This window comes from Caloranaerobacter ferrireducens, assembly GCF_001730685.1.
GTDB classification, from domain to species: domain Bacteria; phylum Bacillota; class Clostridia; order Tissierellales; family Thermohalobacteraceae; genus Caloranaerobacter; species Caloranaerobacter ferrireducens.
The window spans coordinates 173,015-288,357 of record NZ_MDJR01000001.1; the positions used below are offsets into that span (position 1 = coordinate 173,015).

Sequence of the window (115,343 nt, forward strand, 5' to 3'; positions counted from 1 at the left end):
ATGAATATAATTCAGATTTTATAGTAAAAAGTGTTAGTGTTAAGCCTGTTTACTGGGGGGAGAAAATAGAGCTTTACGGCTATCACAGAAGAACAGATGAAGTAACTGGAGAATATATTTACTCGAATAAAGTAATAAGATTAAACCTCGACTGTACTAAAGATAGTGAAATGAATCTTAAACCTAAAATAGGAAGCTCTTTATGGTTTGCTTCAAAAGGAATGGATAGCGAAAACATAGAAAGAAGGTGTTATTTAAGTTCTTTAACAGCAAGAACTAAGAATAGAATATATCTTTATTATTATGGAACAAATGGTGGAAGCAGCTTTTATCAAGCTATAACCCCGGAAGGTAACTTGTTAAAGCCATATAAGGGACTATGGGGTAGTGATAATAGTGATTATGGAGTTTGTAATATAATAGGTACAGATAAATGGATTATGTACTATAGAGATTATTACTCAGGCTCTAGCTATAGTTCCTATACTTTTGCAATCTATCAAACAGCAACATCAAAACCCTGTGGAGCTCATACAAAACTTGCAAATCCAGTAGAAAAAACCGATGCAAATACTATGAAGATACAGTATATGTTTGAAATTGATTTAGTTGATTATGCTAATGATGTATATTAATGAATGGGAGGTAATTATAAATGAAAAACATAATAAATACAATGCAGATAGGTTTTACAGCCGTTGGCGGTTATCTCGGGTGGTTTCTGGGAGGGCTTGACGGCTTTTTATATGCCCTTATCTTATTTGTAGTTATTGACTATATTACTGGTTTAATGGTAGCAATTTTAGAAAAGAAGATTTCAAGTGAGGTTGGGTTTAAAGGAATATTTAAAAAGGTATTAATTTTTACCATGGTAGCTATAGGTCATAGCATTGATTCATACATTATACAAAACGGTAGTGCAGTTCGCACAGCCGTTATTTTTTTCTATCTTTCTAATGAAGGAATAAGCATTATAGAAAACGCTTCAAAAATGGGACTTCCAATACCAGAGAAGCTTAAAGTAATATTTGATGAACTAAAGAATGATAAATAAAAAATACCAAATAAGATAGGTGAATGTGATGCTTAGTGTGACAAAAAAATTAATAAAGTGCAATTATTCCCTGGGAAATGACATAAAGTATATTGTAATTCACGATACAGGGAATAAAAGAAAAGGTGCAGATGCTTATGCCCATTACAGATATTTTAATAGTGGAAACAGAAGGGCTTCAGCACATTATTTTGTAGATGATAAAGAGATTTTGCAGCTTGTTGAGGATCATAATGCTTCATGGCACTGCGGGGATGGAAAAGGAAAATACCGAATTACAAACCACAACTCTATAGGTGTAGAAATTTGTATTAATGAAGATGGAAATTATGATAAGGCAGTACAAAATACAATAGATTTAGTTAAGTATCTTATGGAAAAGTATGACATACCTTTAGAAAGAGTTGTAAGACATTATGATGCCAGCAGAAAGATATGTCCGAGGAGTATGAGTAAAAATAACTGGGAAAGATGGCATAATTTCAAAAAAGAACTGAGTAAAAATTCAAAGAATAAATTTAAAGAAGCTTTAGGAATTTTGAATAAAAAAGGAATTATTAATTCACCTAAGTATTGGCTTAAAAATGCGGTTAAAGGAAAAATGGTAAATGGTGAATATGCTGCTGTATTAATTGAGAGAGTAGCAAAATTTATTAATAAGAAAGAAGGTAGATAGGATGAATGAAGAAACACTTGAGTATGTAATGAGTAGAGCTTTATTAAAAGAGATTTTAGAAAAGAAATTGATAAATGAAGAAGAATTTCACAGGATCGATGCAGAAAATAAAAAGACCTTTAATAAATAGAGCTTTGAATGGGTAATATGGGGGCCTTATTTTTTTGACTTTTTTTAGATTACAACACTATGCATGTTAACAAAAATCAGAATTACAAACATATTAACTCTTGGGATGTTTATAGAACAATTATTAAAAATTAATCTATTAATGATTTGATTGCCAATATATACACCAATATGTTCCCACATGATATAATTATTTAAGAATTATGCTGTGGGGGAGAATATAATGAATAATTTTACTAGTAAAGATTATTGGAGAGCACTAATACTATATGGTTTGAATACAGCAACTTATAAAATGGCTTTTGCAAAATGCCTTGATCATTTTGTAGATAAGAAAAAAACTGAAGTAAAAATGATTGAATTAGCTGAAGTATTCTTTGATTTATATTTAAACAGACTTAAAAATGGAATGCCGCAACTTGGAATGGCAGGTAGGACTACTGTAATGGAGCAAATAGTATCTATGTATAATGCTGGTTCGGTAACTAGAACAGAGGCTATTTATTTTGTTAAAAACAATGCATTTAAAGATGTTCTAAGAGCTTTTCATGTATTTAATGGAGAGAAAATTGAGCTCAAATTTTATGAATATGATAAAAATAAATTAATTTTATCTGATAATATTCATCAGTTGCTATCAAGTAAAGAAAAAGAAGAATTAATGAAAGAGGTAGATTCTAGATGGAGTTTACTAGAAGCAGCCTTTCAAATGAAAAGAGAAAGTTCTGAGCTTGAAAATAATATAAGGAAAATATATCTTTCAAAAGGTTATAAAAGGAGAAACATTACCAATACTATACCTGTTCTTAATGGATATCAGAAGGGAAAATGTTTTTATTGTGGGGAGACAATGCTTAATTCTCAAATACATGTTGACCATGTAATACCTAGACAATTTGTTTATCACGATGAAATTTGGAATCTTGTATTGGCTCATGAATTTTGTAACATGCAAAAAAGTGATGCTTTGCCAAATAGAATTTATATTGATAAACTAATACTTAGAAATGAGCATTTTATTGCTAGCAACCATCCAATAAAAAATAAACTGATAAAAATGTTAGGAAAGACACAAAAACAAAGGAAAGCATATATTGAAAAAGTATATCAAGATGCTAAAATAGTTATACCTTATACTTGGGAAGGAATAAAGGGATATAATCCTAGTACGGATGAATTTTATAAAAGCATTATAAGGGGGCTAAACCGATGATAAATAAAACAATAGAATACTATGATGTTAATTGCAGAGAATTTTTTGAGAATACTGTTAATGTTGATATGACGTTACATTATAATGAATTTGAAAAATATTTGAAAAAAAATTCTAAGATACTTGATATAGGGTGTGGTTCAGGAAGGGATAGTCTTTATTTTATGAGTAGAGGATATGAAGTATTAGCTTTTGATGCCTCTGATGAAATGGTAAAAATGAGCAGTAGTTTAATTGGAACAAAAGTTATAAAAAGCACTTTTGAAGAATTTGATACGGACGAAAAATTTGATGGGTTATGGGCTTGTTCTTCGTTACTCCATGTAAGAAAAAAAGATATGAGAAGTATACTAAAAAAATATACATCTTACCTTAAAGAAAATGGAGTTTTTTATTTATCTTTCAAATATGGTAATAAGGAATATGAAAAGGATGGGAGATATTTTAATTGTTATGATGAATTAGCCTTTAAAGATGTTGTTAAAGATATAGATAATTTGGTAATAGAAAAATTATATATTTCTAGAGATGCTAGAAAAGGCAGAGAAAATGAACGTTGGTTAAATGTTATTTTAAAGAAAATAAGTTAGGTACCATAAGGTATTGGTGAAAAAATTGAATTTAAGATAGCAATTAATTGAGTATATGTCTTCTAGAACTTTATAACTCAATTAAATGAAGGCTTAAACTATAAAGGTTTAGGCCTTCAATTTTTTTGTTCTTTTTCAAATGTTCCCACACCGTAAATCACTTGCTTTGAGCTGGGTGTAGAGGTAATATACTACTACCTTAAAGGAAGGGAGGTTAAATACTTGAAAAAGGTAAGGAAAATTGCAGCAAAGAATCTTGGCTTTCACGATATAGAACTTAACAAATCTAAGCTTAAAGTATGCGCCTACTGTAGAGTAAGTACAGGCAGTAGTAAACAGGTTGAATCCTTTGAAACCCAGATTTCATACTATGAAAGATATATTAAAAGTAAAGCAGAATGGGAATTTGCAGGAGTATATGCAGACCAGGGAATATCAGGTACTACAGCAGCTAAAAGAACAGAGTTTAATAAGATGATTAAAGATTGTGAGAGAGGGAAAATTGATTTAATTATTACAAAGTCCATTTCAAGATTTGCTAGAAATACGGCAGATTGTTTAGAAGTAGTTAGATATTTAAGTAGTCTTAATGTAGGCGTTTATTTTGAAAGAGAAAATATTAATACAATGGGGGCTGAAAGTGAGTTAATACTCAGCGTATTAAGTTCTATTGCTCAAGATGAGTCAAGGAATATGTCAGAGAACATTAAATGGGCAGTTCAGAAGAGATTTAAAGAAGGTAAGATTAGAGTTTGCACTAAAAGGTTCTTAGGATACGACTTAAATGATGAGGGTGAACTTGTAATAAATCCACAGGAAGCTGAAATTGTAAAAAGGATTTATAGGGAATACACTAATGGGAAGAGTATGAAAGAAATAAAAAAGGGTCTTGAGAGGGATGGAATAAAAACAATAACGGGAAAAGAGAAGTGGCAGGAAAGTACTATTAAAGGAATTCTTAGTAATGAAAAATACTATGGTGATTTAGTTTTGCAAAAGACGATAACCATTGATTATCTTACTCATAAGAGAAAACGAAATAAAGGTGAAAGTCCGAAATATTTAGTTAAAAATCATCATGAGCCAATCATTTCAAAAGAAGAATATGAAAGAGTACAGGAAATAATGGCTAAAAGAGCTGCTGAATATGGGAATATTCCTGAAGTTAGGCATAAATACAATAAAAGATATGTTTTCAGTGGAAAGATCATCTGCAGTAACTGCGGAGGAGTATTTAAAAGAAGAACTTGGAACAGTAAATCACCAAGCAGACAAATTGTCTGGCAGTGCAGCACTTATATAAAGGAAGGAAAAAATGCTTGTAGCATGAAGGCTGTTGATGATATGACTTTAAAGGCAGTCTTTGTTAGAGTTTTTAATAGATTTTATACAAATAGAGAACAGTTTTTATCAAGCTTTTTGAAAAATGTAGAGAGGGGTTTGGAGGATAAAAACAGTAAAAACTTTGAGATTGAAACCCAAATACAAAACATTACCGAGGAAATTAAGAGGCTTATTCGACTTCAAATACAAGGAAAGATTTCTACAGAAGATTATGAAAAAGATTATATAGATCTTAAGAAACAACTTGATAAGTTAAAGAAAATTCAATTAGATAATTTAGTTAATAAGCAAAACAACGAAGAACTGAAGATAAAGACGGAGCAAATTCATAATTATTTAAAGAAACATGACGGCTTGCTAAAGGACTTTGATGATGAAGTTTTTAAGACTCTAGTAGAAAGGGTGTTAGTTAAAACGCCAACTCATTTATGTTTCAAGCTAAAAAATGGAATAGTTCTAGAAGAAAAATTCATAAAGAAAAAAGGTAAAAATGGTTTAATATAGAAAAATTTAGAAAGAGAGGTTTAAGAATGGTTAAGAAAGTATCTATAATTCCTGCCAAACCTATAGCAGCAATTAAAGGTTTACCTAAAGAAACAAAGAAAAGAGTATGTGCTTACTGTAGAGTTAGTACAGATACTGATGAACAGTTATCAAGTTATGAGGCGCAGGTTACTTATTATGAGGATTATATTAGAAAAAGACCGGATTGGGAGTATGCAGGAATATATGCCGACGAAGGGATAACTGGAACTAACACAAAGTATAGAGCTCAGTTTAACAGAATGATTGAAGATGCAATGGCAGGTCAGTTTGATATGATTATTACCAAATCTATCAGTCGGTTTGCAAGAAATACACTTGACTGTCTTAAATATGTAAGGATTTTAAAAGAAAAAGGTATAGGAGTTTATTTTGAAAAAGAAAATATAGATACCATGGATTCAAAGGGAGAAGTGCTGCTTACTATTTTAAGTTCTTTGGCCCAAGATGAAAGCCGCTCAATTAGTGAAAACAGCAGGTGGGGAATTGTAAGACGTTTTCAGCAAGGTAAAGTCAGGGTAAACCATAAAAAGTTTATGGGGTATGATAAGGATGAAAATGGAGAGCTTATCATCAATGAAGAACAGGCTAAAATAGTAAGAAGAATTTTTAAAGAATATCTTCAAGGTAAAAGTGCAGATAAAATTGCAGCAGGGCTTATGAAAGATGGAATACTAACTGTTACAGGAAAAAAGAAGTGGCATCCAACGGTTATAACCAAAATGCTTAAGAATGAAAAGTACTGCGGTGATGCACTACTTCAAAAGACAATTACAGTAGACTTTTTAACCCATAAAAGAGTTAAAAATGAAGGACAAGCACCTCAATATTATGTAGAAAACAGCCATCCAGCCATAATTACTAAAGAGATGTTTGAAGCTGTTCAAAAAGAGATGAAAAGACGCTCTAAGCTTAGAGGTTTTGGTGACAAAGAAAGAAGGTCCAAACACAGCAGTAAGTATCCATTCTCAGGGAAGATAATCTGTAGTAGTTGCGGGGCAGTATACAGAAGAAAACGCTGGGGACCAACTAATAAATATAAGAAGTATGTTTGGAACTGCAGAACAAGAGATGAAAACGGTCCTGAAGCTTGTAATATGAAAGCAGTAGATGAAGAAAAACTGAAAGCAGCATTTGTTAGAGTGGTTAACAAGGTAATAAAGGATAGTGATGGATTTATAAAGAAAATGATGGGCAATATAGAAAAAGTGCTAAATGAAAATAAAGATGAAGCAAAATTAAAAACTATAGACTCAAGACTAGCAGAGCTTAGAGAGCAGATAACGAATCTAATAAGGCTAAATTCTAGAAGCAGTATTGACAGTGATATTTATGATGAAGAATACAACAGACTGGTTTTGGAGATGGAAAACTTAAGGAGCCAACGTTTGGCATATACAAAAACTGAAATGGAGTGTAAGAATAATTATTCTAGGGTTAGAGAGATTGAGAAAATACTGAATGAGTATGAATTGATAAATAGTTTTGATGAAGAATTATTTAGGGTATTAGTAGAAAAGATAAAAGTTGTATCTTTGATTGAAGTGGAGTTTGTTTTGAAGACAGGGGTTATGGTTAGGGAGATATTGTAAGAACAAAGGGTGATGCAAATTAAGTGAAAAGAATAAGAAAAACAAAGGTGAGGATGGAACGAAGGTTGAGTGTGAAATTGAATATAAGTAACAAATATAAGTCGACAAAGGAGTTAATTCACCTTGTCGGCTTTTTTGTTTTTAAATACTTTGAATGAATATTAGAAAAGTATAAAATCATTCAAAACTGGCAATAAATGTTTATAAATAGCTAACTTATTAGGGGTGATAATTGCTTATGGAGTATATTTTACAGGATACTGACATTTTTGATGAAAATATTGGTGAAAAATTTAGTAGAGTTATTAAGAATAACAAAGATGTGTTTATTAAGGGGAAAAATTATAGTTTTATAGTAAGTTTTCATGTGAACTTGTTACATGACGCAAGATTTGAATCATTTAATATTGATGCTCCAAGTAAGATAAATAATGGTGAAAGGAAGGATAAAATTTATGATGTAATGAGTTTTCAATTAAAAAAACTTGAACAGGTTCTTGAAGAAAATGGGATAGAAGTATATTCAACAACTATTCAAGGAGACAATCTAAAATCTGAAAATATTATAAAAATAGGAATTATAGAAGATACTTCAGAACCAAGTTATTCAGGAAGAGGTAAGAATAGAAGGAGGATTAAGGTTAGTTCTATAATTCCAAGTTTGCCTTATACACAAGAAAAAATTTCAAAGTTTGCAGGTGAAAGATTAAGTGAATTATTTTACCAATTAATGTATGCTGTTAAAGATAAGAGGTTAATGTCAGAGATACTAGAAATAGAAACAACTGAAGATGATCAAATACTATTTGAGGCTTTTGTGGAACGTTATGGAGATTTATGGCTAACTACTAGTGAAACAGAGAAGGAATTATTGGACCAGCTTAAAGAAAGATGTTTATTTGTTGTTAAAAAATATTTTGATAAAGATTGACTATTATTAGTTGAGCAAGGAATTGAACGTGAAACAAAGTAGTAAATAATAAGCTTACTGAGGGTGTAACTTAACCTTGGTTGGCTTATTTTTTATTTGTAAAGCTATCACTAAAATTATTAAAGTATTGGAATTTAATATTTAATATATTGGAAAGATATCGTAGCGGTGTCTGCAGGAAGTTTTCACACAGTGGACTTAAAACCAGACGGTACAGTTGTAGTGATTGGATGGAATGATGGTTAATGTAATGTTTGTGGTTGGAACAATATTGGACCGATAAGGTGATAATATTTATAGTCTTATGGTTTTGAGATTGAGTTTATTTTAATAAGGACATGTGTTGCAGTTGGGGAGATATTATAACTAAATGCGTTAGAAAATTCTGAAAATATTATGGTATAATATGGGTGTAACCATCTGGTAATAGTTGCATCTTATTCTATATAGATAAAATGTAAAACAGACATAAATAATTTAGATAGAATTTTGAGTTTTATATAATATTCAGAAAGCTTAATTAATTTACACTAAGAGATCTTAAAAAATTGAAATAGGCTACAAATAAGATAATAAGAACTACTAAATTTCAGTTTGATTGTACACTATAACTAGAGAACGGTAAAGGGGGAATAGTGATGAGTATAAAAGAAAGGGCTGAAATACTTCTTAGCTTACTTTTAGTACTTTCTAATGTAATATTACTTTTTTTAAATTTCAAAAATCTGAAATTAATTAAAGAATTTTCATCGCCCAAACCTTTTTTAAAACCCGTAGGATTTGTTTTAGATGGGTTCAAACCTGTTATATCAATTAAGAATTTTGGTGCTGGACATGCTGTAAATGTAAAAGTAGAGGTATTAGTGAACGTATTAGATTCAGATTTAAATATAAAAAAGAATGTATGGGTTAAATTTAATGGTTGTGGTGTAATACCATATATTCAAGGAGAGAGAAATATTGTTGATTTTAGGTATATAGGTGACAAAAAAGTTAGTAAAGGTAACGAGTTAAAAGTAAGTATCGAATATGAGAGTGATTCGGGTGCTAAAGGAAAAATAATATGGAAGTATATTGAAAGAACAGAGATAGGCAGTGAATATGAACTTGTAGATGGTAGATAAGAACCTAACAGGCTTTTTTGTTTTAAAAACGCAAAAGGTGTATTGAAAGTAATAGTAGACAATAAAACCGTTCTTGTCTGTTGTTTGTATTATTTTATTTTAAAGATGGGTACTTTATTGACATCTGAAATTCTTACTTACGATAACAAGCATATTAGTTGTTGTATTAAAAAAGCAATTTCAAAAACAATTTTGAAAATTGTAGTTAAAGTACTTGTTAAATCTGAAATTAAATAAGTAATTGATGGACCTGCTGCTTATGCTACAAATATTTATTAATTTGCAAAAGAATTTATTTATGATTACTTTCGATATAATAAGTAAAAATAAATAAATATTTAAGATCTATGAACTAGCCTTTTTATACATTTATTTAATCGAAAGGATGATTTTATGGATGTTTGGATAGCACTAATAATATTTCTTGTAATATATTCTATAATTAAAAAGGATATATTTTTAACTATTTTAGCTTTATTTGTTGCTTTACCATACTTTCTTTTATTTAAATTAGATCTTTTTCAAATGCAATTAATTTATAAAATAATATTATGGATTGCTATTTCTATGGGAAGCATATATCTTTATTCCAAGTTTTTGAAATAAGAAAATTTCATAATTCAAATATTATTGATTATGACTAAAATAATTTTACTGGAATAAAAATTTTATACTAAATAATATATTGTATATAGTTATAGCACTTTTGCGAAAATACAGGAGAGAAGGTAGTTGTTTTGTCTGCAAGGTATATGCATGAGGGATCGGTTTTTTATTGTGGGGATATAGTAATATAAGTTAGAAAAATAAGTGAATATTAATAGTTAGATTATTAAATAAGCTAGAAAAGGGGGAGTGTATATGGTATTTTATCAATATTCAGATGAATTGATTGAAGACATCTATTATAATTGGAAAAATAAAAATTACGAAAAAGTTTTGTATTTACTAGAAAAGAGTATAAGAAACTTTTTTGACCATACTTCTATTGAGGAAGATCCTATCTTTAAATTAAATCAATTTGTTCAAGAACGTAATCAATTTATAGAAAAAATTGCAGAAAAAATGTTAAACTTATATGAAGGCATTCATGAAAAAGAATATTGCAAACGAATATCTAAAGAGCTTCTAATAGTAATCTACCGTATATACAAATATAAAGAACTAATCAAATTAAGTAATAAAAAAGATGCAATGAGAGTACTTAGAGATATAATAATAAATTCTAGTTATAGTGATATATTATTAGATTTCTATCACTATTTATTTACGAAATGGATGGTAAAACAGATTAGGCAAAATTATACATTAAGTGAAAAAAGAAAATTGTTAAAACTTTTATGGCAAAAATATATAGATTTATTACGATTATCACAATTTGGTATTTATAGAACAAGCTTATATAAATCATTTATAGAACAAAATAAAAGTTATATTTCTAAGATGTATGAAAAAGTCCTCTATTTAAGAGATGATAGTAGAGTTAAAGTTTCAAATCTATTACAAATACTTATTGATGTAATGCTAGAGTTCAATATGATAGAAGATATTAAAAAATTAATAGAAATTTTTAACGGGAACGTTTCTTTTCATCCGGATCTATTTATAAAAATAGGGAAAAAAAGTCAGAATATTGATACACTACTATATTGCGCAATAAAAATTAAAGAAGTAATAAAAAAGTATAAGTATATTCTAAATATAGATTTTAATGAAGCTTGCGAAATATTAAGTGAAATATTAGAGTGGACAAAAGAAGGAATTAATACTGGAGAATTTGAACAAGCATTAATTATACAGTATTTGGGAATTTATGAAGATATAGATATAACTAAAGAGAAAGCAAGAGAAAAAATTCAAAAATTAAAGGAGTTTGTGGAAAAATTTAATGATAAAGATATAAAGAATTTAAAACCTATTGAAATATATAATGAGCTACTTGCTTTAAAAGGATTCCATAAAGTAGACTATGATAGGATAATTGCAGATATGCCAAATGGAAGTAAAAACCTTAGTGAGATCGATAGGATATGTAAAAAATGCGGTTATTTTATTTTTATTACTGATGAGGAGAAAGTTGAAGAATATGAGACTTTAGCTAATACATATATTACAAAAGCTATATATTTAAGTGTACAAGATATACGAAAAAAATATTTAAATCAACTAAACGAGGCTGATGAGAATGATGAAACTTTAACAAACCTTATAAATGAGATAAATGATATGGTTATAGAGAAAGCAAAGAATTTAAGCGGCTCTATTGTTGAGGAAGCTAAACAAAATCTAAGGGAAAAATTTGGGGATAGATTATGGGGAAAATTAGAACCAAAGACAAGAGATTTTTTGATTACAGGAGAGATTGTTTATTTATATTCATTAAAAATGGGAGATTTTATTGATAATAAAGTTGAATCTAATCAAATGACAGAAAATATAAAATTCGATTATTCAGCTCCTACTATTCCACTTACAAAAGCTTTAGAAAATGAAATGTTCAAATACTTTATTATTGAATTCAAAAAATATTGTGATCAAACAAACAAAAGTGTACCGAATATTATTATGAAGATATTAAATGGTAGAGATTATTTTGCACTAGGAAAATGGGTTTCTCATATTCTTACAGATGAAGAGTATTATGATAAAGCTAAATTTTATTTTGCTAGTAAATTTAATGGCGAGACAATTAAAAAACATTGTAGATTAAAAAATAAAAAGAACAGGAGAGGAGAAATTATTTATAAGCAAGGAAGACCATTAAAAGAAATAGATTTTGAAACCTTTCCTTTTGCAGAAAATATATCTGAATTGAGTAAAGAAAGGAATAAAGTTGCTCATAAAGAAGGTATAAGTAAAGAAGAAGCCATTAAAATTAGATCATATATCATAGGCATTGAACCAACAACCCGTGAGGATATTGTTAATTTTAGACAATACAGTCATAAACTCTTGATTGAGTTAATAAGAGATGTAAAAAATTAAAGGAAATTACTTAATTGTATGTAAAAGTGTTTTCTTTTAATCCAAAACCCAATAACCATGCATGTGGAGTCAGTTGCGTTGATTAAAAGAAAATATAGTTAGAAAATAAATTCCCGCAAGTAATTGCGGGGTTTTTTGTGATTAGAACAATAATGAACGTTAAAAAATAGTTAAAGATGATTATTTTTGGCATATTGATACTTTAAAGTGAATTTTTATATAATAGATGTAAAATTGCATAAGTTTAAGAATAATTGAATAAAGAAATTTTTAATATAAGATATCGATGTAACAATTATGGCCATTTAGGAGGTGTATATAGATGATTTATTTCGTAATAGTTGCTACTATTGGTATTTTTAGTTATGGTTTATTAATAAAGTATTCTAATATTATAGATAAATATATGAAAATTCCTATTCAGAATAAAAAATGTTTTAAAAATATCAAAGGGAATTTAATTATACTTATGAGTTTTTTACTATTAATTCAAATTTATGCAATACACAAAAATTTAAATACGTATAAACAACTATATTTTGCAGTAATATTTCCAATAATTATTGTACTAATATATGTATTGCCAGAGTCAATTTGCAAACGTAAAACTAAGCATAATAAAATTAAACAATAGCAGACAAAAGAATAGGTGCATTGCCTACGTGTTTAATCGAAAGGATGATTTTATGGATGTTTGGATAGCACTAATAATATTTCTTGTAATATATTCTATAATTAAAAAGGATATATTTTTAACTATTTTAGCTTTATTTGTTGCTTTACCATACTTTCTTTTATTTAAATTAGATCTTTTTCAAATGCAATTAATATATAAAATAATATTATGGATTGCTATTTCTGTGGGAAGTATATTTCTTTATTTCAAGTTTTCAAAATGAGAGAATTTCATGATTCAAATCTTATTGATTGTGGATAAATAGTTTTACTGGACTAAAAAATTTTATACTAAATTGTAATGGTTATATCACTTTTGTGAGTACAGGCAAGAGAGTGGAGTCAGTTGCGTTGTTAAAAGAAAACATAGTTAAGAAATGTTAAAATGTCAATGAGTATAAAGAGTTTACAAAAATGTATGTATCTTCTTGAACGAGGATAGAAAACATTACCCTACATTTGTTTGTAGGGTATTTGTTTTTTTAGATAGATTTGCAAAAGAAAATAACATTAGACTTCTTAACACATATCTAATAAGACTAAATGCAAGAAGTAATATTGATGGTGATGAATACAGTAGAAGGGTATTCAAATGATGAAAAAGAATATATTAATAGGTATGAATAAACGATATTAAAACAATAAAACTGGCTGACGTTCTTTAACATCGAAAATTGTGATTATTTTTAAAAATACAATTTATGGTATTGTTAAAAATAATATGATATAATATTTATATTAAATACAGGAGGTACAGTAAAATGATTAAAAAAATAAACCTATTATTTTATCAAAAGTTAATACAAATGCTCATTGTTAAGGTTTGTGGTACCCCTTGTTTTATCTGTTATTAGAGGTAACATTCAATATCTTTACATAGAATATTTGAAATCAAAGCCATGGGTATGCACATCTATGGCTTTTTTTGTTTAATTCTATATTAAAGTAGTCTTTTTACATTAGGAATGGTGGCAATATCATATTTTTGAATTTTAGCTATAGGGTACACCCTATAGCTATTTTTTGTAAAGGAGTTGGTAATATGTTGTTATTAGATGTAAATAATGTATCAAAATCTATTGAATATAAAGAAATATTAAAGGACATTTCCTTTAAGTTATATAGAAAGGATAAAATCGGTATAGTGGGAAGAAATGGAGTGGGTAAAACAACACTTCTTAAAATAATTACTTCAGAGCTAGAAGCAGACTCTGGAAATATAAAGTTCTATGGAAGTTTTGGGTATCTGCCACAAAATTTATTTGCCAACAATTACATGTACGTTTATGAGCTAATGAACGAAACGAATAAGTATGGAGATTTTCTTAGGCTTCTTAATAAGTTTGGTCTAAAGGGGATTGAAAAACAAAAAATTGAGAGTTTAAGTGGCGGTGAAAAAACTAAATTATATCTTATAAAACTTCTTCTTAAAAAACCGGATATACTTATACTTGATGAGCCTACTAATCATATGGATAATCAAACTAAGGAGTGGTTAGAAGACTTTATTAATAATTTCGATGGAGCTGTTTTAATAGTAACACATGATAGATACTTTTTAGATAAGACGATTACTAAAATATTTGAATTGGAGAATAAAACCATAAAAGAATATAAGGGAGGATATACCTTTTATGCAAGACAGAAGCAGGTAGAGCTTGACAAAGCAAGACGAGAATATGATGAATATGTAAAAGAAAAGAGGAAACTTGAAAAGGCAGCTAGAAAACATATGGAACGAGCAAATAAATACAACAATATGTCCAAAAATGACTTTCAAAGGCATAAGGCTGCAAAAATAGCTAAAAGAGCTAAAGCAATTATATCAAGACTTGAAAATATGGAGGAGAAGAAAAAAACTATAGTACCTAAAAATATAAATATTAAATTAGAAAGTAGCAGTAATAAAATTAGCAATATTTTAGTTAGGGCAGAGGGATTATCAAAATCCTATGATAGAGTAATTTTTGAAAATATAAGTTTTAATATATATAGAAATTCAAGGATAGGACTTATAGGAAAAAATGGAGTTGGAAAAAGTACTTTGTTAAAAGGTATAATAGGAAAAGTTCAACTTAAAGGAAACATATATATAGCTCCTTCCACTAAAATAGGTTATTTTTCCCAGGAACTTGAGGAATTGAATTTAGATTTCACAATTTTACAAGAGTTAAAAAGTATTAATAATGATGAAAGCTATGTTAGAACACTGTTAGGCTCTATGCTTTTTCGAAGGGATGATGTGTATAAGAAAATATCAAATCTAAGCTATGGTGAAAGAGTTAGAGTAGCTTTTTTAAAGCTTATTTTGGAAGAAAATAATCTATTAATATTAGATGAGCTTACTAATTTTCTCGACATACCTACTAAGGAGATAATTGAAGATGCACTTCTTGACTATGAAGGGGCAATTTTATTTGTATCCCATGACAGATATTTCATAAATAAAATGGCCGAAGAGATATGGGAGCTTTCAAACAATGGAATTACTAGATATTTAGGTGGGTATTCCTATTATTTAGATAAAAAATTAAAATCTTCATCCAATGAAAGGATTAATATTAAGGAAAAAATACTTAGACTTCAAATGGAGCTATCTCATATTTCATTTAAACTTATGAATTGTAGTGATGAAGAAAAGGGTCAGTTGGAAAAGAAATATTTCGATATAGAGAAAGAACTTAAAAAGTTAAAGGGATAAAAAACTTCTCTAGGTTCTAGAACCTAGAGAAGTTTTTTAGTTAGCTTAAGCTACTTCAAACTGACTTTTATAAAGGTTTGCATAGAAACCGCCTTTAGCAAGAAGCTCTTTATGAGTACCTTGTTCTACAATGTCTCCATGATTCATTACTAAAATCAGGTCAGCATCTCTGATAGTAGAAAGTCTATGGGCAATAATAAAGCTCGTTCTATTTCGCATAAGATTATTCATAGCCTTTTGAATCTGTACTTCTGTTCGTGTATCTACTAAACTGGTAGCTTCATCGAGAATAAGAATTTTAGGGTCTGCCAGTATGGCCCTTGCGATTGTAATTAATTGTTTTTGTCCTTGGGATATATTTGTTGCTTCTTCATTTAATATCATATTGTATCCATTTGGTAAAGTATGAACAAAACTATCTACGTGGGCTGCCTTTGCAGCAGCTATAACCTCTTCGTCAGTTGCGTTTAAGCGACCATATCGTATATTCTCCATAATACTACCATTATATAGCCATGTGTCTTGTAAAACCATTCCAAACATTGAGCGCAAGTCATGACGCGTAAAATTTCTTATGTCATGTCCATCAATCATTATAGAACCTTCATTTATATCGTAAAATCTCATTAACAGCTTAACTATTGTAGTTTTTCCTGCTCCAGTTGGTCCAACTATGGCGATCTTTTGTCCAGGCTTAATGGAAGCAGAGAAGTTATTAATAACTATATTTCCAGGGTTATAACCAAAGCGTACATTCTTAAATTCAACCTGTCCTTTAACCTCTTGTAGTTTTACTGGGGTTAAGGTTTCTGGTACTTCCTCTTCTTCCTCTAAGAATTCGAAAACCCGTTCAGCTGAAGCAGCCATTTGTTGAAGAATATTCGAAATATTAGCTATTCGTGATATTGGTTGGGTGAACTGACGAACATATTGTATAAAAGCTTGCACATCTCCAACTTCAATAACTCTCTTGGCTGCTAGGTATCCACCCATAATACTTACTACTACATATCCAAGATTTCCTACAAAGTTCATAAGAGGCATCATGATACTGGTTAAAAATTGGGCCTTCCATGCTGCTCCATAAAGCCTATTATTTAGAATATTAAATTTTTCAATACTTTTCTTTTCACCGTTAAATGCTTTTACAACTATATGCCCACCATACATTTCTTCTATATGCCCACTTAAATTACCTAAGTAATCTTGCTGCTGTTTGAAGAACTTTTGTGAATGCTTGATGATAAATGCTATAAGCATGATTGATATAGGGATTACTATAAAAACAACTAGAGTCATTTTCCAACTTATACTCAACATCATGATAAGCACACCTATGACTGTTGTTATTGATGTTATGATTTGACTCAAGCTTTGATTAAGTGTCTGACTTAGAGTATCCACGTCATTAGTAACACGAGACAAAACTTCCCCATGACTTGTTTTATCAAAATATTTCAGTGGTAAGCGATTTATTTTTTCTGATATATTTTTTCTTAAATTATAACTTACATTCATTGCTACACCAGACATAATCCATCCTTGAATATATCCAAATAGAGCACTTAATAAATATAACCCTACAAGGATAACGATTATTCTGCCTATATAATTAAAATCTATATTTCCAGTACCTGCAATTTTAGCCATGACACCTTCAAAAAGCTTAGTAGTAGCTTTTCCTAAAATTTTAGGACCAACAATGTTAAAGGTAGCACTTGCAACTGCAAATATTAGGACAATAATTATGGAATATTTATAAGCATTTAAATGTCCCATTAATTTTTTCATGGTACCCTTAAAGTCTTTAGCTTTTTCTCCACTACTCATCATACCTCGGGGACCATGCCCTCTACGACCTATGCCCATACCACGGGGATTATTTATTCTGTTTTTTTCATTCATGCTAATTCCTCCTTGGATAGCTGTGACAATGCAATTTCTTGATAGGTTTTGCAACTTTCCATGAGTTCTTTATGCGTACCTTTTCCTACTATTCTACCTTCATCTAGAACTATAATCTGTTCGGCATTCATCACAGTTGAAATACGTTGTGCAACCAAAATGATAGTACTTGACTTTGTTTTTTCCTTCAATGCTTTTCTAAGGGCTGCAGCAGTCTTAAAATCTAGGGCAGAGAAGCTATCATCAAAGATAAATATTTCAGGTTTTTTTACAAGGGCACGAGCAATAGATAATCTTTGCTTTTGTCCTCCTGATAAGTTAGTTCCCCCTTGAGATATTTTTGTTTTGAACCCGTCGGCTTTTTCTTTTATGAATTCCATAGCTTGGGCAATATCAGCAGCTTCCTTTAAATCTACTTCTGAGGCATTTTCATTGGCATATTTAAGATTTGACTCAATAGTACCACTAAATAAGGAGCTTTTTTGAGGAACATAACCAATTTTATCTCTAAGTTCATTTTGGGTAATCTCTCTTACGTCAACTCCATCGACTAATACCTGTCCATCAGTAACATCATAGAAACGAAGAATTAGATTTACTAAAGTAGATTTCCCAGAACCAGTTGATCCGATAATTGCCGTAGTTTCTCCTGGTAAAGCTTTAAAGCTTATATTTTTGAGCACATCCTCTTCAGCTCCAGGATATCTAAATGAGACATTCTTAAATTCTACTACTCCTTTTAAGTTTTTATTTGGACTTTTTGGATTCTTAGGGTCTTTTATTTCAACCTCTGTGTCTAGTACTTCTGCTATACGTTGTGCTGCTACTGAAGCCCTTGGAATCATGATGAACATAAAGGACATCATTAGGAATGCGAAGATAATTTGCATAGCATACTGCATAAATGCCATCATATCCCCAACCTGCATGCTTGAATTAGCTATCTGATGGGCTCCTACCCAAACTATAAGAAGGGTTATACCATTCATTATAAGCATCATTGTTGGGAACATAACTGCCATTATACGGTTTACAAAAAGATTTGTGTTTGTAAGATTTTTATTTGCCTGATCAAATCTTTTTTCTTCAAAGTCTTGATTATTAAATGCTCTGATAACCATCATTCCAGATAGATTTTCTCTTGTTATCAAGTTGAGTCTATCAATGAGCTTCTGTATGACTCTGAATTTAGGCAGAGCAGTTAAAAATACGGTAATAATTAAAATTAGTAATGCTATAATTGCCACACCAATAACCCATGACATTGATTGACTTTTATCTAAAGCTTTTATTATCCCTCCCACAGCCATGATTGGGGCATAAAATACCATTCTTATTATTATTACAATGAGCATTTGTATTTGAGTAATATCATTGGTAGTTCGTGTTATAAGTGAGGCAGTGGAAAACTTATCTAGCTCTGCTTTCGAAAAGCTTTGGACCTTAGTAAACACTGCTATTCGAAGATTACGAGCTAATCCAGCAGCAGTTTTTGAAGCTAAAAATCCTACTCCAACAATACATAATGCACTTATTAAGGAAATGAGAAGCATTTTTATACCTGTATTAAAAATATATTTTGTTTGTATTTTTTCTGTATCTACTCCTAATGCTTCATATTCAGTTTTAATTGGGCCAACAGCAGCTTGTACAATCATTTTATTTCCTAAGGCAGTAAATTGCTTATTTATTTTATCACTAATTTTAGTTCTCTGTTCTTGTGGCAGATTCTTAAAAAGACTAAACAGGTCTGCATTTGCAGGAATTTTATTTCCATTAAAGTTTATCATACCGCCCTTTGCTTCTGACTTCATTTTATTAATGCCTGAAACAACTAGAATTGCTTTTCCCATTATTGGATTTAATTCATCAATTTTAGATTGGCCAATATTATTTAGTACATAAATTGGTTCATTTTTTAAAGCTGGGTAAAGTTCAACATAATGAGCATAATCTTTACTTGATTTAGTAATTAAAGTGTAACTATCCATAACTAGATTTATATCTTCTGGCTTCATAAATATAGTTAATTTATTCATTTGACTTTCTCTAATTGCTTCTGGCACTGCATTTACTATACCACCCTGTTGTATGCCGTTATTAACAATATTCGACATATAATCTGGTAGTGACAAATCTGCCATAGCTTGAGCAAATAATAGTAATATTGCTGCCATAATAAGTCCCGTAAATGGTTTTAAATATTTTATTAATTTTAACATGACATCTACCCCTAACTATTTATATTATTTTTTATAAATTCCATTTTTTATCAGTTTTATCTGCTTTTTATACAATTGCATTGACTCATCAAAAGATAATTTTTTTGCAAAACATTCAACAATATTGCCCATGGTGAGTTTTGTAAGTATTCGAAAAATAATGCAAACATCATCTAGCTCTGTGATGTTTAATTTTGAAAGATCTATTAATTTTACTAGTTCATCTAAATATTTTCTTTTGTTTTCTTTCCTAAACCATGGAGCTATATTCTGCTCTATCCTGTGATTCATATTTAAAAAAGCATTTTTAAAAAAGTTTTTGTCTTCTTCATTCGTTAAGAATTGTAGTAATTGTTCATATAGGAGTATGAAGGATTCTATTAAATCACCATTGGTATCCACTAGAAATTTCTTAAACTTACGTTCGTTCATGTCTCTAAAATCTTTTAGGACTAAAAAGAAAATATCTTCTTTGTTTTCAAAATATTGATAAAAACTACCTCTAGGTATATTAGCATCCTTAATAATATTGGAAATGGATGCATCATATATAGATACTCTGGAAAATTCTTTACGGGCTGCATCAATTATTTTTTTCTTTTTATCTTCTGGTAAGTTAAAAAAAGTTTGCTTAGGCATTTACATCACTCCATAAGAATAAAATCTTTAATTTAAATGAATTAAGGTAGATTTTGTTGAAATCCATAAACGGAAATTATATTTAAAATTATCCATAATTTAATGAGGCATATAATTTCCTATGGATTATAAATAATATGACAAGTTGTCATATTATTTATACTACATGACAAGTTGTCATATGTCAACGGGTAAACTTTTTCTAATTTTGGATTTGAAATTTGAATTTAAAAAGTATAAGTCTGCATGAAGATGACTGGATTAAAACATTTCATATGGAACAAATGAGATGTTTCTTTTAACTCAATCTTAATGCATGTAGAGTCAGTAGTATTGATTAAAAGAAAATATAGTTAGAAAATAAATTCCCGCAAGTGATTGCAGGGCTTTTTGATTAAAAACGATAATGTTAGTACTATTTTCGAATAATTTAGTGGTGAGATGGATATTCTTATGATTGCAAATGAAAAACTTTTTGTTGTGATAAACTTACAGAGTTATAAATGATGTTATTAGAATATCTAATGCGTGGGTGAAGACAAAATGATAAATGCTTTAAAAGAAAAGGTTTTAAATGGCGAATTTGATAATGCTAAGAAATTAATTAAAAAGGTTTCTTTTAAAGAAGTTAAAAATGAACTAAAACCAATTATTATTCAAAAAGCAGAAAAAATGAATATGGTCGTTTTAAGTAGGTAAATTGCTTTAAAATATTCACAAGTATAACAGAACAAAAAAACTATAAGAGGGTGTTTGTAGTGTTTAATATTAATAAGCTAGTAGCCCCTTTTTGGGGCACGATAATTGAAAAACTTCATATTGACATGGAAAATCATACGATTAGGTTGCTGATTAGAAGTGATAATGAGGATGTAAAAACTTTTACTGATATAATTTTAGAAGAAGTTGTTGCTTTTTGTTGGATAAATGAGTCGTTTTATCAAGATAAAGGAAGATTGGATATAGAAAAGTGGAATTTTATGCAACTAGAATCTATTGGTTATGAGGATAATACTCGAGTAATCGTGGAAGGTGGAGAATGGGAGAGTAGTTTTTCTGCTTCACCCAATATAGTATTGGAAATCTGGAATTCTATATTACTTATTGAAGCAAAAAAAATGATTATTAATGGGGAAACCTATGAGCTTATGAAAAAGAATATATTTTAACTAAAACAATTGAGAATAGGTTACTACTTGAAATTTATCACTATGTTTATCTATAAACTTAACAATCTGTTCAAGTTTATCTTTACTATATGTCATACCAAACCCATTATCTTTATTTCCTATTTTATGTAAAATAAAAATAACTGTTTTATGGTTATCAAAGGTTTGCGTAAGTATACTTTTAACTTCATTTACAGTTACATCTGTTAATAAACTTATTATTGTTGCTGGATAATATATAATTTTGTCACTTTCTAATATAATAATATTATCAGCTGTTCTAATATTACGATATTCGGCATTTTTAAGTAGCTCAATCAGATACGGATTAATTTCTCCATATGGCATAATTATCATATCGCTATGGTTTCCAATAAACTTATTTTTCATCCACTGTCTTGCTTTATTAAAGTCCAAAAGAAGTTTATAGCATTTATCATACATATTTTCTTTGTGGGAATATGAATGATTTAATAAGTCCCAACCTTCTAGATATAATTCGGAAAGTTGCTTATATGACATATATTCACTTTCATTAACTAGAGAAGGGATAATTGATACGCTAGCCTTATAATCGTATTTTTTCATTATTTTATAAGCTTGCGTATAAATGCTTTCCCATCCATCATCAAACATGAAGACAATTTTTACTTTATTAGAATCGATATAAGTGTTATTGCTTTGTATAGCATTGGTGTTAAGGTTTATTATTATACATATATTTTCAACAGTTTTAACTAAAAAAAATATAGTTTTTGGATACATTAAAAGAGCAATAAGGATTGATAAAATAACAATTTTTATATTAATTTTAATAAAAATCAACTCCTTTTTTATACAGTATAACTATTATTTGTTCTGCTAACTTTATACCAATTTTTATTATTAAAATAATATGTAATAGTTCCTGCTAAAAAGAAGAAAATTCTTAAGAATTGAAAAAACATAATATCAAGGGTAATCATGGTATATAGTGGAGTGGTTCTTAAAAGATGAGTATTTTTTTTTGCTTCTTTAATAGCTATAATTGAACTAAAGATATTAAATAATATTGTACTTAAGTAGTAAGTAAGTATATACATTGGATAACCATGAATGATCTTTGTAAGTACTAAAATAATATTGATTATAAAAACAATGGAAGAAAATGAATTATTTAATATGGCATCTACAATAATATAGAAGCTGACATTACTTTTAAATACATTTTTAAATAAAAAATTTCTATTATTCAATATACCTTGTATAAAACCTTTTTGCCATCGAATACGCTGTCCAATTAACTCTCGTAAACTTTCAGGACATTCTGAATAGCAAATAGCTTTCTTATTAAAGACTATTTTTTTATTATGTTTTTTTGCATAATTCTGTAATCTTAATGTTATATCTATATCTTCTCCTAAGCATGGTTTAAAGCCTCCAATCTCTACGACAATATCTTTTTTAAATGCTCCAAAGGCACCAGAAATTATACTTAGTGCGTCATTATAGGCTAGTGATGTTTTATAAATATAAAAACCTTTTATGTAATCTAAGGCCTGCATTAGAACTATAAGAGGAGGCTTATTATCAAGTTTAAATATCTGCATAATGTGAACTACACCGCCTGCTGCAATAACATTTTCATCATCAAAGGTGGTATTTATATTAATTAAAGCATTTTTTTCTAAAATGCAGTCACCGTCCATAGTTACAATCAGTTCTTTATGAGCATATGAAATACCAATGTTTAAACTATCAGCTTTCCCACTATTATATTTATCGATTACATTAATAAAATGGTATTTATTTGATTTATATATTCCTTTTACTTTATTAGAAGGTAAGATGTCAACATTATTTTCTGATATTTGTAAGTCTAATATCTCATTTAAAATATCAAGAGTATTATCTTTTGAACCATCATTAATAAATATTATTTCCATATTGTCATAATTTATATTTAGTAAACCTTCAATTGTATATTTCAATATAGGTGCTTCATTATAACAAGGGATTAATATAGATATGCCTTTTTGGTCAATTCTATGTAAAACTTTTTTATCTAAAAATTTATATGAACTTATTAAGTGATATATTGAAAAGAAAGTACTTAGGAAAATAATTAAGTAAAATAATATCATTTAATCTCTACCTTTCTTAAATACTGGTTCAATATATGCTGAGATAATTTTAAATTTACAAGGGAAAATCGAATTATCATCTGGATTTCCTGGCCAATTACCACCAATTGCTTGGTTTATTATAATATACATATATTCTTGTGGTACTCCTTTTGTTGTAGAATATATTTTTTGATTATCTATATACCAAGTAAGAGAGCTAAGTTTCCATTCTAAAGCAACAGAATATTGCTTTTTTATTGGTACTTTATATGAAAAATAATCACGAGTCCTTATGTTATTTTCTTTATAATGAATTACTCCATAAAAAGTATATGGTTCACTTCCTATCATTTCGAATAAATCTATTTCAGGGAGGATACTTCCATTATCAGGGAGAAACCATATTGCTGGGAAAATTCCTTTGCCTTGAGAAAATTCAATAATAAATTCAAAATAACCATATTTATAAGCACTAGTACTTTCTACAAGTCCTGATGTATACATTTTATTTTCTTTAGTTTCTTTTTTTGAAATGATTTCAATAGTATTCCCTTTGATAAATACATTATTTTTACTATAAAATTGAAGTTCATTGTTATAACTATCTTTTCTTTCGATAGCAACCCAATTATCTTTACTGCTTTGCTGCATGTTTTGGTTTAGTGGTTTTCTAATATCAAAGTTATTAATATCAGCATTATTTTGATGTTTTTGTTTGATTATATTGATTTTTTTAGTTTGGTTTTTTATATTTTTGACCTTTATTAATTGTAAGTCGTTTTTTAGCTCAAAACATAATGCAAATAATATACTAAGTAAAAGTGATATTAGTAATGTTGAGAAAAAACTTTTAAAGGTCCTTTTGTACATATAGATACTCCTTATATATTTTAGAAATACATAAATCAAAATATAATAATATATAAAATTAGCCTTATATATTTTTATGGGTAGTAAATACGACTTATTACTATAAATAGAGTTTAGAGATTATTTTTAAAAGTAATGATAATAGTTAATATGGCAATTACTGTATAAAGAAAAAACACATTTGTAAATTAGCCTTAAGGTATCTTATAACTAAGAAGTTATATCAAACCTAATATTTTTCACAAATTTTGAATAGACATAATTAAAAGAAGGTTAAGACTAGGTTCAAAGGGGTAAATATTATATTATTACAATTTAATTGAAATATTAAGAAAACATCATGATAGTTTAAAAAAATGTAAAATTTATAGCCAGCCTACTTAGTATGTTAGAAACTATATGAAATAATGACAGGGGGTTTTTAAATGAGTGTTATTGAGATTAATAATTTGACAAAGTATTATGGAAAATCTAGGGGGATAATTGACGTAAGCTTCAATGTTGAAGAAGGAGAAATCTTCGGGTTTATCGGGCCTAACGGTGCTGGAAAGACAACTACAATTAGAATATTATTGTCACTTATTTATCCTACTAGCGGTAGTGCTAAGATATTTGGCAAAGATTGCATAAAATATGGTCCTGAAATCAGAAAAGATATTGGGTATTTACCATCAGAAGTGTTTTATTATGACAATATGAAAGTAATTGATCTTTTGAATTATTCTGCTAGTTTTTATAATAAAGACTGCAGTAAAAGAATTAAAGAATTATCAGAAATTATGGATCTTGACCTTACAAAGAAGATTGAAGATTTGTCATTAGGTAATAAAAAGAAAGTTGGAATTGTTCAGGGGCTGCTACATGAGCCAAAACTTATAATCCTTGATGAACCAACAAGTGGTCTAGATCCTCTTATGCAAAAGAAATTTTTTGATTTAATACTAGAAGAAAATAAAAAAGGTACAACAGTTTTATTTTCTTCTCATATCTTAAGTGAAGTTCAAAGAATTTGTACACGTGTAGGTATAATTAAAGAAGGTAGAATGATAAAGGTTGAAGATATTAAGGCATTGAAAGAACATAATTATAAGAAATTTAAAGTTGAATTATCAAAAGATATAGATAAAGATTACTTTAACATAGATGGTGTAAGCGATTTAAAGGTTGAAGATAATGTTGTAAGTTTTTTGTATAGAGGAGATATTAACCGTATAATTGAAAAAATATACAATACAAAAATTACCAATCTATTAGTTGAAGAACCTTCTTTAGAGGAAATATTTATGCATTATTATGAGAAGGAGGACTAAATTATGAATATATTTTTGTATGAGTTGAAGGTTCATAGTAAATCAACTATTATATGGACATTATCACTAATCGCAGTTGTTTTACTATATATAAATTTATTCCCTGCTTTTTCTCAAGACGCTGATTTAATGGAAAAAATATTAAAGAATTTTCCAGAAGAGTTTAAGAAAGCATTTGGAATATCTGATTTTGATTTTAGTACACTTCTTGGATTTTATGGCTATATTTTTTCATTTATATTACTAGTTGGTGCAATTCAAGCAATGAATTTAGGTATAGGTATTTTATCAAAAGAAATTCGTGAAAAAACAGCGGATTTTCTTTTAGTAAAGCCTATAACACGAAACAAAATTGTAACATCAAAGTTTTTAGCAGCAATTACAAGTATTGTAATAACTAATATCTTTTATTTAATAGCTGTATTTATGTCTGTAGAAGTAATAATCTCTGAGCCATATAATAAGAAAATATTCTTCATGATGTCGATTACTTTGTTTTTTATACAATTAATATTTATTGCTTTAGGATTTTTAGTTTCTGCTTTAGCGAAAAAGATAAAATCAGTACTTCCAATCTCATTAGGTATAGTTTTTGGATTTTATATAATAGAAATGTTTGGTTCGGTAATTGGTGAAGAAAAAATGAAATACATTACCCCATTTAAATATTTTGATTTAGTATACCTTATTGAAAATGGGAAATATGAAGTAAGGTTTATTATTCTCAGTATAGTTTTAATAGTTGCAGCTATTAGTGGAAGCTATATATTATATTCCAAAAAAGATATTGCATCTATTTAATAATTCAAATAGAAGTAATGTCTATCACAAGGGGGTTAGTTGATTGTATGAATATATTCTTAAGAGAAATGAAAGCTAATAGAAAATCGCTTATCATATGGTGTATTAGCCTATTTATTCTGACAGCAATAGGAATGGCTAAATATGCAGGTTTTGCAGAATCTGGGGATTTAGTTAATCAAATGATGGAATCTATGCCTCAGGTATTGAAGACAATATGGGGAATAGGTACAATAAATTTAACTGAGATAAAAGGGTATTATTCAGTTTTATTTGTATATTTCGTGTTAATGGCAACTATTCACGCTTCAATGTTAGGTGCTATTATTATTTCTAAAGAAGAGAGAGATAAAACTTCAGAATTTTTATTAACTAAACCAACTACAAGAGTAAGAATAGTTACATCAAAATTATTAGCATCACTAGTCAATATACTAATATTTAATATAGCTACACTAGTATTTTCAATGATGCTTGTAAATTATTACAACAAAGGAGAATCTATAAACAAAGAAATAATAATATTGATGATAGCAATGTTTATTTTGCAATTATTATTTATGACTATTGGTACTGCATTGGGTGCAATCAGTAAAAAAACAAAAACAGCTACTTCTAATGCTATGGCAATACTACTTGGGACATATATATTATCAGTTTATATAGATATGAATGATAAGGTTGAAATTTTAAAATACATTACTCCTTTTAAGTATTTTCAAGCAAAAGATTTAATATTTGGTGTTGGATTTAATACAGGCTATGTAATATTATCATTTGTAATTATTGGTGTATTACTTGCATCAACATACAAATTTTATTTAAAAAGAGATATATGTATTTAGTAAATGTTATGTAGAATATTGCAATATTTTAGAAAATACATTGAACTACTATTGAATGTGTAATAAAATTATTCTATATCAAATATTATTTAAACCAGATAAAGTAGAGTATTAAATACAGATATTAACCCTAAGTATATTTCTACTTAGGGTAAATTTATGCTCATCTTATAATTTAATAGTGGACTCATTGTGGAGGACAGGCTAAACATCGAAAGGAGAATAAAATATGGAAAACAGAGTCCAATTAAAGAAAAATGTTTATAGAAATTATGTATTTATATTATTACAAAATATAGATTTAACAAGAGGAATATGGATGCTCTATCTTGCTTCTAAAGGTATGAGTTTAACCCAATTAGGATTATTAGAAACGATATTTCATATTACTTCATTTACTATGGAAGTACCAACAGGAGCAGTTGCAGATATATTTGGTAGAAAAATAAGCAGGATATTAGGTAGGGTTTTTTCATTAATAAGTGTAATATTATTACTTGTTTCAAATAGCTTTATTTTATTTGCAATATCATTTATATTTACAGCATTATCTTATAACTTAGAGTCGGGTGCAGGAGATGCTTTAATATATGATTCACTTAAAGAGATAGGTGAAGAAGAAAGTTATATGAGACTAAATGGTAATAAAGAAGTTTTTTTTCAATTAGCAAGTATTATATCTTTTTTAGTTGGCGGGTATTTAGCTACTAAAAGTTATAATATAGCTTTTATACTTACTATAATAATAGGAGGTATAACTATACTTCAATCTTTTACATTTAAAGAGCCAAGTATAGGAAAAATAAAAGAAGAAAAAGACAATCTATTTATAAGTCAGTTAAAAGATAGTATAACAGTAATAAAAAATAGACCTAAAATAGCATTTTTAATAGTTTTTACAGAAATTATTTCAACATTTGGAACATGTATTTTCTTTTATTTACAAAATTATCTAAAAGCAGATGGATATAATGAAGCCAAAATAGGCTTTATTTATGCTATATCATCTGTAGCAGTTGCATTAGTAGCAACTCAAGTTCATAAAATAGAAAGAAAAATAAAAGAAAGAGGTATTTTACTTATAACTCCATTACTTACAGTAGTAAGTATATGGGGAATAGCCTTAAGTAAATATCATTATATGTTCTTTATTTTATTAATGGTAACACAAGGAATGTTATATGTTGCAATGGGAGACTATATCAATAAAATGATTCCAAGTGAAAATAGAGCAACAATTTTATCTTTTTCTAGTATGGTATTCAGCTTTTTTATGATAACTATATTTCCTTTAATAGGCTATATAGGAGATACGTATTCTTTAAGTACTGCTTTTAGATATTTAGGTGGATTGGGAATTGTTATAGTTTTGGTAAATAGTTATATATTAATAGTTAAAATGAATAAAGTAAAATTAAAAAATCAAAATATATAAACTATCAACCATTGGGATAACTAATCTCAATGGTTTTTAACTTTTAACAAAAGCACAAATATGTAATTAATTTAATACAAAATGTAATATAAATTTGACATTGAGTAAAAAATATATTACAATGTATTTGAGGTGATGTATATGAGTTATCAAATGAAATTTTCTTTATTAAATCTGATTATTTGGTTAGTTGTAGCAGTACTCTTTCTTAGCGTATTTTTAACAGGTAATACGATAGAAAACTGGGGAGATAATCACGCAAAAACTTTAATACTTGCGTTTTTATTTGCTATAGGGTACCTTGGTCAATTAATACTCAGGATTATCTTTAGAAAAAGAAAAAATGTTATTATTAGAGATGAACGAGATGAATACTTCTTAAATAAAGCTTTGACTAGTAGTTTTGTGGCGACTTTAATATATGTTTTTATCGTGGCAATTTCATTATATACTTATTATGAAAAAAGTGGTTTAATCCCTGTTGCATGGATCTGGTTTATAGCTTATAGCTTAATTATTGTTGCAAATATTTTTACATCAGGCTTTGCAATATTTTTCTATCGAAAGGGCGGAAATTAATGAGTAAAGAAGAATACATTTTAGTAAATCACATAAGGACTATTCGCCGTGGAAAGGCAGATATAACGCAGCAAGAACTTGCAGATGCAGTGGGATGTACTCGTCAAACTATAGCTGCACTTGAACAACAAAAATATAACCCATCTTTGATTTTAGCTATGAAAATTGCAAAAGTTCTAGATGTTACAGTTGATCAATTATTTGAATTGAAGAAAAAATAAAAAAATGTACCTCCTAGAATAGACTATATCAACGATAATAAAAATGTCTATTTTAGGAGGTTAAGTTTTATGTTCCTATTCTAATACGTGTTGAATTTATGATATTTGTAATACACTTTTTAATCTATATATAAACATATTTATGGATATAAGTATTCAATTGATAGAGGAATTAAGAAAATTGGACGAATAAGAAGAAATGATTGTTTAATAAAAAGGATTTGATTAAGTATATAAAGAATAACTACTTAATCAAGTAATTATTTTTATTTCGCATAGTGAAGGATTTCATTTTAAGAATAGGGTAGTTTTATAACAAATGGAGTAGGAGTTAGAGATTATGATTGAATTTATTATTTATTTTATTGTTTATTATATAGTTATATATCTTTTGCATCCGATTATTATACTAGTACATGAATTAGGACATGCATTTTTTGCTTTGCTGTTTACAAAAGGTCAAGTTAATATAATTATAGGTAGTAAAAAAAGTAAAAAATATACACTGAAAATTAAACGCTTGCGAATAAGTTTTTCTAAATTCATATTTTTTTATAGTGGTTTTGTTAAATGTAGTAAAATGCCAGTAGAAAAATATAAAAGAATATTGATATTTATTGGAGGACCTATAAGTTCTTTATTGCTTATTTTATCTTGTAGTTATATTTTGATGTTAATTGATTCACTTGTAATTGAAATAGTGTTAAGAGCTTTGATATATGGTTCTTTTTTAACTTTTGTTATAACTGTTATTCCAATAACTTATAAGTCTAAGAACTATAAAGGGATGAAGAGTGATATGCTTAATGTTATTCATATATTACGTGAGTAAAGTGTAATTTTGTTATAATCCATTACAATTAATTTATAAGGTAATATTATGGGTTGTGATTTTTGGAGAAAGTATGTATTTTTATAATCCATAGGAAATTATATTCCTTATTAAACTGTGGATAATTTTAAATATAATTTCCGTAATGGATTTCATCAAAATTTACCTTATACAAATTATTTAAATCGAAGATTTTGTTTTTTCAAGTTTTCAAAAAGAGAAAATTTGTAAAATAGAAACATCTCTTTGTATATTATATTGTTAATTTGAAAGGGGATATTATTATGATTGCAAAGACTATTTTATTTTGTAAGACTAAAATTAAAAAACTTTTATCAAGCTTAAGGCGTTTTCCTGAAGTTATTTTACTGGCTACTACTATTGTGTTTATAATTATATTTATGAATCATTCTAACTTTTTAAAAGAAACAACAGAGGAACTTCTTAGAAGAATCTGTTTAATTTTAGCTTTGGGTATTTCATTGTTTCTTAGTGTTAGAGTCTTTTTTGAAAGAAAACCTTTTTTAAAGAAAAGCACAAAAGTATTGGCTTATGCAGGTATAATTGGAGGTTTAATATTATATTTCTTTTTCTTACTTAAAGATTTCAATATGGTATCTATATCAAGATATTTAGCTTTTAGTATTAGTTTTTATTGTATTTTTGCCTTTATACCATATTTCTATAGGCGAGAAGGCTTTGAACTTTATGTTATTAAATTATTTACAAGTTTCTTTATAACATATTTATATTCAGTAATAATTTACTTAGGTCTTTCTGCTATGCTTTTTTCAATTGAATCACTTTTTTCAATAAACATCTCAGAAAAACTGTATTTTGACATTATGCTTATTGTTGCAGGAATTTTTGCACCAGCATTTTTCCTAGCTGACATACCTGAATATGGTGAAGAGTTTCACCTTGATAGCTATCCAAAAGTCTTAAAAGTTCTTTTGCTTTATATTTTGCTACCGATGATAGTTGCTTATTCAGCAATACTATATGCTTATTTTGTAAAAATTTTAGTTACAAGGCAATGGCCTAAAGGTATCGTTTCGAATCTAGTTCTTTGGTATTCAATCTTTAGTACTCTTATTATATTTTTTATTTATCCGTTACGTAATATAAATAAGTGGGTAAAAACTTTTATTTCTTATTTTCCTATGTCTCTTATTCCACTTTTAGGGATGATGTTTGTTTCAATGATTATACGAATTAACGCATATGGAATAACAGAGAATAGGTATTTCGTTATGCTGGTTGGGTTATGGGTAACTGGGTGTATGATTTATTTTATTTTTGTAAAAAGTGCAAGGAATATAGTTCTTCCTATCTCTTTAGCTTTAATTTCGATATTATCTGTTTCTGGTCCTTGGAGTTGTTATTCTATTTCGAAGCTTAGTCAAAATATAAGGTTTGAAAAAATACTAGAAAAGAATGATATGATTAGGAATGGTTCAGTAATTAAGCCAAATCAAGATTTATCTGAAACAGATAAAAAAGAAATTAGTGAGATTATCTTATATTTTAATAGATACCATAATTTAAGGGATTTAAAATATCTTCCTCAAGATTTTAAAATCAGTCAAATGAAAAATGTTTTTGGGTTTCAACTATACAAAGGCAATAGAGGTGATAAGAAATATTTTAATCACTATGCTTTGGAAGACGGGGAAATTCTAAATATTAAAGGCTTTGATTATTTTACTTATATTTCAAGCAATAAATTTACAAACACAAATACTTCTAAAGAAGATTTTTATATTTTATATACTTCTCAAAAAAGGGAACTTAAGATATTTAAACAAGGAGAATTAATCTATAGTAGAAATGTAGAAGATTTAGCAAAGGAATTGCACAAGAAGTATGGAGAAAGAGATCAAATAAAAATGAATGAGATGGTAGTTGCTGAGCAGAATGAAAAAGTAAAAGTTCTTTATGTATTTAAGTATATTCACGGTTTTGAAGACAGAGCAATCGATAAGGTTAATGTAGATTCTTTTGGGTTTTATATATTCACTAAATTATATAAAGATTAGATTTTAATATTACGCCTTAGAGAAATTATATCTCTAAGGCGTTACTGTTTGTTAAAAAACAATAACAAATTATCGAAAAACAATAAAAAATAATTGACAAACGAAAATATAAATGTTTAAATTTAATTGGAGGTGGTTTTATGAAAACAGTAGGAAAGAAATCTATATCTAGTTTTTTACGAATTTTGTGTATTATTGGATTAATCTTGATGATAATGGCATCTATTGGTGTTGTATTTGCAATGGTATTTGAAAAAGTTAGGAATTTAATTAGCATTGCGTTTAAATTTGAAGTATTCGAATTTAGTTATGATCCTCTAATTTTTACTAATTATAAAATTATGTTTTCTTTACTGGGACTGATGTTAAGTATGTGTATTGTGTTATATTATGGAATTCGTATTTTTTCAGAATTAAGTAAAAACAAAATTTTTAGTAGAAAAATTGAAAGAGATTTGAAATTAACGTCGATTGCATTATTATTTTTAGCTTTATTTAAGGGAGTTTTCTTATCTTTGGCAGCTTTATATTTAGAAGAATATATTGGAGGATTACCAGATTATATAAGAATTAGTCCTAAAGCTTTCGATCGCCAAATTCTTATTATATCAGCAATTTTGTTTATAATTCATAAAATATACAAAGAAGCATTATCTATTATAGAAGAACATGAATTAACTATTTAGGAGGTTAAAATGGGTATACGTGTAAATTTAGATGTTATGATGGCAAAAAGAAAAATTACCTCTAAAGAGCTTGCTGATAGAATTGGTATAACTCAATCTAATTTATCAATTTTAAAGACAGGTAAGGCAAAAGCTATTCGTTTTTCAACTTTAGAAGCGATTTGCAAAGTTTTATCATGCCAACCTGGAGATATTTTGGAATATGTAGATGATGAGTAAGAAAAATTAAGTGATTACGCTTGAATTATTCATTTATTAGTTTATGATATTTACAAATAACTGATGCATTTTTAAATAACAAACTTGTCATTTTAATTATAACTTTGTATAGTAATTGTATGTTAAACAGATATCTAAAGTAAGGGTTATAGTAAGGAAAGGAGTTTTAAATATGAATACTCATGTAGATTGTATAGCTTGTGTTATTAGTAAGGCAAATAAATTAGCAGATAAATATTTTGAGGATAAGCATCAGAAATATAGTTTCATGAATAAAGTTTTAAGAGAAGTAGCTGATATTGATTACGATAGAACTGCACCTTTTCTGGTTGCTAAAGTCATGAGAATTTTGAAAAAGGAAACAGGAATAGACGATTTTTATTTTGAAGAGAAAAGATTATTCAACAAAAAGTTATTGTCTATGGAAAAGCAGATTGAAGATATATTAAATAATTCAAATAATAAATTTGTTACTGCACTAAAAATTGCACTTGCTGGAAATATAATAGATTTTGGTGCTCTTGATGAAATAAGCTTTGATTTAGTTGAGGAAATTATTAATAAAACATTAGAAAGTGATTTTGATGAAGAACTATGTAAGAGATTGATGGACGAATTGTCAAAAAGTAAAATGTTATTATATTTAGCAGATAATGCAGGAGAAATTGTGTTTGATAAGATATTTATTAGAGAAATTACAAGAGAATATCCTGATATTAAAATATTTTTTGCAGTTAGGGGCAAGCCTGTGTTAAATGATGCTAATGAGGAAGATGCTTATTTTGTTGGTATTAACGAATATGCAACTATTATAAATAATGGAACAGATTTACCTGGAACGGATCTTTTAGAGGTATCTGATGAATTTAAAGAAATATTTAATAAGGCAGATATTATTATATCAAAAGGACAAGGTAATTTTGAATCTTTGCCAGGCTGTGGGAAAAATGTGTATTATTTATTTTTATGCAAGTGTGATTTATTAATGAAAAAATTTAAATCTGAGAAATTATCAAATATATTTATTCATGAATCAAGCCTATAGGAATTAATAAGCTAAGATATTGATAAAATTTTAAATTATAAAAGAGAGTTAAAGGAGATGGATTAAAATGAAGATTGCAATAATTTATCATAGTGAAACAGGAAATACTCAAAAAGTAGCAAATCTTATTGCTGAAGGAGCAAAAAATGTAGAAGATATTGAGACAAAATGTATGTCAATTGATAATATTGATGAAGCATTTGTTGAAGAAGCTAAAGTAGTATTTTTTGGAACACCTACATATGGAGGATCATATTCTTGGCAAATGAAAAAATGGCTAGATACATGTAAAATTAAGTTGTCAGGAAAAGTAGGTTGTGTATTTGCTACCGAAAATTATTTAGGTGGTGGAGCGGATAATGCTGAATTAGCATTGATAAGTGAATTATTAGTTAAAGGGATGTTTGTATATTCTGTAGGAGCTGGTGATGGTAAACCATATACTCATTTTGGTGCTGTATGCATAAAAGATGGAAATGAAGAACAAAAGAAAAGAGTTGTAATTTTTGCTGAAAGAGTTGCGAAAAATGTGAAGAAATTACTTAATGCATAGTTAAAGTTATAAAAATTAAATGTTTTAAAATAAAAGAAGTGGTGAAACTATTTATTTGATTTTTTAATACAGAATTCAGGCTATATGTTTTTAGAGTATGTGAAAAAGATGTATATACATTAGAATTGAATAAATATTTGTTTAAATTTGGAATTCTATAAAATTATAGGAGGTGGATATTTTGAAAACCTATAGAAAAGAATTATGGTTTAAAACTGAAACTAGAAGAGCTTTTATAAACATTACTCCTCAAATTGAAGAATGTTTAAAAGAGAGTGGTATTAAAGAAGGACTGCTTTTGTGCAATGCTATGCACATTACATCAAGTGTCTTTATTAATGATGATGAATCAGGATTACATAGAGATTTTGAACGCTTTTTAGAAAAACTAGCTCCAGAAAAGCCTTATGATCAATATGACCATAATGGATTTGAAGATAATGCAGATGCACATTTGAAAAGGACAATTATGGGAAGAGAAGTTGTTGTAGCTATTACAGATGGAAAATTAGATTTCGGTCCATGGGAGCAAATATTTTATGGAGAGTTTGATGGAAAAAGGAGAAAGAGAGTTTTAGTAAAGATTATAGGAGAATAGGAATGGAATTGGGAATATTGCACAGTAGAGAAATTTCATATTATTTTAATTATTTATTGCATTTCTTATTTAATAGTAGTATACTAATAATAGTTAGCATACGAAATATTTATTGACGAAGGTGAAGTGTATATGGATAAGTTAGAAAATGAAAAAAAATTATTAGAGAAAATGATTAAATTATATTGTAGAAAAAAACATAACACAGGTGAAAAATTATGTTCTGATTGTGAAGAATTAATGGAATATGCTTTTTATAGGCTTTCTAAATGTCCTTTTGGAAATGGTAAGAAGAGTTGTGTTAATTGTAGTATAAAATGTTATAACGAAGAACATAAAAATAAAATAAAGGAAGTTATGAAGTTTTCAGGGTGGAGAGTATTCTTTAGACATCCTATTATGACATTAAAACATTTTTAAAACAGAGAGCAGGGTGAATATTGAGAAGTTAAAAGAATATAAGAGGAAGTGACAGGATGTCAAATGAAATAAAAGGGTTGCAAATTGGGCTATTGATAAGAGAAATAAACTCAAAAATAAATAGTAATCTTAGAAATGAATTTGAAAACACCGGGTTAACTGTTCCTCAAATAATGCTTATCAGAATACTTGTAAAACATAAAAAATTAAAGGTTAGCGAAATAAGTAAAAAAATGAGTCTTGCTAACAGTACAGTTTCAGGTATAATTGATAGGCTTGAAAAGCAAGAAATATTGAAAAGAACACGAAGTAGTGAGGATAAAAGGATAGTATACATTGAACTTGCGAATAAGGGTTATGAAATAGGTAAATATTTTTATAATACTATAAATAGTTATTTCCAAGATGTTTTTGAAAAAACAAGCGAAGAAGAAATAAAAGTTATTCTTGATGGACTTCAGACACTAAAAAAAGTGTTAGATAGACGATAAAAGTAAAGGGGTAATTTCAATGTTGAGTTTTGCCATTGTTTTTATAACATGTGCATTGATTTGTTATACTATTGGAGTATGGAGTGAAAAAATAGCTGGTATACTTAAAGTATGGCATTTAGTATTTTTTTGGATAGGGTTTATTTTTGATACTTTAGGAACAACACTTATGGGAAAAATAAGTGGAGGATTTGAGTTTAATATACATGGTATTACTGGTATTATTGCTATTTTGCTTATGCTATTTCATGCAGTTTGGGCTACAGTAGTTTTATTAAAGAAAAATCAAAAATCAATGAAAAATTTTCACAAATTTAGTTTATTAGTATGGCTTATTTGGTTGGTACCTTATTTTACTGGAATGATATTAAATATGATTTAATGTTGAAAGAAATAGTGGCAAAGGAGAGTCTTAAAGAGTCATGAAAATTCATGACTCTTTTTGTATATTTTGTTTAAATTTAGGAATGTTTAATTAAATGTGAAAAAAACAATTACTAATATGAATAATAAAAATAAACTGCTGGAGTTTTCTCCGAAACCTCCAAATAAATTTGTTAAACCTCACTGTTTACCCAATTCTCTCACCTCGGATATTTTTTATTAATCTATATATCTTAATATTATGATTATGCAATATATAATATTTTTGATATAGTTTTTTTGAAAAATATTTGCAGAATAAAATATATTTATATAACAGAGTAATTTTCTAGTATATACTATAAATAATAATTTGGTTAATAGGGGGAATTTTAAATGAAATTAATTGACTTACATTGCGATACAATGAGTAAAATTATTATAACTAAAAAGGGAACTGGACTGAGAGAAAATGATTTTCATGTTGATCTTAAGAAGTTAATTAAGGCAGATTCTTTAGCTCAATTTTTTGCTCTTTATATAGACATTGAAGAAAAAGACACTTATTTTGAGTATTGCTTAGAAATGTTAGATAGATTTTATCAAGAACTTGAAAAAAATAATGAAAAGATTGCGATAGCTAGAAATTATGAAGAAATGATTCAAAACGAAAGAAATGGTAAAATATCAGCTTTTCTTACAATAGAGGAAGGTGGAATATTAAAAGGGAAATTATATAATTTAAGAAATTTTTATAGACTAGGTGTAAGATTAATAACTCTTACATGGAATTATCCTAATCAAATTGGTTATCCAAATTATAAAAAAGAATATATGACTAAAGGGCTTACACCTTTTGGTAAAGATGTTGTAAGAGAAATGAATAGGCTTAAGATGATCATAGATGTTTCTCATTTATCTGATCAGGGGTTTTTTGATGTAGCGTCAATATCTACAAAACCATTTATAGCATCTCATTCAAATGCTAGATCTGTAAGAAATCATCCAAGAAATTTGACGGATGAAATGATAAAAATACTTGCTGAAAAAGGTGGAGTAATGGGAATAAATTTTTGCTCATATTTCCTCGGTAATGATTCTATAAGTCGGATAGAAGATATAGTTGCGCATATTAAGCATATTAGAAAAGTTGGCGGAATTGATGTTATAGCTATTGGGTCTGATTATGATGGCATTAATTGTGAGTTAGAAATTTGTAATATTGGGGAAATAAATAAGCTATTATATGTATTAGAGAAGAATGGTTTTTCATCAGAAGAAATAGAAAAGATATTTTTTAAAAATGCTAAAAGAGTTATCAAAGAAGTTCTATGAGTCAAGGTATGCCCCTTGACTCATTTACATTTATTAGTTGATAGGGAATTGCTGAAGTATTACTTTTTTCCAACGTTCTTCCCAGATTTCTTTAGAAAATTGTTCAGATATTTTACGAGCATTTTTTCCCATATCTTCTCTTAGTTTAGGGTTATTTATAAGAGTAATAATTGCATTTTTTAAGTTTTCTTTATTAATTTCTATTAAATATCCGTTGTAACCATGGATTATTAAATCTGTAAGTCCTCCTACTAATCCAGCAATTATTGGTTTTCCACAAGCCATAGCTTCAAGTAGTGAAAGTGAAGTTCCTTCTGAATATAGAGATGGAATAAGAACTATATCTGCATCTTTATAAGCATTGTATATTTCATTCATTTCATACCAAGTATATTCTATACGAGGATGCTTAGAAGCAAAAATTTTCATGTGTTCTTCACTTTTTATAGTGCCTCTTCCAACGAAAGAGAAAATAACATTATTATATTCATTAACTAGCTCAACAGCGACTTTTTTACATACAGCCCATCCTCTACCTGGATGCAGTCTACGAGGATATAGTATTTTAATATATTTTTTATTAGTTAAATTAGAAATGGTTGGTTTAAAAATATTTAAATCTACATAATTAGGTATATATACCTTTTTACATTTAAGATTTGGATTAACTGCATTTAGCCAATTTATTGTATTTGTATCTACAGATACAAGTAGGTCTACTGCACTAAGACCTTCAAAAAACCTGCTATACCAGAGTTTAGAACGCCACCATTGACGTTCGCATGAATCCCACCAAATACCATGGCTTATACAAATAGAGTTAGGAAAAACATGTGGATATGTTACATCCATGTTGAAATATATATGATAATCATAATTTTTAGTTACTTGATAGAATTTTTTATTAAGGTTTATAAAGAAGTCTTGATGAAAACCTGGGTTTCCAATTCCTTTTATTTTAATACCTTCATAAGTTCTTTCCCATTCTTTATGATTTGATGGTTGAAAAACATCTACTTGGTATCCAAGTTTTTGTAAAAGTTTTGCTAAATCAATTAAATATCGTTCTCCTCCACCCAATAAACATCTATTACCGTCCCATTCAAAAAATTGAGGTGTAACGATAGCTACTTTAGGCATAGGTTTTATATATACTTTTCTTTTTTCTTCTGTAGTAAATGTAATTTCTAATTTAGGTCGCCAATCTTTATTACTATGTTTCTGACTGCAAAAACCTAATAAAGATGCACTATCTTTTTCATTTTCAGCTTTTATGATTATACCGAAGTTTTTCTTTGGGTTTTTTAACCATTCTCTAGCATATTCAGTTATATCCCAACTTATAGATTCCCAAAGATGACAATCAATTTTAGATTGTACTTTCCTATTTTTATCATATGAAGGTTGATTAGAATAGCTTACTCTCTTATCATTCCAATTTTTTGTTATAGGGTGTACGCTAAAAATATTTTCTTGTTCCATATAGTCATTTCGTATACAAAAGAGTTTTAAGTTTGCATTAATTATATTACAATTTTTAGGGAGATTACTTAAATCAAATTTTAACAATATGCGGTATTTTGTAACTAATTTATAATATCCTAGAAAGTAATAAGCTTGATTTGAAAAATTTTTACCTTTTAAATGACTATCTATAAAAGTATCCATAACTGGAGAAATGGATATTGTTTTTTGCATAGTTACCACCTGCTTTTTAAAAATATATTAAGAAAGGAGAAAAATGTAATTCTACTATAGAATATTATTAAATAAAAAATATGTGCTCTATAAAAATATTTATTAATGAACAAAATTTTCGATTTAAATAATTTAAGGAAGATTTTGTCGAAATCCATATACGGAAATTATATTTAAAATTATCTACAATACAATAAGGTGTATAATTTCCTATGGATTATAAAAAAGCCAAGGGTAAACCCTTTGGCTTATTTTCTAATTGCTTTCATAAACATTTGAGTCCAATAGTACCTTCCATATTTATCTTTTGCTACACCTACACCTATTTCGTTGTATATTGGGCTTAGTATATTATTTCTATGACCTTCTGAGTTCATCCAACTATTCATAACTTGCTTTGGAGTTCTTTGTCCTTTGGCTATATTTTCACCTGCTGCAGTAAATCTTAAGCCAAAATCCTCCATCATTTTAAAAGGAGAACCGTAAGTTGGAGAATAGTGTCCAAAATAGTTTTTATTTATCATATCTTGTGATTTGAATCTTGCTACTCTTGAAAGTTGCCAATTTGCTTTAAGAGGCTGTAAACCTCGTTTTGACCTTTCTATATTAACTAATTTTATAACTTCATTTTCAAGTGCTTTAATGTCACTAATATCAGGAATATTAAGTTTTTGTCCTGGATATATTAAATTAGGATTTTTTATTTGTGGATTTGCTGAAATAAGTTCACTAAGTCCAACTTCGAACTTAACAGCGATTTTCCACATACTGTCTCCAGATTTTACTGTATAAGTTAACTGCTTAGCAAAAACTGGAGTTGAAGTTATTAAAAAACTTAATAAAACAAATAGAATTAAAAACTTTTTCTTCATAATTATCACCTATATTTTTTGTTTAAAAATAGTTTAAGTAAAAATAGTTGCAATTATGTTATATAAATAATGTTAAGGAATCGAATTTTTGCTATTAAAATTTTAAATAATTAATTTTTTGATATGTAAATTTTAATATAATTTGCTATATTGACGATTAAATTATTTAAGAAGGTGATAAATAGCTAAAATTTGCAAAACCTAAATCCCTCTAGTATAATTAAAATAATTAAAAATGCTAAATTAAAACGAATGAGGGAGTGCTATGTTAGATAGATATAAACCAATACCACTTTATATTCAACTTAAGGAAGAATTGCTTAAGAAGATAAGAGAAGGTATTTGGGAAGTTGAAACACAAATCCCAACTGAAAAGAAATTGATGAAAGAATATAATGTAGGCAGAGCAACGGTAAGAGAAGCTATTTCTCTTTTAGTAAAAGAAGGTTATGTATATAGAAAAAAAGGGATAGGTACTTTTGTAGCAAGTAAACAGCCGTCATTAGGTTTTGAACCTCTTATAAGTTTAACTTATTCTTTGAAGGCAAGAGGTATTAAAGCCAATAATATTGTGGTAGAAAAGAAACAGATAACTCCTGATGATAATTTATTATTAAAATTAAGATGGAATAAATCAAAACAGTGCTTTTATATTAAGAGATTAAGATATGTTGATAACAGACCTATAGCTGTCGAACACTCATATTTTTCAAATAGATTTAAATATATTGAGGACAAGTTTGATTTAACGGGCTCATTGGCAAAAATAATTATTAAAGATTTAAAGATAACTATTAAAAAAGTTGAACAGACTATTATACTAAGATTACCAAATGAAGAAGAAAGGAATGAGCTTAAGGTTAATAAAGATACTTTGATATTAGATATGGATAGATGGATTTATATAGAAGGTACTGAGGAGCCTTTTTATTACTTAAAGTTTTTAGTTCCAGAAAATATATATTCTTATCCATTTTAAGACTAATTGAGACTAAACCGCCAGTAGGCGGTTTTTTTCATTATGGATTAAAAAAATCTTCCTTAATTTTTTAAAATCGAAGATTTTGTTTAAAGGAATTTCCAGAATTATCTTGAATACATATTTATATATACGGATGTCCGGACATATAAAAGGGGGTGAGGGGAGATTAGTAAACTATTGAAAAAAATTCAGAAGAATATTAGACAAAAGATAAATAAGGAAATCACTTGTTATGAGTGGCATTCATCAATTGTTTTAGAAGGGATAGTTGACAGTTGGGATGATGTAGTAAAAGCAGGGAAATTAGCAGCAAATAAAGGCTATAAAGGGGTAGTAAATAAAATTGAGGTAAAGAACTTAAGTATACCAGATATTAAAAAACCTTTATTAAAGGACAATTATTTACATGGTAAGAAAGTGGATGTACTAATTATTGGTGGGGGTATTATTGGTTGTGCTATAGCGAGAGAACTTTCTAAATGGGATATATCTATTTTGATAATTGAGAAAGAGGAAGACCTTGCTATGCATACATCATCTAGAAATGACGGTATGATACATCCAGGGATTCTTCCAAAGCCAGGTACAAAAAAAGCTATTTTTAACGTAAGGGGTAATAAATTATATTCAAAGGTTACAAAAGAGCTAGATGTACCTTTTAGAAGAATTGGTTCTCTAATGCTTTTTGAAGGAAATTATATGAAATTATTACTTCCATATATTAAATTAAGGGCCAAACAGAATAGAGTAGAAGGTATTCAGTATTTATCTGCTGATGCAATAAGAAAAAGAGTACCTGCAATAACCAAAGATATTTCAGGGGGTATTTTTGTACCTACTACAGGAATTCTATCTCCTTATAAAATGACTATAGCTTATGGGGAAAATGCTGTATTAAATGGTGCTGAAATTAGTTTTAATACAATAGCCTTATCTATGAAAAAAGAGCATGAAAGCATTAAGGCTGTTCAGACTAATAGAGGAACTATATATCCAAACTTAGTAATAAATGCTGCTGGAGTTTATAGTGACAAGATAGCTGAGATGGCAGGTGATCAGTTTTTTACAATCCATCCTAGAAAGGGTCAGACTATTATACTGGATAAGAAAAAAGGGAAACTGATAGATATTGTAATAGCAAAATCATCTTTAAGGAAAAGCACAAGGAGCAATACAAAAGGCGGTGGAATCGTTAAAACAATAGATGGGAATATTTTAGTCGGTCCAGATGCGTACGAACAGCCTTATAGAGAAGATTATACAACTACGAGGGAAAATATTGAAAATATTATGAAAAAGCATTTTCCACTTATACCACAGCTTTCACCTAAAGATGTAATTAATTATTTTGCAGGAATTAGAGCGGCTACATATGAAGAAGATTTTATTGTAGAAAAATCTGAGTATGTTGAGAATTTGATACATGCAGCAGGAATACAGTCGCCTGGTTTAGCTTCAGCACCTGCTATTGCTGAGGAAATTGAAAAAATAACTATAAATGTATTAAATGATATACAAGAAGTTAAGCCGAAAGAAAATTGGAATCCAATAAGAAAAGGTATACCTCAATTGAATAAGATGAACAAATACGAAAGAGATAGATTAATAAAAGAAAGGCCTGATTATGGGATAATAATTTGCAGATGTGAAGAAATAAGCAAAGGAGAAATAATAGATTCAATAAAATCTCCTATACCTGCAAAATCAATAGATGCGATTAAAAGGCGAGTAAGGCCTGGTATGGGTAGATGTCAAGGTGGTTTCTGTTTGCCTCTTGTTTCAAAAATTATTGAAGAAGAAACTGAATTAGATATGTTATCGATAACTAAGAAAGGTAATAAATCTCAAATTTTATCAAAAGAAACAAAGGAGCCTGATTTTGATAACGAAGGTGGTGAAGCTAGTGGAGACATATGATGTCGTTGTGTTAGGAGCCGGACCAGCGGGGTTAGCTGCTGGACTTGAAGCTGCTAAAAGAGGAGGAAAAACGTTAATTATAGAGAGAGAAAGTAGACCAGGTGGGATATTGAAACAATGTATACATGATGGATTTGGGTTAATAGAGTTTAAAGAGAAGTTGTCAGGGCCAGAGTATGCAGAGCGTTATATAAGAATGGTTAGAGATAAGAATATACCTATAATGACATCTACTTTTGCAACTAAAGTTTTAAAAGATAAAGATAAATTTATCATTACTTTAGTTAATTCTAATAAAGGCGTTTTTGAAATAGAATCAAAGACAATGATTCTTGCTAATGGATGTAGAGAACGTACTTCTAAACAGATATTTATTCATGGTTCAAGACCTTCAGGAGTTTATACAGCAGGAACTGCTCAATATTTTATTAATATCCTAGGGTATTTGCCATGTAAAAAATGTGTTATTTTAGGCAGTGGTGATATTGGTTTAATTATGGCAAGAAGATTAACTCTAGAAGGAGCTAAGGTAATTGGTGTATATGAAGCTAAAACAACTCCATCGGGCTTAACACGTAACATTGTACAGTGTTTATATGACTATGATATTCCATTGTATTTGTCTCGTACAATAACTAGAATCATTGGGGATGATAGGGTAGAAGGTGTTATTATTAATGAAGTTGATGAAAACATGAAACCTATTAAAGGAACTGAAAAGTTAGTTGAATGCGATGGAGTGATATTATCTGTCGGGCTTATTCCTGAAAATGAGATTGCTGAGTCTTTAGGGATAGAAATTGATAAGTTTACAAAAGGTCCATGTGTTGATCATAATTTTATGACATTAGAAGACGGTGTGTTTTCATGTGGTAATGCGCTGCATGTTAATGATTTAGTTGATTATGTAACAGAGAGCGGAAGATATGCAGGTGAAAGAGCTGTTGTTTATGCTAAAAATAACATTGAAAAAAATCTAGTGAAAGTTAATATGTCGGTTAATGATTTTTTATATGTAGTACCACAGTATATTGATATAACATCAAACAATAAAAAAGTGGTTTTGTATTTTAGATCAAGGGAAATTAGAAAAAATGTTGTAGTTCAAATAAAATATGACAATAAGATTGTATTTACCAGGAAATATCGGGTTTTAAGACCTCCAGAGATGCAAAGGATAGAATTAGATTTAACAGAACTTAAAATGAGTAAAGATAAAGATTTTTGCATAGTTATGAAGGAGGGACAATATTGAAAGAATTAATCTGTATTGTTTGTCCTAATGGATGTTTATTAAAAGTAGAAAAACTAAACGAGAATTGGAGTATAAAAGGGAATCTTTGCTCAAAAGGGATTGATTTTGCAATCTCAGAAATGACAGAAGCGAAGAGAAGTGTATGTTCAACTGTAAAAACAGTTTTTCCTGAAGTTCCAAGACTTCCAGTTAGAACTGATGGAGAAATACCAAAAAAATTTATTTTCCCACTAATGAAATTAATAAATAAAGTTGAAATAAAAGCTCCTATTCATAGTGGAGATATTATTTTAAAAAATGTTTTTGATACAGGGGTAAATGTAATTGCTACTTCTGATTTATTTGAATTATTAAAAGAGGGTATTTATGATTAGATTTTTATAAGTGTTAATTATCGTAAATTAAGTAAATGGGGGGAGTATTATGTCAAAAAAATATAAAGGTTTTGAACCAAAATGGGTTAAAGAACCACCGCCACCTGGGACTTATCGTTCGATTTTTAAATGGGGAGATCCAAATGAGTATAAAATACCAAATGAAAGGCTTTATAAAATGATGAAAGAAAAGTTTAATATGACGGATGATGACTTTAAACAGCCTAAGAAGTTAGGACTTGAGAAGGTTTCTTTTAATAAACCAATCAATCTGACTCAGGAGCAAATTAATACATTTAAGAATATAGTGGGACCAGAAAATGTTAAGACAGATGATTATTCCCGTCTCCAAGTAGCTTACGGCAAAACTATGATAGATTTAATGAGGCTTCGTGAAGGTATAGTAGAAAACATTCCAGATATAGTTTTATATCCTAGAGATAAAAATGACATTCAAAAGATTGTAGAGTATTGTAATCAAGAAAAAATTCCTGTTTATGTATATGGTGGAGGTTCTTCCGTTACACGGGGGGTTGAATGTGTAAAGGGTGGAGTTTCATTAGATATGCGTGTTCACTTTAATAAGGTAATAGAATTTAATGAGATTAATCAAACTATTACTGTTGAAGCTGGTATGTCAGGACCAGAGCTTGAGCGGATATTAAATAATGCGCCAAGTATTTTTGGAGCAAAACGAGCATATACCTGTGGACATTTTCCTCAGTCATTTGAATATTCAGTTGTAGGCGGTTGGGTGGTAACTAGAGGAGCAGGTCAGAATTCTACATATTTTGGCAAAATTGAAGATATAGTTATTTCACAGGAATATGTAACACCGATAGGGATAATTAAGAGTGATGAATTTCCAGCTGCTGCTACTGGTCCATCCATAGACCAGATAATGATGGGAAGTGAAGGTGCTTTTGGTGTACTTACACATGTTACTCTAAAAATATTTAGATATATGCCTGAAAATCAGAGAAGATTTAGTTATATTTTCAAAACTTGGGAGGATGCTCGTAATGCAGCTAGAGAGATAATGCAAGGTCAGTTTGGCTATCCATCAGTATTTAGATTATCGGATCCTGAAGAAACAGACGTAATGTTAAAACTTTATGGTGTAGAAGGTACTATACTTGATAAGATTATGACATTAAAGGGATATAAAAAGATGGAAAGATGTCTATTTTTAGGTTTTACTGATGGTGAAAAAGGATTTACTAAGAATTTGAAAAGAAAACTTCATAAAGTATGTAAAAAATATGGAGCTTTATATTTGACAGGCTATCCTACAAAAGAGTGGGAAAAAGGTAGATTTAAAGATCCATATATGAGAGATATAATGCAGGATTTTGGTATAATGACAGATACCTTAGAATGTTCAGTAACGTGGGATAACATGGAGAAAGTACATGAAGGAGTAAGAAAGTTTTGTAAAAGTAGACCAAATACTATATGTATGACTCATATGTCGCATGTATATCCTCAAGGAGCGAATTTGTATTTTATATTTATAGCTAAAATGGACAGCATTGAAGAATATTTAGAATATCAATATGGTATTTTGGACAGCATACAAAAATATGGCGCATCTATGAGTCATCATCATGGTATAGGAAAAATGATTGCACCTTGGTTAGAGGGACAAATAGGTAGAAATCAGTTAGAAGTTTTTAAAGCTTTAAAAAGATATTTCGATCCTAATAACATTATGAATCCAGGGGGAACTTTAGCGCTTGATTTGGATGATGATAAAAAGAGATTTAATTATTTGAAAGATTGAAACAATAATGTAATTATTAATAAAATTTGACATATGAGGAACTAAAGGAGTAAAATATAATTGTCAAATGCCAATAACATTTTTTAGAATTATACTTTAGTTTTAAGTTTGACAAACAAATAAAAAGAACTTTTACGAGGAGGGGGTTTATGTCCAAAAAATACGTTATTATTGGTGGGGTAGCGTGCGGACCGAAAGCTGCTGCTAGGTTAAGAAGATTAGATCCTGAAGCAGAAATTACATTAATTGAAAAAAGCGACGTTATTTCTTATGGTGGCTGTGGTATGCCATACTATCTGTCAGGAGAAGTTAAAGAGTTAGAAGAATTATGGTCTACTCCTGTAGGAGTACCTAGAGATCCACAATTTTTCAAAAAAGTTAAGAATATCAATGTACTAAATAATACTTTAGCGGAAAAAATAGACAGAAAAGAGAAAAAGGTTATAGTAACTAATTTGAAAACAAATGAGAAACAAGAGATACCTTATGACAAGCTTGTTTTGGCAGTTGGTTCTACACCTAATGTACCACCAATAAAAGGGATTGATTTGAATAATGTATTTAAGTTATATCATCCTTATGATGCGGAAAAAATTAAAAGTTTATTAGAAAGTGGCAAAGTTAAGGATGCAGTAATAGTAGGTGGAGGTTTAATAGGTTTAGAAGTTGCAGAGGCTTTAACTAAACAAGGTGTTAAAGTAACAGTAGTAGAAATGATGGACAAGGTACTTCCTAAAATGTTAGATACTGAAATGTCTATGTTATTAATAAAAGATATGGAAAAGAATAAAGTAGATGTGCTAACTAGTACAAAAGTATTAGAATTAGAAGGAGACAATGAGGGCAATGTTAAGTCTGTAGTTACTGATAAAGGAAAAATTGACGCTCAATTGGTATTAATTTCAGTTGGTGTAAGACCTAATATAAAGCTTGCAGAAGAAGCAGGGCTAGAAATTAGTGAAAATAGAGCAATAAAAGTAAATGAGTATCTTCAAACAAGTGACCCTGATATATATGCAGGTGGGGACTGTGTAGATAATGAAAATATAATTTATAATAGAAGGTTATATACACCATTAGGAGATATAGCAAATATTCATGGCAGAATCATAGCTAATAATATTTATGGAAAAGAAGAAAAATTCCCTGGAACAGTAGGAACAAGTATATGTAAAGTTTTTGATTTTAATGTTGCTTCTGTAGGAATGACAGAAGAGATGGCAAGAAAAGAAAATAAAGATATAGTTACAGTTTTAGCTCCTGCACCAGATAAAGCACATTTTTATCCAACAGGTAAGCTAATATTTATTAAACTAATTGGAGAAAGACAAACAGGAAAGATAATTGGAGCACAGGTAGTAGGATATGGTGATGTGGCTAAGCGTATAAATATGATAAGTGTAGGACTATATTATGGAATTACAGCATCTGATTTAGCAAATATGGATTTTGCATATGCTCCACCATTTTCACCAGCTATGGAAAATTTAATAGTAGCTGCAAATATAATGCGTAATAAAATAGATGGAATTGCAAAGTCTATTTCTGTAATGGATGTTAAGAAAAAACTAGATAATGGAGAAGATTTTATCTTATTGGATGTTCGTTCACCTAAAGAAATTGAAATGATGTCTTTACCATATGAAAACGTAAGATACATACCATTAGGTGCATTAAGAGAAAAATGCGATGAATTACCTAAAGATAAAGAAATAATAGCATTTTGTAAGATAAGTTTAAGAGGATATGAAGCACAGAGAATTTTAGAGGAAAAAGGATTTAAAAATGTTAAATTCATGGATGGCGGAATATTAGCTTGGCCATTTGAATGTAAAATGAAGTAACAAAAGCATCTGCCTGTTAAGTAAGGCAGATGCTTTTGTATATTTATGATTCATTATCATGCCTTGCATATTAAATAAACCTTTTGATATACTGAAGTATATTAGCCATTGAAGGAGAGATATGCAAATGGATGAAATTCTAAAATTACTTCATGATATTATTGATAAAAATAGTTTAATATATGGAGTTTTGAGTAAAGTTAGAGTTAAAAACGAAGAGAATTTTTCAAAGGTTACGATAAAGCCAGTACTAATTAAAAATTCTATGAATATACAGTTTACATATCATTATAAAAATAAGGTTATGCATAAAAATATAAATTTGAACGAATCTTCAAAGGAGATAGTGAGATTAATAGATACATATTTTAGGCAGGCTGTTTTATTTACAACAGAAGCTGATTATCAGATTCTAATTAGTAAAAAGGGTAAAGTTAAGATACTTAAGAAGAAACCGACTAAAAGTTTAGTAGATTTAAGCCATAATCGTAAAAAGAACTATGTAATAGAAGAAGGAAAACCATGTCCATTTTTAATCAGATTAGGAGTAATGAATGAAAAGGGCAAAATATATTCAAAAAAATATGATAAATTCAGGCAAATAAATAGATTTTTAGAAATTGTTTCAGATGTTATATCAAAGACAGAAATAAAAGAAAGTTTTAATATAGTTGATTTCGGGTGTGGCAAGTCTTATTTAACCTTTGCTCTCTACTATTATTTAGTAGATATTCTTGGTTTGGATGTTAATATAGTAGGGCTGGATTTAAAGAAAGATGTTATGGATTTTTGCAATAAGGTAGCTAGAGACTTAAATTATGATAAACTTAAATTTATACATGGAGATATAAAAGGATTTAATGATTTTGAAAAAGTTGATATGGTTGTAACACTGCATGCTTGTGATACAGCTACTGATGATGCACTTAGTAAAGCTGTTATGTGGAATGCAAAAATTATACTTTCTGTACCATGTTGCCAGCATGAACTGTTTTCAAAAATTAAAAATCCTATAATGGTGCCTATGCTAAAACATGGGATAATAAAAGAAAGGCTTGCATCTTTGATTACAGATAGTATAAGGAGTAATGTATTAGAAATACTAGGATATTCAACTCAAATGATAGAGTTTATAGACATGGAACATACTCCTAAAAACATTATGATTCGTGCAATAAAAAAATCTAATTATAATAAAAAAGCGATTAAAGAGTACATTGAATTTAAGAAATTTTGGAAATTAGATGATCTTTATATCGAATCAATTTTTGGTAATAAACTTACTGACTTATTGAATATTAATAATGATGTAGATTTATAAAGTAACAGTTTTGTTGGTTGTAAAGGAGAAATATGTATGTTATAATTTTAAATGAATTCAAAACAGAATAATTGCACAACTAGGGGAGCCTATAGTGATAGGCTGAGAAAGAGATGTTATCTCTGACCCTCATAACCTGATGTGGGTAATACCATCGTAGGGAAGTTTGTGTTCGTAATTTATCACAAATTCTCTAGGAATTTGTGATTTTTATTTATACAGACTTATTTGGTTATGAGGGAAGCGTTAGATAGCTTCCCTTTTTCTTTTAAGTTTATCAATTTAGCAGAAAGGAGGGATTAAGGTGATAGTTAATGGAAAAGAAATGAACTTTGAAACAGAAATAACAGTAGATGATCTTCTTAAAAATCTTGGATTAGATAAAGATAAGGTTGTTGTTGAGGTAAATTTTGAAATAGTTCCCAAAGAAAAGTATACAGACAGAATATTAAATAAAGAAGATAAAGTTGAAATAGTGAGTTTTGTAGGAGGGGGTTAATTTTGAACATATTCGTAAATGAAAGAAATTTTAATATTAAGGAAGGGACTACAGCTTTTGAAGTTAGAGATATTGTTAAACATGATGCAGATATAGTTGTGCTAAACGGATTTATTATAAAGGAAGATATGATTTTAAAGGAAAATGATAGATTAACATTGATTAAACGTGGCGAAATTCCCAGTAAAGATGAATTGGAAGCTCTTTTAATTGCACGACATACTCCTGGAGTCCATGAAAGAGTAAAGAAGGCTTATATAGGTATTGCAGGACTTGGAGGGCTTGGTTCTAATGTGGCAATTTCGTTAGCAAGAATAGGTATAGGCAGACTTCTTTTAGTAGATTTTGATGTTGTTGAACCAAGTAATCTAAATAGGCAACAGTATTTTGTAAAACATATAGGCATGCTTAAGACAGAGGCTCTGAAAGACATTATTTCTCAAATCAATCCATTTGTCAATGTGGATATAAAAAATGAATATTTAGATGAAAACAATATTACTGAAATTTTTAAAGAAGTTGATGTTATAGTAGAAGCTTTTGATAATCCTTACTCTAAAGCAATATTAGTAAATACGGTGCTAAATAAAATGCCAGAAAAAGTTGTAGTTGCTGCTTCAGGATTAGCTGGTTATTTTTCTAATAATACAATAGTAACCAGAAAAATTAAAGATAATTTTTATTTGGTAGGTGATGGTATAAAAGAAGCAAGAATTGGATGTGGTTTAATGGCACCAAGAGTGGGCATAGCAGCTAATCATCAGGCAAATACCGTTTTAAGAATTATTATGAATGAAAGGGATGTATAAATTATGGATAAGTTAATTATTGGTGGAATTGAGCTAAAAAGCAGATTATTTATAGGGACAGGTAAATTTCCAAGTAAAAAAGTAATTCCAGATGTTATAAAAAGCTCTAAAACACAGGTAATTACTATGGCATTAAGAAGGGTAGATTTAAGTTCCAAAGAAGAAAATATCCTCGAGTATATACCTAAAGATTGCATCTTACTTCCAAATACTTCTGGTGCAAGAAATGCAGAAGAAGCAGTAAGAATCGCAAGACTGGCAAAAGCTTTAGGATGTGGGAATTGGATAAAAATAGAAGTAATATCGGATAATAAATATCTTTTGCCTGATAATTATGAAACTATAAAGGCTACTGAAATATTAGCAAAAGAAGGATTTATAGTACTTCCATATATGAGTCCAGATTTAATTGCTGCTAAGAGATTGGTTGAAGCTGGAGCAGCGGCAGTTATGCCGTTAGGAGCACCTATAGGTACAAATAGAGGGCTTAAAACTAAAGAATTGATACAGATTATGATAGACGAAATAGATTTACCGATAATTGTAGATGCTGGTATAGGTAAACCTTCTGATGCAGCTGAAGCTATGGAAATGGGTGCAGCAGCAGTATTAGTTAATACAGCTATTGCTACTGCTGGAGACCCTGTTAAAATGGCAGAGGCTTTCGGGTTAGCAGTTGAAGCTGGTCGATTAGCTTATATTTCTAAATTGGGGCCTGAAAAGAAGTTTGCTGAAGCTTCTTCGCCACTTACAGGATTTTTAAATGAAGGTGAGAAATAATGAGTTTTTATAGTGAATATTTAAAATATAAAAATTTTCAATTTAACAAGTTTTTAGAAAACATAACATCATCAGATATATTTAGGATAATAAACAAAGATAAAATAGATGAATACGACTTTTTGACTCTTTTGTCAAATGAAGCTGAAAAATATCTAGAAGAGATGGCACAAAAAGCACACCAGTTAACAGTTCAAAATTTTGGCAAAACAATACTTCTTTATACACCGTTATATCTTTCTAATTTTTGTGTTAATAGATGTTCATATTGCGGATTTAATATAGAGAACAAAATTAAAAGAAAAAAATTGACTTTTGAAGAAATAGAAGAAGAAGCTAAAGCAATTTCATCTACAGGACTTAGGCATGTTCTAATATTAACAGGTGAATCGAGGAAAGAAACTCCTGTTTCTTATATAGTTGATGCAGTAAAAATTTTAAAGAAATATTTTGATTCTATTTCTATAGAAATATATCCTCTTAAAGAAGATGAATACAGAGAGGTTATCAAGGCAGGAGTAGATGGACTTACTATTTATCAAGAAGTATATGATGAAGATATATATGATAAAGTCCATATAGCTGGACCTAAGAAAAATTATAGATTTAGATTAAATGCCCCTGAAAGGGCATGTAAAGCTCGAATGAGAAATATAAGCATAGGTGCTCTTCTAGGGTTAAATGACTGGAGAAAAGAAGCTTTTTTGACAGGGCTTCATGCGAAATATCTGCAGGATAAATATTCTGACGTGGAAATAAGCGTTTCTCTACCAAGAATAAGACCTCATATAGGAGTATATGAAGATATATATCCGGTAAGTGATAAGAATTTAGTTCAAATAATGCTGGCTTTAAGACTTTTTCTACCCCGCATAGGCATTACAATTTCTACAAGAGAAAATCAGAAATTAAGGGACAATCTAATTCCATTAGGAGTTACTAAAACGTCAGCAGGAGTATCTACAGAAGTTGGTGGGCATTCATCTAAGACAAAAAGTGATAGTCAATTTGAAATATCCGACAAACGAAGTGTTATCGAAATGAAAAAAGCTATATTGTCAAGGGGATATCAACCGGTATTTAAGGATTGGATGCAGATAGATTATTAATGTTGAGGTGTTTTTTTATGAATATTTACAGAATGCTTGATGCAAATATTAATAGAGTTTCTGAAGGATTGAGAGTTTTAGAAGATATATCTCGATTTATTTTAGAAGACTACAATATGTCTAAAAACCTTAAGGAGATGCGTCATATTGTTAGAAAGAGTTTTTTAGATTCTAAATTGATAACTTTTAGAGATTCTTATAACGATTTGGGACTTAACATATCACAATCCAGTACTATCGATAACAAAGAAGATTTATTAAGTTTAGTAGAAGCGAATTTTAAAAGAGTACAAGAAGGTTTGAGAAGTATTGAAGAATCTCTTAAAGTATTAGGACATTACGATAAATCAAAAGTATATGAGAGATTAAGATATGAGTCTTATGATTTGGAGAAAAAATTTGGGTTAAAAAAAGATTTTCTCGATACTGATATATATGGAATTACTGCTGAAGAATTTTCTTTAGGGAGAACTAATATTCAGGTAGTAGAAGAAATGATAAAGGCTGGAATAAAAATTATTCAATATAGAGAAAAAGAAAAAAGTAAACTTGAGAAATATAATGAATGCAAGGCTATTCGAAAACTAACAAAAGATAGTGGAGTAACTTTTATTGTTAATGATGATGTAGATATAGCTATTGCTGTAAAAGCTGATGGAATTCATTTGGGACAAGATGATATGCCTATAGAAGAAGTCAGGAAAATAGCAGGTAATATGATTATAGGGCTATCAACACACAATATTAAGCAGGCTAAAACAGCGGTTAAAAAAGGTGCAGATTATATAGGAGTAGGGCCTATATTTAACACTACAACTAAAAAGAATGTAGAAAAATCTGAAGGACTAAAGTATCTCAAATGGGTTTCAGAAAACATTCAAATTCCGTATGTGGCAATAGGAGGGATAAAAGAGTCAAATATTATAGAAGTTAAAAAATACGGCGGAAAATGTTTCGCTATGATATCTGAAATTGTTAGTTCGCCGAATATAGTTAAAAAAGTAGAGAGTATAAGAAAATTACTAAAAATTATATAGAAAAGGAGAATGGAATATGAATTATTCAACTCAAATGGACGCCGCTAAGAAAGGCATAATCACTAAGGAAATGGAATTAGTTGCAAAAAAAGAGAAAATAGATGTTGAAGTTTTAAGAGAAAAGATAGCACAAGGTAAGGTTGTAATACCTGCTAACAAAAACCATAACTCACTTGATCCAGAGGGGATAGGAGAGGGCTTAAGGATTAAAATAAATGTCAATTTAGGAATTTCAAAGGATTGCTGTAATATTGAAAAGGAGTTAGAAAAAGTAAAAACAGCTCTTGAAATGAATGTTGAAGCAATTATGGATTTAAGTTCTTATGGAAAAACTGAAGAGTTTAGGAAAAAGCTCATTGATATGTCTTCAGCTATGATAGGTACTGTACCTGTATATGATGCAGTCGGCTTTTATGATAAAGAGCTTAAAGATATAACAGCTGAAGAATTTTTAAAGGTTGTAGAAAAACATGCTCAAGATGGTGTAGATTTTATGACAATCCATGCAGGTATAAATAGAGAAACTGCTGAAGTTTTTAAAAGAAATAAAAGACTTACTAATATAGTTTCAAGAGGTGGCTCTTTATTATATGCATGGATGGAATTAAACAATAAGGAAAATCCATTTTACGAATACTTTGATGAAATTTTAGATATATGTGAAAAATACGATGTAACTATAAGTCTTGGTGATGCTTGTCGTCCAGGAAGTATAAATGATGCAACAGATGCAAGTCAAATAAAGGAACTTATAGTGCTTGGAGAGCTTACAAAAAGGGCATGGGAAAGAAATGTGCAGGTAATGATAGAAGGACCTGGACATATGCCTTTAAATGAGATAGCTGCCAATATGATTCTTGAGAAAAAACTTTGCCATGGAGCACCTTTTTATGTATTAGGACCTATAGTAACAGATATTGCACCAGGATATGACCATATTACAAGTGCTATAGGAGGAGCTATAGCAGCTGCAAATGGTGCAGATTTTCTATGCTATGTAACACCTGCTGAACATTTAAGGCTTCCTACATTAGATGATATGAAAGAAGGTATTATTGCTTCTAAAATTGCTGCACATGCTGCTGATATAGCAAAAAATATTAAGGGTGCAAAAGAATGGGATTATGAAATGAGTAAAGCAAGACAAAGTTTAGATTGGGAAAGAATGTTTGAACTAGCTATTGATCCTGAAAAGGCAAGAAGGTATAGAAGAGAATCTATGCCTGAACATGAAGATAGCTGTACAATGTGCGGGAAAATGTGTTCTATGAGAAATATAAACAAAGTAATGCAGGGTAAAAATATAAATATTTTAAGAGAGGACGACTAAGATGCTTTACCTCATTACTAATAGGAAAATCATTAAAAAAGACAGCTTTTATGAAGTAATAGAAAATGCAGTAAAAGGTGGAGTAGATGCTGTTATATTAAGGGAGAAGGATTTATCTTATGATGAACTTCTGCCTATTGCAGTTAAATTGAAAAACATCCTTAGTAGCTATAATATACCATTAATAGTTAATGGTAATCTAGATATTGCAAAAAATATACAAGCAGCTGGTTTTCATACAAGTTTCGATAGATTTATAAAAGAAAAAATTGAGTTTAAAGGACTTTTAGGTGTATCTGTACACAGTTTAGAAGAAGCTATACTTTCTGAAAAACACGGCGCAAGCTATATTTTGGCTAGTCATATATTTGAGACAGATTGTAAAAAAGGATTAGAACCAAAAGGCATAAAAATGATTGAAGAAATAAAGATGAAGGTGAAAATTCCTGTAATAGCACTAGGTGGTATAAATCCTGAAAATATAGATAAAGTTTTATCTGCAGGAGCTGATGGAATTGCAGTTATGTCATATATAATGGCGTCAAATGAACCGTTTTTGTCTACTAAGAGACTAAAAATAAAAATTGATAAATTTTTGTCTAAAAAATAAGAAATAAAAGTCATTTTAAAATTTTCTAACAAATTAAATGTTTTTTATAATTTTTTAAAAGAAAACTTATAAAATATTAAAAATTTACTTTATATATTGAAAAACAGAAAATATTGTGGCATAATTAACGAAGTGAAAAAATAAACGAGATAGGAGGATGCACTTATGAATGCAGTAGTTAGCTACATTAAGGATGTTAAGAACTCATCAAAAAATGCTAAATTGTTCATACTGACAAATGTGTTATTCGCTATCCTAATGGGAGCGACTTGGACTGGACTAGGTATAGTAATTGAAAAAACTTTTAATCCTAAAGTATTAGGAACTGCATTTGCGATGCATACATTGGGTATGGCAGTATCAGCTGTTCCAGTAGGTAGAGGAGCTAACAAATTTGGATATAAACCTGTATTAATGGCGGGTACAGTTGTAGGAGCTGCATGTCTTGTTTTAAATGGATTTATTCCAAACGTTTTACTACTTTATGTTATCAATTTTATATTTGGATTATCTCAAGGTGTTTACGAGGTACTTCCTGCACCATGCATAAATGCTAATACAAATGAAAAAGAGAGATCATCAGTAATGGCAGTTATGTTCGGGTTATATTGGTTAGCAGTTGTAATAATAACTAAAACTTCAGGAAACTTTATTTCAATCTTCCAAGCGAAGATGGGAGTAAGTGAATTAGTTGCATATAAATATTATACTTTTATTGCTGCAGGAGTTGGGTTACTAGGAATTTTCCCTATTATGGCAATGGATGAAGTTGATAAAGATGAGAGATTAAATGTAGAAAAGAAAGAATCAACTTTACTTCAAGATTTAAAAGTAGTTGCTAATAAAGAAGTAATGTTATATTTAGTATATATGGGATTAATAGGTCTTGGAGCAGGATTATTCTGTCCATTCTTTGCTAATTTCTTTAAAAATGGATTAAACTTAGATCCTACTGTTGTTGGTAATATACTTTCAGTTCAATATTTTGCAATGGTTATTGGAATGTTTATTTGTCCATTATTGGTTAAGAGGTTAGGCTCTGTTGTAACATTAGGAGCAGCATCATTAGCATCAGTACCTTTTATGTTAATTATTGTTAATTCAGATCAATTCGGTTCTGCAATGATACCAGTATTAACAGCTGCTTTCTTCATGAGATCAGGTCTTATGAATTTAGCTATGCCGGTTATGTATAGTTTACCTTTAGAATTTGTTGAAAAAGAAAAAAGAGCTCCGCTTGCAGGAATAATATCATTATTTAGTTCAGGAACTCGTGCATTATCTTCATTTATTGCAGGTTATATAATGGCTATACCAGCTTTTAATGTTGGTAAATACCTATTAGATGGATATAGAATTCCTTACTATGTTGCAGGAATTTTATATACAATAGCTACAATAATATTGCTAAAAACTTATGTTAAAAAATATAACAAAATTAATAAAGATGTAAAACAAGAAAGTGAAATGGCTGCTTAATAAAATGAGGCGTGAGTTAAAACAGACTCATGCCTACTTTTTTTTCTAAGATATTTGTACTTTGAAAATAATTTTGATAATTAACTGTTGCTATTATTGTTGTAAAGCAAAATATTACTATAATAGTCAGTATTAAAAGGTTATATTTGTATTTTTCTTTTTTTCTATATATTTTGTTTTTATTGTGTTTAAGTATGATTCTTCTTTTACCTTCTTCAAAATCAATTACCTTTCCCATTGTCATAACCCCTTTTAAGTCTTTCTTTATAAAAATTATACAATAGAAAACAATTAAAATAAATCAAAAAAAATACAAAAATTCAGAAAATATCAGATTGATTTTTGTAAAAATTCTATTTTATATGGTGTTATTTCTGCTTGTATGTTAAGTTATGATAAAAATCTATGTAGTACCAAAACTACTATGTTCCATAAAATATATTATGAAGAATTTAATTATGAGAAAAAATTAAAAGGGAGAGGGAAAATGGATTCTATAACTGTTAATAAAGGGATTAAAAGGGATGTAGATAAATCCAATGCTAAAATAAATATAAGTGTTATAAAATCTGAAAAGCCAGAAATTACAATTGTTTTTCCACCAGTATTGGATTGGTATTTGCTATATCAAAGACCACAGCAACTTGCTACTGCATTTTCTAAAATAGATAATGTAAGATGTATTTATATATCAAATGAAATGTATAAAAAATTGAATGAACCTATATTGAAAGTAAATGATGATTTGTTTGTAGTTAGAGTCAATACAGATTATAGTCAATTAGTAAAAGGTAAGAAAGTGCTATGGTTTTCATATCCTAAACATTATAAATATTCTAGAACAGGTTTTGATTTTGTTGTATTTGATGGTGTTGATATGCCAGTTGATGAGTTTTCACTTTGGGCTGTAGATTTGCAAAAAGCTATTGATTGTGCAAATATAATAGCTTGTACTGCCGAATTGCTATATAAACTTTATAAAAAATACAACAAACCTGTTTTTATGTGTGCAAATGCAGCAGATTACGAGCATTTTAAAATTGCTCAAAAAAAACTACCTAAGCCAAAAGACTTTCCAATGATAAATTCAAATGAAAAAGTAATAGGTTTTTATGGGGCTTTAGCATCCTGGTTAGATTATAAGCTTATAAGTAAAATAGCAGATAGATATAAAGTTATTCTTATAGGAAAAAACAGATATTATAAAAAAATTATAGAACATCCAAATTTAACGATTTTAGAACATAAAGATTATTCTCAGCTTCCATATTATTTATCGAATTTTGATTTAGCAATGATACCATTTAAGTTAACAAATATGATTAAGGGATGTGATCCAATAAAATATTATGAATTTATTTCTGCTGGAAAACCTGTTATATCTACTGAAATTTATGAGATAAAGAGGAAATATAGTAATATAACATATTTTATGAACTACTATAATTGCTATCAAATAATAGAAAGAGCTATAATAGAAGATTGCTCATCAAAAAGATTAGAAAGGATAAGAGTAGCAAAAGAGAATACTTGGAATACAAGAGCAAAAAAAGCATATGATGAAATTATTAAGTATTTGTTTAAAATCGATAATTATTAGAGGAAAAAGAATAATTTCGTTGAAATAATAATAATAATCATTAAATGACTTTTAGCTGATATTTTGCTGATATATTGATAAGGAGGTTGTAGTTATGCAAAATGTTTATGCTGAAATAAAAAAAGATAAACAAATCTGGAAATTTTGTTTTTATGGTTTTTTGAAGAACCTGAAGTTTTTTGAACCATACCTATATATATACTTATTAGCTAATGGATTAAGTTTATTTAAAGTAGGAGTTTTATTTGCAATAAGAGAAATAGTGACTTATATTTTTGAAGTTCCATCAGGTATTTTTGCAGATAGTTATGGTAAAAAGACAGAATTACTAATATGTTTTACATTTTATATTATATCTTTTATATTTTTCTTTTTAAGCACCAATTATATGGTTATAATTATAGCTATGATATTTTTTGGTTTAGGGGAAGCATTTAGATCAGGTACACATAAGGCTATGATATATTCATATTTAGAGCAAAAAGGATGGTTTTCTTATAAAGGTTTTGTATACGGAAGAACTCGTTCATTTTCACTTTTAGGTTCATCAATTTCAGCTTTTTTATCTATAATTTTTGTTTTAAAATTACCAGCAATGAGATGGATTTTTCTTATTTGTATTTTACCTTATATTTTAGATTTCCTATTAATCTTAAGTTATCCTAACGATCTGAATGAAAAGAATGAAAGTGATTTAAGTATTAAAAAGTTTTTTGTTAACAGTTTTATAAAACTTAAAAGTATATTTAATAATGAAATGCTAGTAAAAGTCTTGCTCAGTTCGTCATTATACGATGGAATTTTTAAAACTATAAAAGATTATATACAACCAATTTTACAGACTACTATATTATTAATGGGAGCTTCATATATTACAACTTTAGATTCAGATAGTCAAATAAAAGTAATTTTGGGTATTACGTATGGAATATTCTATATATTTAGTTCTATGGCTTCGAGAAACATATATAGATTAAATAAATATTTACCTTCAAATAAACTTATGCAGATTTCATTTGATATTATGGGTATGTTATCTATAGCGTTGTATTTTACAATTAAATTTAAATTGATATACTTAGTAGTAGGATTATATTTCATTTTATATGTATTAAAAGATGGACGAAGACCATTAGTTGTTGATGTATGTGGAGACTATATGAATAAAGATGAAAGAGCAACTGTTATGTCGATAGATAGTCAATTGAAATCTCTATTTGTTGTTGTTTTAGCACCATTATTTGGATTTATAGCTGATAAGTTTTCAATTCAGGTTTTATTTCTCATAATAGGAATAAGTATGTTAGTAATTAATAGATTGTTAAGTCTTGCTGGTGATTCGAAATATAGGTCGACTAATTCTTAAAGACAAATAAAACAAAAAATATTAAAAATTCAATGGTAAAATGGCCTTAGGCCATTTTTTTGTATAAAAATAAAATAATTACACATATTAACAATTGTATTCAAGATTGATTTGTTAAAAAAATAACTTTCGAAAAGTTAATACAGGAAAACGTTACAAATTAGAGGATTTACGCATTCTATTATTTTCAGAAAAGTAAAAAACGTTTGAAAATTGTCGATATTTGTCTTATAATATAACTAACAGTTGAACTAAAACTTGGAGGGAGGATTTTTATGGCAAACAACAGGGAAAATTGGGGATCGAAGATAGGTCTGATACTAGCAATGGCTGGTAACGCTATCGGTTTAGGTAACTTCTGGAGATTCCCGTATCAGGCTGCCAGCAATGGTGGTGGTGCATTCTTAATTCCGTATTTTGCAGCACTTATAATGATTGGTGTTCCAGTAATGCTTGTTGAATGGAATCTTGGACGTTATGGTGGTAAATATGGTCATGGTACATTAGGTCCTATGGTGTATTTACAAGCTAGAGAAGGAACAAATCCAAGAAATGCAGCAATAATAGGTGCTTTATCAGGGGCATTAGCTTTTGCTGTTACATTGTTAGTTAACTCATATTACAATCAAATAATTGGTTGGACTTTAGGTTACAGTTACCTTTCAGTAACTGGCGGTTATATGGATGCTGCAAAATCGACTGGTGAAATTTTCGTAAACTATATTCAAAGTCCAAAAGTATTTATATTCTGGATATTAGCTTTATTAGGTCTTGCATTAGCAGTTACAAGGGGTGTTCAAAAAGGTATTGAGAGTTGGGCAAAATTAATGATGCCTGTGTTATATGTATTCGGAATTATATTAGCAATAAGGGCTTTAACTTTAGGAAGTCCTGTTAATCCTGATTGGTCTTCATTAAAAGGTTTAAATTATATTTGGAATCCAGATTTCTCAAAACTTAATTGGACAGCTGCATTAGCTGCTGCAGGACAAATATTCTTTACATTATCAATTGGTATGGGTATTATAGCAAACTACGCTTCATATTTGAAACCTGATGATGATGTTGTAGTTTCATCATTAGCGACTATTTCATTAAATGAGTTTGCAGAAATTATTTTAGGTGGTACTGCTGTTATACCTATAGCATATGCATTTTTAGGACCTGAAGGAGTAGGAGCAGGTGTAGGATTATCATTTATTGCTCTACCAAACGTATTTAGATCAATGGCTGGAGGTCAGATATTTGGTGCATTATGGTTCTTACTATTATTCTTTGCTGGTTTTACTTCAGCAATAGCTATGTTCAACTATTTAACTGCATTAGTTGAAGAAGATTTGAAAATTGAAAGATCTAAAGCTGCATGGATTATTTTCTTTGGATATATAATTGTTGGATTACCAGTAGGGCTTGAACCAATTTTAACTAAAACTGCAGATCTTATGTATTTAACTGAAGTAGATAACTGGGTAGGTTCATATCTACTATTAGTTCTAGGTTTAATTGAGGTAATAGTAGCTGGTTGGTTAATGAGAGAAAGAGCTTTAGAAGAATTAAATAGAGGCGGTATATGGAAAGTTCCAACATGGTTCTTCAATTTATTTGTTAGAATAATAGCTCCAGTTACAGTTGCTGTACTTCTATTCTTCTCAACAAAAGATTATTTCAAAGCTGGATATTTCAAATTGATACCATCTTTTGTTGCTGATAAACCTCAATTAATACCATGGGTTGTAGGTGGTAGAATAGTTGTAATTGTTGTACTAATAGCTGGATTTATACAGTCATATATTTCAATTAAGAATAAATACGGTAGTGAGTTAGCAGAAGGTAAGATATTGATCCGTTCATAAGGAGGAATGTTATTATGACTGGTGCTGCTTTAGGTTTTATGATTACTGCATGGACTATTATATTGGTTTCCATGTTTGTAACAATAAGACCATTACTAAAAGGTGAAAAGAAATAAAAAAAATCCCCATCAAATGATGGGGATTTTTGCCCTAAATGAGATATAATATATTTAGGTAATGTCAAAAGTTTTATAAAAACTTAGGCTTTTAGTCTTTTAATTAGACGAATAGCGAATGACTAAAGACCATAACTACATAGAGGTGATTTAATGAATACAATAGAAATAATAAAAGTTTTGGAACAATTATCTACAAAAATAGAAAAAACAAACTTAATAAATGAAAAGAAAAAAGAAAAATATCTTCAAAACGTAAAGAGTTTGATTAATGAGTATAAAGATATTGAAGTATCCGATAATTTAGAAAATGTTTATACTTCATTAGTAAAAAAAGGCAAGGAGTTATTGAAAGAATTTAGAGTAAATGCAGATTCTAAAGAATTAAATGGTAAGTTAAGTTATTACATAAGGTATTTAAAAGCAGCTAAAGCAGATTTTACTGGGGATACTGATTACATAAACAAGTATTTTAGAGTATATTTATTTACATCTGTTTTATTTCTAGCATTATCACCACAATATTTTGGTTTTGTTTTGCCAGCAGTGTTTTTTATACCTATTTTCTTAGGGGTTAGAGGAATAAAAAACAGGTCGTTAACTGGGTTTAATTTAAGTTTAACAGTAATACCAGTATCTATAATGACATCTTTTATATGGATAAGATATGGATTTTTTGTACTGTTAAATTATAAAGAAGCTGTGAATCAGACTTTAAATTATACTGGCTTATCTCCTACTTTGGCAACTTTATTGACTGTTGTACCTCCTGTTTTAGCAGTTATACTATTAATTCTAGTATTTATTCAATCATATAGAGCAATAAAAGCTAAAGATTTATTTGTATAGAAAATTGAAATAATTACGAAAAAACTTAATTTTAGAACTTCAGATGCAGCTATTGCAACATATATCGAAATATCGTAATATATGGATATATCAATAAAACGATACTGCATCTGGAGGTGTTTGACATGAAGAGTAAATCACATATGAGTTGGTCATGGATTATTATGATTACATTTTTAGTATTATCAATTTTAGATGTGAGGTTTGGAGTTTTCGGTTTTGCTTGTATGGGAGCACCGCTTTATCATGCACTTAGAGGAAGAGGTAAGATACACTGTGTAAAATACTGCCCTAGAGGTTCATTATTAGGTAAATTTTTAGAAAATATAAGTCTAAAGAATAACCTTCCAAAAGGAATGACTACAAAGACTTTTAAAAATATATTGTTATTTGCTATGATAACAGTATTTAGTTTCTCTCTATACCATGCAGGCTTTAATTTTAAGAGAATAGCATTCAGTGTATTTAGGTTTATGAGTATTTCTTTAATTTTAGGGATTATAATGGGAGTAATCTATAAACCTAGAAGCTGGTGCGTGGTATGTCCTATGGGACATGCTACTGGAATGATAAGAGATGCACAAAATAATATCAATAGAAAAAAATTAAAAGAAATAGAGTGCTAATTGGCACTCTATTTTTTTCTGAAAAAAGGATATTTTTAGTCGAAGTATAATTATATTATGTAGGAAGAAAATATAATGAGGAGGGCTGTTTTTTATGAATTACGTTTTAAACAATTTAGAGCCTAAAGCTGTGTTTAAATATTTTGAAGAAATATCTAGAATTCCTAGAGGTTCAGGAAACGAAAGGGAAATTAGCGATTATCTTGTTTCTTTTGCTAAAAAGAATAATTTAGAAGTTATACAAGATGATGCACTAAATGTTATAATTAAAAAGTGTGGAACTTCAGGATATGAAAATTCACCAACTGTTATTTTGCAAGGTCACATGGATATGGTATGTGAAAAAGACAAAGAAATTGAGCATGATTTTGAAAAAGATCCTTTAAAATTAAGAATTGACGGTGATTTTGTAAGAGCAACTGGTACAACATTAGGTGCAGACAATGGGATAGCAATAGCTTATTGTCTAGCAATATTAGAGTCAAAAGAAATACCTCATCCACCACTTGAAGTTGTTTTTACTACTGAAGAGGAAACTGGTATGGGTGGAGCTTCAGCTTTAAATCCTTCAATTTTAAAGGGAAAAATACTTATAAATATCGATTCAGAAGAAGAAGGCAAACTTTTAGTAAGTTGTGCAGGTGGAGTCAGAACAAGAGTTATACTTCCTATAGTTAAAATGCAAGTTGATGAAAAATTAAACGCTTATAGAATCAAGATTAAAGGACTAAAAGGCGGCCATTCGGGTATGGAAATTGATAAAGGTAGAGGAAATGCTAACAAGCTTATGGGAAGAGTATTAAAGGATATACAGAAAACACTAAGCTTTTATTTAGCAAATATTAGTGGTGGAGCTAAAATGAATGCAATTCCTAGAGAAGCTGAGGCTGTTATATTAATTGATCCAGAAAATGAGCAAAAATTAAATGAAAAAATTAAGTGTTGGAATGAAACATTGAGGAATGAATTTAAATCTACTGATCCAGATGTAAATGTGGAGCTTGAAAAATTAAATGATAATATTGATAGTGTATTTTCAATTGAAACAACAGAAAAAGTAGTAGATTTATTGGTTATGATACCAAATGGTATACAAACTATGAGTATGGAAATACAAGGTTTAGTTCAAAGTTCAACTAACCTTGGAGTAGTAGCTGTTAAGGATAATGAAGTAGTATTTGAAAGTGCAGTTAGAAGTTCAGTAAGAAGTTTAAAATATGATATAGTATCTCAAACAGAAACAGTGGCAAAAGCTATAGGAGCTAAGCTTATTACAGAGTCTGACTATCCTGAATGGCAGTATAATCCTAACTCATATATTCGTAAAGTATTTGTTAAAGTATATAGGGATTTATATGGGAAAGAGCCTGAAATTACTGCAATACACGCAGGTTTAGAATGTGGACTTTTTAAAGAAAAGTTAGGAGATATTGATATGATTTCTTTTGGACCTAATATGTATGATGTTCATACGCCAAATGAACATTTAAGCATATCTTCGACTAAGAGAACATGGGATTACTTGTTAGCAGTATTAAAAGAAATAAAATAAAAGATAAAGGAGAATGAAAATGAGTAAAGACAATAAGGAAATAATGTGTCAATGTGGTTGTAATCATGAACATAATCATGAGCATGAACATGATCATGATTATGAGGATTTTCCAAGGATACATCTTGTTTTAGAAGATGATACAGAAGTGGATTGTTTGGTATTAACAACAATGGAGCTAAGAGGCAAAAAATTTGTTGCATTGCTACCAGTAGGTGAAGAGAGAGTTTTACTATATGAATTTAAAGAGACAGATGAAGGAATTGAACTTATTAATATAGAAAGTGATGAAGAGTTTGAACTTGCCTCTAAAGCATTTTTAGAAGAGTTTGGAGACGAATAGTGTAAAAATATTGTTAGGTAGGAGGTAGATTATGACAAAAGAACTAAAGTTAGCACAAGAACTAATAGATTTTATTTATAAAAGTCCAACTCAGTATCATGCTGTAGAAAGTATAAAAGAAATATTAGTTAGTAAGGGATTTAGTGAATTAAAATTGAAAGATAGATGGAATATACAAAAAGGTGGAAAATACTTTGTAACAAAAAATGACTCTGCTTTAATAGCATTTGTAGTAGGAAAAGGAGAGATTGAAAAAGATGGGTTTAAGTTAATAGGTGCACATACTGATGCCCCAACATTTAGAATTAAACCATCACCTGAAATGATAGCGGAAGATAGTTATCTAAAATTAAATACAGAAGTATATGGAGGACCTATTTTAAATACGTGGTTCGACAGACCTTTGTCATTAGCTGGTAGAGTAAGTTTAAAAAGTGATAATCCAATGTATCCAGAAACTAGACTAGTAAATATTAATAAACCGATACTCATAATACCAAATCTAGCAATACATATGAACAGAAAAATAAATGAAGGAGTTTCAATAAACAAGCAAAAAGACGTATTACCTATATTATCTTTAATTAATGATGAATTCGAGAAAGATAATTATTTAATTAAGTTATTGTCAGAATACTTAAATGTAAATCAAGATGATATTATTGACTTTGATCTTTATTTGTATGAATTTGAGAAAGGTAAAATTGTTGGTCTTAATGAGGAATTTATTTCTTGTGGAAGATTAGATGATTTAGCAATGGTACATGCTGGAATAACTGCATTAGTTAATACTAAAAGTTCTAATTCAACAAATGTAATGGTATGTTTCGATAATGAGGAAGTTGGAAGTCAAACTAAGCAAGGTGCAGGATCACCGATGTTAATAAATACTTTAGAAAGAATAGTTTATGCATTAGGAAAAGATAAAGAAGATTTCTTTAGAGCAATTTATAGTTCATTCTTAATATCAGCAGATATGGCACATGCAGTCCATCCAAATTCACCAGAAAAGCATGATCCAGTGAATAAACCAAAAATAAATAAAGGTCCAGTAATAAAGATTAATGCGAATTTAGCATATACTACTGATAGTGATTCTTGTGCTGTATATGAAATGATTTGCAGAAATGCAGGTATTCCTCTACAGAAATTTGTAAATCGTTCAGACGAAAGAGGAGGATCTACTATCGGACCTATTTCATCTAGTCAGCTAGATATACGTTCGATAGATATTGGAAACCCAATGTTAGCAATGCATTCAATAAGGGAATTGGCAGGGGTTTTAGACCATTATTATGTAACTAAATCTTTTGAAGAATATTTCAAACTATAGTGTATTTTACTTAGTATAAATAGGGTGATGTTGTGAATTATAAATTATTGGCTATAGATTTAGATGGCACACTTTTAACTGATGATAAAAGAATGTTAGAAGAGAACAAAAAAGTATTAATTGCTCTATCTAAAAAAGGTTTAGAAATAATAATAGCAACTGGTAGAAGATATTGGTCAGCTAAAAATTTTGCAAAAGAATTAGGTATTGAATTAACAATATTAGCAAACAACGGAAATATTATAAGAAGAATATCAGACGACAGGGTATTAGTTACTAAGTATTTAGAAAAAGAAGACTTTCATCAGATTGTTAAAAAAGGAAGAAGTATTGGACTACATCCAATCCTGCATGTAAATCATTACGAAGAAGGTTATGATTTACTAATAGAAGAAGATGAAGAAGGTAATAAATATTCGAATTATGTTAAAAAGAATATTATTAGGCATAAAAAAATAAAAAATATATTGGATTATGAAGAATCAAAAATATTAGTTATATGTTATGAGAGTAGTTATGAAACTTTGAGAAAATTTGAGAAAAAAATACACAAAGAATGTCCTCGAAAATTTAACACCCATATTTTATTGAATGGTTCAGATATTGGGCCTATACTTGAAATAATGAGCTTAAAAGGGTCGAAATGGCTTTCATTAAGAGATTATGCTAAAGATAAAGGGATTAATGAAAGTCAAATCATAGCTATTGGAGATGATAATAATGATGTTGAAATGGTTAAAAAAGCTGGTTTAGGAATAGCTATGAAAAATGGAACTGATAAAGTTAAAAAAGCGGCTGACATTATTACTAAGAAAACAAATAATGAAGCGGGAGTGGCTCAGGTACTAAAGGAAATATTTAAGATATAGTTTTGTAATATTTTACTATTATTGATAATATGCTTTAATAACAAAATTATTTTGATTGGGGGAATTGGGGTGTTAAAAGCGATAGCTTCAATACTTATTCTATTTGGTGCTATCAATTGGGGACTATATGGATTATTTAATTTTGACATAGTATGCTATATTTTCAAAAGTAAAGATTCTATTTATGCAAGAGTAATTTATACATTAATAGGACTTTCGGGACTTTATACAATTTTATATATAATTTTTTAACCTAAGCTTTAAGCTTAGGTTTATTCTTTTTTTGAAATAGTAAGGTTTAATTTCAGACTGTAGACAAAATAAAATATTTATGAAAATAACGCTCATGCGAAAGAATTTAGAAAAAACTAAATTCTTTCAAGCATTCGCTTTTATAATCCATAAGGAAATTATAATAAAATCTTATATTTTTATAAATATTAATGTTAATTTTATTGAAACTTTGTCTGGCATGCTTGCATGCCAGAGTCGTTATAAACTTTATTAAATCGTAAGTAATTTTAGATATAATTTCCGAAATGGACTTCAACAAAATCCTCTTTGATTTATTTAAATCGAAGATTTTGTTATTTTCATATATTTTTAAAAAAATTAACTTTGTCAACAAGCTTGTTTAATTTCTGCTTTAAAATTTAAATTTTTTTAAAACTTACATAATTCTATTGACGTAATCAAAAAAAAATAGTATCATTTACAGAAATGATTTAATGCGTTAAAGTGATAAATAAATAAAGTGAGGTGTAAAATCTTTATGTTGAGTTTCAAATACCAGACTCCACACGGAGTAAGATATGAACTCTATAATGATTATGAGATTAAAGAGATAATTATAAAGGGCATAAAAGATAATTTTAGAAGTTATGGATATAAACAGGTTTCTACTCCTACAATCGAATATTATGATGTGTTTTCATTAGTCAAAAGTACTGTATTAAAAGATGAAATGTTTAAGTTCATAGATAGCTCAGGAGAAATATTAGTCCTTAGACCTGATGTGACAATTCCTATAGCCAGAATGGTTGCAAATAATTATAAAACGAATAAAGATTATTTTAAGTTTTTTTATGTTTCAAAAGTATTTAGAATGAGTAGGAATCAAAATGGAAAAGAAAGGGAAATTACTCAGGCTGGCATAGAATATTTCGGCAATAATGAACCTGATGCAGATGCAGAAGTAATTGCAATAGCAATCAAAAGCTTACTTAAAAATGTATCGAATTTTCAGATAGAAATAGGCCATACAGATTTTTATAAAGGGTTATTGTCAGAAATAGATATTGATAGAGGAATTCAAGATAAGCTTAAAGGACTTATAGAAAATAAAAACTTTGTAGAAATAGAAAGATTATTAGATAACTTGGATATTAAAAACGAAGTTAAAGATATTATAAAACAGTTACCAGGTCTTTATGGAGAGTTTTCTGATGTTTTAAAAAAGTCAAAAAAAATGTGTCTTAATGACAGAATGGCCAGATCACTAGAAAATCTGGAAGCTGTATATGAGATATTAAATGATTATGGATATAGTCAGTATATATCAATAGATTTAGGATTAATAAACCATTTGGACTACTATACTGGAATTATATTTAAGGGATATATGGCCAATCATGGACAGATTATTTTAAATGGTGGAAGGTATGATAAACTGACCGAGCAGTATGGTCATTGTATGCCGGCAACCGGTTTTGCAATTAACATAGATGAATTGCTTAACGGTATAAAGTCTACTATTAAGAAGCTTGATAAAGGATTTAATACGGATTATTTAATCCTTTATACAAAAGAAAACAGAAAAGAAGCCTTTAAAATAGCAAATTATCTTAGGAATGAAGGCTTAATAGTTGAAACGGATTTATATAAAAATCTCAAAAAACATATAGACTATGCTGAGAGTAATAAAATTAAAACTTTAATTATATATGGTACTGAGAGGTTGAAACTTATTGACATACAGAAAAATAATTGTATGAATATTGATATTGATAATTTTATGAAGCGATTAGATAACAAAGTTAAAAACTATTTTTTAACATCAATACATTAAGGAGGATAGATTGTGGACTACTTAAATATTGCTCTTGCTAAAGGAAGATTAGGAGATAAAGGATATGAAATGTTTAAGAAAATTGGATTAGGATATAGTGAAATGGAAAAAAACTCAAGGAAATTGATATTTACAAATGAGGAAAAGAATGTACGTTTTATATTGGTAAAGGCTAGTGATATTCCGGTATATGTAGAAAGAGGAGCGGTCGACTTAGGTGTAGTAGGGAAAGATATTATTATGGAAGAAGAGAGAGACCTCTATGAAATAGCTGACTTAGGCTTTGGAAAATGCAAATTTGCTGTTGCAGCTCTTCCCGGGTATAAGATAGATAACACCAGAAGACCTTTAAAGGTAGCAACAAAGTATCCAAATATAGCAAAGAAATATTTTTTATCAAAGGGGATACAAATAGATTTAATCAAGCTAAATGGTTCTGTAGAGTTGGCTCCTTTAGTTGGTCTTTCAGATGTAATAGTAGATATTGTTGAAACAGGAAGAACTCTAAAAGAGAATGGATTGGTAGTTGTAGAAGATATGTTTCCTATAAGTGCTAGACTGGTTGCGAATAAGGTAAGCTATAAAATGAAAAATAAGAGTATAAGAGAAATAATCGATAATATACAAATGATTTTTAGAAAGGAGTTATAAGTATGATAAAGATTATAGAAACAGGAGATAGAGAATCGGTAAAATTAATAAAAGATTTGTTAAATAGAAGCCAGCTTGAATTCGGAGAGGTAAACAAAAGTGTAGAAAAAATACTAGAAGATGTTAAAGAAAATGGCGATAAAGCATTATATAAATATACAAAAAAGTTTGATGGTGTAGAATTAGATAATCTTATTGTATCTGATAATGAGATTGATGAAGCATATAATAGCTGTGATTCGAAACTTATTGAGGCTTTGGAGGAGGCTAAAGACAATATCTGGAATTATCACAGTAAACAACTTAACAATTCATGGATATGGAATAAAGATAAGGGAATAATATTAGGACAAATATATAATCCAATTGAAAAGGTAGGTATATATGTACCTGGTGGTACTGCTCCTTATCCGTCAACGGTTCTTATGAATGCCGTACCTGCTAAAGTTGCTGGTGTAAAAGAGATAATTATGGTAACCCCTCCTTCAAAGGACGGAAAAATTAATAAAAATATATTGGCTGCAGCAAAAGTAGCAGGTGTAGACAGGATATTTAAAATTGGAGGTGCGCAGGCAATCGGTGCCTTAACCTTTGGAACGGAGACTATTCCTAAAGTGGATAAAATTGTGGGACCGGGTAATATTTATGTAGCTATAGCAAAAAGGATGGTATACGGATATGTTGATATAGATATGATTGCAGGGCCAAGTGAGATATTGATAATTGCAGATAATAACGCAAATGAAAAATATATAGCTGCCGATATGTTATCCCAGGCTGAACATGATGTACTGGCATCATCCATATTGATAACTACTTCGAAGGAGTTGGCTGTAAGGGTAAGAGATGAAATAGAAAGGCAGGTTAAACAATTATCCAGAAGGGATATTATAGAAAAAGCCTTAAATGATTATGGAGTAATTATAGTTGTTAATGATTTAGAAGAGTCAGTTGAGTTATCAAACAAAATTGCACCTGAGCATTTAGAGTTAATGGTAGATAAGCCCTTTGAATTAGTCAATAGTATTAAAAATGCAGGAGCAATATTTATGGGTGAGTATTCACCGGAACCCTTAGGAGACTATTTTGCTGGTCCAAACCACACTTTACCTACAAGTGGTACTGCTAAATTTTTCTCTCCATTAGGAGTGGACGACTTTTACAAAAAATCCAGTATTATATACTATGACAGAGAAAGTCTTAATAAGTGTAAAAATAAGATTATAAGAATTGCTGAGGAAGAAGGTCTTACAGCTCATGCAAATTCTATAAAAGTGAGGTTTGAAGGATGATAGAGTTACTGGTAAAGAAAAGTATATTGGATTTAAAGCCGTATATACCCAATGATTATGAATATAAGTATAAAATGGATGCCAATGAAAGCCCCTTTAATTTACCTGATAATGTTATGAAAAGTATTATAAAAAACTTACACAACTTAGAATTAAACAGATATCCTGATACAAACAGCAGAGCATTGAGAAGAGAAATTTCAAAATATATAGGTGTAAATTTCAAAAATATAATAGTAGGTAATGGTTCTGATGAAATGATTAATATAATAATCAATACTTTTGCTGATAAAGATGATGTTGTTGTATCTCACTCTCCTACATTTGTAATGTATAGACTTATAAGCAAAATTGCAGGTGTAGAGTATATAGATGTACCTACGGATGAAGATTTTAATGTAGATATAGATGCTTTAATAAAAACTGCTAATGCTAGAGGGGCTAAACTGATATTTTTATGTTCACCCAATAATCCAACAGGAAACCTTATAAGAAAAGAAGAGATTATTAAAGTTGTAAACGAAACCAAAAGTGTTGTAGTTGTCGATGAAGCATATTTTGAGTTTGGAGGTAAAACAATAGTACAGGAAGTAAAAAACTTCAGTAGGCTTATAGTGTTAAGAACATTGTCTAAGGCTTTTGGTGCTGCTGGAATCAGGACAGGCTATCTGGTAGCGGGAGATAAGATTATAGAAAAACTAAATAGCGTTAAACCTCCCTATAACTTAAATACCATATCTCAACTTATAGGGATAGAGTTACTAAGGAATAAGAGTGAGGTTTTAAGCAGAGTTCGATTGGTAAATGAAGAAAGGGATAAATTGTACAATGAAATGAAAAAAATAGACGGAATAAAAGTTTATCCTTCAAGTGCAAATTTTATACTTTTTAGGGTGGATAACGGGAAAAAAGTTTTTGAAGGATTGCTAGATAGGGGAGTAAAGGTAAGATTTTTTAGCGGAAGTAGATTGGAGAATCATCTTAGAGTAACAGTAGGAACTGGAGAGGAGAATAAGGTTTTTATAGATGCATTAAAGGAAGTGATAAAAAAATGAGAACATCGGAAAAAAAGAGAAAAACGATGGAAACAGATATATCTTTAAAACTAAATATTGATGGAGAAGGAAGAGGCAATATAGATACAGGAATAGGCTTCTTCAACCATATGTTGAATCTTTTTGCTAGACACGGATTATTTGATTTAGATTTAAAATGCGAAGGAGATTTATACGTTGATGGTCATCATACCATTGAAGATATTGGTATAGTGATGGGAGAAGCTTTCAAAGATGCTTTAGGAGATAAAGAGGGCATAAAAAGATATGCAAGTGTATTTACTCCTATGGATGAGTGTCTGTCTTTAGTAGTATTGGATATTAGCGGAAGGCCTTATTTGTCTTTCGATGTAAATATTACTAGGGAAATGGTAGGGGATTTTGATACTGAACTTGTAGAAGAGTTTTTTAGAGCTTTTGTAAATAATAGTAGAATTACACTTCATATAAAAATGATAAATAGTGGAAATACCCATCACATGATAGAGTCGATTTTTAAAGGATTTGGCAGAGCATTAGATGTAGCTACTGCTATAGATGAAAGAATAAAAGGTGTAATGTCGACTAAGGGGGTTATATAATGATTGCTATTATAGATTATGGTGTAGGGAACTTAAAAAGTGTATATAAAGCTTTAAAAAAGCTTGGGTTTGAAGCAAAAATTACGGATGATATTTATGATATAAATAATTCGAAGGGAATAATTTTACCGGGAGTAGGAGCATTTAAAGATGCAATGGAAAATCTAAAAGAGAAAAATATAATTTCTTGTATAAAAGAAAATATAGCTTCAGGAAAGCCATTGCTGGGGATTTGTCTTGGAATGCAACTTTTATTTGAAAAGAGCTTTGAGGATGGAGAATGGGAAGGTTTAGGAATTTTATCTGGAGAAGTTGTAAGATTTAATGGAAATTTGAAAGTTCCCCATATGGGATGGAACAGGCTGAAAATAAATAAAGATAACAAGATTTTAAAGTATATTAAGGAAGGAGCTTATGTATACTTTGTACATTCCTATTATGTAAAAACAAAGGATGATAATGTAATATGCCTATCCGATTATGGAAAGAGATTTCCTGCAATTGTTGGAAAGGATAATATATTCGGGATGCAATTTCATCCTGAGAAAAGTGGTAAAACAGGATTAGCTTTACTAAAAGCTTTTGGGGAGATGATTAAATGATAATATTTCCTGCTATTGATATAAAGGATGGAAAGTGTGTTAGGTTAAGACAAGGTCGATTTGATGATGTAACTATATATAGTGACAATCCGGTTGAAATTGCAAAAAAGTGGGAGAAAGAAGGATGTCAATATCTCCATTTGGTAGATTTAGATGGTGCAATTCATGGAATTCCTAATAATTTAGAATTAATTAAGGAAATAGTAAGTTCAGTAAGTATTCCCGTTCAGATAGGCGGTGGAATAAGAAGTAGAAAAACTGTTGACATATTATTGGAATGTGGAGTTGAAAGGGTGATTATAGGTACTCTAGCAGTTAGAAATCCGGAACTTTTAGAACAATTAATAAAAGACTATGGTAATAGAATTGTAGTTTCTATAGATGCTAATGATGGTTTTGTAGCAGTTGACGGATGGATAAACTTAAGTTCTATTAATTCAATCGAATTTGCAAAGGATTTAGAAAGAATCGGTGTAAAAACAATTGTATATACAGATATATCAAAGGATGGAATGATGAAAGGACCTAACTTTAAAGTATATGAGGAATTAAAGAAAAAAGTTAATATTAATATAATTGCCTCAGGTGGAATTAGTAGTGTAGGAGATGTAAAAAAGTTAAAGGAAATAGGTGTTTATGGTTGCATAGTAGGAAAGGCCATCTATAGTGGAGCAGTAAAGATTACTGAGCTACTTAAATATCAGATAATTAAGGATTAAATTGTCAATGGGGGTGCTTAAATGCTTACAAAAAGAATAATACCATGCCTTGATGTTAAAGCTGGAAGGGTTGTTAAAGGGACTAAGTTTAAAAATATAAAAGATGTTGATGATCCAGTAGAGCTTGCTAAATATTATAATGATCAGGGGGCAGATGAATTAGTGTTTTATGATATTACAGCTTCTTATGAAAAAAGGAATATACTTTTAGATGTAGTTGAAAGAACGGCAGAAGAAGTATTTATCCCATTTACAGTAGGTGGAGGTATAAGAACCATTGATGATTTTACTGTATTACTTAGGGCAGGAGCAGATAAAATTTCTATCAATTCAGCTGCAGTAAGAAGCCCTAATTTAATAAAGGAAGCTGCATTAAAGTTTGGGTCACAATGTGTTGTACTTTCAATTGATGCGAAAAGGATGGACGGAAAAGAAAGATGGAATGTTTTTATAAATGGAGGAAGACTTGATACAGGTCTTGATGCAATTGAATGGGCTAAACTTGGTGTTAGATTGGGAGCAGGAGAACTTGTAATAAATAGTATAGATGCTGATGGGGTCAAAAAAGGATATGATATTGAGTTAATTAAAATAATTTCTGAAGAAGTTAATGTTCCGGTCATAGCTTCTGGTGGTGCAGGAAAAAAGGAGGATTTTTATGAAGTGTTATATGAAGGAAAGGCCGATGCTGCATTAGCTGCCTCTGTATTTCATTTTAAAGAGATTCTTATACAGGATTTAAAAAAGTATTTAGATAAAAAAGGCATAGCGGTGAGAAAGGGATGAAATAGATGGAGTTTGTTGAGAAAATAAAGTTTGATTTCAATGGTTTGGTTCCAGCTATAGTACAAGATGTAGAAACTAAAGAAGTTTTAATGCTTGCATATATGAATAAAGAATCTTTGCTAAAGACAATTGAGACGGGTAAAACATGGTTTTACAGTAGAAGTAGAAAAAAATTATGGAATAAAGGAGAAACATCGGGTAATTTTCAAGAGATTGTAGGTATGTATTATGATTGTGACGGTGATTCGATACTTATTAAAGTTAAGCAAAAGGGAGTAGCGTGTCATACAGGGGAATACTCTTGTTTTTACAATAAGATTTTAGAATCTAGAGCTTTAAGTAATAAAGACAATATAGATAAATTTATTAATTATCTATACAAACTGATAGAAGATAGGAAAAATAATCCAAAAGAAGGTTCATATACGAGTTATTTATTTGAAAAAGGTTTGGATAAAATTCTTAAAAAAATAGGAGAAGAAACAAGTGAAGTTATAATTGGAGCTAAAAATAAAAGTAAAGAGGAAGTAATATATGAAGTTTCTGACTTAGTATATCATATTCTTGTTTTGATGGTAGAAATGAGATTAACAGTTGAAGATATTAAAAGAGAGCTTTATAAAAGACATAAATAGGCTTAAGATAAAATATCTTAAGCCTTTATTTTTTCTTGAAACTTATATTTATTTAATAATATAAATGGTATAAAATTAAGTTACAGTAAAAAGTAAAGAGGTGTTTATATTGATACTAACAATACTTACTAGTTTAGTAAATAGAGTCGGAACAATAATAATACTGGCTTTTATTATGTCAAAAATAAATTTATTTAGGAAGCTTGTTACTAAGAGAAATATTAGCCTCTCAGATAAATTTATTCTTTCAATACTTTTCGGAATATTTGGTATAATTGGAACTTATTCAGGTATACCGGTTAAAGGGGCACTGGCAAATTCTAGGGTAATAGGTGTATTTGTTGGAGGACTTTTAGGGGGCCCTTTTGTAGGAATATTATCAGGTATAATTGCAGGATTTCACAGATGGGTTATAGATGTAGGAGGGTTTACAGCTGTAGCCTGTGCAATTTCAACGATTATAGAGGGCATAATGGCTGGGATGTTAAGTGAAAAGTTTTACAAAACCGAAAGTAAATGGTTGTTTTCTTTAGTTATGGGAATTATTGCTGAGACTATTCAGATGATAATAATCCTTATAGTAGCTAAACCTTTTATAGAAGCAGTTAATTTGGTAGAAATAATCGGTATACCAATGATAATTGCTAATTCCATAGGTATAGCGATATTTATTGCTATTACAGAGAGTATATTTAAGGATCAGGAGAGGGCAGCTGCATATCAAGCACAGATAGCATTAAAAATAGCCAATAAGACATTAAAATATTTTAGAAAAGGTTTTAATGCTGAAACAGCACGTGAAACGGCGCAGATAATTTATGAGATGACTGATTTAAAAGCAGTTGCTTTTACAGATAGGAAAAAGATTTTAGCTCATGTTGGAGCTGGTGAAGACCATCATAAAGCCGGTGATAGAATAAAGACTACTATTACAAAGGAGGTAATTAAAAGTGGCAAATATATAGTAGCGAATTCTAAAGAGAAAATTGATTGCGATATTCATAGGTGTGGATTAAAGTCAGCTATTATAGTTCCTTTGAAAGAAAACAATAAAGTAATTGGTACGTTGAAACTTTACAAAACTGATGAGAATTCAATTACTCAGGTTGATATGGAATTGGCCTTAGGATTAGGCTTACTTTTCTCAACACAAATTGAATTAAGTAAAATAGAGTATCAGTCTGAATTACTTGCAAAGGCTGAATTGAAGGCTCTACAGGCTCAAATTAATCCTCATTTTCTATTTAATGCTATAAACACAATAGTATCATTTATAAGGACAAAACCAGATAAGGCGAGGGAGCTTTTATTACATTTAGGTTCATATTTCAGGAAAAATTTGCAGCAGAGTGGAGAGGAGGTTGAACTTACAAAGGAAATAGAACATGTAAAATCTTATCTTGAAATAGAGAAAGCAAGATTTGGAGATAAGTTAAATGTAAAGTTTGATATACCGGATAAAATAACTTGTTTTTTACCTCCTCTAATATTGCAGCCTATAGTAGAAAATTCTATTAAACATGGCATAATGGAAAAACTTGAAGGAGGTACTATAATAATTAAAGCTATTGATGATGAAAAAGAAACAATATTAATTGTAAAAGACGACGGTGTCGGAATGGATGAGGAATATATAAAGCATATCTTTTCTAAAAGAGAGGGAAATGATTCAGTAGGACTTATAAATGTAAATAATAGGCTAAAAAATAAATATGGTGAAGAATATGGTTTGAAAATTGAAAGTGAGCTAGGAGTTGGAACAACTGTAATAATGAGGATTCCTAAAAACTCAAAGGAGGATAGCTTGAATGATAAGGTGCATAATTGTTGAAGATGAAATGCCTGCAAGGGAGGAAATGAAATATTTGTTACAGGAGTTTGATGACATAGACATAGTTGGGGAAGCAACTCATGGATTAGAAGCTATTGAATTAATTCAAAGGTTAAAGCCTGATTTGATTTTTTTAGACATAAAGATGCCTAAGATTAGTGGAATAGAGGTGGCAGAGCATGTTGTGAAAGGTGAATATGTTCCTTTAATAGTATTTGTTACAGCCTTTGATCAGTTTGCTATAAAGGCCTTTGAGGTAAATGCTGTCGATTATTTACTAAAACCTATATCTAAGGAACGACTTAAAAAGGCAATAGAAAAAGTAAAAGAGATGTATTATAGTAAAGCAGATTATGATGATAGGTTAGAAAAACTTTTAAGATTTATAAAGAATGAAAAAAGGAAAGAAATCGGTAAAATATCTGTATATAAAAACGGCAAACTGATACCTTTAGATCCCGGTGAAATAATTTATATTACAGTAGAAGGAAGAAGTACAATTATAGTTTCTACAAAAGGGAAATTTGAATCAAATAATACGTTAAGTCAGCTTGAAAAAAAACTTAATACAAAGAATTTTTTTAGGAGTCATAGAAGTTTTTTAATAAATCTTGATTATATAGAGGAAATTGAGCCATGGTTTAACAGTACATATCGGATTAAGATGAAATATAGCAAAGAAAAGATACCTGTAAGTAGGAGCCAAGTTAAAGAATTCAGAGGGATAATGAATATAAGCTAAATGTAGTTCACACAAGAATATTGCAGTTTAAGAGCGAATATTTGCAATTTAATCCTATTCCCCCTATTTTATTACTACTTAAAGCTATAATAAAACTAAAATAAATAATATTATAATAGGGGGTAGAAAGCATGGTATCATTCTTAACTTCTATCTTAATTTTAGTATTGGGATATTTCACTTATGGTAAATTTGTGGAAAAGGTTTTCGGAGTTGATGAAAAGAGACCTACTCCTGCAGTTGCAATGAATGATGGGGTGGATTTTGTTCAATTAAGCTGGCCGAAAATCTTTCTTATTCAATTCTTAAATATTGCAGGTTTAGGACCAATCTTTGGTGCAATAATGGGTGCCTTATTTGGACCGGCGGCATTTTTATGGATTGTATTAGGTAGTATTTTTGCTGGTGCTGTACATGATTACTTTTCAGGCATGCTTTCAGTTAGACATGAGGGGAAAAGTATTTCAGAGATTGTAGGTATTTATCTAGGCGAGAAAGCAAGAAAGATAATGAGGATTTTTTCAGTAGTATTACTAATACTAGTCGGAACTGTATTCATGACTGGACCCGCTAAGCTTTTGGCAAGTCTTAATTTAGGTGGAATAGGTAGTGCTAGTGTATGGTTAGGAATTATAATTGTATATTATTTCTTAGCCACTATTCTTCCTGTAGATAAGGTGATTGGTAGGATATATCCATTATTTGGTGCAGCTTTATTGATAATGGCAGTTGGAATAGGAGGTATGTTAGTTATTAAAGGATATAACATTCCAGAAATAGCACTAACTAATCTACATCCAAAAGGGTTACCAATTTGGCCTATGTTATTTGTAACGATTGCTTGTGGTGCTATTAGTGGTTTCCACGCTACACAATCACCAATGATGGCAAGATGTATTTCTAATGAAAAATATGGAAGAAGAATTTTCTATGGAGCAATGATTTCTGAAGGTATTATAGCATTAATATGGGCAGCAGCAGCTATGTCCTTCTTTGATGGTGGTATATTAGGATTAAATGAGACTATAGCAAGTGGTGGACCAGGAGCAGTTGTTAAAACTATTTCAAGTAGTTTGCTTGGACCTATAGGTGGGGTACTTGCTATGCTAGGTGTTATAGCAGCGCCTATAACATCAGGAGATACTGCATTTAGAAGTGCAAGACTAGTTATTGCAGATGCATTAGGATTTAAGCAAGGTGAAATTAAAAAGAGATTAATGCTTGCAGTACCACTATTTGCAGTAGGTTTTACTTTAACAAGAATTGACTTTGGAATAATATGGAGATATTTTGCATGGTCAAATCAAACATTAGCAATGATAGTCCTTTGGGCTTCAGCAGCGTATTTAATGATTAATAAAAAGCTACACTGGATTGCTACAATTCCTGCTACATTCATGACAGCAGTAAGTGTAACTTATATACTTCAAGCCCCAGAAGGATTTAGGTTACCTACTACTATTTCATATCCGGTTGGTATAATTGTAGCTGTTATTGCTTTAGTTATATTTATGACTAAATTTAAAAATATTAAGGAGTTAGAAACTGAAGTAGAAGCATAATTTTATATTATAAATAACAAATTTATTAGATAAAGAGATAGCTTTTGTTTACACAAAGGCTGTCTCTTTTTTATAATCCATAGGAAATTATATTCCTTATTAAACTGTGGATAATTTTAAATATAATTTCCGTAATGGATTTCAACAAAATCTTCTTTAATTTATTCAAATCGAAGATTTTGTTCTATTTTTCTTTGATACAAGAATAACAATTTACACATATAATGATAATTGTTATCAAAAAGACTTGACAACTTTATTATTACATAATACAATGTAATAAAAAATGAAAATCAATATCAATTACGCATGTTAATAAAGGAGAGGTGATCATATGTTTAGTAGTTTTTTACTTATATTTAGAGAAGGTCTTGAAGCAGCATTAATTATTGGGATTATATTAGGTTATTTAGCTAAAATAAATAAGAAAGACCTTAATAGCTATGTATATGCAGGTGTAGGAAGTGCTGTTTTAGCAAGTGGTGCAACTGCTTACTTATTTGAAGCGTTGGCAGGTGGCTTTGAAGGAAGAAGTGAAGAAATATTTGAAGGAATCATAATGCTTATTGCAGTAGTGATACTTACTTCAATGATTATTTGGATGAAAAATCAGAGTAAAGGTCTGAAAGAAGACCTACATAGAAAGATAGACAGCGCCGTTAGTGACAATAAAGTGTATGGATTAGCATCACTTGCTTTTTTATCAGTATATAGAGAAGGTGTAGAAGTTGTATTGTTTTTTAAAGCACTATCCAGTCAAGTATCATGGTTAAGTTCTTTAATTGGTTCAATTATTGGGCTAATAGCAGCAATTGCCGTAGCATACATTATATTTAAGACTACAATAAAATTAAATTTACAACAATTCTTTAAAGTTACCGGAGGGTTAATAATATTAATTGCAGCAGGGCTATTTGCTCATGGAATTCACGAGCTACAGGAAGCGCATGTAATTCCTATAATAGTTGAACATTTATATAACATAAATAGTATATTAAATGAAAAAGGAACTATAGGTTCAATATTAAAGGCTATGTTTGGGTATAATGGCAATCCATCTTTAATTGAGGTAATTAGTTATTGGGGTTATTTAGGAGTTGTAGGATTAAAGTATTTTAAAGATGAAAATATTGTTAAAGAAGGTGCTTAAATCACACAAAAGCTGCTGGCTTATAATGTCAGCAGCTTTTTTGTGTTAGTTGAGTACTAATTATGAGTTTTTGTGATAAAATAAATAAAGCCTAATTAAAATGGTAAATAAAAATAATGAATAGCGAGAAGCGAATAGTGAACAATGAAATTATAATGAGGTGACAGTATGGAAGAAAAAGATTTATACAGAGTATATTCAGTCTATTTAAAAAATAAATATGGAGAAAAAGTTTATAAACTTCCAATAAATTTACCGATTACATGTCCTAATAGAGATGGATCAGTAGGATATGGAGGTTGTATTTTTTGTGGAGAAGTAGGTGCAGGTTTTGAGAGTTTATCAAATATGATTCCAGTAAGAGAGCAGATTTTAACAAATAAAGCATATATTAAAAAAAAGTATAAAGCGAATAAATTTATAGCTTACTTTCAAAACTTTACAAATACATATATGGATATAGATTCATTTAAGAAAAATATCACAGAATCTATATTAGAAGATATTGTCGAAATTGACATATCTACAAGACCAGATTGTATTTCTGATAAATATTTAGAATTTCTTGAAGAAATAAAAAATGATTATGGAGTTAATATTACTATAGAATTAGGATTACAGACTGTTAATTATCATACTTTAAAAAAAATTAACAGAGGGCATACTTTAGCAGAATTTATTGATAGCGTGATTAGGATTAAAAGTTTTGGATTTGAAATATGTACACATTTGATATTAAATCTGCCGTGGGATACAATGGATGATGTTATTGAAAACGCAAAAATATTGTCTGCTTTATCAGTTGATCAGGTTAAATTGCATTCTTTATATGTTGTTGAAAATACCCCTCTTGCGAAACTTTATAAAGAAGGAAGAATACAAATAATATCAAAGGATGAATATGTTTTAAGAGTTATTAATTTCTTAGAATATCTAAAACCTGATATTGTTGTACAGAGACTTATAGGAAGAGCTCCTGAAGATAATGCTTTATTTGTTAATTGGAATACAAGTTGGTGGAAGATAAAAGAGGAAATAATTAATAAAATGATAGAGTTAAAAACTTTTCAAGGAAAAAAATGCAGTTATTTAAATGGTAGTGCTCTTAAGAAATTTAAAGAATAGTTTGAAAAATTTGAAGGATTTTAGTTTGTTGTGACGAAATTATATGTAAAAGGTTAAATTGGAGGGGATTAAAATGGTTAAATTAGTCTGTGGGAAAAATGGTACTGGAAAGACTAAGCGTTTAATAAAAATGGCTAATGAAAATGCGAAAGAGTCTTTGGGGGATATTGTGTTTATTGATTCAGATATAAAACATATGTTAGATCTTAATCATAAAATAAGATATATTAATGCCATGGAATTTGAAGTTAAGGGTATTGAAATGTTCCATGGCTTTTTATGTGGTTTAATAGCAGAAGATTATGATATAGAGAAGATTTACATTGATGCAGTATATAAAATTGTGGATATAGATATATCATTATTACCTGAATATATTCAAAGGTTAGAAAGCTTGGCTAATAAATTCAAAATAGATTTTATATTAAGTTTGAATATTGAAGAAAAAGATGTACCTGAAAGTATTAGGAAATATGTAATATAATTAATATCAATTATGTTTAGATAGTTAAGGCTAAGAGAAGTAGATTTTACTGTATGAAAATTATCTAAAATAAAATAATATTGTTTATATAGATTAAGATAAATGATGTTATAAAAAAAGCAAAAGACTACATGAATAGTAGTCTTTTGCTTTTTAACTTTAGTAACTTAATCAACATTTCCCCATAGCCATTGAGTATTTGAATTAGTTTTCCTGTAGTGAATAGAAATTGAGTCTACTTCATTCCATATATTTAGTGTTGCATCAGTCTGTTTTACTAATATTATATCTAAATTTGCCCAGGAACCATCACTTACTGAGCCTGAACTTGATAATTTTGAGAATGGAATAACTATTTCAATTCTACCAGAGGTAGTTTCCCATTGTGGAGCTATAACACTGGTGATATTTTCACTCCAATCCCAGCCAGAGGCTCCTGCAGTAAATCTCGCAAAATCAAAACTGTCACTCCATCGTCCAACCATAAAATTCATATCTCTTGACAGGGCGGCTCCATACATGGCTGTACTTCTAGAGGTGGAAGCAGTACCATTAAAATCTTCACTGTATATATGAACAGCAAATTTTTCACTTTCATCAAAACCAGGTAGTTCAGTTCCAACAGTATCTATTCTTATATACAAATTGTCATCATCATTTGAAATATATACTCTATCAATATCATAGTTAACATCATTTACTAAAATATCACCAATAGCATCTTTATAATATGGTACATTCCACCACTGATCCCAATCTCCATTAGTGGCTGAACTTACATTTAGTGATTTATGAACTCCAGCATTATATTGAGGAGGCAATATTTTCATATCATAGTTATCTAGATATGCTAGAGCAGTTAATATATAAGATGCTCCAGTGATAGGTTCTACCATTGTACTGATTGCTGGTTTCAATGTAACATTTGAAACTGCTTCTCCTTGTGGCATATATCCTTTTGCTGTTCTTTCAGTAAACCACTTTAATCTTCTTAAAGCATTAGCTTTATAAGCTTCGTTTCCACTTTGAATTTCATACATTGCCACCCACATTGCCATTTGTGGCCATGAAGGTTCTTCTTCTAGAGCTTCATCTCCGCCTGGGTCCCAAGGTTTGTTATGATAAAATCCGTCATTGTCGTATCTAGCAATTCCATAAGTATCATGACCTAAAGCTTCGATTATAGCATCTATATGACTTTTAGCTCTTGATGATTGAGCATCTATAATTCCATATGATATTAGTACATTTGATGATGAGTCATGTAAAGTAACTTCATTATTATCTGTTGATACTGCACGATTAAATCTTTTTTCTGAAACATTCCATAACCCCTTGTAAGTATAATCAGTAGAATCTCTTTGAATTGCAGAACGAATAGTAGATGCAGCACCGTTATAAGAATCTGCAAGGTCTTGAAGTCCTTTAGCTTTTGCCATGATTTGAGCTGCATCTAAACCAGCAACATATAGAGCTTGAGTAAAGGCATTATATTCTATATTTTCTTCCCATATGCTGCAGTCAGCAGGTCCAAATCCATTACTACTAATATTATTCATAATAAAATCTGCTGACTTTTTGTATGCTGGCCAAATATTATTTAGAAATTCTGTATTACCAGTGTTTTTATAATGCCTGTAAGCACCTACTAGGAACATACCAATAGAATCATGTTCTGGTTCTACAAAAGGTATCCATTCATTTGTCCAGATGTCAAAACATGTATAGAAAGTACCGTCTTCATTTTGTCTGTTGGCTAACCAGTACCAATACTTTTCTGCTTCTTCAACATGTCCTGATGCATCAAGAGCCATCGCTGTAACAGCTGAATCTCTAGCCCATACTTTATATCCATATGATGATGGATTTGTAGTTGCTGGCATAGCACCAGAAGTTGGCTGAATTGCATTTTTAATAGCTATTAGAGATCTATCATATGCGGTATTTAAAAATTCATCTTCAAAGTTAGTTCTTATACCACTATTTAACCAAGCAGTATAATCATTAGCGATTTTATTAAACCAATATTCACCAGTTTGTGATCTTGCTTTGTCGATGGCAGATTCAAGATTTTCAATAGTGTCAGATATAGATAACAAGAAGTATATTGTTTCACTACTTTGTGCTGGTATTGTTACTGATTTTCTCATTGCCACAGAAATATCAGAAGTTGTAATACTGGTATTATTTTTTAAAGTTCCGTCATTATCAAAGGTATACCATGGGCTACATGTACTGCTAGATATATCGGTATTTGTATCATCACCTACTTGGTATTGATCAATAGAACTGAATGAACTAAGACCTATAAAATATTGTCCTGCATTTGTCATATTAACTATTATTGAATTTCTTTCTGAATCATAGTAAGCAGAAATGTTAGTACCGCTTCCAGTTTTATTGTTTACATGTAATGCATCCAATATATTAAATGTTATACTTGATGTACCAGGATTTTGGATGTTATATCTTACTACCATGAAGTCTTCATTTGGAATCATAGCATAATCTCTCTTTATATTGACAGGAAGGCTATTTCCGTTATATCGAAAATAATTAGTGTTACATACACCATTAGAATCAAACCAACCTTGAGCATCAAAATTTTGTATTTGAGTATATTTCACATTGTTAGTTTCATCTCTAAAAAAACCTGAATAATCTACAATCTGGTTAGTACTCCAGTCTAAACTATATCTTAATTCATCAATTCTTGGTCCTTTTTGTCTAGTATCAATTATTCTTGTCAGGCTGTCTTTCCAGATTGCAATTGTATCATTCCAGTCAGAAATGTACAGACTTCTAGCGTATTCAATTTTGTCTTCTACTTTTAAGTAGTCGAGATTAATAGCATAGTTTTCGTATTCACCATAGAGAAGCACTATTTGATGTATACCTGGCTTCAAGTGGACTCCGATTTCTGCTATTCCCCATGTATCCCAATTTTCTAAATCATTAAAGTAAACTATACCTCTGAACTTTCCATCTACGAATAGTGCTCTGGTTGCTTTATATCCTGTATCATTTGCGTATCTAAATTTTAATGTATAATCTTTATCTTCATCTACTTTTATAGAGAAAGAAACTGAATCTCCTTTTTCTCCAAATTGATCTACAAAACCTGTTCCAGAATAACCTGTGTGATTTGTGTTAGTACTAACATTTGTTTTTAATGCATTTTCTGCTTCATAAATTTCATTATTAGGAGTTGAAAAACTTCTTTTAATGTAAATCATATCCCAGTATTCCAACTTAGGAACTGTAAAGGACACATAATATCCATTGCTATCTGAACCTATTGAATATTGAAGAGATTGAGTTACACACTGGTTAAAGTCAGGTGATGCTACGTAGACTCCGGTTATGTTTGCATTTGGCCCAATATAGTATTTTATATTAATATTATTCTTAAATATAGGTTGATTTGTAGGATTTCGCCACTGCGTATCGTTTTCGTTTGTAAGGTTAATTAAGTGGAGTATTTCATAATTTTCTTTTTCTCTGATTACAAACCATATCTTGCCGTTTTCTCCGCTGCCAGTTATTTCTTCGTTTTCTATTGATACAAACTGTGTTCCACCATCACCGTAGTTGATATCCGAATCAAAAAGAAGATTTTCATATGCAGTAATGAAGTCATAATACTCCATCATTGTATTTCGTAGAGAACTTCTCATTGTTTTACTTATCTGAGGGTAATATTCATGTGCAAGCATTGTAGCATGATATTTATTGGCACCTAATTCAATGTGGTAGGCACCGCTGGCGGCAAAGGTTGCGTTTGCTAATCTTACTGAGTTCTCATCAAATTCTCCAAGTGTTAAACTATCTAAATTGATGGCTCCTGAGTTTTCTGAATCATATTGTAACTTTATAGTATGAGTACCTACAGTTAGATAAGTGGTATAAAATACGTCGTGTGACCATGTATCCCAATTTTCCAAATCTTTAAAACTTAATGTCGTTCTTGGAGAAGTTTCTTCATCAATGTATAGGTTTCTTGTTGCAGTATTTCCAGTGTCATTTGAATATCTGAATACGAGAGGATATAATCCGTCTTCAGGTACATTAATAGTAAACTCAACACTATCATTTTCTTCGGCAAATTGATCTACAAAGCCTGAACCTGTATATCCACTATGATTGTTATTTACGCCTACGTTTACTAATGTTGCATATTCTGCTTCATATTTAGTGCCTGTATTATCATTGTAGTTCATGTAGGCAGCGAGTACTAAAGCTTTACTACCGTTGTTAGTTCTAAATTGTTCAATATAATTTTTTATATCATTGTAACTATTTGATTTCCACCATATTTCACTGAAATCAAAATCTGTATCAGCATTTTTAGAAATGTCATTTAGCGCCCATCCGTCAACAGTCCCATCAACAACATTAAAGGTAATATAGTTTTTGTTAGAGTTATTTGTGGTTAATTGTGATTTTGCTTCATTGACAAAATCAGAGAAGGAATCATTAAGATATAAAGGTCTTCCAAAATAATCAAATACGTTATCTCTTTGTCCCATTTGGTCGATTTGTATGCCATCAAAAGAAGCTGTATTTACTGCATCTTTGTATTCATTTATTATATAATTTTGCCACTCTTCGTTTGCTGGATTAAATAACCATAAATAAGTAGAATCGTCTCCGAAATCAACATTATACTGAATAGAATGATTTCTGTCTTGATAAATTCCCCACTTAGGTTTTATATTATATGCATCATAACCTTCTCTTGCTGCATAAGACATTTGATATGCCATTGCTTTCGCATTTTGACTGTGAACAGCATTTATCTGGTTTTGAATTGTTTCCCAACTTATAGTTCTACCAAATAAATCCTTCCATGTATCATCAACTTGACCATTAGTTCTTTTGAAATTTTTATCATGACGCCACATCCAATCGTAAAATTGGAAAATGTTTATATGATAATCACGAGTTAATTCTGTAATTTTATTTGTACTTTCAGTAGATGTTTCATCAGTTGGAAAATCACTTGTGTATCCATATCTTGGATATCTAGTCCAATCGCTTGATACATCAATTGCAGTAGTCTTATAATCAGTTGAATCAGTAGAAACTTTTACTAGATATCCTTTAAAGTCAGAGGAGGGAGTTATCCAGGTAAACGATTCATTAGAATTGGAGTATGCTGGTATGGAAATGTTTTTACTCGTAGAATATACTTCTGTTTCCATGTGGTAGATATTAAGATACAAAGTACCTGACCAGTCAGATTCAGTAGAATTTGATAACTCGACAGTAATGGTAGCAGTCTCACTTGGATTGTATCTGGCTTTATCTACATAAACTTTAGTCACATAACTGTTTGTAGCATAGGCTATATTTGATAATTGAGGTTTTGTTAAGGAAATATTTGACGCTAAAAGTATTAAAATTAATAAATAATTAATTAATCTTTTACATTTCATTTAATAAAATCCTCCTAAAAAGATATATATAACTAAAGCTTGTAATAAGCTTTTTAGCATTTGTAAATTTACAATTTAATTCTTTTGTATTTTAAAAAGCTCAGTAATTTTATCAAATCGTTTATGATGTAACACCTCCTTTTTATGGATTTTCTTAAAACGTTTTATTATAGGAAAGATATAGGGATGAAATACAGCATATAAAATTGATAACTAGAAAGTTTGCAATATATTGGTTATAATGACTTTATATAACTTTGATTACATTATACACTACTTTGTTCGATGAAGCAAGTAAGTGTAAAAAGATTTTGAAAAATCACTAAAATCATACATATAATATTGCATAATTAATACATTTAATACACGATTAGGAAGGTTAGCTGAAAACAGAGGTTAATTTGTAATAAACTTATTAAAAAATGTGATTTATATAATATATATTGAACTTGAATAAATAAAGGGATTATTATAATATTATAGGTAATATATGTATATAGTATAAAACTAAATAGCTTGGAGGGCACTATGGAAAATCTAAGGATTGGTAACAAAAGTTTAATTAAAGATATTAATAGGGCTTTGGTTATTAGAGAAATAAGAAATAAAGGGCCAATTAGTAGAACACAAATTTCAAAGAATACTAAACTTGTCTTATCTACAATTACTAAAATTTGTGATGAACTTCTTGAGCAAAATATTATTTTTTCTGTAGGAGAAGGTAAGTCTACAGGAGGTAGAAAACCGATAAACTTAGTCTTTAATAACAATTATAGTTATATAATAGGAGTTAAGATTGAAGATAAACATATTATTATGGCTTTAACTAATCTCAAACCAATTATTATTAGTACAAAAGTGTACGAATATGCTAAAAGAGCAACATTTGATACAGTTCATGAGTTACTAATAAAGGGGATAAGTGAACTTGTTGAAGAGATAAAGGAGAGAAATGGAAAGCTTCAAGGAATAGGGATTGCTGTATCTGGTATTGTTGATCAAGAAAATGGGCGCCTTATATCTTCATCACTTTTGGGATGGAAAAACATTAACTTTAAGAGTATCATAAAGGAAAAATTTAATGTGAGTGTATATTTAGATAATGATGTTAACTGTTATGCGTTAGCACAGAAATGGTTTGGAAAAGGTAAAGATAATAGAAATTTTGTTTGTGTAACTATTGGTGAAGGTATAGGTTCTGGAATAATTATTGATGATAGACTTTATAGAGGAGCTATTGGTGGTGCTGGAGAGATTGGACACATGATTATTAATGTAGATGGTAGGCAATGTTATTGTGGTCAAAGAGGATGCCTAGAAGCTCATGCGTCTGAAGGTTTTATAATAGAATATGTTAAAGAAAAAACAGGTAAATTATATACAATAGAACAAATTATAGAGTTAGCAGGCAAAGGTGATGCCGATTCTCTTGAAGCTATTAAAATAGCTTGTAATAATATTGGATATGGCTTAATAAATGTGATAATGCATTTTAATCCAGAAAAAATTATTATTAGTGGTAAGGAAATAAAAGAAAAGAAATTTATCATTTCAAATATTTTAGAGTCAATGAATGAAAACTGGTTTCATAAAGTTGGAGCTTATGAGACTAAAATAGAAATTGATGAATTAAGCAACGAAAAATTTTTATTGGGTGCATCAATATTAGTATTAAGTGAATTATTAGGTGAACCAATATATAAGGATAAAAAAACTTTAATAAATAATATATAGGCACAATATATTATTTATTAAAGTTTTATTTTCAGAACTTACTTGCTTCACGAAAGAAAGTATGATATAATTATGGTAAAGAATTACAAAGATGGTTACTTAAGATTATTTATCAAGCATAGCAACATAGAGAGTTTGAAAGGGGGGAGAGGAACATAAATGAAATTAAAGGAATATAGTATTAAAGTTATACTAAATAATCAAAATCAATCAGGTGCCTATGTAGCATGTCCATATTTTGAAAACTATAAATATTCATGGCTTAGAGATGGTAGTTTTATTGCTTATTCAATGTTGGTTTCTAATCAAATAGAGTCTTGCAAGAAGTTTCTTGATTGGGTTAATAATGTAATATTAAGATATAAAGATAAGGTTAGAAGTATATCTTCAAAGCTTAAAAATGGCGAAAAATTGTTAGCTACAGATTTTTTACCAACAAGATATACTTTGCGAGGATTTGAAGTAAGAGATGATTGGCCTAATTTTCAAATTGATGGATATGGGGCTTGGTTGTGGTGTTTATCGGAATATATAAACATAACAAATGATGAGTATTTAATTGTTGAGTTTCAAGAAAGTATAAGAATTACATTAGATTATTTAGAAATGGTATGGAAAATACCAAACTATGACTGCTGGGAGGAAAACGGTACCAAGATACATCCATCAACATTAGCTTGTGTATATGGTGGTATTAGAGGTATTAATAGATATTTAGGAGAGATAGAACTATATAATCTAGCAGAAGAAATAAAAAAATTTATTTTAGAGGAAGGAACAAAAGATGGCAGATTTATTAAATACATAGGTTCAGATAGCATTGATTCTAGCCTTCTATGGCTAAGTGTTCCATTTAACGTAGTAGATCCCAATAATCCAATCATGAAAAAAACTGTTAAATTAATAGAAGAGAAGTTATATGAAGATGGAGGAGTTAAAAGATATCCTGAAGATACATATTATGGTGGGGGTCAATGGATTTTACTGACTTGTTGGCTAGGATGGTATTATTTAAGTATCAATAAAATTGATAAAGCAAAAAAAATAATAGAGTGGGTAGAAAACCAGAGTGATGAAGAAGGTAATTTACCTGAACAAGTTCTATATATTACTAATAATTCAGAATACATAAAATATTGGGAGGAAAAGTGGGGGAAAGTTGCAAAGCCTTTATTATGGTCTCATGCAATGTATTTAATATTATTAAATGAAATAGAAAACAAAAGACAACAAAAAAAGAATTAAGAGGTATTTATAATAAATTTATAAGAATGAATTTCCTTATTAATTAAGGGAATTTATATAAAAAATAAGGGGGAGTTAAAATGTTTAAAACAAAAAGAATTTCATCATTAGTTTCAATCTTTTCAATTTTTATTTTAATTATTTCAATGGTATTATCAGGTTGTACGAAGACAACTAGTACAAACGATAACACAGAGGTAAAGAAGGTTACAGAAATTACAATTTGGCATACATATAGTGATACAGAAACAGAAGTTTTTGAGAAACAAGTTATTCCTGAATTTGAGAAAGAATACCCAAACATAAAGGTTATCCCTACAAGAATGCCATATGAGGGATTAAAACAGCAAGTTATTGCTGGAGTATCTGGAGATGCAGCTCCTGATTTGATGAGAATGGATATTATTTGGGTTCCTGAATTTGCTAAATTAGGTGCTTTAGAGGATATCACAAATTATGAAGGATTCAAAGAGCTAAAAAAACAAGTTTTTCCAGGTCCTTTAGCTACAAATTATTATAATGGTAAATATTACGGACTACCATTAAATACAAATACTAAGATAGCAATATATAATAAGGCAGTATTAGAAGAAGTAGGTGCTAAAGAGCCTCCAAAAACAATGGATGAACTAGTAGAGTTAGCTAGAAAACTAAAAGATAAGGATGACAAGTGGGGGATAGCTATAGGAGGAAGTCATACTTGGGGAATGTTACCATATTTTTGGAGTTTAGGAGGTTCAATTACTGATGATAAATATACAAAAGCAAGTGGATATTTAAATAGCCCTGATAGTATTAAAGCTCTTGAAACAATAGCGAGCTGGTATAAAGAAGGTTTAGTAGGTCCTTGTGTATTGGGTGAACAGCCTGATACTTGGGGTGGAATGGAAGGTGGAAACTATTTAATGATGGAAGATGGTCCTTGGTATTATAGTATAGTAGGAGAAAAAGCTCTAAAAAATACTGTTAATACCATTATGCCGGCTGGTAAAGGTGGTAGTGTTTCTGTAGTTGGTGGGGAAGATTTAGTAATGTTTAAGACATCAAAAAATAAAGAAGCTGCTTGGACATTTATGAAATGGATGTTAAGTGAAAAACCACAAAAAATAATGGCAAGTACAGGATTAGTACCTACTAACATTAAAGCTGCTAATTCAAAAGAAGTTCAAGAGAATCCTTTTATTAAAAATTACATTGAGCAGTTGAAAACAGCAAAACCAAGGACTCCTCATCCAAATTGGGAGAAAATGTCAGAATCGATAGGCTTAGCTTTTGAAAGTGTATTAAGAGGAGAAAAAGATGCTAAGTCAGCTCTTGATGAAGCAGCTAAAATTTGTGATGAGTTATTAAAAGAAAAATAATTTTCAAGGCTTTTGCCTTGAAAATTATTTTTCTATAATCTCACAAAAAAAAGGGGGGGACAGTTTGGCATTAAAATTTCATATAAAGACTAAAAAGTCCACCATTATTTCTAGAAGAGGACTAAAAAGATGGATAGAAGTATTACCCTTTATAATAACTGGTCTTATCTTATTGTCAGTATTTGTAGTATATCCTTTATTAAGAAATATATATATGAGTTTTACTGAATACAATATTTTACTTAGTAAAACAGAGAAAATTGTTTATTTTGACAATTACATAAGAGCTTTTAAAGATCCTAAAGTTCACGTGGCGTTTGTTAATACTATATTATATGGATTAATTACTGTTCCTTTCCAAATGATATTTGGATTGATAATTGCAGCAGTTATTAACTCTAAGATTAAAGGGAAGCTTTTTTTTAGAGTATTATATTACATACCTGTTATATCTTCATGGGTTGTTGTATCATTAATATTTAGATATTTATTTGAATCAGGTAAAGGGGGTTTTATTAATTACTTTCTTATGAATTTGAATCTTATAAAAGCTCCAATAGCTTGGTTAAGCAATAGATGGACGGCGAATATAATCATATGGTCCTTGGGCATATGGAAAGGCATTGGTTGGGTAATGATAGTTTATTTGGCTGCTTTGCAAGGCATAAATAAATCTTATTATGAAGCAGCTGAAATAGATGGTGCTAATGGAATTCAAAAATTCTTATATATTACGATACCTTCAGTAAGACCTATTACATTTTATATTTTAGTTAATTTAATAATAGGGTCATTCAATGTATTCATTCAAGTACTGATGATTACTAATGGTGGTCCTATGGGAAGAACTGAAGTACTATTAAGTTATATGTATAAAGTTGCATTTACAGAGTTCAAGTTTGGATATTCATCAGCTTTATCAGTTTTAATGGGTTTGGTGATTTTTACCATTACAATATTGCAGCAAAGATTATTTAAAGATCAAAAAGCTTAGTCAATAGGGGGGACAAAATTGAATAAATTAAAAAGAATTCCTTTATACGTAATTTTATTAATTTTTGGAGTTACAACTTTGTTTCCATTTATGTATATGATAGCTACAGCATTTACCCCTGATACTTATACTATGCCATATCCACCTATTCTTTTTCCAAAAAGCTTCTATTTAGGCAATTTCATAAATGCTATAAAATCTAATAATTTTGGGAGATATTTTTTGAATAGTGCTTTTGTTTCGATACTTTCTACAATATTTGCATTAATAGTTTCATCATTAACAGCTTATGGATTTGCTAGATTTAATTTTAAAGGGAAAGAAATAATTTTTAAAATTTTTCTATTTACTATGATGGTTCCAGGACTTCTTAATATAGTTCCACAATTCTTGGTGATAAAGAGTATGAAACTTGTAGATACATATACGGGATTAATTTTGCTTTATATTGGAGGTGGAATAGCTGGAAATACTTTTTTCTTAAGAGGATTTTTTGAATCTATTCCAATTGAATTAGAAGAATCTGTAATTATAGATGGTGGTAGCAGGTGGACTATATTTACAAAAATTATTTTACCACTTTCTAAACCAGCGTTAGGGACTTTTTCTATATTTGCATTTACAGGTTTTTGGGATGAGTTTTACGGTGCATTGACTCTTATAAAGACTCCAAGTAAGAGAACACTTCCAATTGCATTACAGCTATTTAGAGGGCAACACGCATCTGACTGGGGACTTATATTTGCTGCTTCACTGATAGCTATTGTTCCTGTTATATTAATATTTATTATATTCCAGAAAAAATTTGTTAAAAGTGGAGCTTTGAACGGTTCAATAAAGGGATAGAGGTGTTAATTTTGAAATATAAAGCTATAACTGTTTTTCTGATTTTTATAATGTTTATTTCTACTGGGTGTACAAAACTTACATTTGAATATAAAAAATTACAAAATATAAAGATAATATCTGATTTTTATGTGGATAAAGCTCGATACAATCCTAGTGATAAAGTTAAATTTATAATAGAATTAAAGAGTGAAAAAGAAAAGGTGAAGGGAAGAGTTATAATAATTATAAAATACTTAGGGAATGAGATAGACCGAATAATAAGTGATGAAATAACTTTAGATAATGATAAGAAAAAGATTTTAAACTTAATTTGGAAAGCTAAGGAATATGATTATGTAGGGTATAGTGCTGAGTGCTGGTTTGAATCTAAAAATAAATTATTAGATATGAAAGCAACAGCAATAGATGTATCTTCAGATTGGAGTAAGTTCCCCAGATATGGTTATATAGCTACTTTTAGAGAAATGGATGAAATTGAGATTTCTGAAATTATTTCTTTTTTAAATAAATATCATATTAATGGCTTACAGTTTTATGACTGGCAATATAAACATCATAAGCCTTTAGCAGGGACTGTAGATAATCCTAATGATGAATGGAAGGATATAGCTAATAGAAATATTTGTAAAAATACTGTAGATAAATATATTAAATATGCACATAACCATAATATGATGGCTATGAATTATAATTTAATGTTTGGTGTTTATGATAATTTTGAGAATGATGGTGTAAAAAAAGAGTGGGGATTATTTAAAGATTCTAAAGGGAAGAAAATGGATTATCATCCATTACCCAAGACTTGGGCTACTTCAAAGTTATACTTAATGAATCCTTTGAATCGTGAATGGCAGGATTATATACTTGAGCAAGAGAAGAAGGTTTTTGAAGTTTTTGGCTTTGATGGATGGCATATTGACCAACTAGGTTATAGAGGGCTTAGGTTTGATTATGAAGGTAAAATTGTTGACTTATTACAAGCTTATCCACAATTTATAAATAATGCGAAAAATTATCTAAACAAAAGAGTAGTATTTAATACTGTTGAAGAATATGGACAAGTTTTGGTAGCATCTAATACTCAAGTTGATTTTTTATATACTGAAGTGTGGGATAGTAATAAAACCTATTTTGATTTAAAAAAAATAGTTGATAAAGGGCAGAAATTTAGTAAGGGTGAAAAATCTATTGTTTTAGCTGCTTATATGAACTATAGAAAATCAAAAAAGAATGGGAAATTTAATACTCCAGGTGTTTTACTTACAGATGCTGTGATATTTGCATCTGGAGGTTCACATATAGAATTTGGTGATACAGGAATGCTATGTAATGAATATTTTCCAAATAATAATTTAAAAATGACAGATGAATTAAAGCTAAAAATACAGGAATATTATGATTTTGTAGTAGCTTATCAAAATCTATTAAGAGATAATGTAGAGGAAATAAATAGGAGAATTGTTATAGATAATGAAAAAACAAGCGAAAGAGGAGAAAGCAATAGTATATGGTATTTTGTTAAAAATAAAGAGAATAAAGAAGTATTACATCTAATAAATTTACTAGGTAATGACAACTTATGGAGAGATGATTTAGGAAATAAAAAAGAACCTTATATAAAAGAAAATTTTAAAGTGAAATATTATATTGAAGAAGATGTAACAAGTGTAAGATTAGCATCTCCTGATTATAACGAAGGTATGCTAGAATATATTAAATATAAAAGAGGTCAAGATAAATATGGTAAATATATTTTGATTACAGTGCCTAGATTAAAATACTGGGATATGATAGTTATAGATAAATAGGGAGTGGGAAAATGATACTAGATATTTATTGTGATAAGTGCCAGTACTTATTAGGAGATAAGATAGGATTAATAATTGAATCGAATGAAGCTAATTATGATAAATATAGTATTTCTGTTAAACATCTTAATATAGAAATATTAAGAAAAGAGATAGTAATAAAAGATAAAATAATGATGGTAGAATTAGGCGAATTCGGAATTGGAGGATATGAAGTTTGTATTGGTAATAAATACACTGCATTTGATGTTGTTAATAATACAAAAGATTCTCTAAGATATGGATTTTTAAGTGAATTTTATGAGAGAGATATTGTAGATGTAGATGATATAAAACAATTAAATAAGTATCATATAAATATAGTTCAATTTTATGATTGGATGTATAGGCATCATGATTTAATACCAAAAGAAAATGTATTTGTTGACCCTTTAGGTAGAAAACTTTATAAGTCAGCTATAGATAATAAGATTAAATTATGTCATAAATATGGAATGAAAGCAATTGCATATGGAGCAGTATATGGAGCTGAAAAAGAATATTTTGAGAAATTTCCTGAACAGTTATTATATAAAAATACAGGTGAGAAGTTTGATTTAATTGATATTATTGGAATAATGAATATCAGTGCAAATTGTCCTTGGCATAAGCATATTATCGAAGAATTTAAAAAGGCATTAACTGAAATGGATTTTGATGGAATTCACTTAGACCAATATGGATTCCCGAAGACAGCCATCTCTGGTATTGATAATAAAGTAGTTTATTTAAATGAAGCTTTTCCGAAGCTAATTAATGCTACGAAGAGAGAACTAGAAAAAATAAAAGATGAATCAATAGTAATATTTAATTGTGTAAATAATTGGCCTATTGAGGATGTAGCAAAAACTGAGCAAGATGCTATATATATAGAAGTGTGGGAACCAAATGATAAATATTGGCATCTAGCAAATTTGATAAAGAATGCTAGAATAATTGCTAGTAATAAGAATGTTATATTAGCAGCGTATATTCATCCTTTTAATGAAGCTATAGATAATAGCTTAAAAGAAACTGCAGCATTATTAACAATGGCAGTAATATTTTCTAATGGTGGTTATCATCTTATGTTAGGTGAAAAGAATGGAGCATTAGCAGAAGCGTATTATGTCAATTATGGTAAATATAGGACTGAATTTGAAAATATTTTAAGGAGTTATTATGATTTTATTGTTAAATATAAAGAACTTTTATATAGTAGTGATTTAGAAGACATATCAATGACTTATGCTAATGGAATAAACGGAGAGGTAATCTTTAAGGGTAGTAACTTTTCTTCAGATTACAAAAAAGATACTGTATCAGTAGTATTAAAACAAAACAAAAGATTTAAAGTAATTAATTTTATTAATTTGATAGGAATAGAAGATGAACTGTGGAATAAAGGTAAAAACAGCCCAATTATTCAAAAAGATATATTATGTACTTATATTATAAATGAAGAAGTTGAAGGAGTATATTTTGCATCCCCTGATATTGAAAATGGAATAACAAAGCAACTTCCTTTTAATATTGTATCTCATAGTCAAGGGAATGCTATTGAATTTATAATTCCACAAATAAATATTTGGTCAATGGTTTATATAAAAATAAGAAAGGATAATTAGTTAGGACAATTAATTGCCCTTTTGTTTTTACTTATAATTTAATAAGAAATATAATTTCCTATGGATTAGAACAAAATCTTTGATTTAAATAAACTAAGGTAGATTTTGTTGAAATCCATAAACGGAAATTATATTCAAATTTACTCATTAATTTAACAAGGAATATAATTTCCTATGGATTATTAAAAACTATTTGAAATATGTTAATATATATTAGTACAATAATTACATGGAGGTATTTTTATGGGAAGACTAAGGAGGAAGAAAGGTTTATTAGAGAAACTTTTAGAGAAAGATAATTATTTAGTTAAAAATCCCGTTGAATATAAAGGGAAATGGAAAGATATATTTGATAAAGATAGTTTACATATAGAATTAGGGACTGGGAAAGGTCAGTTTATAACAACTTTGGCTGAGAGGAATGGAAATGTTGGATATATTGGAGTTGAAAAAATAGCAGATGTATTGTTTCAGGCTGTAAAAAAGGCAGAAGCTAAAGAATTAAATAATATTAAATTTTTACTTTTTAATGTTAATGAAATAGAAAATATATTTGAAGAAAATGAAGTTGATAGAATTTATATAAACTTTTGTGACCCTTGGCCAAAGAAAAGACATGCTAAAAGAAGATTAACCTATAAAGAATTTTTAAGTAAATATAAAAAGATACTAAAAGTTAATGGTGAAATCCATTTTAAAACTGATAATGAGAGATTATTTGAATTTTCATTAAATGAAATGAGTGAATTTGGACTTGAATTAAGAGACATTTCGTTAAATCTTTATAGAGATGGAGATTTAGATACTGTAAAAACTGAATATGAAGAGAAATTTATTAGTCAAGGTAAACCTATATATTTTGTTAGGGCTATAATTAAGTAATATGGCGGCATAAGCCGCCTTATTTCATTACCATTTGTTTTTAGGTGTAAAAGTTGCACAGTCAGTTTCATGAGAATTACTAGCATTAGGTGGTTGAATTTGAATTGAAGATGCTAGACAATGATCACCTTCTCCATAATAATAACAACTATTTACACTACATTTTACTCTACCAATATAATTATCTGTCTTTTGTGCGCGCAATTGACATCCTCCTTTAATTTTATACATTAAGCCTTTTAATAGCTTCAAGAATAGTGTATGGAAACTTCAAATAATTATTCATATCAGAAAATTTAACAGCAACCACATTTTTCAAAAATAATTTATTTGAAAAAGGGTTAAGTTAATTATAAAATATAAAGGAAAAAGTTAAAGTAGGTGGTTTTATGAATTTACCAGAAGAATTTTTGATAAAGATGCAGGGTTTATTAGGAAATGAATATAATGATTTTATCGAAAGTTATGATAAAGAGTCATATAAAGGTATAAGAGTAAATACATTAAAATTAAGTGTAGAAGATTTTAAGAAAATATCACCTTTTGATTTAAGGGAGATACCTTGGTGCAGGGAAGGTTTTTACATAGATGATTTTGATAGAGTAAGACCAGGAAAACATCCTTACTATCATTGTGGTTTGTATTATATTCAAGAACCAAGTGCAATGATACCAGTTGAAGTTTTGGACCCTAAGCCAGGAGATAGAGTACTAGATATAAGTGCTGCTCCTGGTGGGAAAGCAACTCAGATTGGTGCAAAATTAAACGGTAAGGGTTTGCTTGTTGCTAATGATATAAGTCCTAAAAGAGTTAGAGCGTTAACTAAAAATATTGAAATGTTTGGAATTAGAAATTCTATAGTGACAAATGAAACTCCAGAAAGACTAGCTGAAAAGTTTAAGTACTTTTTTGACAAGATTTTAGTTGATGCTCCTTGCTCGGGAGAAGGTATGTTTAGGAAAGACCCAAAGTCTGTTAAGAGTTGGAGCAAATTTTCAGTAAAGCAGTGTTCAGAAATACAGAAAGATATATTGAAATATATTCCTAGAATGTTAAAGCCAGGTGGCATGTTAGTTTATTCAACTTGTACATTTTCTCCAGAAGAAAATGAAGGTACAATAGAATGGTTTTTGAGAGAGTTTCCAGAATTCGAGGTAGTTGAAATAAAAAATATTAATGTGTTAGATAGAGGTAGACCAGAATGGATAGATGGCAGAGTAGAGATTCAAGAGACTTTAAGAGCATGGCCACATAAAATCAAAGGAGAAGGTCATTTTATAGCCTTACTTAGAAAAAAAGATGGTCAGATTGAAGAACTTAATAGATTCAATAAAAAATGTTTAAATTATGATGTTTATTTAGAGTTTGAAGATTTAAACATGGAAATATCATTGAAAGAGAGCCTTCATAGTATAGGAGAGAATTTATATAGTATACCTGATGAATTACCTGATTTAACTGGTATTAAGGTCGCTAATTTAGGTTTATATTTAGGGAAAATCAAAAAAAATAGATTTGAACCTAGTCAGTCATTAGCTTTAGCTTTTAAGAAAGAATACTTTAGGAATGTAATAGATTTTTCAAGTGAAAGTATAGAGGTTATTAAATATCTTAAAGGTGAAACATTGATGTTAAGTGATAAAAAAGGATGGAAATTAGTATGTATTGATGGATTCCCTGCAGGATGGGGTAAACAGACTGACAGTTTTCTTAAAAACTATTATCGACCTGAATGGAGAATGAAATAATAGCAGGAGGGAGTTATGGATAAAAAGATTAGATTAGACAAAATACTTTCTAATTTAGGTTATGGTAGTAGAAAAGATATAAAGAAAGTGATAAAAAATGGATTAGTAAAAGTAAATGGCGAAATAGTAAGGGATAGTTCATATAAGTTAAATCCATATAAAGCTGTAATTGAAATAGGTGATAAAGTTGTTGAATATAGAGAATTTATTTATTTGATGATGAATAAGCCTAAAGGAGTAGTTTCTTCGACAGATGATCCATTATCAAGAACTGTAATCGACTTAATAGATGAAAAATATAGGGTATTTGATCCTTTTCCAGTAGGAAGGTTAGATAAAGATACAGAAGGATTATTAATTATTTCTAATGATGGTAAGCTAGCGCATAATTTATTGTCTCCCAAAAAACATGTTGAGAAAAAATATTATGTAGAAGTAGAAGGATATGTTACTGAAGAGGATAAAAAAATTTTTGCTGAAGGTGTAGTAATTGACGGAGAATATAAGACTATGCCTGCTCAGCTTGAAATTATTGATACAGATAATATATCTAAAGTTTACCTTACTATTAAAGAAGGTAAGTTTCATCAAGTTAAGAAAATGTTTAAAGCAGTAAATAAAAAAGTCGTGTACTTAAAAAGAGTTTCTATGGGTAGATTGAATTTGGATGAAGCTTTATTGCCAGGGGAATATAGAGAATTGACAGAAGAAGAAATACTTCTACTAAATAATCCTTGATGTGATTTGTATATATAAAGATGCATAGATTTATAGTAAATTATAAAAGCAATAGAGTTAATTGTTGATATTTTTGTTTGTTGCTTTATTATAAATGGTTTACAATTTGATTATACTCTATGTTTTGATATATAATAAATAGACATATGTTTATAATGACTATGGTAGAAAACTTGTGCACTTGTGAATTACAAAAGAACATTATTATATAAATTTAAACAACAGAAAGGGGTCTAAAATGAGGAATTTTATTATTTCACCTGATGGATTTCCTTATATTTTATTATTGTTAGCTATTACTATTTTAACTGGATTTATAAGTATATATGCGGCAATTATACCATTTATTTTTTTGATATTTGTAACATTCTTTTTTAGAAATCCGCCTAGAAAAATAAAAAAAGACGATAAAATTATTTTATCACCAGCAGATGGTAAAATTCTAAGCATAACTGAAATTAATGAAGATGACTATCTTAAATGTAAAGCTGTTAAAGTAAGTATTTTTTTATCTTTATTTAATGTGCATGTAAACCGAACTCCAATATCAGGTAAAGTTGAATATATAAACTATAGACCAGGAAAGTTTTTACCTGCTTTTAAAAGCCATGCTTCTGAAATTAATGAGAGAAACACTGTAGGACTAAACAATGGGAATATTAAAGTTTTAGTACATCAGATTACTGGTTTTATTGCAAGGCGAATAGTTAGTTGGGTTAAAATAGGAGACGTTGTAGAGCAAGGTCAGCTTTATGGCCTAATTAAGTTTGGTTCATGTACAGAAGTTGTAATTCCAATGGATAAAGTAGAATTAAAAGTTAAGGAAGGCGATGTCGTAAAAGGTGGAATAACAGTAATTGGAGTGATTAAAGATGAAAATTAAAGGGTATATCCCAAATTTATTTACTTTTTTAAATCTGTCATTAGGAATATTAGCAATATTGTATATTATTCAAGATAACTATTATATTTCTTCTTTGCTTATTTTATTAGCAGCTTTATTAGACAGATATGATGGTAAAATAGCAAGAAAGTTTAATGCAACTTCAAGTATAGGTAAAGAATTAGATTCTCTGTGTGATTTAATTTCGTTTGGAGTTGCTCCAGCAATATTAATTTGGCATAGTCAACTTATTGATATAGGTGTTTTAGGTATAATAATAACAATTCTATTTGCTATTGCTGGAGCTTACAGGTTAGCGAGATATAATGTTATAGATTTTGATGGTATATATATCGGAATACCGATAACTTTATCAGGCGGTATATTGGCTATAACTTCTTTATATACAATAAAGTATGAGCTTAACGTATATGTTTTAATATTTTTAATGTTAACATTATCATATGCTATGGTAAGCAGTAAAATAAAATTAAAAAAGAGGTAAATTATTACTGATAAGATGTTTTTGAATTATGGTATAATTAATATGTAATTACAGTTTAAACAGCAATTATTAGATAGGGTGTTAGTTGTGGCATATTGTAAAAGAGAAAGTTTATTTGATAAGTTTTTTAATCATAGAGATGCACTTATTATTCAATATATTAATGGTGATATAACTAAAAGAGAATTTTTAAAATTAAATTTTGAATATATACAAAAAATGAATGTTAAACCATTTAGTAGGATAGATAGTTTTGAAAAAGGTATGTATAATTATCAGTACTATAATATGTTGGCGAAATATTATTACATGACGGCAATGGATATAAAAAAAAGAAATAGGCATTTTGATTATTATAGAGCTTGTATTGATGAAGCGAATTATTATTATAATTTAAAGGACAGAGCTACATTAAAACTACTTAGGTTTTTAAAATTTCAAAATGTAGAGGCATATTTTATTAAAGTACAGTCTAAGTTTCTTAAGGATAAGTTATATGAAATAGATTTAAAGGATTATGAAAATGCAATTTTACATTCTAAAAGTCCATGGCTTTTAAAAATTCTTAAAGATGAAGGGGTTTTTTTGGAAGGCGTAAGAAAATCACTAATTGATAGTTATATAAATGAAAAATATTAGTTGCAAAAATTTACCTACTGCATATATTGTACTAGCAGTAGGTAAATTCTTTTTTAGGGAGATGATTTTAGATGTATGAATGGGGTTATAATCCAAATTTTTGCTACAATCCTATGAATAGGATGCATTCATACGTACGTTTTTTACATGCTTCTCCAGGCACATCTAATATAGATATTCTAATGAATAACAAAGATGTATCTACAAATCTTTCTTATAAAGATTTTACAGAATATTTTCCTGTTTATCATGGTAGATATAATATTAAAGTTTTTCCAGCAGGTAACAGAACTAAGGTTTTAATCGATACAGATATAAATATTCCGCCAGGTTCTATTTTTACTGTATCGGTTATTGGAAAGTTAGAAGATATATCTTTATATCCTATTTTAGATCCGAGATTGCCTATACCGATGGGAAAAGTATGTTTAAGATTTATCCATTTATCACCAGATACACCACCAGTAGATGTTAGACTTTCTAATGGTGCTGTTCTATTTTCTAATATAGGTTATAAGCAAATAACAAATTATATTTTGTTAGCTCCTGCAACCTATAGTTTTGATATTTATTTAGCAGGAACTAATAAAAGGATTTTATATGTTCCAAATGCATCGTTAACATCAGATAAGTTTTATTCAATATATTTTGTAGGGTTGTCAAGGCAAGAGCCACCATTACAAGTATTAATACCATTAGATGGAAATTCATATCTTAGATTTTAGCTGACTAAAATTAAGGAGCCTAAGTAATATTAATATTACTTAGGCTCTAAATTGCTCCTGCAATAATTTTTATTATTTTATCTAATGAGCTATTACTTTCAATTTTAAAGCTACCTGCTTTAAGTTTTGTATCTAGTTTTAATTCTTTAGCTCTGTTTAAAAATTCGGTTTTGCTGTCAATTAAACCTTCTCTTAATAATATTTCAGCAATAGTAGGACCTAAAGAACCTTTTGGTATGTCAATAACAACTATTTTAGTATTTTGTGTATCGTTTAAATTTGTATCTTTGTCTGATTTATTAGAATCTATTTGGTTATCTTGATTATCATTTTGTGTTGAATTATTTATTTCAGTATCATCTATCGGATTCTCTGATATATTTTTTTCAGACATATCTATAGAAGTATTTTCGTTAATAGATGTAATATTACTATTATTTGTATCTTCAGAGCTAATTATTGGAGTTTTTACTATGTTGTCTGCAAATAGAATATCTAATCTCCAACCGATAATTCCAATAACTATAACTATTACTCCAATTACTATTATATAATCTATGATATCGTATAGAAAGTCTTTAAATTTTTCGATAAAATTGTTCAATTTAGTCACCCCAAATATTATTTTCTAACAAAATGATATCATATTAGGTGGTATAATTTCAATAAATAGAACTGATATGGATTTGTAATTTGTTGACAATTGAAAGAAATAATGTTTAAATAGAGAAAATAATATAGATAATTTTAGCTTATTCTACAAATGAGAAAGGAGACGATTATGAAAGAGGTAATAATAAGTAAAAATGAAAGTAATCAAAGATTAGATAGATTTTTAAAAAAATATATGCCTAAAGCTTCTAAAGGATTTATATATAAGATGCTGAGAAAAAAAAGAATAAAGCTAAATGGTAAGAAAGCAAAACCAAGTGTCGTTCTTAAAGAAGGAGATGTGTTAAGTTTATATTTAGCTGAAGATACTATAAATAAATTTAAGGAAGAAATTAAAATAGAAAACAATAGAGTAGATATAGATATAGTATATGAGGATGAAAATATTATTTTAATAAATAAACCTAAAGGATTATTATCACATTCTGATAGAGTAGACAGTAAAAATGATGTTGTAAATATGTTAATAAGTTATTTATACAGTAAAGGTGAATATAATCCTAATGAGGAAAAGACTTTTGCACCATCTATATGTAACAGACTAGATAGAAATACAAGTGGAATTATAATTGGAGCTAAAAACTTTACAGCATTACAATTAATTAATAAGGCTATAAGAGAGAAAAAAATAAAAAAATATTATAAATGTATTGTTAAAGGAAAAATAGAGAAAGATTTTAATATAAAAGGATATATGTTAAAGGATGCGAAAAAAAATAAAGCAAATATTTTTCAAAACTATGTAAATGGAGCAAAAATGATTGAAACAGGGATAAAAGTTTTGAAAAGCAATGATAAATATAGTTTACTTGAGATAAATTTGATTACTGGAAGAACACATCAAATCAGAGCTCATTTATCTTATTTAGGGCATCCTATTATTGGAGATATAAAATATGGAGATATTACTACAAACAGATTTTTCAAGGAAGAATATAATTTAGATAGCCAGTTTTTACATTCATATAAAATAGAATTTAATGGATTAGATGAGTACTTATCATATTTAAATGGTAAAAGTTTTACTGCTAAATTAGATGAGTTATATAAAAAAATTATTAAAGAATTATTTGGTTGATACAAAATACATGTAGAATTTTTTGATACGTTTAAAAAATAATTTTTTTGCATATCCTAATTGTGAGTAATCACAAGGAGGGTGAAAAGTTTGAAAGTAAGAGAAGTAATGACTACTAATGTTTCAGTTGCTAGGGAAAACAGTACTATAAAAGAAGTAGCAGACCAGATGAAAAGTTTAAACGTTGGTTCTATTCCAGTATGTGACAGTTCTAACAGACCTATTGGTATAGTAACAGATAGAGATATTGTTGTTAGAGGATTAACATCTGGAAGAGACAATTCTGCACCTGTATCGAGTGTTATGACAAGAAATGTAGTTTCTGTTTCTCCAGATACAGATATCCACGAAGCAGCAAGAATTATGGCTGATAATCAAATCAGACGACTTCCTGTTGTTGAAAATGGTAAACTTGTAGGTATATTATCAATTGGTGACCTTGCTGTAAGAGATATATATGTGAATGAAGCAGGAGATGCACTATCAAGTATTTCAGAACCAAGTAGACCAATGAAATAGTTCCTGTTTACAGGAACTATTTTTTTGAAGTATGTTATATACTTAATTGTTTGGGTATTAAATATAATGTTAAGGGGGGAATAAAATGGTAGAAAAGATTAAAGTTAAATTAAAAGGTATAGGAGAATTTACTTTTAATAAAGGTATAAAAATTATTGAGATAATAAAATTAATAAAAGCAGATGATGAAAAAAAGTATTTAGGTGCTATAGTTGAGAATGAAGTAAGACACTTAGAGTATCCTTTAATAAGTGACTGTAGTGTTGAGCTTTTGGATATTACTCATAAAGATGGATTGAGGATATATTCAAGAACTCTTTCTTTTATTTATATAAAGGCCTGTAAAGATTTATTTGAAGATGCCAATATAACAATAGAACATTCATTGAGCAAAGGGCTTTATAGTGAAATACATAAAGATAATAATCTTACATTAGATGATGTAAAAAAGATAAAAACTAGAATGCAGGAGATTATTAGTAAAGATATAAAAATAAAAAGAGAATTGATTAGTATTGATAGAGCAATACAAATTTTCACAAAGCAGAAAATGGTTGATAAGGTAAATTTAATAAAAAACTTAAATAAAGATAAAATGCATTTATACAGTTTAGAAGATTATTATGATTCTTTTTATGGTTATCTAACACCTTCAACTGGATATATCAATAGTTTCGATTTAATATATTATCATCCTGGAATAATAATAATGTTTCCAAGAAAAGAAAGTAATTTTAAAATCCCTAAGTTTGAGCAGCAGAATAAATTAGCCAAAGTTTTTAAAGAAGCAGAAACTTGGGGAGATATTTTAGATATAGGATATGTTAGTAATTTAAATGAAAGAATATTAAATGGTACTATAGAGAATATAGTTTTAATATCTGAAGCATTACATGAGAAAAAGATTGCATATATAGCAGATAAGATAGCCGAAGACGAAGATAAAAGAATAATCCTAATAGCTGGACCATCCTCATCTGGTAAAACTACTTTTGCACAAAGACTATCGATTCAATTGCAGACTAGCGGAAAAAAGCCTATCTCTATTTCATTGGATGATTATTTTGTCGATAGAGAGAATACTCCTAAAGATGAAAATGGAGAGTATGATTTTGAATCGATTGAAGCGATAGATATTGAAAAATTTAATGAAGATTTATTAAGGCTTATTGCTGGTGAAGAAGTACATTTGCCAACATATAATTTTATTAAAGGAGTAAGAGAATATAGAGGCAGGATACTAAAAATAGAAAAGGATCAACCAATAATAATAGAAGGGATTCATGGTCTTAATGATAAATTGACTTCAGCTATACCTAAAAATAATAAGTTTAAGATTTATGTAAGTGCATTGACTCAGCTTAATATTGATTCACATAATAGAATCCCAACTACTGATTTAAGACTTATAAGAAGAATTGTAAGAGATAGTAAATATAGAGGAAATGATGCTGAGAAGACTCTTGGGTTATGGGATTCTGTTAGAAGAGGAGAAGAAAGAAATATATTTCCATTTCAAGAACAAGCAGATGTTATGTTTAATTCAGCTTTAGTATATGAATTAGCAGTATTAAAAAAATATGCGATACCTTTATTGGAGAAGGTTAGTAGAGATGTACCATATTATGCAGAAGCTAAAAGATTATTAAAGTTTTTAAGTTATTTTAAAGATATAGATGATGAATCAATAATTCCAAATACTTCCATTTTAAGGGAGTTCATTGGAGGTAGTTGTTTTAGAAAGGAATAGTCCTATTGATAATCTCTGAGTTTGTAGACAAAATAAATTATATATGAAAATAACACTCATGCGAAAGAATTTAGAAAAAACTAAAGGTTCAAATTCTTAGAAAATCCTAACGCACCTAATCAAGACGTTCTGTCTTGTAGGATGCTGGTTTGACATCCTGTCAAACCTACGGATTTTCTTTAAAATTTTCACCTAGTTTTTTAACTAAATTCTTTCAAGCATTCACTTTTATTTTCATAAATATTTAAAAAGGTAAGGTTGTCAACAGTCTGAGGAATAGTCCTATTGACTATTCTTTTTATTTGTACTATCTTTATTATGTGTATAATAAAGATAGGAGATGAGATAATTGAATGAATTACTAAATAGAATAATAGAAAGTAATAGAGAGATAACTAGTAAAGGAAAGGTAGCTACATATATACCTGCATTAAGTAAAGCAAATCCAAAGCATTTAGGAATTTGTGTAGCTGACATGCAAGGTAATATTTATACTGCAGGTGAATATAATGTTAAATTTACACTACAGAGTATTTCGAAAACGATTTCCTTAATGTTAGCTATAATGGATAATGGAGAAGAAGAAGTATTCAAAAAAGTTGGAATGGAACCTACAGGAGATGCATTTAATTCAATAGTAAAACTAGAAATGATAAACCCATCAAAACCACTAAATCCGATGATTAATGCAGGAGCAATTGCAATAGCATCTTTAATAAAAGGGAAAGATGGAGAGGAGAAATTTCAAAGGCTACTTAGTCTTTTTAAAAAAATAACTGGTAATGAGGATTTAAAAGTTAATGAAGAAGTATATTTATCTGAAAAAAGAACAGGTGATAGAAATAGGTCTATGGCTTACTTTATGAGAGATGTTGGAATATTAGAAGGGGATGTAGAGGAAATTCTTGATGTATATTTCAAGCAGTGTTCAATAGAAGTAGATTGTGTCGATGTAGCTAAGATAGGACTTTTCTTAGCTAACAAAGGAAGAGTACCACACACATCTGAAAAGATAGTTTCTGAGCATATAGCTAGAATAGTTAAGACATTTATGGTTACTTGCGGAATGTATAATGCATCAGGTGAGTTTGCGATAAAAGTTGGAGTTCCAGCTAAAAGTGGGGTTGGTGGAGGAATTATGGCTGCAGTACCTCATAAAATGGGTATTGGTGTATATGGACCAGCATTAGATGAAAAAGGTAATTCTATAGGTGGGTACGAAGTATTAAAAGAATTGTCTAGAGAGTTAAACTTGAGTATTTTTTAGAAAGATTTCCTGATTAAGCAGGAAATCTTTTTTTATACGCCGAAATCATTAGAAGAATCAGAATATACAGAAAATTTTTGTTTAAAATAGATATGTAAACTTATGTACTTTTATGGAGTATATTTCATAAATTAATTCTATAAAGATAATTTAAAGATAGTAGGTGATAAATTTGAAAAAATTTTATGAAATTAAAGGACATAGTGGAGACATTAAAATTTTTTTATCAGAAGAAGCTAAAAATAATCTAGAGGATTCAAATGGAGCTTTAGTAGTACTATTTTATAATGGGAATTTAGTTATGACCTATCATCCTAAGAGAAGAGGATGGGAATTTCCTGCTGGTACAAGAGAAGAAGGAGAAACTGTATTAGAGTGTGCTACTAGAGAGACTTATGAAGAAACGGGAGCTGAGTTATCAGAAATACAATCTATTGGGTATTATACAGTACAAAGAGAAAATGAGATATTAAAATATGCTATATTTATAGGGAAAGTTGAGAAGTTTAATCCTAAGCCGAGATGGAGTGAAACGGATTTGGTAAAATTATTTGATAGATTGCCAGAAAACATATCTTATGACGATGATGTATATAGCATAATAATAGATTACATTAAAAATTACAAAGAATAAGGCTACTAGCTCAAATGAGCTAGTAGTTTTTGTATGCCTAGTACCTAGTACCTAAAATATTAACATAAACTAAAGAAAAAGTGGTATAATTAAATAAAGATAAAGAGTTAGCTTGTGATTGGAGGTATATTTATGATAAAGAAATTCTCAGTTATTGTACTGGTTATTCTAATGATATTTAATCTAGCTGCCTGTAGTCAGGGAAATAAAGATATAGATAACAATAAAAAAGATGTTGAGGAAATAAAAGAAAAAGATATAACATTATATTTTGCTGATGATAAGCTTATGAATTTAGTAGCAGAGAAAATAAAGGTACAAATAGACCAAGAACCATTAGAAGAAATTATTTTAACTAAGCTTAAACAAGGTCCTAAAAATGAAAAACTTAGAAGAACGATAGCTCCACATATACAGATACTAGGAGTAGAGGTTGTTGATAGCATTGCTAAAGTTAATATTTCTAGCAGTGGATTACATGGTGGTTCAACAGAAGAAGTATTTTTTATTGCATCTATTGTAAAGTCGTTAACAGAGCTAGATTATATAGATAAAGTACAGTTTTTAGTTGATGGTAAGAAAGTAGAAAGTTTGATGGGACATATTTATGCTAAAGAGCCTTTTACAAGAGAATCAGTTGAAAATATTATAAGTTAAAAAGGGATGTTTTAAGCATCCCTTAAAAATTTAGTTTGTCCCTTCTCATTCCAATACTGAGAACTAATCCAATGCTTATTAGATTTGCCAATAAGAAAGTACCACCATAACTAATGAAAGGTAAAGGTATACCTGTTACAGGCATCAATCCCATTGTCATTCCTATGTTTTCTATAATGTGAAAAGTAATCATTGAAGCTATACCTATAACTATCAAAGATCCCATAAGGTCTTTGGAGTTTTTGGCGATTACTATAAGTCTATATAACATAATAAAGTAAAGCAAAAGTAAAATAAGTCCTCCTATTAATCCTAACTCTTCACCAATTACAGCAAATATAAAATCGGTATGTTTCTCAGGTAGAAAGCCATACTGTGTTTGTACTCCATGGAAAAGACCTCTACCAAGTATTTTACCAGAACCAATTGCTATTTTTGATTGTATAACCTGATAACCTGATCCCATTGCATCACGACTAGGATCAATAAAAACTCTAATACGCTCTTTTTGGTAATCCTTTAGTAAAAACAACCATAAAATAGGAAAGCTTAGTAGTCCAGAACCAGCAGCATACAAAATATATTTTATATCGAGACCTGCTACAAATAACATTATTAAGATGAAAAACATAAAAACAGTGGCTGTCCCAAAATCAGGCTGCATAAGAATTAATGCAACCGGGGTTAAAGAAAACATAAGTATTTTGGATAATGTAAAAAGGTCATTAATTTTTTCTCTATTATTGTCTATAAACTTTGCTACGGAGATTATAATACCTATTTTAACAATCTCTGAAGGTTGGAAACTAAAACTTCCAATAGATAACCAGCTTCTAGCACCCCAAGCTTCTTCACCAGTTCCAAACAGTAAAACTGCTATTAATAAAAGATTACAGAATCCATATATTAAAAGATATAATCTACCAAATGTGTCATAATTAAATAAGATTAAAATAAATATAGCTATTAAACCTAATACAAATGAAGTGATTTGAGTTTTAAGAAAAGGGTTTTTAATAAGTTGTTTTAACAAGTTTATGCCTAATTGTATATCGCTTCCTTTAGTTTTAGAAGTTGCGCTTGCAATTACTATGAAACCATATATACATAATAAAACTATTGTTATAAATAATATATAATCAAACTTTCTCCAAAGTTTTCTTTCTAACATATTTTAGCTTTTCCTTTCTCTTAAGTTATTTTAAGCTATCTAAATTATATCATATATTTAATATACATAAAATAACTCTAATCTTTCATATTACAAATTAAAGTCATTAAACATATTTTCTGGAAGAATACTAGGTTGGTATTCATTAATTTTTTTATTATATATATACTCTTTTATAATACTATTTTTGTTACTGATAATATATTCTAATTTTTCAATAAAACTATCTATTTCTTCCAAATTATTATACATTCCGAAACTTACTCTAACTAAGCCAGGTGTATTTTTTAAATTACCCATTAGTAATTCCTTTTGGAGTTTTGCTATTTCTTCTTGACTAAGTCCTAGTAGATAATGAATATATGGATGGGCACAAAAACAACCATTCCTAACTCCTATTCCACCTTCATAAGATAGTAATGAAGCCAATAGATTGTGAGGTATGTTTGATACATTAAAAGTAACTACTCCAACCATGTCTTCAGACTGTTTAAAAACAGAGTAAATTTTTATATTAGGAAGAGCTTTAAGTTTATTTAGTAAATGGGTTGTTAATATTTTTTCATGTTCTTTTATGTTTTCCATTCCTATTTCTTCTAATACTTTGATTATTTGTATAAGTGCAACGGCACCGACAACATTAGGAGTACCTGCTTCTTCTTTGTCTGGTAAGTTAGCCCAAATCTGATTATATTTTGTTACGCTTATAATTGTTCCTCCTCCTACGTATTCAGGTGAACCTTCTTTAAATATTTTTCTAGGGCCAATTAGAACTCCTGTGCCAAATGGTGCATACATTTTATGAGCTGAAAAAGCTAGAAAGTCAATATAATCATCATCTTTATATCCTTTCATATTGATTTTCCTGTGAGGGATAAGTTGAGCAGCATCTACAAGTATCATAGCTCCATATCTGTGACTAAGTGAAGCGATATAATGAATATCATTTACATAGCCAGTTACATTTGAAGCTCCTGTAACGGTAACTAATTTTACTTTACCTTTATGGGTTTTTAATTTTATCTCTAGATCGTCTAGGTCAAGTCTACCATCTTTAAGTAGATTTACATGTAGTGTCTTAGCTTTATTTCTCCAAGGCAAATCATTAGAATGATGTTCCATTAAAGTAGTAATTACTATGTCTTCTTTAGAGAGAGCTAATCTATATGAGAGCTTATTTATTGCTTCTGTTGTATTTTTAACAAAAATAGATACGTTTTTTTCTTTATCACAATTAACAAAATCTAAAACTATTTCATGTGCTTTGTCATAAATCTCAGTTGATATTTTAGATTTATATCCAGTTCCTCTGTGGATACTTGAATACCATAGTAAAAATTCGTTTATTTTATCTTGAACTGGCTTAATGGTTGGAGTACTTGCTGCATTGTCAAAATTGATATATCTAGCCTTTTTACCATTCCTTAAGATTACCTTTTTATCTAAACCTACAACATATTTACGAATATTTGATATAGTATATGTTTTGCTTTGAAACATAAAAATCCCCCTTTAGATAATAAATTGAAAAAATAAACTATTATGAGCGTTATGTATATTATTCATTTTATGAAGATTTAGTTTGATTGACACTTAAGGTTTTATGCTATAATGCTATATATAGTACTTAATTTAGGGTGATAGTTATGTTATATTTTATTTGTGCATTTTATAATGAAGCAAAACCAATAATAAATTTTTATAAATTAAAAAGGGTTAATGAAAATAAGTTTTTTCAAGTTTTCGAAAATGAAGATATAAAGTTAATCATATCTGGTATAGGCAAAATAAATTCTGCAATAGCTTTAGCACATATTGTTTCTAAATATGGTATTTCTGATGAAGATATTATTATAAATATAGGTATTTGCGGAAGCAGAAGTAGAGAAATTGGAGAGGTAGTACTTGTAAATAAAATTCATGATATTGAAACAGGCAGAGACTATTATCCTGATATATTGATTAACCATCAATTTGAAGAAGGTACTTTAGAGACTTTTTCAAAACCAGTGGTTGATTTTGATATAAAAGATATATGTGATATGGAGGGAAGTGGTTTTTTTAAGGCTTCATCAAAGTTTTTTTCTCCTCACCAAATTCAGCTTGTAAAAATCGTTTCTGACCATTTAGATGGCGTAAGATTGACAAGCGAATTTGTTGAGAATCTGATAGAAAAAAATATTTTAACAATAGATGATTACATAAATAAAATGAAAAACAGTTTCGTAAAAAAGGATTTACTTAATGCTTGGGATAAAAAAATGATAGATAAGATAAGCTTAATACTTAATTTAACAGAAAACCAAAAAATTCAGTTTAACAAGGCTTATATTGGATATAAAATAAGGGAAAGTAAAAGTCCAGAATTTATAAAAAATATACTTAACGTAAGGGTGCAAGATAAAAATGAAAGTAAAAGAGAGTTCAAGAAACTTATCAACAAGCTTTATGAATAGTTTTTCACACATATATGTAGAAAAAGAAGTTTTAAATCATCATATAACCTTAGAAATATTAAGTAAATTTCCAAACAGCAAGGTAGTAGAAATAGAAAATTACAAAGATGTTTTCAACAGACCAAGACAAAATTTTATAATTCAAAAAAAGTCCCCTAAATTGATATTGGCTAAAAAAACTAGTAACTGTTTGTATGAAGGTTCATCTTTATGTGA

At 29.0% G+C, this 115,343-nt stretch carries 110 protein-coding genes and 1 riboswitch (2 of these 111 running past the window's edge); of the genes, 96 read left to right on the top strand and 14 right to left on the bottom strand.

Going from position 1 to position 115,343, the window contains the following annotated elements; translation table 11 throughout:
• The 15 genes from BFN48_RS00865 to abc-f all read left to right on the top strand — a co-directional run.
• Positions 1-635 carry the 3' portion of a hypothetical protein gene (locus tag BFN48_RS00865; RefSeq protein WP_069648994.1) on the top strand. 1,033 nt of this gene lie to the left of the window's left edge, so the window shows 635 of its 1,668 coding nt (coding positions 1,034-1,668); its start codon lies beyond the left edge, outside the window; it ends in the stop codon at positions 633-635.
• Positions 636-655: 20 nt separating this feature from the next.
• Positions 656-1,054 (top strand): phage holin family protein, encoded by a 399-nt coding sequence (locus BFN48_RS00870; RefSeq protein ID WP_069648995.1) that lies wholly within the window; start codon positions 656-658, stop codon positions 1,052-1,054.
• Between the two features lie 37 nt (positions 1,055-1,091).
• Positions 1,092-1,730, top strand: coding sequence for a peptidoglycan recognition protein family protein (locus tag BFN48_RS00875; protein WP_278287279.1), 639 nt, complete (start codon positions 1,092-1,094; stop codon positions 1,728-1,730).
• Position 1,731: 1 nt separating this feature from the next.
• Positions 1,732-1,860, top strand: coding sequence for an SHOCT domain-containing protein (locus BFN48_RS12535; protein ID WP_207644678.1), 129 nt, complete (start codon positions 1,732-1,734; stop codon positions 1,858-1,860).
• A gap of 222 nt (positions 1,861-2,082) precedes the next feature.
• The gene (locus BFN48_RS00880) at positions 2,083-3,072 is read left to right on the top strand and encodes an HNH endonuclease (RefSeq protein WP_069648997.1); all 990 of its coding nucleotides are present in this window, start codon (positions 2,083-2,085) and stop codon (positions 3,070-3,072) included.
• Entirely contained in the window at positions 3,069-3,662 is a 594-nt protein-coding gene (locus tag BFN48_RS00885; protein WP_069648998.1) for a class I SAM-dependent methyltransferase, read from the top strand. The genes BFN48_RS00880 and BFN48_RS00885 overlap by 4 nt, the downstream gene beginning before the upstream one ends.
• Positions 3,663-3,884: 222 nt before the next feature.
• On the top strand, positions 3,885-5,510 hold the full coding sequence (locus tag BFN48_RS00890; RefSeq protein WP_069648999.1) for a recombinase family protein: 1,626 nt from the start codon (positions 3,885-3,887) through the stop codon (positions 5,508-5,510).
• A 26-nt stretch (positions 5,511-5,536) separates the two neighbouring features.
• Complete coding sequence (locus tag BFN48_RS00895; protein WP_069649000.1) at positions 5,537-7,141, top strand: recombinase family protein; 1,605 nt, start codon at positions 5,537-5,539, stop codon at positions 7,139-7,141.
• A 238-nt stretch (positions 7,142-7,379) separates the two neighbouring features.
• A complete protein-coding gene (locus BFN48_RS00900) occupies positions 7,380-8,072 on the top strand; it encodes a hypothetical protein (protein WP_083238793.1) in 693 nt (230 codons plus the stop codon).
• Between the two features lie 168 nt (positions 8,073-8,240).
• Entirely contained in the window at positions 8,241-8,318 is a 78-nt protein-coding gene (locus tag BFN48_RS12885) for a hypothetical protein (RefSeq protein ID WP_423230235.1), read from the top strand.
• A gap of 392 nt (positions 8,319-8,710) precedes the next feature.
• Positions 8,711-9,196 (top strand): hypothetical protein, encoded by a 486-nt coding sequence (locus BFN48_RS00905; protein WP_069649002.1) that lies wholly within the window; start codon positions 8,711-8,713, stop codon positions 9,194-9,196.
• A gap of 861 nt (positions 9,197-10,057) precedes the next feature.
• A complete protein-coding gene (locus BFN48_RS00915; RefSeq protein WP_069649004.1) occupies positions 10,058-12,181 on the top strand; it encodes a hypothetical protein in 2,124 nt (707 codons plus the stop codon).
• A gap of 322 nt (positions 12,182-12,503) precedes the next feature.
• Complete coding sequence (locus BFN48_RS00920; protein WP_069649005.1) at positions 12,504-12,815, top strand: hypothetical protein; 312 nt, start codon at positions 12,504-12,506, stop codon at positions 12,813-12,815.
• Between the two features lie 469 nt (positions 12,816-13,284).
• Positions 13,285-13,452: a hypothetical protein gene (locus tag BFN48_RS12310; protein ID WP_176718786.1), complete on the top strand. Its 168-nt coding sequence runs from the start codon at positions 13,285-13,287 to the stop codon at positions 13,450-13,452.
• A 446-nt stretch (positions 13,453-13,898) separates the two neighbouring features.
• Positions 13,899-15,557, top strand: coding sequence for a ribosomal protection-like ABC-F family protein (gene abc-f, locus BFN48_RS00930; RefSeq protein ID WP_069649007.1), 1,659 nt, complete (start codon positions 13,899-13,901; stop codon positions 15,555-15,557).
• A gap of 45 nt (positions 15,558-15,602) precedes the next feature.
• On the opposite strand, the gene BFN48_RS00935 is transcribed toward abc-f, so the two are convergent.
• Genes BFN48_RS00935 through BFN48_RS00945 form a run of 3 tightly spaced genes read right to left on the bottom strand, consistent with a single transcriptional unit; the run spans position 15,603 to position 20,323 of the window.
• The gene (locus BFN48_RS00935; protein WP_242863187.1) at positions 15,603-17,426 is read right to left on the bottom strand and encodes an ABC transporter ATP-binding protein; all 1,824 of its coding nucleotides are present in this window, start codon (positions 17,424-17,426) and stop codon (positions 15,603-15,605) included.
• Positions 17,427-17,458: 32 nt separating this feature from the next.
• A complete protein-coding gene (locus BFN48_RS00940) occupies positions 17,459-19,684 on the bottom strand; it encodes an ABC transporter ATP-binding protein (RefSeq protein WP_069649009.1) in 2,226 nt (741 codons plus the stop codon).
• 24 nt (positions 19,685-19,708) lie between these two features.
• A complete protein-coding gene (locus tag BFN48_RS00945; RefSeq protein ID WP_069649010.1) occupies positions 19,709-20,323 on the bottom strand; it encodes a TetR/AcrR family transcriptional regulator in 615 nt (204 codons plus the stop codon).
• Positions 20,324-20,866: 543 nt separating this feature from the next.
• On the opposite strand from BFN48_RS00945, the gene BFN48_RS12315 reads away from it, so the two are divergent.
• Entirely contained in the window at positions 20,867-21,022 is a 156-nt protein-coding gene (locus tag BFN48_RS12315) for a hypothetical protein (protein ID WP_176718787.1), read from the top strand.
• Positions 21,023-21,081: 59 nt separating this feature from the next.
• Positions 21,082-21,492: a YxiG family protein gene (locus BFN48_RS00950; RefSeq protein ID WP_069649011.1), complete on the top strand. Its 411-nt coding sequence runs from the start codon at positions 21,082-21,084 to the stop codon at positions 21,490-21,492.
• On the opposite strand, the gene BFN48_RS00955 is transcribed toward BFN48_RS00950, so the two are convergent.
• The 3 genes from BFN48_RS00955 to BFN48_RS00965 all read right to left on the bottom strand — a co-directional run bounded on the left by BFN48_RS00955 (position 21,493) and on the right by BFN48_RS00965 (position 24,467).
• On the bottom strand, positions 21,493-22,257 hold the full coding sequence (locus BFN48_RS00955) for a polysaccharide deacetylase family protein (RefSeq protein ID WP_278287298.1): 765 nt from the start codon (positions 22,255-22,257) through the stop codon (positions 21,493-21,495).
• Between the two features lie 68 nt (positions 22,258-22,325).
• Positions 22,326-23,615, bottom strand: coding sequence for a glycosyltransferase family 2 protein (locus BFN48_RS00960; RefSeq protein WP_069649013.1), 1,290 nt, complete (start codon positions 23,613-23,615; stop codon positions 22,326-22,328).
• Positions 23,616-24,467: a glycoside hydrolase family 16 protein gene (locus BFN48_RS00965; protein ID WP_069649014.1), complete on the bottom strand. Its 852-nt coding sequence runs from the start codon at positions 24,465-24,467 to the stop codon at positions 23,616-23,618.
• A 425-nt stretch (positions 24,468-24,892) separates the two neighbouring features.
• On the opposite strand from BFN48_RS00965, the gene BFN48_RS00970 reads away from it, so the two are divergent.
• From BFN48_RS00970 to BFN48_RS01050, 17 genes are all read left to right on the top strand, one after another.
• Positions 24,893-25,777: an ABC transporter ATP-binding protein gene (locus BFN48_RS00970; RefSeq protein WP_069649015.1), complete on the top strand. Its 885-nt coding sequence runs from the start codon at positions 24,893-24,895 to the stop codon at positions 25,775-25,777.
• 3 nt (positions 25,778-25,780) lie between these two features.
• Positions 25,781-26,578 carry an ABC transporter permease subunit gene (locus BFN48_RS00975; RefSeq protein WP_069649016.1) on the top strand — a complete coding sequence of 266 codons (798 nt, stop codon included), beginning with the start codon at positions 25,781-25,783 and terminating at the stop codon, positions 26,576-26,578.
• A gap of 47 nt (positions 26,579-26,625) precedes the next feature.
• Positions 26,626-27,423: an ABC transporter permease subunit gene (locus BFN48_RS00980; protein WP_069649017.1), complete on the top strand. Its 798-nt coding sequence runs from the start codon at positions 26,626-26,628 to the stop codon at positions 27,421-27,423.
• Positions 27,424-27,652: 229 nt separating this feature from the next.
• Complete coding sequence (locus BFN48_RS00985) at positions 27,653-28,858, top strand: MFS transporter (RefSeq protein WP_069649018.1); 1,206 nt, start codon at positions 27,653-27,655, stop codon at positions 28,856-28,858.
• A 141-nt stretch (positions 28,859-28,999) separates the two neighbouring features.
• On the top strand, positions 29,000-29,437 hold the full coding sequence (locus BFN48_RS00990) for a hypothetical protein (RefSeq protein WP_069649019.1): 438 nt from the start codon (positions 29,000-29,002) through the stop codon (positions 29,435-29,437).
• Positions 29,437-29,658 carry a helix-turn-helix transcriptional regulator gene (locus BFN48_RS00995; RefSeq protein WP_069649020.1) on the top strand — a complete coding sequence of 74 codons (222 nt, stop codon included), beginning with the start codon at positions 29,437-29,439 and terminating at the stop codon, positions 29,656-29,658. Before BFN48_RS00990 ends, BFN48_RS00995 begins: the two co-directional genes overlap by 1 nt.
• Before the next feature lie 340 nt (positions 29,659-29,998).
• Entirely contained in the window at positions 29,999-30,490 is a 492-nt protein-coding gene (locus BFN48_RS01000; protein WP_069649021.1) for a site-2 protease family protein, read from the top strand.
• Positions 30,491-30,774: 284 nt separating this feature from the next.
• On the top strand, positions 30,775-32,529 hold the full coding sequence (locus BFN48_RS01005; protein ID WP_083238718.1) for a DUF4153 domain-containing protein: 1,755 nt from the start codon (positions 30,775-30,777) through the stop codon (positions 32,527-32,529).
• A 140-nt stretch (positions 32,530-32,669) separates the two neighbouring features.
• Positions 32,670-33,215, top strand: a complete 546-nt coding sequence (locus BFN48_RS01010) for a DUF2975 domain-containing protein (protein ID WP_069649022.1) — start codon at positions 32,670-32,672, stop codon at positions 33,213-33,215.
• A gap of 9 nt (positions 33,216-33,224) precedes the next feature.
• Positions 33,225-33,434, top strand: coding sequence for a helix-turn-helix domain-containing protein (locus tag BFN48_RS01015; RefSeq protein ID WP_069649023.1), 210 nt, complete (start codon positions 33,225-33,227; stop codon positions 33,432-33,434).
• A gap of 172 nt (positions 33,435-33,606) precedes the next feature.
• The gene (locus BFN48_RS01020) at positions 33,607-34,479 is read left to right on the top strand and encodes a damage-control phosphatase ARMT1 family protein (RefSeq protein ID WP_069649024.1); all 873 of its coding nucleotides are present in this window, start codon (positions 33,607-33,609) and stop codon (positions 34,477-34,479) included.
• A gap of 67 nt (positions 34,480-34,546) precedes the next feature.
• A complete protein-coding gene (locus tag BFN48_RS01025) occupies positions 34,547-35,032 on the top strand; it encodes a flavodoxin family protein (RefSeq protein ID WP_069649025.1) in 486 nt (161 codons plus the stop codon).
• 181 nt (positions 35,033-35,213) lie between these two features.
• Positions 35,214-35,630: a secondary thiamine-phosphate synthase enzyme YjbQ gene (locus BFN48_RS01030; RefSeq protein ID WP_069649026.1), complete on the top strand. Its 417-nt coding sequence runs from the start codon at positions 35,214-35,216 to the stop codon at positions 35,628-35,630.
• A gap of 132 nt (positions 35,631-35,762) precedes the next feature.
• The gene (locus tag BFN48_RS01035; protein WP_069649027.1) at positions 35,763-36,050 is read left to right on the top strand and encodes a nitrous oxide-stimulated promoter family protein; all 288 of its coding nucleotides are present in this window, start codon (positions 35,763-35,765) and stop codon (positions 36,048-36,050) included.
• Positions 36,051-36,106: 56 nt separating this feature from the next.
• On the top strand, positions 36,107-36,541 hold the full coding sequence (locus BFN48_RS01040) for a MarR family winged helix-turn-helix transcriptional regulator (RefSeq protein WP_069649028.1): 435 nt from the start codon (positions 36,107-36,109) through the stop codon (positions 36,539-36,541).
• A 19-nt stretch (positions 36,542-36,560) separates the two neighbouring features.
• Positions 36,561-36,923 carry an HsmA family protein gene (locus BFN48_RS01045; protein WP_069649029.1) on the top strand — a complete coding sequence of 121 codons (363 nt, stop codon included), beginning with the start codon at positions 36,561-36,563 and terminating at the stop codon, positions 36,921-36,923.
• Between the two features lie 377 nt (positions 36,924-37,300).
• Positions 37,301-38,239: a dipeptidase gene (locus tag BFN48_RS01050; RefSeq protein ID WP_069649030.1), complete on the top strand. Its 939-nt coding sequence runs from the start codon at positions 37,301-37,303 to the stop codon at positions 38,237-38,239.
• Positions 38,240-38,272: 33 nt separating this feature from the next.
• On the opposite strand, the gene BFN48_RS01055 is transcribed toward BFN48_RS01050, so the two are convergent.
• The gene (locus BFN48_RS01055; protein WP_083238719.1) at positions 38,273-39,937 is read right to left on the bottom strand and encodes a DNRLRE domain-containing protein; all 1,665 of its coding nucleotides are present in this window, start codon (positions 39,935-39,937) and stop codon (positions 38,273-38,275) included.
• 248 nt (positions 39,938-40,185) lie between these two features.
• Positions 40,186-40,809: a SafA/ExsA family spore coat assembly protein gene (gene safA, locus BFN48_RS01060; protein WP_069649031.1), complete on the bottom strand. Its 624-nt coding sequence runs from the start codon at positions 40,807-40,809 to the stop codon at positions 40,186-40,188.
• 265 nt (positions 40,810-41,074) lie between these two features.
• Here safA and BFN48_RS01065 point away from each other — a divergent pair, with 265 nt between their 5' ends.
• From BFN48_RS01065 to BFN48_RS01135, 15 genes are all read left to right on the top strand, one after another.
• Complete coding sequence (locus BFN48_RS01065) at positions 41,075-41,788, top strand: GntR family transcriptional regulator (RefSeq protein ID WP_069649032.1); 714 nt, start codon at positions 41,075-41,077, stop codon at positions 41,786-41,788.
• Positions 41,789-41,968: 180 nt separating this feature from the next.
• Positions 41,969-43,708 (top strand): FAD-dependent oxidoreductase, encoded by a 1,740-nt coding sequence (locus BFN48_RS01070; protein ID WP_083238720.1) that lies wholly within the window; start codon positions 41,969-41,971, stop codon positions 43,706-43,708.
• A complete protein-coding gene (locus BFN48_RS01075) occupies positions 43,695-44,963 on the top strand; it encodes an NAD(P)/FAD-dependent oxidoreductase (protein WP_069649034.1) in 1,269 nt (422 codons plus the stop codon). The genes BFN48_RS01070 and BFN48_RS01075 overlap by 14 nt, the downstream gene beginning before the upstream one ends.
• Positions 44,960-45,337, top strand: a complete 378-nt coding sequence (locus BFN48_RS01080) for a DUF1667 domain-containing protein (RefSeq protein ID WP_083238721.1) — start codon at positions 44,960-44,962, stop codon at positions 45,335-45,337. Before BFN48_RS01075 ends, BFN48_RS01080 begins: the two co-directional genes overlap by 4 nt.
• 49 nt (positions 45,338-45,386) lie before the next feature.
• The gene (locus BFN48_RS01085) at positions 45,387-47,120 is read left to right on the top strand and encodes an FAD-binding oxidoreductase (RefSeq protein WP_069649035.1); all 1,734 of its coding nucleotides are present in this window, start codon (positions 45,387-45,389) and stop codon (positions 47,118-47,120) included.
• 149 nt (positions 47,121-47,269) lie between these two features.
• Positions 47,270-48,964, top strand: a complete 1,695-nt coding sequence (locus BFN48_RS01090) for an FAD-dependent oxidoreductase (protein ID WP_069649036.1) — start codon at positions 47,270-47,272, stop codon at positions 48,962-48,964.
• A gap of 127 nt (positions 48,965-49,091) precedes the next feature.
• Complete coding sequence (locus BFN48_RS01095; RefSeq protein WP_069649037.1) at positions 49,092-50,285, top strand: class I SAM-dependent methyltransferase; 1,194 nt, start codon at positions 49,092-49,094, stop codon at positions 50,283-50,285.
• A 71-nt stretch (positions 50,286-50,356) separates the two neighbouring features.
• A riboswitch (TPP riboswitch) is annotated at positions 50,357-50,465 on the top strand.
• 124 nt (positions 50,466-50,589) lie between these two features.
• Positions 50,590-50,784: a sulfur carrier protein ThiS gene (thiS, locus tag BFN48_RS01100; RefSeq protein WP_069649038.1), complete on the top strand. Its 195-nt coding sequence runs from the start codon at positions 50,590-50,592 to the stop codon at positions 50,782-50,784.
• 2 nt (positions 50,785-50,786) lie between these two features.
• Positions 50,787-51,593, top strand: a complete 807-nt coding sequence (thiF, locus tag BFN48_RS01105; protein ID WP_069649039.1) for a sulfur carrier protein ThiS adenylyltransferase ThiF — start codon at positions 50,787-50,789, stop codon at positions 51,591-51,593.
• Positions 51,594-51,596: 3 nt separating this feature from the next.
• Positions 51,597-52,373, top strand: a complete 777-nt coding sequence (locus BFN48_RS01110; protein ID WP_069649040.1) for a thiazole synthase — start codon at positions 51,597-51,599, stop codon at positions 52,371-52,373.
• The gene (thiH, locus tag BFN48_RS01115) at positions 52,373-53,482 is read left to right on the top strand and encodes a 2-iminoacetate synthase ThiH (protein WP_069649041.1); all 1,110 of its coding nucleotides are present in this window, start codon (positions 52,373-52,375) and stop codon (positions 53,480-53,482) included. Before BFN48_RS01110 ends, thiH begins: the two co-directional genes overlap by 1 nt.
• A 17-nt stretch (positions 53,483-53,499) precedes the next feature.
• Positions 53,500-54,519: a thiamine phosphate synthase gene (thiE, locus tag BFN48_RS12740; protein ID WP_083238722.1), complete on the top strand. Its 1,020-nt coding sequence runs from the start codon at positions 53,500-53,502 to the stop codon at positions 54,517-54,519.
• A gap of 16 nt (positions 54,520-54,535) precedes the next feature.
• Positions 54,536-55,849, top strand: a complete 1,314-nt coding sequence (thiC, locus tag BFN48_RS01125) for a phosphomethylpyrimidine synthase ThiC (RefSeq protein ID WP_069649042.1) — start codon at positions 54,536-54,538, stop codon at positions 55,847-55,849.
• A 1-nt stretch (position 55,850) separates the two neighbouring features.
• Positions 55,851-56,459 carry a thiamine phosphate synthase gene (locus tag BFN48_RS01130; protein ID WP_069649043.1) on the top strand — a complete coding sequence of 203 codons (609 nt, stop codon included), beginning with the start codon at positions 55,851-55,853 and terminating at the stop codon, positions 56,457-56,459.
• 165 nt (positions 56,460-56,624) lie between these two features.
• Positions 56,625-57,938, top strand: a complete 1,314-nt coding sequence (locus BFN48_RS01135) for an MFS transporter (RefSeq protein WP_069649044.1) — start codon at positions 56,625-56,627, stop codon at positions 57,936-57,938.
• Between the two features lie 16 nt (positions 57,939-57,954).
• On the opposite strand, the gene BFN48_RS01140 is transcribed toward BFN48_RS01135, so the two are convergent.
• Entirely contained in the window at positions 57,955-58,176 is a 222-nt protein-coding gene (locus BFN48_RS01140; RefSeq protein WP_069649045.1) for a hypothetical protein, read from the bottom strand.
• A gap of 249 nt (positions 58,177-58,425) precedes the next feature.
• Between BFN48_RS01140 and BFN48_RS01145 the strand changes: the two genes are divergently transcribed.
• The 25 genes from BFN48_RS01145 (at position 58,426) to BFN48_RS01265 (ending at position 83,728) form a co-directional block, all read left to right on the top strand.
• Positions 58,426-59,538: a glycosyltransferase family protein gene (locus tag BFN48_RS01145; protein WP_141706099.1), complete on the top strand. Its 1,113-nt coding sequence runs from the start codon at positions 58,426-58,428 to the stop codon at positions 59,536-59,538.
• Between the two features lie 94 nt (positions 59,539-59,632).
• Positions 59,633-60,904 (top strand): MFS transporter, encoded by a 1,272-nt coding sequence (locus tag BFN48_RS01150; RefSeq protein WP_069649047.1) that lies wholly within the window; start codon positions 59,633-59,635, stop codon positions 60,902-60,904.
• Positions 60,905-61,179: 275 nt separating this feature from the next.
• The gene (locus BFN48_RS01155) at positions 61,180-62,757 is read left to right on the top strand and encodes a sodium:neurotransmitter symporter family protein (protein WP_069649048.1); all 1,578 of its coding nucleotides are present in this window, start codon (positions 61,180-61,182) and stop codon (positions 62,755-62,757) included.
• Between the two features lie 269 nt (positions 62,758-63,026).
• Positions 63,027-63,722: a hypothetical protein gene (locus BFN48_RS01160; RefSeq protein WP_069649049.1), complete on the top strand. Its 696-nt coding sequence runs from the start codon at positions 63,027-63,029 to the stop codon at positions 63,720-63,722.
• Positions 63,723-63,847: 125 nt separating this feature from the next.
• Positions 63,848-64,348, top strand: a complete 501-nt coding sequence (locus tag BFN48_RS01165; RefSeq protein ID WP_069649050.1) for a 4Fe-4S ferredoxin — start codon at positions 63,848-63,850, stop codon at positions 64,346-64,348.
• A 94-nt stretch (positions 64,349-64,442) separates the two neighbouring features.
• Positions 64,443-65,900 carry an aminoacyl-histidine dipeptidase gene (locus BFN48_RS01170; protein ID WP_069649051.1) on the top strand — a complete coding sequence of 486 codons (1,458 nt, stop codon included), beginning with the start codon at positions 64,443-64,445 and terminating at the stop codon, positions 65,898-65,900.
• Between the two features lie 19 nt (positions 65,901-65,919).
• Positions 65,920-66,243, top strand: coding sequence for a DUF1292 domain-containing protein (locus tag BFN48_RS01175; protein WP_069649052.1), 324 nt, complete (start codon positions 65,920-65,922; stop codon positions 66,241-66,243).
• A 31-nt stretch (positions 66,244-66,274) separates the two neighbouring features.
• On the top strand, positions 66,275-67,576 hold the full coding sequence (locus tag BFN48_RS01180) for a M18 family aminopeptidase (RefSeq protein ID WP_069649053.1): 1,302 nt from the start codon (positions 66,275-66,277) through the stop codon (positions 67,574-67,576).
• 32 nt (positions 67,577-67,608) lie between these two features.
• On the top strand, positions 67,609-68,445 hold the full coding sequence (locus BFN48_RS01185) for an HAD family hydrolase (protein ID WP_069649054.1): 837 nt from the start codon (positions 67,609-67,611) through the stop codon (positions 68,443-68,445).
• 69 nt (positions 68,446-68,514) lie between these two features.
• Positions 68,515-68,697 carry a DUF378 domain-containing protein gene (locus tag BFN48_RS01190; RefSeq protein WP_278287280.1) on the top strand — a complete coding sequence of 61 codons (183 nt, stop codon included), beginning with the start codon at positions 68,515-68,517 and terminating at the stop codon, positions 68,695-68,697.
• A 520-nt stretch (positions 68,698-69,217) separates the two neighbouring features.
• Positions 69,218-70,513: an ATP phosphoribosyltransferase regulatory subunit gene (gene hisZ / locus BFN48_RS01195; protein ID WP_069649055.1), complete on the top strand. Its 1,296-nt coding sequence runs from the start codon at positions 69,218-69,220 to the stop codon at positions 70,511-70,513.
• Between the two features lie 12 nt (positions 70,514-70,525).
• Positions 70,526-71,164, top strand: a complete 639-nt coding sequence (gene hisG / locus BFN48_RS01200) for an ATP phosphoribosyltransferase (protein WP_083238723.1) — start codon at positions 70,526-70,528, stop codon at positions 71,162-71,164.
• Between the two features lie 2 nt (positions 71,165-71,166).
• Positions 71,167-72,456 (top strand): histidinol dehydrogenase, encoded by a 1,290-nt coding sequence (hisD, locus tag BFN48_RS01205; RefSeq protein ID WP_069649056.1) that lies wholly within the window; start codon positions 71,167-71,169, stop codon positions 72,454-72,456.
• Positions 72,453-73,511, top strand: coding sequence for a histidinol-phosphate transaminase (gene hisC, locus BFN48_RS01210; protein ID WP_069649057.1), 1,059 nt, complete (start codon positions 72,453-72,455; stop codon positions 73,509-73,511). Before hisD ends, hisC begins: the two co-directional genes overlap by 4 nt.
• Positions 73,508-74,092 carry an imidazoleglycerol-phosphate dehydratase HisB gene (hisB, locus tag BFN48_RS01215; RefSeq protein ID WP_069649058.1) on the top strand — a complete coding sequence of 195 codons (585 nt, stop codon included), beginning with the start codon at positions 73,508-73,510 and terminating at the stop codon, positions 74,090-74,092. The genes hisC and hisB overlap by 4 nt, the downstream gene beginning before the upstream one ends.
• The gene (gene hisH, locus BFN48_RS01220; RefSeq protein ID WP_069649059.1) at positions 74,092-74,694 is read left to right on the top strand and encodes an imidazole glycerol phosphate synthase subunit HisH; all 603 of its coding nucleotides are present in this window, start codon (positions 74,092-74,094) and stop codon (positions 74,692-74,694) included. Before hisB ends, hisH begins: the two co-directional genes overlap by 1 nt.
• Complete coding sequence (gene hisA, locus BFN48_RS01225; RefSeq protein WP_069649060.1) at positions 74,691-75,413, top strand: 1-(5-phosphoribosyl)-5-[(5-phosphoribosylamino)methylideneamino]imidazole-4-carboxamide isomerase; 723 nt, start codon at positions 74,691-74,693, stop codon at positions 75,411-75,413. The genes hisH and hisA overlap by 4 nt, the downstream gene beginning before the upstream one ends.
• A 21-nt stretch (positions 75,414-75,434) precedes the next feature.
• Positions 75,435-76,199 (top strand): imidazole glycerol phosphate synthase subunit HisF, encoded by a 765-nt coding sequence (hisF, locus tag BFN48_RS01230; RefSeq protein ID WP_069649061.1) that lies wholly within the window; start codon positions 75,435-75,437, stop codon positions 76,197-76,199.
• A gap of 5 nt (positions 76,200-76,204) precedes the next feature.
• Positions 76,205-76,834, top strand: coding sequence for a bifunctional phosphoribosyl-AMP cyclohydrolase/phosphoribosyl-ATP diphosphatase HisIE (hisIE, locus tag BFN48_RS01235; protein WP_069649062.1), 630 nt, complete (start codon positions 76,205-76,207; stop codon positions 76,832-76,834).
• Positions 76,835-76,934: 100 nt separating this feature from the next.
• Positions 76,935-78,665, top strand: a complete 1,731-nt coding sequence (locus BFN48_RS01240; RefSeq protein WP_242863188.1) for a sensor histidine kinase — start codon at positions 76,935-76,937, stop codon at positions 78,663-78,665.
• Entirely contained in the window at positions 78,643-79,407 is a 765-nt protein-coding gene (locus tag BFN48_RS01245; RefSeq protein ID WP_069649063.1) for a LytR/AlgR family response regulator transcription factor, read from the top strand. Before BFN48_RS01240 ends, BFN48_RS01245 begins: the two co-directional genes overlap by 23 nt.
• Positions 79,408-79,538: 131 nt before the next feature.
• Positions 79,539-80,969, top strand: a complete 1,431-nt coding sequence (locus BFN48_RS01250) for a carbon starvation CstA family protein (protein WP_069649064.1) — start codon at positions 79,539-79,541, stop codon at positions 80,967-80,969.
• Positions 80,970-81,303: 334 nt separating this feature from the next.
• Complete coding sequence (locus tag BFN48_RS01255) at positions 81,304-82,119, top strand: FTR1 family iron permease (RefSeq protein WP_069649065.1); 816 nt, start codon at positions 81,304-81,306, stop codon at positions 82,117-82,119.
• 168 nt (positions 82,120-82,287) lie between these two features.
• Positions 82,288-83,244 (top strand): tRNA modification radical SAM protein MnmL/YtqA, encoded by a 957-nt coding sequence (gene mnmL / locus BFN48_RS01260; RefSeq protein ID WP_069649066.1) that lies wholly within the window; start codon positions 82,288-82,290, stop codon positions 83,242-83,244.
• Between the two features lie 73 nt (positions 83,245-83,317).
• A complete protein-coding gene (locus tag BFN48_RS01265; RefSeq protein WP_069649067.1) occupies positions 83,318-83,728 on the top strand; it encodes a hypothetical protein in 411 nt (136 codons plus the stop codon).
• A 167-nt stretch (positions 83,729-83,895) separates the two neighbouring features.
• Here BFN48_RS01265 and BFN48_RS01270 read toward each other — a convergent pair whose 3' ends face one another.
• Positions 83,896-89,166, bottom strand: a complete 5,271-nt coding sequence (locus BFN48_RS01270) for a glycoside hydrolase family 66 protein (RefSeq protein WP_069649068.1) — start codon at positions 89,164-89,166, stop codon at positions 83,896-83,898.
• A 528-nt stretch (positions 89,167-89,694) separates the two neighbouring features.
• On the opposite strand from BFN48_RS01270, the gene BFN48_RS01275 reads away from it, so the two are divergent.
• The 8 genes from BFN48_RS01275 to trmB all read left to right on the top strand — a co-directional run bounded on the left by BFN48_RS01275 (position 89,695) and on the right by trmB (position 99,685).
• On the top strand, positions 89,695-90,900 hold the full coding sequence (locus BFN48_RS01275) for an ROK family protein (RefSeq protein ID WP_069649069.1): 1,206 nt from the start codon (positions 89,695-89,697) through the stop codon (positions 90,898-90,900).
• 159 nt (positions 90,901-91,059) lie between these two features.
• Complete coding sequence (locus BFN48_RS01280) at positions 91,060-92,145, top strand: glycoside hydrolase family 15 protein (protein ID WP_069649070.1); 1,086 nt, start codon at positions 91,060-91,062, stop codon at positions 92,143-92,145.
• Positions 92,146-92,225: 80 nt separating this feature from the next.
• Entirely contained in the window at positions 92,226-93,506 is a 1,281-nt protein-coding gene (locus tag BFN48_RS01285) for an extracellular solute-binding protein (protein ID WP_069649071.1), read from the top strand.
• 64 nt (positions 93,507-93,570) lie between these two features.
• Positions 93,571-94,500 carry a carbohydrate ABC transporter permease gene (locus tag BFN48_RS01290; protein WP_083238724.1) on the top strand — a complete coding sequence of 310 codons (930 nt, stop codon included), beginning with the start codon at positions 93,571-93,573 and terminating at the stop codon, positions 94,498-94,500.
• A gap of 18 nt (positions 94,501-94,518) precedes the next feature.
• On the top strand, positions 94,519-95,346 hold the full coding sequence (locus BFN48_RS01295) for a carbohydrate ABC transporter permease (protein WP_069649072.1): 828 nt from the start codon (positions 94,519-94,521) through the stop codon (positions 95,344-95,346).
• A gap of 11 nt (positions 95,347-95,357) precedes the next feature.
• Positions 95,358-97,157 carry a glycoside hydrolase family 66 protein gene (locus BFN48_RS01300; RefSeq protein ID WP_069649073.1) on the top strand — a complete coding sequence of 600 codons (1,800 nt, stop codon included), beginning with the start codon at positions 95,358-95,360 and terminating at the stop codon, positions 97,155-97,157.
• An 11-nt stretch (positions 97,158-97,168) separates the two neighbouring features.
• Positions 97,169-98,803: a glycoside hydrolase family 66 protein gene (locus BFN48_RS01305; RefSeq protein ID WP_207644680.1), complete on the top strand. Its 1,635-nt coding sequence runs from the start codon at positions 97,169-97,171 to the stop codon at positions 98,801-98,803.
• 243 nt (positions 98,804-99,046) lie between these two features.
• Positions 99,047-99,685, top strand: a complete 639-nt coding sequence (gene trmB / locus BFN48_RS01310) for a tRNA (guanosine(46)-N7)-methyltransferase TrmB (protein WP_069649074.1) — start codon at positions 99,047-99,049, stop codon at positions 99,683-99,685.
• 27 nt (positions 99,686-99,712) lie between these two features.
• Here the strand turns inward: trmB and BFN48_RS01315 are convergent, their stop codons facing one another.
• Entirely contained in the window at positions 99,713-99,889 is a 177-nt protein-coding gene (locus BFN48_RS01315; RefSeq protein WP_069649075.1) for a DUF1540 domain-containing protein, read from the bottom strand.
• A gap of 185 nt (positions 99,890-100,074) precedes the next feature.
• Between BFN48_RS01315 and BFN48_RS01320 the strand changes: the two genes are divergently transcribed.
• The 6 genes from BFN48_RS01320 (at position 100,075) to BFN48_RS01345 (ending at position 104,923) form a co-directional block, all read left to right on the top strand.
• Positions 100,075-101,433, top strand: coding sequence for an RsmF rRNA methyltransferase first C-terminal domain-containing protein (locus BFN48_RS01320; protein ID WP_069649076.1), 1,359 nt, complete (start codon positions 100,075-100,077; stop codon positions 101,431-101,433).
• Positions 101,434-101,448: 15 nt separating this feature from the next.
• On the top strand, positions 101,449-102,171 hold the full coding sequence (locus tag BFN48_RS01325; RefSeq protein WP_069649077.1) for a pseudouridine synthase: 723 nt from the start codon (positions 101,449-101,451) through the stop codon (positions 102,169-102,171).
• 238 nt (positions 102,172-102,409) lie between these two features.
• Positions 102,410-103,054, top strand: coding sequence for a phosphatidylserine decarboxylase family protein (locus tag BFN48_RS01330; RefSeq protein ID WP_069649078.1), 645 nt, complete (start codon positions 102,410-102,412; stop codon positions 103,052-103,054).
• Complete coding sequence (pssA, locus tag BFN48_RS01335) at positions 103,044-103,559, top strand: CDP-diacylglycerol--serine O-phosphatidyltransferase (RefSeq protein WP_069649079.1); 516 nt, start codon at positions 103,044-103,046, stop codon at positions 103,557-103,559. Before BFN48_RS01330 ends, pssA begins: the two co-directional genes overlap by 11 nt.
• Positions 103,560-103,646: 87 nt before the next feature.
• Entirely contained in the window at positions 103,647-104,198 is a 552-nt protein-coding gene (locus BFN48_RS01340; protein WP_069649080.1) for a DUF6648 family protein, read from the top strand.
• A gap of 113 nt (positions 104,199-104,311) precedes the next feature.
• Complete coding sequence (locus BFN48_RS01345) at positions 104,312-104,923, top strand: DUF4397 domain-containing protein (protein WP_242863189.1); 612 nt, start codon at positions 104,312-104,314, stop codon at positions 104,921-104,923.
• A 46-nt stretch (positions 104,924-104,969) separates the two neighbouring features.
• Here the strand turns inward: BFN48_RS01345 and BFN48_RS01350 are convergent, their stop codons facing one another.
• Positions 104,970-105,527 (bottom strand): hypothetical protein, encoded by a 558-nt coding sequence (locus BFN48_RS01350; RefSeq protein WP_069649082.1) that lies wholly within the window; start codon positions 105,525-105,527, stop codon positions 104,970-104,972.
• 159 nt (positions 105,528-105,686) lie between these two features.
• Between BFN48_RS01350 and BFN48_RS01355 the strand changes: the two genes are divergently transcribed.
• The 6 genes from BFN48_RS01355 (at position 105,687) to BFN48_RS01380 (ending at position 111,500) form a co-directional block, all read left to right on the top strand.
• Complete coding sequence (locus BFN48_RS01355) at positions 105,687-106,673, top strand: RluA family pseudouridine synthase (RefSeq protein WP_242863190.1); 987 nt, start codon at positions 105,687-105,689, stop codon at positions 106,671-106,673.
• A gap of 81 nt (positions 106,674-106,754) precedes the next feature.
• Positions 106,755-107,192 carry a CBS domain-containing protein gene (locus tag BFN48_RS01360; RefSeq protein ID WP_278287281.1) on the top strand — a complete coding sequence of 146 codons (438 nt, stop codon included), beginning with the start codon at positions 106,755-106,757 and terminating at the stop codon, positions 107,190-107,192.
• An 85-nt stretch (positions 107,193-107,277) separates the two neighbouring features.
• The gene (locus BFN48_RS01365) at positions 107,278-108,942 is read left to right on the top strand and encodes a nucleoside kinase (protein ID WP_069649085.1); all 1,665 of its coding nucleotides are present in this window, start codon (positions 107,278-107,280) and stop codon (positions 108,940-108,942) included.
• 349 nt (positions 108,943-109,291) lie between these two features.
• Positions 109,292-110,209 carry a glutaminase A gene (glsA, locus tag BFN48_RS01370; RefSeq protein WP_069649086.1) on the top strand — a complete coding sequence of 306 codons (918 nt, stop codon included), beginning with the start codon at positions 109,292-109,294 and terminating at the stop codon, positions 110,207-110,209.
• Between the two features lie 172 nt (positions 110,210-110,381).
• Positions 110,382-110,843 (top strand): NUDIX domain-containing protein, encoded by a 462-nt coding sequence (locus BFN48_RS01375; protein ID WP_069649087.1) that lies wholly within the window; start codon positions 110,382-110,384, stop codon positions 110,841-110,843.
• Between the two features lie 132 nt (positions 110,844-110,975).
• A complete protein-coding gene (locus tag BFN48_RS01380) occupies positions 110,976-111,500 on the top strand; it encodes a GerMN domain-containing protein (RefSeq protein WP_069649088.1) in 525 nt (174 codons plus the stop codon).
• 22 nt (positions 111,501-111,522) lie between these two features.
• Here the strand turns inward: BFN48_RS01380 and rodA are convergent, their stop codons facing one another.
• Both rodA and BFN48_RS01390 read right to left on the bottom strand, forming a co-directional pair.
• Positions 111,523-112,671, bottom strand: coding sequence for a rod shape-determining protein RodA (gene rodA / locus BFN48_RS01385; RefSeq protein ID WP_069649089.1), 1,149 nt, complete (start codon positions 112,669-112,671; stop codon positions 111,523-111,525).
• Positions 112,672-112,761: 90 nt separating this feature from the next.
• Positions 112,762-114,171, bottom strand: coding sequence for an aminotransferase class V-fold PLP-dependent enzyme (locus BFN48_RS01390; protein ID WP_069649090.1), 1,410 nt, complete (start codon positions 114,169-114,171; stop codon positions 112,762-112,764).
• 146 nt (positions 114,172-114,317) lie between these two features.
• On the opposite strand from BFN48_RS01390, the gene BFN48_RS01395 reads away from it, so the two are divergent.
• Both BFN48_RS01395 and BFN48_RS01400 read left to right on the top strand, forming a co-directional pair.
• The gene (locus BFN48_RS01395) at positions 114,318-115,127 is read left to right on the top strand and encodes a 5'-methylthioadenosine/S-adenosylhomocysteine nucleosidase family protein (protein ID WP_069649091.1); all 810 of its coding nucleotides are present in this window, start codon (positions 114,318-114,320) and stop codon (positions 115,125-115,127) included.
• Positions 115,078-115,343, top strand: partial view of an SPL family radical SAM protein gene (locus tag BFN48_RS01400; protein ID WP_207644681.1) — the 5' portion only. 751 nt of this gene lie beyond the right edge of the window; only the first 266 of its 1,017 coding nucleotides appear in the window; it begins with the start codon at positions 115,078-115,080; its stop codon lies off the right edge, out of view. Before BFN48_RS01395 ends, BFN48_RS01400 begins: the two co-directional genes overlap by 50 nt.

Bases quoted from the DNA above. Each gene is read 5' to 3' on its own strand.
- BFN48_RS01280 (WP_069649070.1), top strand. From the start codon at position 91,060: ATGAAATTAAAGGAATATAGTATTAAAGTTATACTAAATAATCAAAAT.
- BFN48_RS00885 (WP_069648998.1), top strand. From the start codon at position 3,069: ATGATAAATAAAACAATAGAATACTATGATGTTAATTGCAGAGAATTT.
- pssA (WP_069649079.1), top strand. From the start codon at position 103,044: ATGAAAATTAAAGGGTATATCCCAAATTTATTTACTTTTTTAAATCTG.
- BFN48_RS00945 (WP_069649010.1), bottom strand. From the start codon at position 20,323: ATGCCTAAGCAAACTTTTTTTAACTTACCAGAAGATAAAAAGAAAAAA.
- BFN48_RS01160 (WP_069649049.1), top strand. From the start codon at position 63,027: ATGAATACAATAGAAATAATAAAAGTTTTGGAACAATTATCTACAAAA.
- BFN48_RS01150 (WP_069649047.1), top strand. From the start codon at position 59,633: ATGCAAAATGTTTATGCTGAAATAAAAAAAGATAAACAAATCTGGAAA.
- BFN48_RS01245 (WP_069649063.1), top strand. From the start codon at position 78,643: ATGATAAGGTGCATAATTGTTGAAGATGAAATGCCTGCAAGGGAGGAA.
- BFN48_RS01395 (WP_069649091.1), top strand. From the start codon at position 114,318: ATGTTATATTTTATTTGTGCATTTTATAATGAAGCAAAACCAATAATA.
- BFN48_RS00965 (WP_069649014.1), bottom strand. From the start codon at position 24,467: ATGTACAAAAGGACCTTTAAAAGTTTTTTCTCAACATTACTAATATCA.
- BFN48_RS12535 (WP_207644678.1), top strand. From the start codon at position 1,732: ATGAATGAAGAAACACTTGAGTATGTAATGAGTAGAGCTTTATTAAAA.
- BFN48_RS00870 (WP_069648995.1), top strand. From the start codon at position 656: ATGAAAAACATAATAAATACAATGCAGATAGGTTTTACAGCCGTTGGC.
- BFN48_RS00985 (WP_069649018.1), top strand. From the start codon at position 27,653: ATGGAAAACAGAGTCCAATTAAAGAAAAATGTTTATAGAAATTATGTA.
- BFN48_RS00990 (WP_069649019.1), top strand. From the start codon at position 29,000: ATGAGTTATCAAATGAAATTTTCTTTATTAAATCTGATTATTTGGTTA.
- BFN48_RS01130 (WP_069649043.1), top strand. From the start codon at position 55,851: ATGCTTTACCTCATTACTAATAGGAAAATCATTAAAAAAGACAGCTTT.
- BFN48_RS00975 (WP_069649016.1), top strand. From the start codon at position 25,781: ATGAATATATTTTTGTATGAGTTGAAGGTTCATAGTAAATCAACTATT.
- BFN48_RS01170 (WP_069649051.1), top strand. From the start codon at position 64,443: ATGAATTACGTTTTAAACAATTTAGAGCCTAAAGCTGTGTTTAAATAT.
- hisA (WP_069649060.1), top strand. From the start codon at position 74,691: ATGATAATATTTCCTGCTATTGATATAAAGGATGGAAAGTGTGTTAGG.
- BFN48_RS00940 (WP_069649009.1), bottom strand. From the start codon at position 19,684: ATGTTAAAATTAATAAAATATTTAAAACCATTTACGGGACTTATTATG.
- hisD (WP_069649056.1), top strand. From the start codon at position 71,167: ATGATAAAGATTATAGAAACAGGAGATAGAGAATCGGTAAAATTAATA.
- BFN48_RS01095 (WP_069649037.1), top strand. From the start codon at position 49,092: ATGGATGAAATTCTAAAATTACTTCATGATATTATTGATAAAAATAGT.
- BFN48_RS01355 (WP_242863190.1), top strand. From the start codon at position 105,687: ATGAGAAAGGAGACGATTATGAAAGAGGTAATAATAAGTAAAAATGAA.
- thiC (WP_069649042.1), top strand. From the start codon at position 54,536: ATGAATTATTCAACTCAAATGGACGCCGCTAAGAAAGGCATAATCACT.
- thiH (WP_069649041.1), top strand. From the start codon at position 52,373: ATGAGTTTTTATAGTGAATATTTAAAATATAAAAATTTTCAATTTAAC.
- hisF (WP_069649061.1), top strand. From the start codon at position 75,435: ATGCTTACAAAAAGAATAATACCATGCCTTGATGTTAAAGCTGGAAGG.
- BFN48_RS01390 (WP_069649090.1), bottom strand. From the start codon at position 114,171: ATGTTTCAAAGCAAAACATATACTATATCAAATATTCGTAAATATGTT.
- BFN48_RS01145 (WP_141706099.1), top strand. From the start codon at position 58,426: ATGGATTCTATAACTGTTAATAAAGGGATTAAAAGGGATGTAGATAAA.
- BFN48_RS01005 (WP_083238718.1), top strand. From the start codon at position 30,775: ATGATTGCAAAGACTATTTTATTTTGTAAGACTAAAATTAAAAAACTT.
- BFN48_RS01365 (WP_069649085.1), top strand. From the start codon at position 107,278: ATGGTAGAAAAGATTAAAGTTAAATTAAAAGGTATAGGAGAATTTACT.
- BFN48_RS00935 (WP_242863187.1), bottom strand. From the start codon at position 17,426: ATGGGCATAGGTCGTAGAGGGCATGGTCCCCGAGGTATGATGAGTAGT.
- BFN48_RS01050 (WP_069649030.1), top strand. From the start codon at position 37,301: ATGAAATTAATTGACTTACATTGCGATACAATGAGTAAAATTATTATA.
- BFN48_RS00880 (WP_069648997.1), top strand. From the start codon at position 2,083: ATGAATAATTTTACTAGTAAAGATTATTGGAGAGCACTAATACTATAT.
- BFN48_RS00955 (WP_278287298.1), bottom strand. From the start codon at position 22,257: ATGTATCCAAAAACTATATTTTTTTTAGTTAAAACTGTTGAAAATATA.
- thiE (WP_083238722.1), top strand. From the start codon at position 53,500: ATGAATATTTACAGAATGCTTGATGCAAATATTAATAGAGTTTCTGAA.
- BFN48_RS01040 (WP_069649028.1), top strand. From the start codon at position 36,107: ATGTCAAATGAAATAAAAGGGTTGCAAATTGGGCTATTGATAAGAGAA.
- BFN48_RS01020 (WP_069649024.1), top strand. From the start codon at position 33,607: ATGAATACTCATGTAGATTGTATAGCTTGTGTTATTAGTAAGGCAAAT.
- BFN48_RS00970 (WP_069649015.1), top strand. From the start codon at position 24,893: ATGAGTGTTATTGAGATTAATAATTTGACAAAGTATTATGGAAAATCT.
- BFN48_RS01325 (WP_069649077.1), top strand. From the start codon at position 101,449: ATGGATAAAAAGATTAGATTAGACAAAATACTTTCTAATTTAGGTTAT.
- BFN48_RS12315 (WP_176718787.1), top strand. From the start codon at position 20,867: ATGATAAATGCTTTAAAAGAAAAGGTTTTAAATGGCGAATTTGATAAT.
- BFN48_RS01270 (WP_069649068.1), bottom strand. From the start codon at position 89,166: ATGAAATGTAAAAGATTAATTAATTATTTATTAATTTTAATACTTTTA.
- mnmL (WP_069649066.1), top strand. From the start codon at position 82,288: ATGGAAGAAAAAGATTTATACAGAGTATATTCAGTCTATTTAAAAAAT.
- BFN48_RS01065 (WP_069649032.1), top strand. From the start codon at position 41,075: ATGTTAGATAGATATAAACCAATACCACTTTATATTCAACTTAAGGAA.
- BFN48_RS01345 (WP_242863189.1), top strand. From the start codon at position 104,312: ATGAATAGGATGCATTCATACGTACGTTTTTTACATGCTTCTCCAGGC.
- safA (WP_069649031.1), bottom strand. From the start codon at position 40,809: ATGAAGAAAAAGTTTTTAATTCTATTTGTTTTATTAAGTTTTTTAATA.
- rodA (WP_069649089.1), bottom strand. From the start codon at position 112,671: ATGTTAGAAAGAAAACTTTGGAGAAAGTTTGATTATATATTATTTATA.
- BFN48_RS00920 (WP_069649005.1), top strand. From the start codon at position 12,504: ATGATTTATTTCGTAATAGTTGCTACTATTGGTATTTTTAGTTATGGT.
- BFN48_RS01055 (WP_083238719.1), bottom strand. From the start codon at position 39,937: ATGCAAAAAACAATATCCATTTCTCCAGTTATGGATACTTTTATAGAT.
- BFN48_RS01380 (WP_069649088.1), top strand. From the start codon at position 110,976: ATGATAAAGAAATTCTCAGTTATTGTACTGGTTATTCTAATGATATTT.
- BFN48_RS01175 (WP_069649052.1), top strand. From the start codon at position 65,920: ATGAGTAAAGACAATAAGGAAATAATGTGTCAATGTGGTTGTAATCAT.
- BFN48_RS01250 (WP_069649064.1), top strand. From the start codon at position 79,539: ATGGTATCATTCTTAACTTCTATCTTAATTTTAGTATTGGGATATTTC.
- BFN48_RS00905 (WP_069649002.1), top strand. From the start codon at position 8,711: ATGAGTATAAAAGAAAGGGCTGAAATACTTCTTAGCTTACTTTTAGTA.
- BFN48_RS00895 (WP_069649000.1), top strand. From the start codon at position 5,537: ATGGTTAAGAAAGTATCTATAATTCCTGCCAAACCTATAGCAGCAATT.
- BFN48_RS01155 (WP_069649048.1), top strand. From the start codon at position 61,180: ATGGCAAACAACAGGGAAAATTGGGGATCGAAGATAGGTCTGATACTA.
- BFN48_RS01000 (WP_069649021.1), top strand. From the start codon at position 29,999: ATGATTGAATTTATTATTTATTTTATTGTTTATTATATAGTTATATAT.
- hisB (WP_069649058.1), top strand. From the start codon at position 73,508: ATGAGAACATCGGAAAAAAAGAGAAAAACGATGGAAACAGATATATCT.
- BFN48_RS01135 (WP_069649044.1), top strand. From the start codon at position 56,625: ATGAATGCAGTAGTTAGCTACATTAAGGATGTTAAGAACTCATCAAAA.
- hisC (WP_069649057.1), top strand. From the start codon at position 72,453: ATGATAGAGTTACTGGTAAAGAAAAGTATATTGGATTTAAAGCCGTAT.
- BFN48_RS01330 (WP_069649078.1), top strand. From the start codon at position 102,410: ATGAGGAATTTTATTATTTCACCTGATGGATTTCCTTATATTTTATTA.
- BFN48_RS01275 (WP_069649069.1), top strand. From the start codon at position 89,695: ATGGAAAATCTAAGGATTGGTAACAAAAGTTTAATTAAAGATATTAAT.
- BFN48_RS01015 (WP_069649023.1), top strand. From the start codon at position 33,225: ATGGGTATACGTGTAAATTTAGATGTTATGATGGCAAAAAGAAAAATT.
- hisH (WP_069649059.1), top strand. From the start codon at position 74,092: ATGATTGCTATTATAGATTATGGTGTAGGGAACTTAAAAAGTGTATAT.
- BFN48_RS01265 (WP_069649067.1), top strand. From the start codon at position 83,318: ATGGTTAAATTAGTCTGTGGGAAAAATGGTACTGGAAAGACTAAGCGT.
- BFN48_RS01320 (WP_069649076.1), top strand. From the start codon at position 100,075: ATGAATTTACCAGAAGAATTTTTGATAAAGATGCAGGGTTTATTAGGA.
- BFN48_RS01085 (WP_069649035.1), top strand. From the start codon at position 45,387: ATGTCAAAAAAATATAAAGGTTTTGAACCAAAATGGGTTAAAGAACCA.
- BFN48_RS00995 (WP_069649020.1), top strand. From the start codon at position 29,437: ATGAGTAAAGAAGAATACATTTTAGTAAATCACATAAGGACTATTCGC.
- hisZ (WP_069649055.1), top strand. From the start codon at position 69,218: ATGTTGAGTTTCAAATACCAGACTCCACACGGAGTAAGATATGAACTC.
- BFN48_RS01285 (WP_069649071.1), top strand. From the start codon at position 92,226: ATGTTTAAAACAAAAAGAATTTCATCATTAGTTTCAATCTTTTCAATT.
- BFN48_RS01140 (WP_069649045.1), bottom strand. From the start codon at position 58,176: ATGGGAAAGGTAATTGATTTTGAAGAAGGTAAAAGAAGAATCATACTT.
- hisIE (WP_069649062.1), top strand. From the start codon at position 76,205: ATGGAGTTTGTTGAGAAAATAAAGTTTGATTTCAATGGTTTGGTTCCA.
- BFN48_RS01045 (WP_069649029.1), top strand. From the start codon at position 36,561: ATGTTGAGTTTTGCCATTGTTTTTATAACATGTGCATTGATTTGTTAT.
- abc-f (WP_069649007.1), top strand. From the start codon at position 13,899: ATGTTGTTATTAGATGTAAATAATGTATCAAAATCTATTGAATATAAA.
- BFN48_RS01110 (WP_069649040.1), top strand. From the start codon at position 51,597: ATGGATAAGTTAATTATTGGTGGAATTGAGCTAAAAAGCAGATTATTT.
- BFN48_RS00960 (WP_069649013.1), bottom strand. From the start codon at position 23,615: ATGATATTATTTTACTTAATTATTTTCCTAAGTACTTTCTTTTCAATA.
- BFN48_RS01025 (WP_069649025.1), top strand. From the start codon at position 34,547: ATGAAGATTGCAATAATTTATCATAGTGAAACAGGAAATACTCAAAAA.
- BFN48_RS01090 (WP_069649036.1), top strand. From the start codon at position 47,270: ATGTCCAAAAAATACGTTATTATTGGTGGGGTAGCGTGCGGACCGAAA.
- BFN48_RS01305 (WP_207644680.1), top strand. From the start codon at position 97,169: ATGATACTAGATATTTATTGTGATAAGTGCCAGTACTTATTAGGAGAT.
- BFN48_RS01165 (WP_069649050.1), top strand. From the start codon at position 63,848: ATGAAGAGTAAATCACATATGAGTTGGTCATGGATTATTATGATTACA.
- BFN48_RS01180 (WP_069649053.1), top strand. From the start codon at position 66,275: ATGACAAAAGAACTAAAGTTAGCACAAGAACTAATAGATTTTATTTAT.
- BFN48_RS01035 (WP_069649027.1), top strand. From the start codon at position 35,763: ATGGATAAGTTAGAAAATGAAAAAAAATTATTAGAGAAAATGATTAAA.
- BFN48_RS01010 (WP_069649022.1), top strand. From the start codon at position 32,670: ATGAAAACAGTAGGAAAGAAATCTATATCTAGTTTTTTACGAATTTTG.
- BFN48_RS00980 (WP_069649017.1), top strand. From the start codon at position 26,626: ATGAATATATTCTTAAGAGAAATGAAAGCTAATAGAAAATCGCTTATC.
- BFN48_RS01255 (WP_069649065.1), top strand. From the start codon at position 81,304: ATGTTTAGTAGTTTTTTACTTATATTTAGAGAAGGTCTTGAAGCAGCA.
- BFN48_RS00915 (WP_069649004.1), top strand. From the start codon at position 10,058: ATGGTATTTTATCAATATTCAGATGAATTGATTGAAGACATCTATTAT.
- trmB (WP_069649074.1), top strand. From the start codon at position 99,047: ATGGGAAGACTAAGGAGGAAGAAAGGTTTATTAGAGAAACTTTTAGAG.
- BFN48_RS00900 (WP_083238793.1), top strand. From the start codon at position 7,380: ATGGAGTATATTTTACAGGATACTGACATTTTTGATGAAAATATTGGT.